The following is a 115343-nucleotide window of genomic DNA, read 5'->3' on the forward strand; positions in this document are numbered from 1 at the left end:
TGATCGTCAGGCCTGCAATTTTAAAAATGATGGGGCATACATCCATATTCAGAAAAAAGGTGAAGGCGGAGAGTCTTGAAGATATAAAAAAGAAAGCAGGAAGAAGACATTTCCTCCGGGTCATAACAAGGTTTGAAAATGGCAGATATGTTTTCATTACAACAGGCTCGCAGGGCTCGGGAGTGCTGACATCAATGACTAAAGCAAACAGCATAGCCATAATGGATGAAAAGGCGACATTGCTTAAAAAAGGGGATGTGGCAGAAGTGATTTTATTAGATGAGAAAATATAATTAACGGTCAGGGAGATATACATAAATGTTACCACCTATTGTATCAATCGTAGGAAAATCGAATTCCGGAAAGACAACCCTTGTTGAGAAACTCCTCCCTGAGCTTGTGCAGCGCGGCTATAAGGTGGGCACTATCAAACACCATTTCCATCCTGATTTTGATTTTGATATTGAAGGCAAAGACAGTTGGCGGCACAAGGAGGCCGGAGCATATCAGGTTATAGTTTCATCTCCCAACAAAATGGCGCTTGTACGTAATGCTGAATATGATGCCCCGGTGTCAGAGATAAGGGAAAAATATGGCCGCGACCTGGACATCATCATGACTGAGGGGTACAAGAGGGAGAGCTTCCCAAAGATAGAAATATTCAGGAAGGGTGTCCACGAGACCATGCTCTGTGAGAATGACGACAAGCTTGTCGCCCTTGTGACGGATGCAGATTTGAATGTTGATGTTCCGAAATTCGGCCTTGATGATGCAAAGGAAATAATAGATTTCGTTGAAGAGAAATTTTTAAAGAAGAAAAAAACTTCTAAAGAGAGCTCTGTTAAACTCTATGTTGACGGGAAAGATGTTACGTTGAAGCCTTTTATACAGAAGACGCTTAAAGGGATGATAAAGGGTTATCTTGAAGGGTTAAGAGACGTGGAAAATGCCGGTCACATCAAGGTTGAGATAACAGATGAAACTGATTAGTCTTTAATGTAGATAATGAAATGAAAGGAAAGTAATTTTGGATTTTAAAATTCCAAGCGAATGGGATTACAAGAATGTTTACTGTTTCATACTTGCAGGTGGGAAAAGCACAAGGCTTGGTTTTGACAAGGCAAGTGCCCGCATAGGAAATGAATCACTCATTGAACTAGTGATAAGAAAAATAAGCCCTATTTTTGAAAATATAACTGTTATTACAAGGAAGGATAGCCAGATTCCTGATATGGGATATAAGGTTTTGTACGACCTCATGCCAGGTTCAGGTTCCCTTGGCGGCATCTATACAGGGCTTGTGAGATCTCCTTCATATTATAATTTTTTCTTCTCCTGTGATATGCCTTTCATTGAACCTGAATTCATCAAAAGCATGCTTGATGAACCAAAGAATTATGACATACTCATGCCGCGCTCAGGGAAAAACTTCGAGCCTCTTCATGCAATATATGCAAAGGGATGTCTTCCTGTAGTAAGGCAGCTTCTCGCATCAGGGGTATTGCGGATAATAGACCTCTTCTCCAAAGTCAATGTAAAATACATAGAAGAGTCGCAGTGGAAGAAGTTTGATAAGAACGGGAAGATGTTCCATAACATCAACACACCTGACGACTTAAAACTCGCTCAGGAACAATGCCTCAGGAAATGACCAGAAAACCATACTTTCTTTTTTGGGTAGCAGTTATTTCGCTTGTCCTGATTATCTTTTCCATAACTTCAACTTCAGCTCAGGCTTCGGGACTTAACAGCCCCGATGAGTTTAATTCAAAAAGTAATGGATCAACAGCAAACAAAGATGATTTTACAATTTCAGAAATAGTAACATCTCCTCTTCGCTCCCTTTTTCTTGGAGGGCTGAAGATATACCAGTTAGGAGTTGCGGATATCGGTGGCTCGCGCTGCGGGATGTATCCTAGCTGTTCATCCTATGGAGTTCTGGCTGTTAAAAAGCATGGAGGGCTGATTGGACTTGCAATGACTGCTGACAGGCTTATCCATGAGGCAGAGGAACTTCAAACCGGAGCTCTTGTAAATAAGGGAGGAAAAGTTCTTGTCTATGACCCGCTGGAATATAATGATTTCTGGTGGCATAAAGGAAAAAATGAATGAGAGTATTATTCCATTATAGAGTTCTGCTCATTGCACTTCTATTTTTTCTAAGTTCCTTCTCTGCATGGGCAGAAGATGTGCCGCCGGCAGATGAAGCTTCAAGACTGCTTAACTTTGCCGGTGAGCTTTCCAAATCAGGAGATTATTACCGTGCTATCACAGAGTTTAAACGCTTCATTTCATATTATCCTGAAGATACCCGCATAAAAGATGCGAAGCTTGGAATTGGAAGCTCTTATTTCAAAGCAGAAAAATGGAATGAGGCAGTAGAGGCTTATCGGGACTTCCTGAAAAATTATCCTGATGGGAAAGAGGCTGACGATGCAATTTATAATATGGCTGTATCTTTTATAAAGATGAAGCAGATGGAAAAAGTAAAAAAGCTTATTTCCGAGGTGGAAGAAAAATCCCCAGAAGGCGAGCTTTTAAACAGGCTTAAACTGCTAATGGGAAAGTCGCTTGTTCAGGAAGGGTATCTTGATGAGGCTGAGCGGGAACTTGCAAAGGTGGGAAGTGAAAGTGAATTGCGGGGTGAATCTGAAAGGCTTGCGGCAGGTATAAAGGGAGCAGAAAATCTAAAATTGAAATCACCTGTTCTTGCAGGAGTGATGTCAGCAGTTTTCCCGGGAGCAGGTCAGCTTTATGCCGGAAGAAAAAAAGATGCCGCATTCTCACTTATACTTAACGGGCTTTTCACATGGGGGGCAATAGAATCATTTAACCGCGATATTTATGTTGCAGGAGCAATCCTTTCATTTTTTGAGCTTGGCTGGTATTCAGGAAACATTTACAATGCCATATCTGATACTTACAAATACAATAACAATGTAAGAGAGAACTATTTCAAAGAGCTTTCCATGAAAGACCGTGAATCTTCCGTCACAAACTTTTCCCGCCTTGACACTTCTGGCATATTACTGCAGGTGAAATTTTAAATTTTGCAATAATATTTGTCTAAGTTAAATTTCTTTTTCTGTTCTCCTGCAAAGTAATAAATTCGAATGCGGCTATGCAGTTCCGCTCAGGCTTAAAACTTTATGCGCCTTCTGCGGAATCTGCCAAGACGATTAAAAAAGACAAAAATAAATTGCGTTTTTTCCACTGCACCACTAATATCTAAAAAAATTATAGATAATAATCTAAAATATAAATAACAATATGTTTCATTCCAATAATTTAAAAATAACAGCATTTCTTGCTATTGTTTTTTCATTTCTTCTTGCCTTCAATTTATCTGCTTTTGATATTAAGCCACTTGGTTCTTTTGGCGGGGAATTCTATGATGTTGCTGTAAGTGGAAAGTATGCCTATGTTGGCACTGCCAATGGGCTATTAGTATTTAATGTATCAGATCTCTCTTCTCCGGAATTAATCAGCTCCTATAAAACATCTCACAAAATACGGCATGTTCAGGTTTCAGGGAAAAGAGCCTATATCGCGGATGGAAAAATATTTAAAATAATAGATGTAAGTAAACCATCTTCTCCCAAACTGACCGTTTCATATGAGGCTTCAGGAAGAATAGCAGATTTTTCAGTGTCCGGTGAGAATGCCTATCTTGCCGTTAAGAAGAAAAAAGTTAGCTTAAAGATAGTAGATATCAGCAACCCATCAATGCCTCTGCTCCTTGGTTCCTATGATGATATTAATATTAGAGGCGGTATTTCTGTTTCAGGAAATGAAGTTTATGCTGCAGATTATAAGAGTCTCAAGATAATAGATGTAAGCAATCCTGCTTTTCCAAAACTTGCCGGTTCATATGATTCAGATTACTATTTCACTGCTCTCGCTGTTTCGGAAAATATTGTTTACGCAGGTACAAATATTGGTTTTGAAACCATAGATGTAGAGGAGCCATCTTTACCCAAACTGCTCGGATCTTTTGATACATATGGAAAGGTGAGAGGGCTCCATATCTCTGGCAATAAGGTATGTGTTACTGATAAGGGAGGGCTTAAGGTAATAGATGTAACTGACCCTTCCTCACCTAAATCATTTTGCTCATATACTGAAATAACTTCTGCGCGCGGTGTTTATATGTCAGGCAATTCAATCTATATTGCTGATAGACAGGAAGGGTTAGTGTTGTTGGAAGTTGGAAACATTTTGTTCCCGTTGATTGGCTCTAATAAAATGTATTCAGATGAATACGCTTTGGATCTGTTTGTCTCAGATTCTACAGCCTATGTATTAGTTGCTCCCTATGGTAAGGTTTCTCAGACAACTCTTGAAATAATAGATATAAGCGATCCATCAGCCCCTGCATTTCTTGGCTCATGTATTATAAATGGTAAGGCTGCAAAGGTTGTTGCATCTGACGGAAAAGCCTATGTATTGGTTAACAGCCTGGACTCTTATTCTACTGATTGTAATCCAGAAGGAGACTATTCCTGGAGTTTAACTATAATAGATGTAAGTGATCCTTCATCACTATTGCCTATTGGTAACTATGATTCTGGATGCCAAATAAATGATATATTTGTTGAAGGAGTAAATGTCTATCTTGCAGCAGATTACGCAGGACTTTTGATAGTTGATGTAAGCACACCAGATTCACCTGTTCTTCTTGGCTCATACAATACTGGTGAGTATGTTTATGGAGTTTATTTATCAGATGGAAATGCGTATCTTACAGATGATGGCGGTCTAAAAATAGTAGATGTCAATAATCCTTCTTCGCCGGAGCTTCTGGGGTCTTATGATAATTATGGAGGATTCCAGGAAGTCTTTATTTCAGGAACGGCTGCGATTATTGGTTATTATAATGGTATGGCGATAATAAACGTAAGTGATCCATCATTGCCAAAACTGATTGGGTCATATAGTCCAAATACTGATATTAGCGATATTCATGTTTCCGGAAATAGAGCGTATGTTATCAATAAGCGCTCTCTTTTAGTAATAGATTTAAGTGACAGTTCTTCTCCTGTTTCATTGGGTTCTTTTTACCAACCCGGAAGTATTAGAGAATCTTTTATTTCAGGTTCAACAGCCTATGCAGTCACCTATTTGGGAGATTTCCTGACAATAGATATTGCTAAAATTTCTTCTCCGACGTTGTCAGGAAGATATAAAACAATAAGCGAAATGTTGGAGTGTTATGTTTCAGATGATAAAGCATATATAGCTGCAGGCGGAAAAGGTTTACTAATACTTGATATTTCCAAACCGGTTTCACCGAAATTGCTTGGTTTGTATGATACAGACTCTGCGCGTGATGTTTATGTGTTAGATAATAAGGCATATATTCTCTACAACAATGGACTAAAAATAATAGATGTGAGCAAGCCTTCTGCACCCAAGCTCATTGGTTCGTATGAATCTCCTGATTATTATTTTCGTAAAGTCCGCGTTATTAAAGAAATAGCTTATCTTGCTTATACTAATGGGGTTGCCATAATAGATGTGAAAGACCCTTCATCACCGAATTTCCTTTCAAGGGTTAACACCCTTAATGGCGATGATGCTGACTACGATCTCCGTGATATTTATTTTTCAGACAATAAGATATTTGTAGCCCATTCTTTTATGGGAGTAAAAATAATAGATGTATCAAACCCTGCATCACCGAAAAAAATAAATACATACCACACTTCATCCTATGTCTCAGATATTTATGTTGAAGGGAAAACAGCTTATGTTGCCAGTTCTGATGGACTTTCAATTATAGATGTCAGTAATCCATCCAAGCCTAAAAGCCTATCTGTATTTGAGCCTGAAAATTCTAGGGAATATAGTGAAATATATGTTTCAGGATCGACTGTATATGCCGGTGGAGCTACACGCATTAAAAATAGATGGAAACATATGGTTGATATAATAGATGTTAGTAATTCATTTACTCCGAAGTTGCTTGGTTCATATGATACAACTGACCATATTAGCTCTCTCTTTGTTTCCGGAAATAAAATGTATATTTCTGAAGGAGATAAAGGAATTCAAATCATCAAAGTTCCCGCAGTGCCCGGGATAAAGTCTGTTCATCAGGCTGATGATTTATATAAAAACGAATTGCTTATAAAAGGGGAAGGCTTCGGAAATAAGAAGGGGGCTGTTTGGATAAACAAGAATGGTGCAGAATTTAAATGCGAAGTTATTTTCTGGAACAGTAAGAAAATAAAAGTGACTATACCTAACATGGTACTTTATGGCACTCAGGAAGTGATAGTTCAAAATAAAGATGGCTTAAAGTCAAACGGCTTCTCATTTAAGAGACGTTTTAATTAGAAACTCTTCGTAGTTTCATTCAGTTTTTTATTATCAGTTGTTCCTCTCATTCTTTCATGATAGATTTTTTTTAATAGATGTTAATGGTATTTATAATATTGGAGGAACTATGCATGAAGGAGCTGGTAAAAGAGTATCTTGACGGCAAAGTGACAAGGCGCAGCTTCATGCAGGGGCTTCTTGCAGTAGGCTTCAGCTTTCAGGGGAGCAATGCTTTGCTCAATTCAGTTGCAAGTGCGGCTGAAACTCCTATCCAGAAAAAAAGCGTTACCGGCACAGGAGGTGAGATAGCTATTGAAACAGTTCTTGCCGGCGGGGTTGAGTATATGTTTGCATCAAATGGCACAGGGCTTTACCCGATTTATGATGCCCTTGTTGACCGGCTCAAGCCGCGCTTTATACTTGGCACGGAAGAGGGTCAGGTAGTTGCAATGGCTGAAGGTTATCACCTTGCCACAGGCAAAACTGCTTTCGTTAATATGTCACGCATCGGGCTTCCTCATGCTTCCAACAATCTCTACAATGCATGGAAAGACCAGTCATCTATTGTCGTAATAACCGATGCACCTGACAGCAGGTTTGACGGAAGGAATGGGTTCGAGGACGTTGATGACTGGCTTGAAGCCGTTGGGCAGTTCACGAAATGGCGATTCATGGTAAAACATCCTGAAAGGATTCCAGAGCTAGTGCGGCGCGCCTTCCAGCTTTCTTCGATGCCGCCCGGAGGTCCTTCCTATCTGATGATTCCCACTGATGTGCTTACGCGCGAGGGTTTGACCGCTGAAATTCCTGTTTCTCATTATCCTGAGTTTTCAACAAAAATAGAGCCTGATAAAAAAGAGATAGAGCGCGTTGCAAAGATGCTTCTTGAATCCAAATCACCGCTCCTCCATGTTGGGCACGAAGTTACAAGAGCCGGAGCAGTAAAAGACCTGATTGAACTTGCCGAACTTTTAAACATACCGGTAACACAGGGGTTGAGCTGCTACAAAGATTTTCCAACTAACCACTTTCTCTTTAATGGAGGATTCATCACAGGACTTACCTATGATGTGAACATAGACCTGTTCATGAATATTGGAGGGCAGATGCCTGACATGAGCCTTATGGCACGCGGGATTCCGGGACCTTTGCCCTTTGGAGCGAAGATAATTCATGCACGTATAGACTCATCAGACATTGCACGGGTAAATCCTGTAGATGTGGGGATTGTGGCTGATGTGGGAGAAACAATAAAAGGGATAAGGGATGCTGTAAAAAGCATGGCTACGGCTGAACAGCTTGAGAAAATAAAAAAGGGAAGGGAAGGAAAAATACTTTCATTTACCGCAAAGCTTAAGGCAATGAAAGAGCAGAGGATAAAGAAGAACTGGGACAAGTCAGTCATATCCTGGGAAAGGCTCACAGGCGAGATTAACAGTATAATAGAGAATGATGCTGTAATAGTCCCTGAAGTTGAAAATCCCGCAGGCTCAACGGATATCATGGAATTTTCCCCAGACGGAAAAGCTTGCATCGGGTGGACTATGGGGTCTGCTCTTGGCTGGGGGCATGGTGCTGCAGCAGGTGTAAAGATTGCGATGCCTGACAGGCAGGTCATATCGCTAATCGGGGACGGTGGGCTTATGTTCTGCGGTTGTTCCGCTCTCTGGAGTATGGCAAGATATGAGATCCCTGTTATCACTGTTGTCTATAACAACCGCAGTTATGACGGACCAAGACACAGGATGTTCGGCATGGGAAGAAGGCAGGGGCAGGAAGGAAAAGATATGGCTTGTTATCTTGGCAACCCTGACGTTGACTATGCGGGGTTTGCGAAAAGTTTTGGTGTACAGGGGGAGAAGGTGGAAACACCAGCCCAGATAAAGCCTGCCCTGGAGCGTGCTGTGGCTGCGACAAAAAGAGGCGAGCCCTATCTTATTGATGCAGTAATCGAAAGACTTGGTCCGGGTGCTTCATCCACATGGTATCCTAAAACATCCATTAAAGATATGCGGACAAGGCAGGTTTAAATCAAAAGGTATTATTTAAATGACCCTTTCATCCAATATCACTTTTCTCCTTGTTGAACCAAAGAGCGCAGGGAATGTCGGCTCTGCTGCGAGGGCAATCAACAATATGGGATTTAAGAATCTTGCATTGGTGAATTCAAAGGCACATCTGGAAAAGGAAGCTGAGATTTTTGCCTGCAGCGGTGCGGCGGTTCTTAAAAAAGTTCGCTCCTTTTCGGAAATCAGGGAAGCCATTGCTGATGCTGCCATTGTGGCAGGTACATCGAGGAGGAAAGGGAAAAAAAGAGGAAAGTTTATTGACTTCGAAGAAGGAATAAAGCTGATTAAAAAGACAGCAAAGAAGAACAAGGTTGTCATAGTCTTCGGAAGAGAGGATTCAGGCCTTTCAAATGAGGAAACTGAAGCCTGCTCTCTTCTTATGACAATCCCTACGGGGAAAAAGTCTTCGTCTTTAAACCTTGCGCAGGCAGTGATGCTTACTGCTTACGAGCTTGCAAGAGAGAATAAGAGCGCTCATAAAGAAGATACTTTAAAACTTTCAGATCAGGAAAGGATTGAGGTTATGTTCCGTGAGCTTTATAATGTCTTAACCCTTCTTGGTTATTCATCTGCCGGCAATAGGGATCTCCGCAGAAGCATCCTTCGCACCATGAAGGATCTTTTTACCAGAAGCGGGCTTACGGCTTATGAAGTAAATATGTTCCTTGGTTTGTGCAGGCAGATAACTGAAAAGTTTGAAAGGAGATGAGATATGTTGTTAGACAGGATTTACTACGGTAACTCTCTCCAGGCATGGTTCATAGCCCTGCTTTTAGTCTTTGTCTCAATGGTGATGTTCCGGATATTCAGGGGTGTAATTTTATCCCGCCTTACAGCTTATGCAAAATCTACGGAAACTCAACTTGATGATATGGCAGTAGATATCCTCAAGAAAACAAAGTTTTTCATATTCATCTTTATTTCCATATATATTGCATCACTTGTTGTTGTCCTCCCGCCAGGCGTGTCAAAGCTTATTAAAAGTATTGCTGTTACTGCATTTCTTATCCAGGTAGCCGTATGGGGTAATGCAGTCATTACTTATGGATTATCTCATTATCTAAAAACCAAAATGGGTGATGATCCGGCGGTGATGACATCCTTTGGTGCCATAGGATTCATAGCGAGATTGTTCATGTGGGGAATCATTGTCCTTATGGTCCTTGAGAATCTGGGAGTTAATATTACTGCTCTTATTGCCGGTGTCGGAGTAGGCGGAATTGCCATAGCTCTGGCTGCTCAGAATATCCTGGCAGATCTTTTTGCCTCACTTTCCATAATGTTTGACCGTCCATTTTTAGTCGGTGATTCCATAATGGTTGGTGAACATACCGGAACAGTAGAACATGTGGGGCTTAAGACAACAAAAATAAGAAGCCTTTCAGGAGAGCAGATTATTATATCCAATACAGACCTTCTTAAAAGCCATATCAGGAATTACAAGAGGATGTTTGAGCGACGCATTAGTTTCCACCTAGGAGTTAAATATGAAACACCATACGAAAAGCTGGAAAAAATTCCATCATTAATAGAGGGGATTATTTCAAAATATGAAAACGCACGTTTTGACAGGGCGCATTTTAAAAGTTACGGCGATTATGCGCTTATATTTGAGATTGTATATTATGTGACAGACCCTGATTACAACAAATATATGGATGTTCAGCAAAACATCAACCTTGCAATTTTCAGTGTTTTCTCTCAGAACGGGATAGAGTTTGCCTATCCTACACAGACTATATATATGGAAGGAAAGAAAAAAGAGGTTTGAAAAAAGTGATGTATTCTATTTCACATCAAGTATCGCTCTCACCTTTAATGCAAGACTAGCTGTTGTAAATGGCTTTTGTATGAATGGGATATTCCCTTTTATTATTCCATTTCTGATAATTCCTTTGTCTGTGTATCCTGACATCAATATTTTTTTCAATGATGGTTTTTGGGCTTTTAATTTTTCATAAAGCTCTTCACCGTTACATCCCGGCATTATCATATCTGTGAGTAACAGCTTTATTTGATCCTTGTTTTCTTTAAAAATATTTTCTGCTTCTGAAGGATCTGATGCACATAAAACATTATATCCAAGCTCTGAGAGAATCATTTTGACAAGGTTTCTTACGGCATCGTCATCTTCAGCAACAAGTATGGTCTCATTCCCACGCGGTAGTTCCATCTCGTCATTTTTTGTTTTAGTTTCTTTTACCGCTTCCTCTACTCTTGGAATGTATATTTTAAATGTTGTTCCTTTGTTTTTCTCGCTGTAAACATAGATGCTTCCTCCATGTTGTTTTACTATTCCATAAACTGTAGCAAGGCCCAATCCAGTTCCTTTTCCAGACTCTTTTGTAGTGAAAAATGGTTCAAATATGCGTTTTTGAGTTTGTTCATCCATTCCGCAACCGGTATCACTTAGTGCCATCATGATATGAGGGCCGCTTTTTGCACCTGGGTGACTGTTTACATATTCTTTGTCTATGTTCACGTTAGCTGTTTCTATCGTAAGTTTACCGCCATTAGGCATTGCATCGCGTGCATTAACTGCAAGGTTCATTAAAACCTGTTCCATCTGTCCTATGTCAGCACGGGCATTTCCTAAATCTGGAGTCGGTATGAATTTTAGATCAATATCTTCACCAATGAGTCTTTGCAGCATTTTCGAAGTATTATCGATGAGAGAATTAATGTTGACTATGGTCGGTTGAAGAGTTTGCTTGCGACTGAAAGCAAGAAGCTGCCTTGTTAATCCAGTTGCACGGGTTATTGATTTCTTAATTTCCTCGAGATACCGTTGTGCCTTGGGAACTTCCGGAATTTGTCTGGAAAGCAGGTCTGCGTAACCTGTCATCCCTGTGAGGATATTGTTGAAGTCATGGGCAACTCCGCCAGCCAGTAGTCCGATGCTCTCCATTTTCTGAGTCTGACGGAGCTGTTCTTCTAACTTCTTGCGTTCTGTTATGTCAGTTGAGATGCCGCAAACCGCATAGGTATTACCGGAAGTATCAAGCAAAGGAAACTTAACTGATATGTATGTATGAATTATGTCGTCCTGCGGAACTGTTTCTTCCATCTCAAGCGGAACACCTGTCTCAATAACTGTTCTGTCGTTTTCCTTTAATTTGTCAGCAGTATCTTTAGGGAAAAAGTCATAATCAGTTTTTCCTTTTATGTTTTTATTATCTAGATGAAAGAAATCTTCAAACTGGCGGTTGATCATAATATAGTGCCCGTTGATGTCTTTTACAAAAATGATGGCAGGTGAATTGTTAATTATTGATTGAAGGCGCTCCTCGCTTTCTGCAAGGTTCTGAAACGAATTGTGTAATGTTTTAATCATCATATTAACGGAGTTAGCAAGTCTTACAATCTCTCCATTTTTTTCTTTTACTGTAACCATCTCATTCCAATTGCCATTGGTAATACGTTCTGTGGTGTTCACCATGTCAATGATTGGAGTTGAAATATTTTTTGCAAGAACAAGAGTCAGCAAAATTACCATTATCCCTGTGGCAGTGGTCAGAGGAAAGACTTTCAAGAACAATTCCCGCAAAGGTCTCAATGCCTCATCTTTAACGACAGAAACAACTATTAAACCTTCTGTTTCTGCAACAAATGAAGAAGCACATAGAAATTTTTTCCCATTGATTCCAGTGAACTCTCCCACATAATTTTTGCGGGAGGTGTATGATCGGGTTAAAGGTGCAATATTGATTTTCTTAGAAAGAAGTTCAGGATCACCCGCAACAACTGTCAGGTTCTTATTTAAGATAAATATATTATCTCCCTTATGTAAATTCTTATTAATAGTTATGTCCGCATTACCTAAAACTGGTGAGTCTCCGGTTAGCATACTATCCATTCTTTCTGCTTTGAAACGAACAGTAATTACACCTAAAAATTGATGCGTATAAGAATCAGTAACCGGTGCAGAAATACTAAAATGGCGTATTGCTGAAACATCCTCAATAGGCTCAACGCTTATTCCTTTTTTACCTTCAAGAAAATATTCAGGTTCAATTTCCTTAGAACTTATATGTGCCTCATCTGTTACGAGAACAATATTACCTTTGCTGTCGAAAATAAGTATGTCGTAAATATCAGGGTCTATGGGTATTTTCTTTTTAACCAGATTCTGTCTTAAATTATTTATATCTTCAGAATAATCTCTATTATTGTTATTTACTTCACGAAGGCAGTTTTGAAGAGTACTAGATATGCTGAAATCAAGAGTCCTTGATTTCTTGTTTTCTATAAAAAGAAGAAGCTGGGTTTTTCCATTATCTGCTTCTATCTCTAGGTTGCTGTAAATCTGGTCTGTGATTATTTTCTTTCCGTATTCGTAGATACGGTAACTTACAAAACCTAATGGGATTATTACAAAGATGAAAACCCACAATAACATTTTCTTCCCAGTGTAACTCAGCATATTGATTCCTTACAAAGCGGGAAAAGTAAAGTTTAAGGTTATGGGTTAAGCGGCTTTATCCCTTATCTTGTGTTCTTCCTGAAACTCGGAAAGATTCAGATGTGTAATGTCATTGTCTGTGATTATTTTATCTAAATCCAATAATAATTTTATTTTTCCATCAGATTTTCCAATTCCAAGAATATATTCAGTGTTCACTCCCGCACCGAAAGATGGTGGATTTTCAATATGCTCAGAAACAATATTCAGAACTTCTGAAACTCTGTCTACAATGATTCCTGCCTGTATTCCTTGAGCTTGAACAATTATAATACACGTTTGCTCGGTCTGTTTGACCTTAGTCATTTCGAATTTCGAACGAATATCCATAACAGGGATTATTTTCCCTCTTAGATTGATTATGCCTGGCAAATATGCAGGTGTGCGCGGTACAGCTGTAATCGGTACAATCCCTATAATCTCATGGACTTTAAGTATTTCAAGCCCGTATTCCTCTTTACCAAGAAAAAAAGTAAGAAATTTCCCTCCAGCAGTTTTTTTCTTTTCAATATCTTCCATCCGGTTTTCCTTCCTTGGAATTTGTTTAGCTCTTCACCCTGTAAATATCCATGTTTTGTAATTAAAGTGAACTTTTTCTCGGAATAAATTGTATCAAAGTTAGATGTGGCGTTAATTTAGTTTGAAGTATTTAATAAAAAAGTGGAGGCGGGGGGAATCGAACCCCCGTCCGAGAATAAAGAACCCAAAGGCGGCTACATGTTTAGCCAGTATATTGAATTTAAGTTTTGTATGCTCCTATTGGCAGGATCATACAACTCCGAGCCGCCTTTGATTTCATCTTTCTCCCAGCGACGAAAGAAAAAGACTATCCTGTGTAAATGGCGTTCCTTCCAGCCCCACAGGCGTGACAGGGGGAACGTGGCTACTTATTAAGCAGCCAGTGGCAGAGTATAATTGTCTGCGTCTATCTTTTTCCGATTGTTTAACGAGCCACCGGAACCTCGACATGCTCCTCTGGATCCTACCTATTCCCGTCGAACCCATATCGCCCCCTTGGATGCGATATTTGGCGTAAATCTCGCATCCAAATTTACATTTCACTTATAGAATTTTTTTTTAAAGAACACAACGCAGAGAATAACCTTATGCTGTATTTCATATATTACCCGAAAAATACTTTTGCTATATCGTATAAATCAAGATCAACAGTTTTAAGTTTGGCTACAACTTCTTCAAGTCCTATGGCTTCCATCCTGTTACAGTGAAAGGAAACCATCATGCCAAAATTTTCATCTTTGATCAGATCCACTGCGGCAATACCGTATCTTGTTGCCAGCACCCGATCATAGGCGGTTGGTGTTCCGCCGCGCTGCACATGACCCAGCACAGTTACACGGGTATCATATCCTGTCCTTTTTTCTATCTGTGCGGCAAGGTAGCTTCCTATACCTCCAAGCTTTACATGTCCAAAATCATCTACCTGCTCACTTGTTGTCAGCGCTTCATTCATAGTATTTTCTCTTGATCCTTCTGCAACAACTATTATGCTGAAATTTTTTCCACGGGCATGTCTCTGCTGTAAAGTTTTGCAGACTTCGTCGATATCGAACGGGACTTCAGGAATAAGAATCGTATCTGCGCCGCCTGCGATTCCTCCAAAAGTGGCTATCCATCCGGTATGTCGTCCCATTACTTCCAATACCATTATCCTGTCATGAGATTCTGCAGTTGAGTGAAGCCTGTCTATGGCTTCTGTTACTACAGATACAGCTGTATCAAAACCAAAAGTAAAATCTGTTCCGCTCAAATCATTGTCTATTGTTTTTGGTACTCCTACTATTTTTAAGCCTTCTTTTGAAAGTTTGCATGCAACGCCCAGAGTATCTTCGCCGCCTATTGCTATGATTGCATCAAGTCCAAACTTCTTATAATTATTGTGCAGCATCTGAAGCTGCTCATTATTCTTGTAGGGGTTTGTTCTTGATGTTCCAATTATAGTTCCGCCGCGGGGCAATATCCCTGAAACAGAAAAATTTGTAAGCGGTTCAGTTTCTCCAAATATCAATCCCTGCCAGCCGCGTTTTATTCCGATAATCTGATAGCCGTACTGAGAGCTTCGCCTTACTACAGCTCTTAACACAGCGTTTAATCCGGGACAATCACCGCCACCAGTAAGTACTCCTATTTTTTTCATTGTTTAATATTTCTCCTGAAAAATGGTTCTTCTGAAGTATCAGGGCTCAATTAATAAAATACAGTGTTTCATAACACAGATTAACTACAAATAGGCAGATTATCAATCTAAATTCCACCATACATTGATGCCAAAAAATTAGGCTTTTAAAAAAATAAAATTGATATTTGGCCTTAATATTGAGGTTAGTGAAATTTTTGACGCGACACATAGGTAATAGGGGAGAACTATTTGTTTTTTTTTTAAAAAAATAGAGGGGAAGTATTTCAATTTTTCTTGACAAGGGATGCCTATGGGGTTATCTTAAAGCCATATTGTGGGATAAGGTGGGATAAGTAATATTACATTTTAAAACTTGTTATAATAATGCAGCTTTCTTCCAATACTTCATTTACAGGTACATATTCTCACACTATTGATTCAAAGGGAAGGCTTAGTATCCCTTCTGAATTCAGAGAGATATTAAAAAACAAATATACTGAAGAAATCCAGTTATTTAAAAGCCCCATAAACCGCTGTATTGTTGCCTATCCGATGTCTGAATGGGAGATATTTCAATCCCGTCTCGACAAGCTCAGCAAGTATAACCCGCAGGAATGGAAAATCAGGGCGTTTATTCTATCGAGCACCCGTCCATGCATAATTGATAAGGCAGGCAGGATATTAATTCCAACAGATCTGAGAAACTATTCCGGTCTTGATAAGGATGTTGTCCTTTGGGGAGATATAACGAGTTTTGAGATATGGAACACGGAACGCTGGAATAAGGTCTATGATGATACCCGCGAAAATCCTGATGTAGCAGATTTCATCGGCGAGATATTTGCAAAAAAGGGACTGTGATACATGTATGAGATATGGTGAGATTTCACAAACCGGTAATGTTGAATGAGGTGGTTCAATGTTTTTCTGCAATCACTGATGACGTGATTGTTGATGGAACTTTAGGGGGAGGCGGACATAGCGAGGAGATCCTGAAAAACCTATCGGACAAAGGAAAGCTTATAGGGATTGATCTTGATCAAGAAGCGCTTGCGGAATCGGCAAACAAGCTTTCCTCATTCGGTTCTAAAGTGAAACTTGTCCGGGGAAACTTTAGCGATTTGGGGCAGATTCTTAAAGATCTTAAGATTGAAAAAGTAGGAGGAGTCCTTTTTGACCTTGGTGTTTCAAGCCATCAGTTTGACAGTAATGTGAGAGGGTTCAGTTTTGTTCGGGATGGAGCGTTAGACATGAGGATGGATACCAGAAGCGAGTTGAATGCATTTCGCCTGGTTAATGAATGTTCCGCGCACGAATTGAAAAGAATAATAAAAGAATACGGGGAGGAGAGGTGGTCTGGAAAGATTGCTGCGGCTATAGTTCAAAGCAGGAAAAAAGAAGAAATTTCATCCACTCATCAGCTGGCAGATATTATTTCTAATTCTATTCCAAGAAAATTTTGGCCCAGCCGCATTCATCCCGCCACAAAAACCTTCCAGGCTTTGAGGATTGCAGTTAACAGTGAGCTTGAAAATCTCAAACAGGGTCTCAAGGCTGCGTGCAGCATGCTTAGAAAGGGAGGGAGAATCTGCATTATATCCTATCACTCTCTGGAGGACAGGATAGTAAAAAAATTTATAGCGCAGGAAGAAAAAGGATGTATATGCCCGCCTGAATTTATCAAGTGTGTCTGCGGGAAAGAGCAGACTTTGAAGAGGATTAACAGAAAACCATTAAGGCCGTCGCCTGAAGAGGTAGCTCAAAACCCGAGAGCAAGAAGCGCTCTTTTAAGAATGGCAGAAAAAGTAAGCTGAGTTTTAATATTAAGTTGGGGGGAATAATAATGGGAGTAAATATCTATGTGGCAGGCTCCATGCTTGGCGAAAAGGCAGCGCATAAACCAAGAGATGAGAGCAAGACAAGAAGCTTTCTTTACTATTTTTTTATCATAGTTGTGATTGGTGCAGGAATATTCCTTCTTACATGGAAAGAAATTTACGGGATGAAACTTGGATATGACATCCAGCAGAAAGAGGATGTGATTAAGGAACTCACAGTAGAAAACAGAGCGATGAAAATGAATCTCATGAGGCTTGCATCGCTTGACAAAGTTGAAAAGGAAGCCCTGGAGAACATGGAATTCAAAAAACCATTAATTTCTCAGATCAAGATAATGGAGTAATTATGAGGTTATTTTCTAAGTGAAAGCACGCTCAATTGAAAGCATGAAGTCCAATACGGGCTTTGGAGATGCGAGACGGAGACTTAAGCTTATCCTCTACTGCCTTAGTTCTCTTTTTGCGCTGGCACTTATTAAGGATTTTTATCTTCAGGTCATAGCAAGCAGTACGCTTTCCGCAAAAGCTGCAAACCAGTTTCAGCGTGCTATAGAGATTAAACCCAGGCGGGGTGCGATATTTGACAGGAACCGCTGCAGCCTTGCTGAAAGCATTGAAGTGAATTCCGTGTTTGCGATTCCAAGGGGGATATCAGATGCAAGAAAGACCGCATCTGTGCTGGCTAGGGTTTTAACGCTCAATGAATCTGAAGTTATTAAAAAACTTTCTGTTAACAAAGCATTCGTCTGGATAAAACGTCTCATATCTGATGATGAATATAAAAAACTTTGCGAACTGAATCTTGAAGGGGTTGGATTTATAGAAGAGAACAAAAGAATTTACCCTCAGGATTCTTTAGGCGGTCAGATGTTAGGCTTTACGGGAATTGATAATGAGGGACTTGAGGGGGTTGAGCGTCAGTTTGAAAAGCATATAGCGGGTCTATCAGGTATTAAAGTTATCACAGAACATGATGCGCGCGGCAAAAGTCCTTTTGTTTATGAAAAACCTGTGACTGACGGAGACAATATAGTTCTTACCCTTGATAAAAATATTCAGCACATAGTTCAGACCGAGCTTGCAAAAGGGGTAATTGAAGCTAATGCAAAAGGGGGAACTGCCATTGTAATAGACCCGTCCAACGGCGATATTATCGCCATAGCAAACTATCCGGAGTTTAATCCTAACGAGAGGAAAAGCTATAAACCGTCAGCCTGGAGAAACAAGGCAATCAGCGATTTCTTTGAACCAGGTTCACTTTTCAAAGTTGTCATGGCATCGGCGGCGCTGGAGAACAAGATAGTATCACCCTATACCATGATCGATTGCAGTCCCGGATATATCACTGTGGGAAACAGGAGAATCAAAGATGCCCATCCACACGGCGTTCTTTCATTTAAAGAAGTGATAGGAAAATCAAGCAATGTAGGTTCGATAAAAGTATCTTTAAAGATGGGCAAGGACCTCCTTTACAAATACATAAAACTTTACGGGTTTGGGGACAAAACAGGGGTAGGTCTTCAGGGCGAATCATCAGGGATGCTGAGAGATCCTTCAAAATGGTCAGGTGTGTCCATAGGTTCAATCACAATAGGTCAGGAAATAGCTGTCACACCGCTTCAGCTTACCATGGCTTATGCAGTCATTGCCAACGGCGGAGTGTTATACAAACCGCGGCTTTTGAAAAGAATCGAAGGCTGGGATGGGACATTGAAGGATAGCTTTGAACCGGTTCCTGTAAGAAGGGTTATGTCAAAAGAAACTGCATTCACACTAAGGGATATCCTGAAAACAGTTGTTGAAGATGGCGGGACTGCGACTCTTGCCGGGATTGACGGTTTTACTGTGGCAGGGAAAACAGGCACTGCGCAGAAAGCCGGGAACGGAGGTTATTTGAGCGGTAAGTTTTTTTCTTCTTTTGTTGGTTTCCTTCCTGCTGACAATCCCAAAATTGTTATCAGTGTCATAATAGATGAGCCTGTCGGTGCTTATTACGGAGGAGTAGTTGCAGCACCTATTTTCAGGAGCATAGCTGAACGTTCAATGCTTTATCTTGGAGTTAAACCTGACGTGGAAACTGATAAGCCTCTTCTTGCTGAGGAAAATAACAAAGAGGCATCTGAGCCTCCAAAGATAAAAAAGGTTAATGCAAGTTCTCCTGTTGTAAAAGTATCTCCTCCCAACAAGAGAAAAAGCTGAAATTATGAATCTGGATGAACTATTGACTAATATTGACTGCAAAAAAATTACATCTGCCGGGCTGGATATGGAAATAAGCGGAATCAGCTGCGATTCACGTGAGTGCGCCCCGGGATTTTTATTTGCCGCCATGAACGGTGCCAAAAGCGACGGCCATGGTTACATATTAGATGCGCTCAACAGAGGTGCATCTGTCTTCATGGTAGATGAAGGATTTGAATATGAAAAGCTGGGAAGTAAAAATCCATCCGCAGTTTTTTTAACGTGCAGTGATACGAGAAAGAGCTTCGGTATGGCTGCAGCTAATTTTTACGGCAACCCTTCTTCAAAGATAAAACTCGTAGGTGTTACAGGAACAAACGGAAAAACAACTATCACTTATCTGATTAATTCCATACTTGAAAAAGCAGGAAGGAATACAGGCCTTATAGGCACAATAATATACAAAATAGGTCCTGAGGTTTTTCCTTCTTCCCTGACCACCCCTGACTCCGGGAAACTACAGAGATTTTTCAGTCAGATGATAGATGCAGGTGTGGACAGCGCTGTAATAGAGGTTTCATCTCATGCTGTTCACATGAAGAGAATTGCAGGCTGCGAGTTTGATGTCGGAATATTTACCAACCTTACATCAGAACACATGGATTTTCACACAAGCATGGAAGACTATTATCTCTGCAAAAAAGACTTCTTTACAAACATGCTCAGCCAGGACGGAAAGAAATCAAAAAGTTTTGTCATAAATATTGATGACCCATGGGGGAAAAGGCTTGTTAAAGAACTGGGAGTCGAAACTGTTACTTACAGCATGAGTGAACCGGAAGCCACAGTTAGTCTGGTGTCAGTTATTTCAGACAGCTGGGGTATTGATGCAAAAATATCAATCAAAGGGAATATTCTGAATATATGTTCTCCGCTTTCAGGAAGATTTAATATCTACAACATAATGGCTGCTGCCGGGGCGTGCTGGTCGCTGGGTGTTGAGGCTGCCGCAATTGAAGCCGGGATAGAGGAATTGCAGGTTGTTCCGGGAAGGTTTCAGCGGATTGAGAACAACCAGGGGATCGATGTGATAGTCGATTATGCTCATACCCCTGATGCCATTGAAAAACTCCTGACAGAGGCGAGACGTATCTGTGAGTGCCGTCTTATAACCGTATTTGGCTGCGGCGGCGACCGTGACAGAAGCAAACGGCCGCTTATGGGAGAGCTTGCAGGAAGGTTAAGCGACCTTGTATTTGTTACATCAGACAACCCGCGAAGTGAAGACCCTCAGTCCATTATATCGGAGATTCTTTCAGGTATGACCGGCGGCATGACCGGACGGGTTGCAGTGGTTGAGGACAGAAGCATTGCAATAGAATCTGCGATAATGGAGGCGGAAAAAGGGGATATGGTGATTATAGCTGGAAAGGGACATGAGGATTACCAGCTAATTGGCGGGAAGATTATCAATTTTGATGACAGAGAAGAAGCAGGCAAAGCGCTTGAGAAGAAAAAAGGGAAGATGTGAAAAGATATTTTCTGGAAGAAATTATTGAGGCAACCGGGGCTCAATGTTTCGGGAACAAAAAAAAAGTTTTTTTCTCAAAGGTGTCAATAGATTCAAGGAAGTGTGCGGCAGACGAGGTTTTCTTTGCAATAACAGGAGATAAGTTTGACGGGCATAACTTTATCAGGGTGGCTTTGGAAAACGGGGCAGGAGGCGCTGTTTTTTCAGACAGGAATAAAGTGGAAGGAATTATTGAAAAAAATCCTGATGTCAGCCTGCTTGAAGTTAAGGACACGCTTTCAGCGCTCCAGTCTCTTGCAAGATATTACAGGAGAAAGGTAAATCCGTTGGTTATAGGGATAACAGGAAGTAACGGCAAATCGACGACAAAGGAGATACTCTCATCTGTGCTGGGCATGAATGGGGAAGTTCTTAAAAACCCGGGAAATTTCAACAACCTTGTCGGGCTTCCGCTCAGCATATTGCCTGTTGAGGAAGGGTGCCGTTATGCAGTTCTCGAGATGGGAATGAGCGCGGCGGGCGAGATAAAAAAACTTTGCGATATAGCAGAACCGGTTGTCGGGATAATTACAAACGTCGGACTTTCACATTCTGAGAATTTTTCCGGCATAGAAGGAATAGGAATGGCTAAGGCTGAGATGGCATCATTCATCCATGAAAACGGAGGGACATTACTCTATAACGGTGATGATCCGGTGCTTGAAAAAATACCACAGATAACCGCAGGAAAGACAGTTACCTTCGGGACGGGAAAAGATTGCGATGTAAGAATGTATGACCTTGAGACTTACGAAAATGGGAGTGCATTTAAGTTTGCTTCCGGAGACATCAATGAAGAGATACACGTAGGTATGCCTGGGATTCACAATGCTTATAACTGTCTTGCGGCAATAGCATGTGCACTCCATCTCGGTATGAGCTCCGATGAGATAAAAAAGGGAGTTTCTGAAGCCAGATCGCTTCCCGGCAGAACCACACTTTTTGAACTTGCCGGCGGGATCTGCCTTGTTGATGATACATATAATGCGAATCCATTATCCTTTGGGAGAGCCATCGAATATTTTGCAACTCTGAAAAAGAGCGGACGCAAGGTGATTGTCATGGGGGATATGTTCGAACTTGGAAAATTCTCTGATGAATCGCACAGGCAGATCGGCAGGCTTTCCGCAGAGAAGGGAATTACTATTCTTATTACAGTCGGCACCCTTTCTCTGGCAGCAGCAGAGGAGGCGGTAAAAAGCGGAATGAATAAAGAAATGGTTTTTTCTTTTTCCGGTGCGGAAGAAGCTGGAAGGGCCCTTGTGGATATGCTTTCCAGCGGAGATTCTGTTCTCGTAAAAGGATCAAGGGGAGTGCATCTTGAGACTGTTGTAGCAATGCTTAAGGAAAAATTCGGCGGGGCAAACGGGGATAAGGAATAAAAAGAGTAATGGGAGAAATTAAAAACATACTTGTAGCAGGACTGGGAAGGAGCGGAATTTCGGCAAGCAGGCTTGCGTATCAAAAGGGAATGAAAGTTTATGCCTGCGACCGGAAGAAAAAATCCGAGCTTGAATCCTCCCGGGAAGCCGCATTTCCTGAATGGCTTGAAGTTGCAACAGAAAGCGATGGACTTGAATTTATTGACAGGATTGATACCGTGGTTTTAAGCCCCGGCATTCCTGCAGGATGCGAGCTTGTAAGGGAGGCAAAAAAGAAAGGCAAAAAAGTAATTGCAGAGATAGAGTTTGCAAGTCTTTTTATAGATACTCCAATTATTGCAGTTACAGGAACAAACGGGAAGACCACGGTCACCACTCTGATCGGTGATATTTTAGCTGAAGCCGGGGAAAATGCACCTGTAGCCGGCAACATAGGAGTAGCGCTTTCTGATTTTGCCTTACAGAAGTTCAAGGGAGATTTCCTTGTCGTTGAACTTTCGAGTTTCCAGCTTGAGCTTATAGAATCCTTCAGGCCCTCTATCGCTGTAATACTTAATGTCACTCCCGACCATCTCGACCGTTATAAATCCATTGATGATTATGGGAAAGCCAAGATGAACGTTTTTATGAACCAGAGGGAGAAAGATGTTCTTGTCCTTAACAGCGATGACGAGTTTACGCAAAGCAAAATTGCTCCACTCAAGCCCCGTTCCTTTTTCTTCAGCAAAAAAGAGATGAATGAAAACGGTGTTTTTGTGAAGGACGGAATGATCATGTTCAGGAACGGGAAATCTGCGGTTCCTGTATTTGCTGTTTCAGAAATAAGAATGATGGGAGTTCACAACCTTGAAAACGCCCTTGCTTCCATCTGCTGTGCTTTTGCCGCAGGGGTTGAAACAGATGCTATTAAAAGAGTCCTTGCGAGGTTCACTCCTCCTCCGCACAGGATGGAAGAGGTTGACACAATAGATGGAGTTAAATTTATCAATGATTCAAAAGCCACGAATGTTGATGCTATGAAGCGGGCTCTTGAAAGCTTTGAAAAGCAGGTTGTACTTATAGCCGGAGGACGCGACAAGAAGGGAGATTTTAAATCATTGCGACATATAGTTTCAGAAAAAGTGCGCATACTCATACTTATTGGAGAGGCAAGCCAGAAGCTTGAAGATGCTTTCAGCGGGTTAGTGAAAATGCAAAAAGAGAGCAGTATGGAAGATGCTGTTAAGTACGCTTTCAAATGTGCAGGCAATGGGGACGTGGTGATACTTTCTCCCGGATGCGCCAGCTTCGATATGTACCGCAATTTCGAGGAGAGGGGAGACGATTTTAAAAATCAGGTGAGGGCTCTTAAAGGAAATGCCTAAACAGTCAGGGAGTGACAAACTAATATTGCTTTCAGCTCTCGTGCTTTCAGGGATGGGCTCAATAATGGTCTACAGCGCAAGCGCAATAATGTCCATGGAAAGATATTCTGACCCTTATTACTTTTTCAAAAGACAGATAATGTACATAGGTGTGGGTCTTGTTTTAATGATTATAGCAATGAACATTGATTATCACAATTACAGAAATTTAACTATTCCTCTGCTTGGCGCTGCCTTTGTGCTTATGGTCCTTGTGTTTATCCCTCCTATAGGGAAAGCGGTTAATGGTGCGGCACGGTGGATACAGTTTAAAATGATAAGGCTTCAGCCTTCGGAGATAGCGAAATTTGCACTCATCGTTTATGCATCGCATTATATTTCGAAAAAAAGGGAAAGGATGAAGGATTTTAAGAAAGGGCTTATGCCTCTTCTTATAGTGATAGGATTATTTTTTATCCTTCTTATGAAGCAACCTGACTTTGGCACTGTCGTGACCATAGCGGCTGTGATCACGATACTTCTTTTTGTAGGCGGCATGAGCATAAAATATGTTTTTGCTGTTATTCTCTTCGCTGTGCCTGCGATTGTCATGGCCGTTGTTCTTGCTCCTTACAGGATGAAAAGATGGACGGCTTTCATGGATCCATGGGCCGATGCCCAGGGGTCCGGTTTCCAGATAATCCAGTCCATGTATGCCTTCGCCAGAGGAGGGTTCTGGGGACTTGGATTTGGTGAAGGGAGGGAAAAGCTGTTTTATCTTCCGGCGCCTCATAATGATTTCATTCTTGCTGTCATAGGAGAAGAGATAGGAATGATAGGTGTTGTTACGGTTATAGGACTTCTTTTCCTTTATATGTACAGGGGAGTCATGGTTGCCATGAGAAGCAATGACATGTTCGGGATGCTCCTTGCAGTAGGAATAGCAGCACTGATAGGTTTTCAGGGAGTAGTAAACATTGCAGTGAATGTAGGGTTAATGCCTACAAAAGGCATCCCTCTTCCATTTGTAAGTTACGGTGGTTCATCCATATTGTTCTCTCTTTTTTCTACGGGTGTACTGCTAAACATATCAGAACATGCCTGAAAATGAGAGGAGAGCAGTAATCGCAGGAGGAGGAACAGGCGGGCATATATATGCCGGTTTGAGCATTGCTGAAGAGATGAAAAAAAGGTGGGGTGATGGAACAAAGATTCTTTACGTCGGAGCAGCAGGAGGGCTTGAGGCAAAGATACTTCCTTCATCCGGGATTGAATTTAAGCTTATAGAATCTATGGGAATAAAAGGGAAAAAAATTTCCAGTATGCTGAAAGGGATTATGGCCATACCGCAGAGCCTTGTGCAGTCTTCAAGGATACTTAATTCATTTAAGCCTCATATAGCAGTGGGCGTTGGAGGCTACAGCTCAGGGCCTGTAATACTTTCAGCATGGCTTCGGGGAGTTCCTTCTCTGATATTAGAGCAGAATCTTTATCCGGGAGCAACGAACAGGATACTTTCCGTGTTTGCAAAGAAGATAGCGGTGAACTTCAGAGGTTCCATGGAAGCCTTTCCCGCAAAAAAGGTTTTCTGGTCAGGAAATCCTGTAAGGGATTCTGTCCGGAAGGGGTCACGGGAGAAGGCCATTCAGCAATGGGGGCTTGCAGAAGGAAAATTTACTCTCCTTGTGTTTGGAGGAAGCCAGGGCGCCAGAAGAATAAACGAGCTTGTTCCTGAAGCGGCAGTTCTCCTTAAAAAAAGAGGATGCAGCTTCCAGCTCATACACCAGACAGGGGAGCGCGATTTCGAAAAAGTGAGAGAAAAATATAAAAATGAAGGCATTGAGGGATTTACTGCATCTTTTATCTTAAACATGGAAGATGCTTATGCTGCGGCTGATATGGTTGTATCAAGAGCCGGAGCAACAACATTGAGCGAGCTGCAGGCATGCAGAAAGGCATCGATTCTCATTCCCTTCCCCTATGCTACCAATAACCATCAGGAGCATAATGCGAGGAGCATGGAGAAAGAGGGAGCGGCGCTGATGATGAGAGAAAGCGAGATAACCGGAGAAAGTCTTGCAGATGCGATTGAAAATTTTATCAGTGACAGGGGGAAGCTTGAGCTATTTTCTGACAAGGCAGGACAGCTCAGCAAAATCAATGCGGCTGAAGAAATAGTAAAGCAGTGTGAAATGCTGTTTTAAGTGAGATAGAAATTGTACAGAAAAAATCTAAAGATACATTTTGTTGGTATAGGCGGAATAGGGATGAGCGGCATTGCCGAAGTGCTGTTAAACCTCGGCTATAAAGTTTCCGGCTCTGACATGAAAAAGAGCCAGATAACGGAACGGCTTAAATCCCTGGGAGCGGAAATATATTATGGCCACAGTGCCGGCAACGTAAATGGCAGCGATGTTGTGGTTGTCAGCTCTGCCGTAACTGCGGATAATATTGAAGCAAAAAGCGCTCTGGAACAGAAGATAGCGGTGCTTCGCAGGGCGGAGATGCTCTCAGAACTGATGAGAATGAAATACGGCATTGCAATCGCAGGTTCCCACGGCAAGACTACTACGACATCTCTCATTGCATCTGTTCTCGCCAAAGGAGGACTCGACCCTACGGCGGTCATCGGAGGAAGGTTAAACAGCACCGGCACTAATGCCAAGCTTGGACAGGGAGAATTCCTTGTCGCAGAGGCGGATGAGAGTGACGGGTCGTTCATGACACTAAATCCCTGTATTGCTGTAGCCACTAATATTGACAAAGAGCATATGGATTTTTACGGCGACATGAAGAAGCTGAAAGAAACATTCTCTGCTTTCCTGAACAAAGTCCCATTTTACGGGACTTCCGTTATCTGCACAGATGATGAAAACATACAGGACATAATCCCGTTGCTTGAGAAGAGGACAATAACTTACGGGTTCAATTCGCAGGCTGACTATACAGCTGATAATCTTACGTTCGCTGGTTTTGAAAGCGGATTTGATGCCTATTTTAAAAAAGAGAAGCTGGGACATGTAAAAGTGAAATTGACAGGAAGACATAATGTGCTCAATTCACTTGCGGCAATTGCAGTGGGACAGGAGCTTTCGATCCCTGTTGATACAATAATATCTGCCATTGGCGAGTTTGAAGGAATACAACGAAGGCTTCAGCACAAGGGTGAAAAAGACGGGATCACAGTTGTTGATGACTACGGTCATCATCCAAGCGAGATACGCGCAACACTTCAGGCTGCGAGAAGCATATGGTCAGGGAAAATCATAGTTTTGTTCCAGCCGCACCGCTACTCAAGGACACAGTCCCTTCTGGAAGAGTTCTACAGGTCTTTTTATGACTGCGACACATTGGTTGTAACTGACATTTATCCTGCCGGTGAAAAACCAATAGAAGGCATTGATTCAGATCTCCTGAGCAAAGGAATAAAAGCACATGGGCATAAGGATGTGCACCACATAAGCGAAAAAAAAGAGATATTGAAATTTCTAAGCCTCAACCTTGCAAAGGGAGACATGCTGATAACTCTTGGCGCCGGCAATGTCTATGAGATTGGAGAGGAGTTTTTAAAATAAAAAATGGCAGTGACAATTATGACTAATAATTGGCAGCAGGAATTTGCTGAGACATTTGGGGAAAAGGTGAAGTTCAATGTTCCCATGAAGGAACACACGACTTTTCATGCCGGAGGCAATGCATGGGGAATGCTATTCCCTGCCGGGATCGAGGAAATAAAAAAAGCGGCAGCGCTTTGCAGGAAATGGAAGATGGATTTTATTCCAATAGGTCATGGTTCAAACATCCTCTGCCTTGATAGCGGATACAAGGGGATAATCATAAATCTTGCGAAAGATTACAGGGGATTCAGATGGGAAGAAAGAGAAGGAAGATATATTGTCCGAGCTGAAGCAGGAGCGGCACTTACGCAAATGATAAGGGTGATAGGCGCAGAAGGAATAGGCGGACTTGAATTTGCATGCGGCATTCCAGGGACAATGGGCGGCGCAGTGTCAGGAAACGCCGGTGCTTTCGGAGATTCCATAATGGAACATGTATCTTCTCTTGAGATCCTTAAAAAAACTGGTGAGGTGGTCTCTCTGGATAAAGGCTCAATGAGATATGGCTACAGATATACGGAGCTTAAAAAAGGCGCTGTTGTCATCAGAGCTGAGATGATTCTGGATGCTGTAGACCCAGAAGAATTTAACAGGAAGTCGGAGATATATATAAAAGAGCGCCGCATGAAGCAACCTTCCGAGCCGTACACTGCGGGATCAATATTCAAGAACCCTGAAGGTGATTCAGCCGGAAGACTTATAGATGCTGCGGGATTAAAAGGAGAGAGCGTAGGAGGTGCCGTTGTTTCCGCGAAACATGCGAACTTTATTGTAAACCGTGGGAATGCTTCTGCGCGCGACATATTGGAGCTGATAAATATTATGCATGATAAGGTGTTTGCTAAGACCGGTGTATCACTCGATCCGGAGATAAAAATTATCGGGAAAGGATTATAATGAAGCCTCTTTTACAAAAAAAGATAGGGGTTCTGATGGGGGGCACTTCATCTGAGAGAGATATTTCTTTAAAGACAGGGAGTGCAGTTCTGACCTCTCTTCTGAGACAGAAATTTAATGCAGTCGAAATAGACCCGGCTGGAGGTATTTTAAAAAAGCTTGAGAAGGAGAAGATAGACATCGCATTTATCTCTCTTCACGGTCCGGGCGGGGAAGATGGAACGGTGCAGGGACTTCTTGAGATAGAGGGGATTCCATATACGGGAAGCAACGTGCTTGCAAGCGCCATTTCTATGGATAAGGAGCTTTCAAAAATAATATTCCTGCACAACGATATTCCTACGCCTAATTTTATAGTTGCACGTCTGGATGCAGGAGATGATGCAGAAAAATGTATCAATATGCTCGCAGAAAATGAAATCCCTTATCCTGTTGTATGCAAGCCTGCCTGCGGAGGTTCAACCATAGGGATAACGATTGTGAAAGATGAGAAAGAGATGGCAGAGGCATTTGCTCTTGCAGGTAAATATGACGGAAAGCTCATAATCGAAGAATTCATTAAGGGACGGGATCTCACTGTGGGAGTTTTAAGAGGAGAAGCACTGCCTGTGATAGAGATGAGCGCAAAGAGCGGTTTTTATGATTTCGATGCAAAGTATAAGAAAGGCATGACAACCTATATATGCCCTGCAAAGATTTCTGAAGATGAGGAGATGCAGTGCAGACAATATTCACTCATGGCATCCAAGGCATTGGGATGCAGCGGTTCCCCCCGGGTTGACATAAGGATGGATGCTGAAGGGAATGTCTATGTGCTCGAAGTGAATACCATCCCCGGGATGACGGAGACAAGTCTTCTGCCCATGGCGGCAGCTAAGGTTGGTATAAGTTTCGATAAACTTGTCTACAGCATATTAGAGGAAGCCTATGAAAAGAAGAGGTAGAACAACAGTACTGCGTGATCAGAGGGTCTCAAGGAAAAAGAAGGGAGGAAAATCTTCTTCAGGGAAGAGAAGTATCGCATTTCTTCCGGCAAATTTTTTGACATATGCGACAGTGATTATTTCCATTCTTCTAGTCGCGGTATTTGTGAAGACTTATATCTCAAGCCTCGCCTTCCTCGGTCTGCCACGTATAAACATTGAAGGGAATGAATTGCTTCCTGAGCAGAAGATCATTACTGCCGGAGGTTTTTCAGGGTGCAGTATATTTTCTTTCAGCGCCTCTGATGCGGTAGAAGAGCTTAAAAAAATTCCATGGATAAAGTCAGTGAGTGTGAGAAAGAAACTTCCCAATTCGGTCTATATAAACATCGAAGAACGAAAACCTTTTGCATGGCTCGATAATAATGGTTTAAAATTAGTAGATGAATGCGGTGTTGTTCTTGATTCGATGCCGCAGGTTAAGACAGAAGGGCTTCTCACAATAAAAGGGATAGGCAATTTAAAGACATACAGGCCGGGAGAAAAGGTTGAAGGGAAAGGGATGGAAGAAGCAGTGGCCGTGATAAAGCAGATAAGTACGGGAGCTTCGTGGATTAAGGACAAGGTTGCAGAGATAGACGTTAAAGACTCGAACAACCCGGTCCTTGTAATGTCCTCTTATTCTTTCCAGGTATATCTTGGCGACGGAATGATAACGGAGAAAATGGATAACCTGAAAAAAGTTTTTTACTCTTTCAAAGATGAAGAACTGATACGGATATCCCTCTTTGACTTAAGATTCAAAGACAGGGTTATAATACGGACTGACAACAAATCAGAACCTGAAGAAAAGAATGTGGTCAAAGAAACGTGAAAAAAATTTACTCTTTTAACATATGGAGGCCATAGATGGCTAAGAGCAACCTTATAGTCGGATTGGACATCGGATCAACGAAAGTGTGCTGCCTTGTAGCGCAACCTAAGGAGAATGAGAGCCTTGAAATAATAGGTCTTGGGATGGCCCCTTCGGAGGGGTTGAAAAGCGGTGTAGTCGTAAACATTGAAAGCACCGTTGAATCAATACAAAAAGCCGTGGAAGAAGCGGAGCTTATGGCGGGGATTGAGATAAGCAGGGTCTTCACGGGAATAGCCGGCAACCATATCAAAGGGTTTAACAGCCACGGGCTTATAATAATAAATGATAAGGAAGTTAAAAAGAAAGACGTCCAGCGCGTCATAGACAATGCAACGGCAGTCGCCATGCCGCGGGACAGGGAAATAATACATGTCATCCCGCAGGAATATATAATAGATGACCAGGGAGGTATAAAGGAACCGGTGGGAATGGCCGGTGTCAGGCTTGAAGCAAAGGTGCACATAGTGACTGGCGCCGTAACCTCCATTCAGAATGTTGTGAAAAGCTGCAACAAGGCAGGGCTCGAGATAGAAGATGTAGTCCTCCAGCAGTTTGCGTCAGGAGAAGCAGTGCTTTCCTCAGATGAGAAAGAGCTTGGAGTGGCACTTTTAGATATCGGCGGAGGCTCAACGGACATAGCGATATACTATAACGGATGTATCAAGTTCACGTCCATGATAGATCTCGGGGGAAACCATGTAACGAACGACATAGCTGTGGGCCTTCGCGCATCGCGGAAAGAGGCTGAGAAAATAAAAACCAGATACGGATGTGCTTATTCGGCCCTTGTAAAACCGGATGAGAAGATAGAAGTGGACAGGATCAGCGGGAAGGAACCAACAATACTTTCGCGAAAGATTTTAAGCGAGATAATCCAACCCCGCGTTGAAGAAATATTTTCCATTGCAAGGCAGGAGATAAGGAAGTCAGGTATTGAAGACCTTATCGCATCAGGCATTGTGTTGACTGGAGGTGCGTCACTTCTGCCCGGAACACAGGAAGTGGCAGAGCAGGTGTTTGAGCTTCCTGTAAGGATAGGCTCCCCATCTGAAATGGACGGAGGTCTTGTTGAAAAGGTAAAGAACCCCATGTACTCGACTGCAGTAGGTCTTATTCTTTACGGAAGCAAATCAATGGGTGATTCCATGCCTGATACTCAGGGGATGGGAGGACTTTTTAAGAAGGCAATGGGATGGTTCCAGGAATTCGTATGAAAATAAGTTTTGTAAAAATTTTAAATAAAATTTTTTTATAAGAAAACAACTTAATACTTTGGAGGTGGATGGATGATAGAATTTGCCAGTGAGTCAAAGAGAGCAAGGATAAAAGTAGTCGGTATCGGAGGAGGAGGCGGCAATGCAGTAAATTCCATGGTTAAGTGTCAGCAGATAGGCGGAGTTGATTTTATTGTCGCTAACACTGATGTTCAGTCGCTCGGAAGATCACAGGCGGACTGCAGAGTTCAGATAGGTGAGAGTTTAACGCGTGGGCTCGGCGCAGGAGCTGACCCTGAAAAAGGGAAGATGGCTGCAACAGACGACATAGAAAAAGTAAAGGCCTACTTAATAGATTCAGACATGATATTCATAACTGCCGGCATGGGCGGAGGGACAGGTACGGGCGCTGCACCTGTCATAGCAAAGGCAGCAAAGGATTCCGGCGCTTTGACTGTGGGAATAGTTACAAAGCCTTTTCTCTTCGAAGGGAAAAGAAGAATGAAGATTGCCGATCAGGGAATCGAGGAACTTAAAGATGCAGTTGACAGCCTTATAGTGATTCCAAATCAGAGGCTGCTTGGCATTTCAGGGAGAGATATCGCTCTTCTTGATGCTTTCAAGATGGCTGATGATGTTCTGCGCCAGGCAGTGCAGGGTTTATCTGATATAATAATGAAGTCCGGCTATATCAATGTTGATTTTGCTGACGTACGGACTGTGATGAGCAACATGGGAAGGGCGATAATGGGGACCGGAATGGCAAGCGGAGAAGGAAAAACCATTATGGCCATACAAAGTGCAATTTCAAGTCCACTCCTTGAGGAAGGTTCCATAGAGGGCGCAAGAGGTGTGCTTGTGAACATCACCGGCGGACCTGACCTTTCGCTCCATGAGATAAATGAAGCATCGAGCATAATAAATGAGAATGTAACCGAAGACGCTCTTCTTATTATTGGTCATGTTGTTGATAATGACATGGAGGATGAAGTAAAGGTTACTGTCATTGCAACAGGCTTTGAGAAAGAGCGCCAGCAGAGTACATCGGGTTTTGATATCAGGCCTGAGCTTCTCGATATGTCTATGTCTGGCTCTGATGAAGGTAATGTTACACCCATCGACGGGGATAATAGGAATATTCCTGCTTTCATAAGATTGAAGAACCAGAAGAGGGAAGTGCCATCGAGAAGCGAGGTGAAGTCGTCGCTGTCGTTTAGGAAGGATGATCTCGACGTGCCGGCGTTCCTTCGCCGCAAAGCCGACTAATCGGCGAAGGCAATTTTTGGCAGCATACGGCGTCACTGCCCTGCTCGTAAATACTCACATACAAACAAAGTATGCTCCGTTTTACTCGCAGGACATTTCCTTGTCTTCTGCTCAAAACTTGCTTTCGCAAAAAAATAATTACAAATTACTTCCTCGTCTCTTGCGCGAATCTCGCATTTGCAAACTACTGTCATTCCGGGCTTGACCCGGAATCCAGATTTTTCCACTTCTGTGCTTTTACTCAATCTCGTCATCGCGAGCGACCGTAAGGAGCGTGGCGATCTCATCCGTCAAATCTATTTTATTAAGTTTTTGAGGTAGAAAAATACAGATATAGCCAAAAAAAGATTGCTGATGGTATTTCTTTCTATTATTCTATGATTTACAGATTATTGAAATGGAATGAATCCTAAAATATAAAACCAGACCTTGGATACTGTATGAAAAATCAGATAACTATACTTGCCCCACGACGACTTTCAACCTGGATAGCACCACTTCAAGGTACAGGAATAATGGGTTTGCTGACATTAATTGCTTCAATTATATTTCACATTATCAAAAATGGGGGAATTGATATTATAATAATTATAACTACAATATTTATTTCACCATTTATCATAATGTGCTTTCTTATGATTTGTCTCCCACAAAAATATATTTCTAGAGTACTAGTTGATAAAGAATCAGGGACTTTGAAATTAATAAAGAAGAAGCAAGTCTTACAGGAGGCTCTTTTAAGTGAAATTAAATGCCTTAAAGCAAAATATTGTTTATTCCGTCCTGCCTCAACAAAATATGAACTGATTATAGAAAAATATGATGGGAGTATGGTTTCTTTAATAAAAGGAGATGAACTAATTGGGGGAAGCTGGTTACAATTTTGCGAAAAAGTTTCATCAATTATTGAAAAACCAATAGAGGAAGAATATTTTGAAGAAAATTATAATGGGGAACTCATAAAGAAATCTCCCCGTCAGTTAAATCCCATTCGTAAAAAGAATTTTGCATTTGTTGTTTTAGTTTTATTAATTACACTTCTGGCAGCAGTTGTTTATATGATTTATCCAAGTGGTAGAGTATTTTTTATTAGCGGTATTGCAGCGGTGTTGACAGATCTTTCTCTGTTCTTTTGTTTTATTTTTAAGTCTAGAGAAAACTTAGATAAGTTGCCATCCAATAAATTTATCCTTGTCGCAAGTACTTTAGCATCAGTAGTTTCCCTTTTTATGTTGTATTTATCTTTCGTGTTTACACTAATGGGATTTAAACTGTTTGTTAAATTATTAAAATAACTTCCGGGACACCTCTCTCTTTTCCAACAATAAGACTTGAAAATGTTATCCGGGTAAAATATCCTTACAGTAAAGAGGTAAGGAATTATGCTTGTGAAGAAAACATCAAAAAATCAGCTTACTCTTCCCAAGGAGATTGTTAAGTCTTTCCCTGACACTGACTATTTTGATATCTCTGTGAGAGATAGAAAGATTGTTCTGGTGCCGGTCAGGATAACCTCAGAGAATACCGCACTGGAAGGCATCAGGGAAAAACTCGCAAAACTTAGCATCACTGTTAGTGAAGTACCGAAGGCTGTCAGATGGGCAAGGAAGAATAAATCCCGCCATATATAATTATTGAGTAACCCTTTTAATAGTTAACTTACTTTTATTAATTCCTTTTTTGACAAAGGTGATTGAGACTGTTATTTTTAATTCATAAGTGGGCTTGTGCAAGTTGGAATGAAAAATTTGTTCTCGTTTGAAAAATGTAGAAATACTGGCAATAATCTCAAAATCAAAAGCAGCTCAATGGCTTGAAAAAGCAGGAGATAAAACATGAAAAAAGCGGCATTATCTGAAGTAAAGGATGATCTTTCGAGGTTTTTACGATTAGCGGAGAAGGAGGAAGTCGTAATAACACGTCATGGGAAACCTGCGGGGATTTTAATCGGATTTGAAGATGAAGAAGGTTGGTTTGATTATCTTTTAGAGAACGACCCGCGATTTCTAAAGAAGATCGAACAAGCCCGCCATAACCTCAAATCAGGCATGGGGACAAAAATAGAAGATCTTTAGTGAAAGAGCTTTTTAAGAAAAAATAATGTTTTGTCTTTTAAGGAGAGTTTTTCAAAAATAGGGAAGTCTGTATCGATTTCTAATGGCAGATCCCACCATTCCTCTCTGTCTTTAACGTATTGGTGCATCCAAAGAACCTCTGTATTCCTATTGCATGGCGGCTGCAATATCTTTTTTCTTGGATATTGAGTGGAATAATAATCAATTATTTCATGTTTTAGTTTTTTGAAATCTGAATCTAATTGAATTGAACCATTAGGGGCCATACCTATCTTTGTATCCTCCCATTTGACGGCTTCACAATTCTTATCATTTCTCAACCCTAGTTTTGGATTGTTTGGATCAGGATAACTGATATTATTGCCACTAAAGTGAATCAAATATCTGTGAAGCCTTACATTAAAGGCAAATTCTTCTTTTGAATCTTTTAACTCCTGCAAAGCTACCCTTATGAAAATCGTTGTGCTTTTATGATTAGAATTATCATCAAATTCTATCGGGGCATATATATCTGTTGGCTTAAAGTTTCTGAAAATATCTTTCAAGTCATTGATAATATAACTTCTTGAATGAACTGTGGGGTTGTTACTATTGGTTAATGAATGGTATGCGTTTTTATATGGTGATACGAATCCGGTCCCGGGATTTAATGCAAAAGCTGTATCAAAAGGATGTCCAATATCAAAGGATATACCATTGTATCCAAAGTTATAAAGCCTCCATAAATTTCCTCCGGGATAGCCTAAAAATATAATATCCTTTGCATCCAATCCTAATTTTATGTCTGCTTTAATTGTTTCCTCCTGTCTTTGGTAGCAATAATCTACATTATCGATATAGCCGTTTTCATTTACATCATGCACTCCTGTGTTCGTGATGAATCCTTTATAAGGGTTCTTAGATGTTGGAAATTGAGGAATATCTCCATTTGTCATCAGCAAGACCTTAATTTTTTCACCATTGTTTAATGCTTCTGATATTACTTTTGCACAGCTTAGAATTTCATCATCCGGATGTGGGGCTATTACAAGTATTCTTCTTCGATGCGGGTTTTCTGGCTGGCTAACTGCTTTTGCAATTTTTAAAGTGATATTACTAACAGAGAAAACTATTACTAAAAGTATAATTAGTGTCCAATATAAGTTGTCCTTTTTATTAAACATTCTCGTGAAAATGGTTAATTTTTATTTTGCGCAATCATATCACATCTCTTTTTATAAATCATTTCTCATTCCTCTTTTGACAAAGGTAGCTTAGACTGTTACTTATAATTCATGAGTAAACTTGCGCAAAGTACAAGGGAAGGTCTTCTCTCCCTTGAGAAGGGGACTTTATCTCTAAACCCCGAAGGGAAGATCCGGGCGGTCATTATCTACCCCAATGTTTACAGGGTCGCCTTGTCAAACTTAGGCTTCCAGTCTGTCTATGGGATGCTGAATGAAATCTATAATATATCCTGCGAAAGGGCATTTTTGCCTGAGCCGGACGAAGAGGCAAGATTTCTAAGAACCAATAGCCGGCTATGTTCTTTTGAAAGTTCCACACCACTTTCCGAATTTGACATCATTATCTTTTCAGTTTCCTTTGAGAATGATTATTTAAATGTGCTTAAAATTTTAAGCCTTTCCGGTATTCCGCTCCTTTCATCGGAAAGAGATGACAATGCCCCGCTCATCATTGCAGGGGGGATTGCACTGTCATCTAATCCTGAACCGATTTCCATGTTCATAGATCTTTTTCTGCTTGGTGAAGCTGAGCCCATAATCAGTTCAGCCAAAGAAAAACTAAATGGCGCTTCAGGGGGAGAAAGCAAGGAAGCAATACTTTCAGCGCTTTCCGATGTTGAAGGAGCATATTTGCCGCAGCTTACAGCTCGCAATGAAAACAGAGAAGTTAAAATCTCAAGGCTTACCGATATGGAGATTTCATCAACATATTCAAGGATAGTGACTCCCGAATCTGAGTTCTCTTCAATGCATCTTGTAGAGGTATCTAGAGGATGCCCGGCCAGGTGCAGGTTCTGTTTGCTTGGAAATTTTGGAGGAAAGCTCCGGTTTAAAAGCGCTAAGAAACTCCTCTCTCATATTGACAATGGACTTAGCTCAACATCAAAGGTCGGACTTATAACTTCATCAATGGCAGAGCACAAAGAGTTTTCCACCATTGCATCCGAGATTCTAAAACGAAGAATAGAAGTATCTTTTTCATCCATCAGATTCGCTGATCTTAAAGAGGAGTTTGTAGATTTCCTCATTAAGTGCGGGCAGAAGACAGTAACTCTTGCCCCGGAATGCGGCACAGACAGGATGAGGCAGATAGCCGGCAAAGAACTTGATGAAGATGAGATGATAGAAAAAATATGTATGCTGGGAAAGAGGGGGATAAAAAATATTAAGCTCTATTTCCTTGTCGGGTTGCCGGGAGAAACTGAAGAAGATGTCAGTGCCATAGTTTCCCTTGTTAAGAAGATAAGACATAATGGTGCAAAGCACTCAATAAGCTTAAACCTTTCCGTTAGTGCAAGCTCTTTTGTCCCAAAGCCTTTTACTCCTTTTCAATGGGCGCCAATGGATGATGTAAAAAGTCTTAAGGAAAAGCTCGGGTTTCTCACCCGCTCATTCGGTAAACTTGATGGTGTTGGATTTAGTTGCGACCTTCCCAAGTTTGCCCGCATACAGGGGATACTTTCAAGGGCTGACAGACGTGCAGGTCAGCTCCTGATTGATGTTTTAAAGCATGGCGGTGACTGGAACAGGGCATTGAGGGAATCGGAGGTTAACCCTGATTATTATGTAATGAGGGAACGCGATGAAGATGAGAAATTCCCCTGGGATTTTATAAACGCAGGAGTAAGCAGACGCGCGCTTTATATGAAGTATAAATCTGTGAAAAAAGATTTTTCTGCTACTTCAGATATTCGTTGATCGACTGTGCTGCTATCTTTCCGTCACCCATTGCGAGTATGACGGTAGCTCCGCCTCGCACTATGTCGCCTCCGGCAAAAACTCCGGGCTTGCTTGTGGCCTGACTTTTGGGATCTGCTGTTATGTTGCCGTAGCGGTTAGTGTCAATCCCTTTGGTTGTCATCGGTATTAACGGGTTTGCGCCGTTGCCGATTGCTATTATAACTATATCAACATCTATTATGAATTCAGAACCCTTGACCGGAACCGGCTTTCTTCTTCCCGACGCATCAGGCTCGCCAAGCTCCATCTTGAGGCATTCAATCCCGTTTACCCATCCCTTTTCATCTCCGATTACTTTTGTAGGATTGGTAAGAAGCCTAAACTCTATCCCTTCCTCTTCAGCATGCTTTACCTCTTCGAGTCTTGCCGGCATTTCAGCCTGCGAACGCCTGTAAATTATATATGAGTGAGCAGCACCGAGCCTCTTTGAGGTCCTCACTGCATCCATTGCCGTGTTTCCTCCGCCTACTACTGCTACATTTCTTCCTTTGAATATGGGGGTGTCGTATTCAGGGAAGAGATATGCCTTCATCAGGTTTACTCTTGTCAGATATTCATTGGCGGAATAAACGCCGTTTAAATTCTCCCCCGGAATGTTCATGAAATAAGGAAGTCCTGCGCCTGTTCCAATGAAGGCTGCATGATAGCCGCTGCTTAAAAGACCGTCCAGAGTCTCAGTTTTCCCGACAACATAATTATTTACTATCTCTACGCCAAGTTTTTTTACGTAATCAACTTCAACATTGAGTATTTTCTTTGGAAGCCTGAACTCAGGGATTCCGTAGATGAGAACTCCTCCTGATTTATGAAGAGCTTCAAATATTGTGACTCCGTGCCCTAACTTGGCAAGCTCACCTGCCGCTGTTAAGCCAGAAGGTCCTGAGCCGACTATGGCAACCCTTTTACCTGTGGATTTTGGCAGAGGCGGGACCTTTGCAACTCCCATTGCAATTTCGAAGTCTGCCGCGAAGCGTTCAAGGTTTCCAATGCCTACTGGCTTTCCTTTCTTGCCGAGGATGCAGGGTTTTTCGCACTGCTCTTCCTGCGGACATACTCGACCGCACACTGCGGGGAGAGAATTTTTCTCCTTTAATTTCTGTGCAGCCTCAAGAAGTCTTCCTTCTGCGATAAGCTTTATAAATTCAGGTATATTTACTCCTACGGGGCATCCTGTCACACATAATGGATTTTTGCATTGAAGACACCTCTTTGCCTCCATTATTGCTATCTCTTCTGCTAATCCAAGGTTTACCTGTTCAAAGTTTTTATTTCTTGCAAGCGGATCCTGCTCAGGCATGTGCTGCCTCTGGATCTGCATTCTTTCTTTAGGTGTAAGATTGTTACCGCTCATTTCACTTTTGCCTCGCTTTCCCAGCACTTCTTATGTTCATTAAATTTATCCAGCGATATCTTCTCTTCTGTTCTATAAAAATTCTGCCTTTTTGCAAGCTCTGCAAAGTCAATCTGATGGCCGTCAAACTCAGGTCCGTCAACGCAGACAAATTTGGTTGCTCCTCCGATGGTTACCCTACATGCACCGCACATCCCTGTGCCGTCAACCATTACCGGATTTAAGCTCACCACAGTATTTATTTTGTGGTTTCTTGTAAGCTCGCAGACCGCTCTCATCATGGGTACCGGGCCTACCGCAAATACGGAATCTATCTTTTCTCCCTTTTCTATAAGCTCTTTTAAAACATCTGTCACAAGACCCTGTCTGACGTAGCTTCCGTCGTCGGTTGTGATATAAAGTTCATCGGAGATTTTTTTAAGCTCATCCTCCATGAACATGAGCTCCTTTGAGCGGAAGCCCATGATGGAGAGAACGCGGTTTCCCGCTTCCTTCAATGCCTTGGCAAGAGGATAGACAACTGCAATTCCGAGCCCTCCACCGACACAGACTGTGGTTCCGAATTTTTCTATATGGGAGGGTTTGCCCAGAGGTCCTACAAGGCTCATTATACTTTCACCCTTCTCAAGGGAGTTGAACTTGAGGGTAGATTTTCCTACACCCTGACAGATTAACGTTACTGTCCCCTCGTCAGGATCTGAGTCGGCTATGGTAAGAGGGATTCTTTCCCCAGTCTCGTCTATCTGGAAAATTATAAACTGACCGGCTTTCCTTGTTTTGGCAATCTGAGGAGCTTTGAATTTAAGAAGACTTACCTGCGGAGATAACACTTTTTTTTCAATGACTTCAAACATCTGTGATCCCTTCAAAATAAAAATGTGCGGCACTAAAGTCCGCACCTTCTAAAATACCTGTAACTGCGCGCTCTTTAATAAGAAAAAAGCCCTTTTGTCAACCTCAAAATGGGGCGCATTTTGACACAGAAGGCTGTATTCTGGTTAATACTGGTTAATAAAATAAAAAATATTTTCAATAGCAGAGACACCCCCCTGTCACTGAGGTGTTGCATATTGCATCAAAGGGAATAATGTGCAATTTTACATAGAAAATGTTTTGCAGGCTGATATACTTTTCACGAGGTATTTTTTTTGAAGTACATAGATATCAATACGCCTTTTCTTCCGTCTCTTTCTCAATATATCCTCAAAGAGCATGGCAGTGAACTGCCGGACCTTTCCAGCGTTCTCATGGTTTTCCCTACCGGCAGAAGTGGGCTCTATTTCAGGAGACTCCTACTTCAAAAATCAGGGAGTGACGCAATGTTCCCTCCTGCCATAGAGGATATAAATAGTTTCATCTCATCTCTTTACATGGAGCGCGGCGAGAAACTAGAAGCCGGAAAGCTGAGGAGACTCCTTATTCTCAAAGAGGCTGTAAGCATGGTTAAAGATGAGGCTTCAGGGCTTTTCAGGGGAAGAGAAGGAGAGCTTTTAAGAAATTTCATTGATTTTGCTGGCTATGGGATGAAGTTGTTGCGGTTCTTCGATGAGCTTAAAGAAGAAGGTGTGAGATTCGAGCTTCTTTCCCGTCGGGGGCTCTATACTGACTACGAGGGGCATATACAAGTTCTAAAGAAGATTTATGATTCCTATAATATGCTCCTTGCGAAAGAGGGGCTTATAGACAGACCGGAAATGCTTAACTTTGCAGTGGAAAATTTCAATGAGACATGGCTCTCATCTTACCAAAAAGTTTATTTCTGCGGATTCTTTGCTTTAACTCAACTTCAAACAGGGCTTTTAAAGAAAGTAATAGAGTCCGGGAAGGGCGAGCTTATTCTTCATACTGATTTGGCAGAATTGAAAAAAAATTCCGGAGAATCAGTCTTTATCCATCACAAGCATATCATTGACAGCCTTTATCCTGATGGCTTGAATAATAGCTTGAATAATGATGATTTGATTGATGGAGAACGTACGGAACGATTTATCGAGCCTCAGGTCAAATGTCTTCGCAATGACATTGAACAGGTTTCATTCATACTTGAATCAATCTCCGAAGCCTGTAAAGCAAATATAAAACCAAACAGGATTGCCGTGATAATGCCTGATGAGAATCTTTCACGGCTTCTTGTAGAAGCTCTGGATAATCGGAATATTAAATATAACCTTACTGTCGGTTATCCTCTGCGTGAGACAGCTCTTTACAGTTTCTTTTCCATACTTTCAGATCTTATCTCAGGAGGCTTCTATTACAGGGATTTTATTTCACTCCTAAGCCATCCATTTATCAAGGGAGGAAACTTCAATGGCATCAGCGGGCAGGAAATCGTCTATCCTGTAATGGAGACAGTAAGAAAAAGAAACTATGTTTATATTGATGTTGATGGAATGGAGTTTAAGAATGACTGCGACATCTATGCGTCAAAGCGCGAGGGCGGCTCAGCAAATGCTGTGGAAGGATTGCTCCGGTTCATCTCGGAAATAAAAAAGGAATTCAATGCCGTCAATACTATTGAAGAGCTGGCAGGATATTTTACTTTTCTCATAAAGAATATATTTTTCAAATATGGAATTGATGGACGTGCACAGCATCCTTTCTTCAGAGAGAGCATAGAAAAAACAGAGGAATCCATTGGAGAGCTTCTCACTCTTTCCGCATTTATAAAAGAATTCTCTTCATCTTATGAAAAAACTGATGAGAAGAGAGATGAAAAGACAGGGTTTGTGAGACTTTTTCTAAAAGACCTTGCAGCGCGTCACATCACAGTTACTGCCGGAAGCCCATTTTCAGGTGTGCAGATAATGGGTGTCATTGAATCTATGAATCTTGATTTTGATGCCATAATAATGCCCTCCATGAATGAAGGAGTATTTCCTGCGGCAAGCTCTAAGGACCTTTTCCTCAACACTGTTATCAGAGATGAAGTAGGACTTCCAACCTACAGGGAGAGGGAATCGCTCTATGGGCTCTACTTTAAGAGCGCAGTAAGTTCGGCACGAGGGATTTTTATCTCCTATCTCAGGGAAGAGGAAGAGTCAAAGAACCTTCCGAGCCGCTTCATAGAGAAAGAGAAGTTCAGGACCGGTGTGCTTGGAATGAATGAACCAGACCAGCAGTTTAACTTTTTTTTCAATCAGTCAGAGATAAAGCGGAAAAATCTGCCTGAAAGGGAAATCAGGAAGACGCCTCAAATCATGAGAATAATGCTGGAGACCGCCATAACTCAGGGTGTTTTGAAGGATTATATAGAGTGCCCCTACCGGTTTTATCTCAGGCGGGTTCTGAGGATAAAGGAGAGGGATGCGGTTAGCGAAGAATTTGAGGGATTGAAGATAGGCACGATAGTCCACAGTGCTCTTCGTGATTTTGTAAAAGAGATGTATAGGCTCGAGAATCTGAAGCGAGGCGAAGATGAACTCTGGAAGATTTTTGAAAGCAAACTTAACGATGCTTTCATTAAAGAGCATCCGTCCGGGTTTGATGAGATTTTAGGATTCAGGGCTCTCAAGGATTCATTGTCGTATTTTCTGGATAATGAAATCACAAGAAGAGATGAAGGGTGGAGAACTGAGGAAAAATACCTTGAGATGAAATGCGACACGCTTTTCAATCTTGGCGATGGAAGAAAGGTAAAGCTTGCCGGCACCATAGACAGGATAGATGTTAAGGATGATAGATTTTTAATCATTGACTACAAGACAGGGAAAACACCGACTTCTGCGAACATATTTAAATTTGAGAAGAACCCGTCGGAGCTTCAATTGCCGCTTTACACATTCATATTCTCTGACAAGAACTCTATTCCGTTGAGCGCTATTGCGGGAATGGCTTACTATGATTTGAAGGAGAGCTTTGATCTGAAGCTCATACTAAGCCGGGATAATGTGAAGGATAAAATGGATGATAAGATGGAGGGTTTCATAAATTACCTAAGGGGGAAACTTGGTGAGATGTTTGATGACGAGCGCCCGTTTGTCCACACTACAGATTACAGCAACTGCGAATACTGTCCATTTCCGTCAGTCTGCCGCATAGAAGAAATAACAAGGCGGGGAGTTAAATAAAATGAGAATTGAAGAATCATGGAAGCCTTCAGTTAACGCCGCACTTTCAGCCTCGGCTGGTGCAGGGAAAACGTATAATCTTACAGCGCGTCTTATAGTTATACTTTTAAAAGAGATAAACAATGACCTGAGGAGCGTCTTCGCAGTCACATTTACCAATAAAGCCACCCTTGAGATGAAGGAAAAACTCTTAAAGAGATTAAGGGGGCTTGCCAATCTAAATACAATGAGCGCTGAAGATGAGAAGAATGAGAAGATAGATGAACTTGCCGGCATAGTTTCCGGGGGAGACAGAAGGAAACTTCAGGAGCTTGCCGGGAAAGCCTATGACAGGTTAGTCGCAAATCTTTCAGACCTCAATGTAAGCACGATCCATAGTTTTCTTTCAGGCATAGTTTCTCTTTTCCCATTCGAGATAGGGATTGACCCTGATACATCGGTGATTGATGAGGCAGAGGCTAAATACCTTCAACAACTTGCACTCGATGAGTTCTTTGAGAAAGCAAAAAATGATGAAGAGCATTGCCGGAATATAATGGATGCCTATTACGAACTCCACACCGGAAGTCTGGATGTAAGGAAAATAATCTCCGGCAATATGCTGGAATTCCTTGAGAAGTCCTGCGAGATTGGAAATACTTTCCGCTGTGATGAGCTTAAAAAGAAACTTTTAGAAGAGAGGGCAGGTTTTAAAAAGCTTGAATCCACTTTCATGGCTGTCATGAATAAAAATCTCGGGGAGATTTGCAGGATTATCAAGGAGCATGAGGAGGAAAACAACAACATATTAAGTTCACTCAGGAAATTTGAAAGCTTTCTCAACAGACCTAATATCAGAAATTTTAATAAGTATGTGGGTGAAGTACTTTCAAAATATGAGTCTTTAGAAGACCACAGGTATTTTAAATCATTCTTCAAAAAAATTGGCGGGCTGGATTGCACAGATGCCAGACAAATGGAAATCTCCTATGGCAATATTCAAAAATATTTCAGGAATGAATTTAAAGCTCTTGCAGAGTCCTACAATAGTATCATTGTAAACGCCTTTCTTTCACTCTTCCTAGATTATGTAAGCATCTATTCTGAAATCAAAAGAAGGGAAGGGTGTCTTGATTTCTCTGACCTTGAACGGCATGCCTTCAGTCTTCTTTCAGGCAATGCTTTTGATACAGAATATTTCTATTACAGGATAGACACGCGCATAAAGCATCTTCTCATCGATGAGTTTCAGGATACGAACGTAATACAGTGGAAAGTATTAAAACCACTTGTTGAAGAGATTGTTGCAGGCTGCGGTGTGCACGACAGCCCGGGAAGTTTCTTTTATGTAGGAGACAAGAAACAGGCAATATACAGGTTCCGCGGGGGAGAAAGCGGGCTCTTTGATTTGGCTATGAGCGAGATAAGGGATGTCCATCCTTTTCTGTTAGATGAGAACAGGCGGAGCGGACATGAAATAGTAGAATGGGTAAACCGTATCTTCAAAGAGATAATGCCTCAATATCAAAGACAGGTGCCTGTGCCTGAAGGAGGCTATGTTGAGCTTGACCTGATAGAAAAAAAAGAAGGAAGCAATAATAACAATGATAAGTTATTTTGCACGAGAACCTCGGAAATAGTTAAATCCCTTGCTGATAGAGGATTAAGTTACTCGAATATCGCAGTTCTTGGCAGAACAAAAAAGCATTTAACAAGCATAGAAGAAGAGTTTAAAAAAGAGAATATTCCCTATAGAAGCGAGACAAGCTCCAGACTGCTTAAAGCTTTTGAAGTAAGCGATGTAGTTAATCTCCTCCATTTTCTAAATGACCCTGAAGACGACATAGCCCTTGCATCAGCACTTAAGTCTCCACTTTTCAGATTAACGGCAGAGAAGATAAACATTGCCGCCATGCACGCGGGGAAAACGCTTTATCTTAAATTCAAAAATAGCGGTAAAAGCGAAGCTGCCGAAAAGCTCGGCAATCTTCTTTCTAAGGTAGGATTCCTCACTCCTCTTTCACTTTTAAACCGCATTTATGTAGAATTCTCCCTACCATATTTATACGCCGATGTTCCCGGAGCTTCCGAGAACCTCCTGCGTCTGCTCGATGAATCACATGTTTTTCAGAAAGAACATAACGGGGACATCTCCTGTTTTATCGAGTATCTTGAAAGACGTGATGAAGCTTTAAAGCAGGAAGCTGCAGAGGGGGAGGGGGAAGGGAAAGTTAACATTCTTACCGTACATAAATCAAAGGGGCTTGAGTATCATACTGTCATCATTCCTTTTGCTGATGATGACATTAATCTTTCTATCAACAAAACTCCTTTCATATTTGTAAATGATGAAGATTTTTCACTTAGAAGTATTGTGAAAACTCCTACCAAAATAGAAATAGATGCTTCGCAAAGCCTTAAAGAAGTTTTCAATGATGAGTCTGCAAAGGTTATAAAAGATGAGCTTAACCTTCTGTATGTGGCATTGACCAGGGCAAAGAAAAATCTTTATGTTATGGGAAGCATTAAAATAGCCTCGAAAGATAGCAACACACATGAAAAAGGAGAATTAAAGGACACATGGTTTAACTGGATTGCGAAAGGGCTTGGATTGGAGGCTTCTGAATCTACAGGCAATGGAGAAAGTTTTATTCCTCTTTACCAAAGCGGCAAGGAAAACCTTGAAGGAGAAGATAGCGGGAGTAAAGCAAATAGCAGAAAAACTAAGATATTACCTGAGCTTCAATTTCCTTCGGGGGAAGAATACGGGCAGGGGGATGACATCTCACCATCAAAACCCTCAAACGACGAAGAGCAAGATTTTGACTGGAATGAATACCACTTCTCCGGCAGGCGAAAGAAGCAGGCGATGGGAGAGCTGATTCATCTGGCTTTAAGCAGGATTGGACTTCTGTCTCACGGCGCAGATATTGAGAAAGTTGTAGAAGACGCTGTGAGCTTTACAATGAGAGGTTCTACTAAATTAGGTGGCATAACCGGTTTTTCTTTTGATGATATTTCAAAGGAGATGTCCCGGAGTATAAAGGAGCTTCTTCTTGACAGAGAGCTTGAAGGGATATTTTATACTTCCCGCGGCAGGATAGCTAAACTTGAAGCTCCGGTATATTCGAAATCTAAGGGTAAGGATTTTGTAGGCGGCATAATGGACAGGGTCATCATAGAGCCTGATGAGATTAAAGTCATAGATTACAAATGGACCCAGCCTGACTTGAATAACTTGAATAAAATGACTGACAGCGCAATTGCTGAGATAATTGAAAGATACAGAAAACAGCTTGACTATTACAGGAAATCGCTTGAAAGTATTTTCAGCAGAAAGAGAGTAAAATCATATCTTCTTCTAATTGGTGCACCGCAAGGGAGAAGACTTGTTGAGGTATGAATTTCTGAAAATAAAAACCTTAAATAAATAAGGAGTAGAAAATCATGGCTGATGATTTACAGGATCAAATGGAAAAAGATTTCGACAAAGTGCTTAAGCAGAAGGCAAAGAGACTTAACAAGGAAGAGCTTGAGGCAGCTATCACTGATTTTCTTGCAAAGCATATTCTCTGCACGCTCGCCACTTGCGACAATAATGAGCCGCGTGCCACTCCAATAAGATATAGGAGCGAAGGAATGAATATATTTTTTCTCACAGAAGGAGGAGGAAAGGTCAAGAACATGCTTTCCAATCCTAAAGTGTCTGTCGGGATACACGGCGAATACAGCGGATTTGACAGCGTCAAGGGTTTGCAGCTCTGGGGAACAGCGGAAGTGATAGAGCCCGGCGATACCGAGCGGTATAAAGCAGCACGAAAGGCAATAAGGTCTGAGGAAAGAGAAGACCTGAAAAAACTCGGAGACCTTCCAATAAGAGACAAGCTTAAAGCTGTCAAGATAACAGTAACAAAGGCAAGGTATCTGAATATTCCGGAAGGGATACTGAATCAGGTCTGGGAAGCGTAAAACTTTCCGCTATCACGTCATTTAATTATTTTATTGCGCTTCTTTTCCACCCTGTGTAAAATATGGAAATGATAATTCCATTTTTGGACTTAATATGGAAATAATAAAGCGAATTTTCAAACCCGGGAAACAGAGTTTTTTTCTCCTTGGCCCAAGAGGTACAGGGAAGTCCACTCTGATAAAAAACATTTTCCCCAACACCCTTTATATAGATTTGCTCCTTCCTGATATTTTCAGAAGTTATAGTGCTCGCCCCGAAAGGCTCATAGAGATAGTTCATGCTAATACGGATAAAAAAGTTGTAGTCATAGATGAAATCCAGAAAGCCCCGCAGTTACTTGAAGTTGTGCATAGCCTGATTGAAGAGAAAAAGGATCGCCAGTTTATACTTACCGGCTCAAGCGCAAGAAAATTAAAAAAGACAGGCGTGAATCTCCTTGCCGGGCGTGTCATAATGAAACACATGCATCCGTTTGTTGCAGCGGAACTGTCAGGGAAGTTTAATCTGAACGCCGCTCTGCAAAATGGCATGATACCGGTAGTCTTAGACAGTATCAATCCCGTTGATTCTTTACATGCCTATGTTGACCTCTATATAAGGGAAGAAGTTCAGATGGAGGGGCTGACCAGGAATATAGGGAACTTTTCAAGGTTTCTGGAGGCAGTGAGTTTTTCTCACGGCTCAGTATTAAATATCAGTAATATTTCAAGAGAGTGCCATATTGAAAGGAAGGTGGTAGAAGGCTACGTCAATATTCTGGAAGATCTGCTCCTGTCTTTCAGAATACCTGTATTTACAAGAAGAGCAAAGCGCACTGTGTCGCAGCATCCTAAATTTTATTTTTTTGATGCTGGTATCTATAACTGCCTGCGTCCGTCAGGCCCGCTTGACCGTCCGCAGGAAAAAAGCGGCGTTGCGCTTGAGGGGCTTGTCGCCCAGCATTTAAAGGCATGGATTGATTATAATCATCCCGACTGCCGGCTGTTTTTCTGGAGAACCAGTTCCGGCACGGAAATAGATTTCATCGTCTATGGCAAAGGAATATTCTGGGCAATTGAGGTAAAGAACACAACAACTGTGCGACCAGAAGACATAAGGTCTTTAAAAACATTCGGTGATGACTATCCTGAAGCAAAAAAATTCTTTATATATCACGGCAAAGAAAAACTTAAGCGTGATGGCATTCTCATTATGCCTTGCACTGAATTCCTGATGACACTTTCGTGATTGCTTTTTCCATTTTTGAAACAGATGACGACCGCGGGTATTTCATGGTAATGATTAGAATTCATAAGAAGGCAAATATTTCAGCACAAGCTTTGGCTGAGATAATTGGGATATCCTCAATGGATAAGTAAGGGTTTAATAGAATAGGTTTGGATCATTATGACTCAAGAAGAAATCTTTGCGGCATTATCGTGGGCTGATGAACTGGGATCAGGAGTTCGCAATATAACAAAATATATACCGCATTACGTTCATTCTTTGGCAACTCCTATTTTTCAAGAAGATGAACATTTTATGACAGAAATTCCTTTGCGTATTTTTATTTGGGGTGTCGCAGCAGACCAATTCATTATTACATACTTTAATCATATCCCTCATGAAATCGGGGCTGATTTGACGGCAAAAATGAAAAATATTCCGGTAGATTATGATATTGAATCTATGGGATACAATGTGTTTATAGAACACATTGTATTGCGCTGGATCGAAATGGGGGGTAAGTTGCCGAACTCAAGAGTCTTTGAAAATAAAGGACTTAAAGAAATAATTTCTTAAAAAGGGGTAAGTGCACTTCAAAAAAGGGGTAAGTTGTTTGATAAGCGGACAGAGTATTTTTTTCAGTTTTACTAAGTGTTTTGGATGCTATTTTTCTTTCGGATTTGGCCAAAAATCTTGATTACAGTAAGCGTGATAAATTTAAAGAAATGTATATCGATCCTTTGATGAAAGATGGATTACTGGCATATACTATTCCTGATAAACCAACATCATCCAAGCAGCAATATGTCATCACAGAAAAGGGGAAACGCTTTCTGGGGGGCTTTGAGATATAACATGAAGAAAAAAAGCAAACTCAAAATATACTTACTCGCGGAGAGATATAAAAACCTATGGCAAGGATGATTCCGGCAACTATATCGCTTCGCACAGAAAGTAAAGCTGAAGAACTGCTTTATTATTCAATGCGGGATTCCCTTCACTATCAATCCAATAAATCATGATACAAGATTACATAAAATCCTTTTCCAAGCTTAACCGTGCACCGGGGAAGGTATGGGGTTCTGCGACAAAAAACCGTGCGCCGCACAAGCCTATTTTCCTCCTTGCATTGCTGGATTTATTCTCAAGAAAATCAATTCAACGTAATTTCATTGAATTGACTCCGGAGTTCAATGATCTTTTCTTAAGCTACTGGCAGAAGGTTGTCTCTCTGGGACAACGAAGTAGTATTGCTTTCCCGTTTTTTCACATGAAGGGCGAAAAATTTTGGCATCTTATAGCTGTACCGGGTAAAGAATCTTCTTTAGCTCACACAAACAGAATTTCAACAATGGCACAGCTAAAGGAGCTTGTTCTTGGTGCGAGCATAGATGAAGAATTGTTTGCGAATTTACAATCTGAGGAAAATCGTAACATTCTGCGGGGAATACTTATACATACATATTTTTCAGATGAAGTTCAGCAATCCCTTAAAGAGCAGTGCGTGATTAATAATGAAGCATTTAATTACAGCCTGAATATCCTGAATAAATCTCATCAGGAATTTATAAAAGAACAGCCAATTGAAGATAACTATCAATCAGCCGTTCGTGATCAGGGGTTTCGTCGTATTGTGGTCATGACTTACAATCACAGATGCGCCCTCTGCGGTGTGCGGATAATAACTGTTGACGGTCACACCGTTGTTGAAGCCGCTCATATCATTCCGTGGAGTATCAGCCATAACGACGACATACGGAACGGGCTGGCATTGTGCAGGCTTTGCCACTGGGCATTTGACGAAGGAATGCTCGGGGTTTCAGAGAATTATGAAGTTATCACTGACAAACTTATCACCAACAGAGACAACTATCCTGGTTTTCTGTTAAATCTTTCTGATAGGGGGATTATTGGACCTGAGGATAAGACTCTCTGGCCCTCGCAGGAGTCGCTTTCGTGGCATAGGAAAACCTTCGCATTGAAACGCTGAAAAATACTACTTTAAAAGTTATAGAATAATACTTTAGGGCAGATTAAAAAATCCAAGATTGCAACAATTATTAAAACAAGTAATCTTTACAATTATTCAATTAAGATAGTTAGCCTAACAATGGAAATAAAAAACAGATACGAAGAACTAAAAAATAAGGTTTCAGATCGCAAAGAGCCATTCAATGAAATTATAAATTTCTTGGAGAATAAAACTAATTGGCTGACCAGTCCTGCAAGTACGAGGTTCCATCTTGCGAAAAAAAGGGGGCTCTTAGAGCATAGCGTTGGTGTAGCTGAAACTACTTTAAAGTTCAGAAGCGCACTTGCGCCGGAAATTTCTGAAGAAAGCTGTATCATTGTAGGTCTTTTTCATGATGTTGGAAAAATAGGAATGCCCGGGAAACCTCTTTATCTGCCAAATGATAGTGAATGGGAAATAAAAAAAAGAGGTATTTATTACAAGATAAATCCGGATGTTGTCCCAATGGGGCTTGCTTTAAGAAGTCTGTATATAGTGAGCAAATATATGCCGCTGTCTGATGCTGAAGCGCAGGCTATTGCTTATCATGACGGGCAGTATATCGAAGATAATAAAATAATAGCGCATAAAGAGGAACCTCTGACACTTCTGCTTCATTGGGCTGACTATTGGACAGCGCATATATATGAAGATGGCAGAAAATATTTCTCTTTGTTATCTTTTTAAGATAATATAATAATTGATATGGCCCTACAAATTAAATGAAAAATCATGAAACAACTAAAGGATTATAAAATTCTGAGTAAATCAGAAAAAAGTATGCTGGAAAGATGTTGCGAAGCTATTAAAGCAATTGACCCTTCTGCAGAAGTTATCCTTTTTGGTTCAAGAGCCAGAGGTGATGCTGAATCAGAATCAGACTATGATTTACTTATATTAACAGACGATGAAGCATCGCTTAAAAAAGAAGATACCTTCCTTGAGCAGCTATTCCCTATAGAGCTTGATACTGGCGCAGTATTCACGGTTATTCTAACAAATAGGAAAGATTGGAGTTCCTCATTGTATGAGGCAATGCCGCTGTATCAGAATATCAGAAGGGAAGGCGTTGTTTTATGAAGGAAGAAGTTAAGGCTTTAATAAAATATCGTCTTGAGCGAGCTTATGAATCCCTTGATGAAGCTAAACTTCTTCTGGAACAAGAGCATGCCAATACCTTTGTTAACCGTCTTTATTATGCCTGCTTTTATGCTGTTTCTGCCTTGTTTGTTATGAATGGGCTTTCTTCTTCAAAGCACAGTGGAGTTAGGTCTCTTTTTCATAAAAACTTCGTCAAATCTGCTTTGATAGAACAAGAATTGGGGAAGTTTTATGACAGGTTATTCAACAGAAGACAGAAGGGTGACTACGCCGATTTTGTTCGCTTTGACGTGAGCGAGGTCAGCGATTGGTATGAAAAGGCAAAAGAATTTGTTGAAACGATAGAACTGCTCATTAAAAAAAATAGCCAATAAATAAACTTTAAAAGAGTTTCTAAAAGCGAACCATAATAAAACTATCTGGTCTTTGCAGGACTTTCTTTTGTGACACCGGGTAGCCTTCGCATTGAAAGTTAAAGCAACCTATTGAGAATCTGCTGACTTCTTCCTGAACATTGCAAGCCTGTCAATTGCTGTTACGCAGAGGAATGTGATGGTGCTGCCTGTCAATGCGCCTGCAATGACATCTGAAGGATAATGAACTCCCAGATACATTCGCGATATTGCTACTAACACAGCAAGGCTTATGAAGAATGCTTTGTACCGCGGAAACTTCATGGAGAAGAAAATCCCCATTGCAAAGGCTGCTGTTGCGTGTCCTGAAGGGAAAGAGCGGTCGTAAAGATATGAACCTATCACATTAACCCAGTCGAGTGAAGTTGCAGGCCTCGGGCGGTTAAAAAATACTTTGAGTTGATGAGATGCAATCTGCGAAAAATACATGCTTACAAGAAATGAGAATGTGTAATAGAGTTTTTGTTCCCTTGCAAAATAAATACTTATAAGCCCTGCAATAAGGACCACCGGGAAGAGAGCCCCTGCATTGGTTATGATTGGCATGAGAAAATCTAATACAGGATTACTGATGCTTATGTTGAAAAAAAATAATATTGCTGAGTCTATTTTAAATAGCAATTCCATTTCAGCCTTTTAGACATTATATCACTAAATGTTTTTTCAACGCGATACCTGTGTAAGATGACCGGCAAGCCATTATCTCTTCTGGCGTTCCTGTCGCAACTATGAGCCCTCCGCCTTCGCCACCCTGAGGTCCAAGGTCTATTATGTGGTCTGCTGACTTTATCACGTCAAGATTATGCTCAATGACTATGACAGTATTCCCGTTTTCAGTGAGCCTGTTGAGTATGCTTAGAAGTTTATTTATATCATCGAAATGAAGCCCTGTTGTCGGTTCGTCAAGTATATAGAGAGTCTGACCTGTGCCTGACCTTGAAAGCTCCTTTGAGAGTTTTACCCTCTGTGCTTCCCCTCCTGAAAGGGTTGTGGCAGGCTGTCCGAGTTTGATATACCCCAATCCTACATCATTCAGGGTTTTAAGCTTTCTATGTGCAGATGGAATGTTTTCAAAAACATTCATTGCTTCGTTTACAGGCATGTCCAGTGTCTCGGCAATGTTTTTCCCTTTGTATCTTACATCGAGGGTCTCCCGGTTGTAACGCTTCCCTTCGCATATCTCGCAGGTCACAAAGATGTCGGGGAGAAAATGCATCTCTATTTTTTTCACCCCATCACCCTCGCAGGCTTCGCATCTTCCCCCTTTGACATTGAAGCTGAATCTTCCGGGCTGATAACCCCTTATGCGTGATTCAGGTACCATTGAATAAAGAAGCCTGATATCTGAGAAGAGCCCTGTATATGTTGCAGGGTTGGAGCGTGGTGTCCTCCCTATGGGCGACTGGTCGATGTTGATTACCTTGTCTATATATTCTATTCCCTTGATCTCCTTGTGACGGCAAGGGTCATCTTTTGCCTTGTAAAAGTTTTTGGCAAGCGCTTTGTAAAGTGTTTCTATAATTAGAGTGCTTTTGCCTGAGCCGGAAACGCCTGTAACGCAGATGAAAGTGCCTAAAGGTATTTTGACTGTTAGGTTTTTAAGATTGTTCCCCGTTGCCCCTGCAATGAAAATATTTTTTGAATTTCCTTTCCGGCGTAATTTTGGGACCGGTATGCTAAGGGTGCCGGAGAGGTATTTTCCTGTAAGAGAGGCAGATGATTTTTTAATTTCGGAAGGTGTTCCCGATGCAACAATTTCCCCGCCATGAAGCCCTGCACCGGGACCCAAGTCTATAATGTGGTCTGCGGCGAGCATAGTGTCCGCATCATGCTCCACTATTATAACAGTGTTCCCCATGTCTTTTAGTTTTCTGAGAGTATCAAGAAGCTTTGCATGATCCCTGTTATGTAGCCCGATGCTCGGCTCATCAAGTATGTATAAAACTCCCATGAGCGAAGAGCCTATCTGTGTTGCAAGCCTTATCCTCTGTGCCTCTCCTCCTGAGAGAGTGCCTGCCTGCCTGTCGATTGAGAGATAATCAAGCCCTACGGAAACTAAAAATAAGAGACGCTCTTTTATCTCTTTTGTTATCCTTCTGGATATTTCTTCATCTCTTCGTGAGAGCTTCAGACTGTCAAACCATTTATAAGCTTCGGCAATGGACTTTGATGTAACCTGCGTTATGTTGAGCCCCTTCAACTTTACTGAAAGATATTCTTTTTTGAGCCTTCCCCCTTTGCATTCAGGACAGAGCATAATCCTCATGTACTGCTCTATTTCCTCTCTTACCTTGTCTGACTCTGTTTCCTTATATCTTTCTTCAAGCCCATGGATTACTCCGTCATAATCTCTTTTGAAGTGATAACTGTTTTTCTTGCTTTCATAGATGAATTCGATCTCAAGCCCCGGGACTCCGCAGAGGATGTCTTCCTGTATCTTTTTTGGAAGTTTATTAAATGGCACATCAAGTCTGAATTTTAAAATCTCAGAGAGAGTTTTTAGAGTCCTTTGATGATAATCAGCAAATTTAGTATGCCATGGGAGTATTGCCCCTTCTTTTAGGGATTTTGTTTTATCAGGCACAACAAGGTCAGGATCAATGGACATAATTGTCCCCAGCCCACTGCAATGTGGGCAGGCTCCGTAAGGGCTGTTGAATGAAAAAACACGGGGCGTAAGCTCCGGGAAACTTATGCCGCACTCAATGCAGGCGAAATTTTCCGAATATGTAGATTCCTCTCCGCCTTCCCGCCCCACGGTTACTATTCCGGCGGAGAGTTTAAGCGCAGTTTCGACTGATTCAGCTATTCTTTTTTGCACCTCTTTTTTTATTACTAGCCTGTCTATTACTATTTCAATGTTGTGCTTCTTTTTTTTATCAATATCTATTTCATCATCAAGGTCTAAGATTTGTCCGTCAACCCTCACCCTTACGAATCCCTGATTTTTTATGTCGAAGAAGAGCTTTTTGTATTCCCCTTTTTTCCCGCGCACCACCGGAGAAAAAATAGTTATCCTGCTTCCTTCAGGCAACTCAGAAATCCTGTCTGTTATTTCCTTTACTGTCTGGGCGCTTATTTCCTTGCCGCACTGGTAGCAGTGAGCTTTTCCGATACGGGCATAGAGGAGACGCAGATAATCGTAGATTTCAGTTACAGTGCCCACTGTGGAGCGCGGATTCTTTGATGTAGTCTTCTGCTCTATGGAGATTGCAGGCGACAACCCTTCGATGCGGTCAACATCAGGCTTTTCCATAAGTTCAAGGAACTGCCTTGCGTAGGCGGAGAGAGATTCAACATAACGTCTTTGCCCTTCAGCGTAGATGGTGTCAAAAGCAAGCGATGATTTCCCTGAACCTGACGGCCCGGTTATTACCGTAATTTTATCCCTTGGTATCTCAAGGCTCAGGTTTTTGAGATTATGTTCCCTTGCGCCTTCAATGTGGATTTTTGATATGTTGTATTTGTCCATAACTTAAGGGAACTATTGAAAATGTTTCGTTGTTTGTCAATATAACTTCAAGGTTGTAATACACAGGCAGGAAGCTTTAAAAAAATATACCGGGAAAAAAGGAGATTTATGATATGCCTGCTGCTCGTGGTTTACCCTTCAAAAGTACTTAGCGAAACTATTGCATATGCTGTCATTCCTTCTATTCTTCCAATAAATCCTAATTTCTCATTTGTCTTTGCTTTGATATTTATCTGTGAAGGATCAATATCGAGAGCATCTGCTAAGTTTTCTCTAATTCTTCCCTTGTAGTCTGCAAGACGAGGTTCCTCTGTAACAATTATAGTATCAATGTTGTTTATTAAGTATCCATTCTCCTCAACCATTTGTTTGACTTTCTTTAGCAGTATGAGGCTTGAAATATCGCGCAGGCTTTCATCTGTATCCGGGAAGTGAGTTCCTATGTCATCATTTGCTATTGCGCCTATAAGTGCATCGCAGATTGCGTGGCTCAAAACATCTGCATCAGAATGACCGCCCAACCCTTTATCATAGGGGATTTCAATTCCGCCAAGGATCAACTTCCGTCCTTCCTCAAATGGATGGACATCGTATCCAATTCCGATTCTCATATTGAATCCTCCGTTCTTGAACAACTTTTCAGCATATATTGTCTCATGAAAATTATTTTATTTAAATGAGATTCTCTTTTAATAAATATTCAGCAATCTTCAAATCTTTTTCTGAGGTGATTTTAATATTTGTTTCAGAACCTTCTATTATTCTTATTTTTCCTTTGATTGCCTCAATCATGGCTGCATCATCGGTGAAATATAGCTTTTTTGAATAAGCGTTTTTAAATGCTTTGTCCAATATTGATTTTTTAAAAATCTGAGGCGTCTGAGCTCTGAAGAGGTTTTCTCTTTCTACTGTTCTTATGATGGATGCATTTTTATCTGTTAACTTGATTGTGTCTGTGACAGGGATGGTATAGATGACACCATCGCAGATGTTTTTTTTAATCATTGCTACGCCGTCATTAATAGTTTTAGGATTAAAGAATGGCCTTACTGCATCGTGGATTATGATGATTGATGACGTAGCACTGCATGATTTAAAGCCGTTCAGAACGGAGTCCTGTCTTTCTTTCCCTCCCTTTACTATGGCTTTAAAGGAAACGCGGGGGAGTGTTTTTTTTAGTTCATGAGACCATAGCTCAAAATCTGTTTCAGGGAGCACTGCGATAATCTCATCTATAAGGGGAATGGATGCGATCTTTTCAATGGTGTGCGTTATTATGGGTTTATTACCGAGTTTGAGGAACTGCTTGGGGATGCTGTTTTTCATCCTCCGGCCAAGTCCCCCCGCAACTACTACTGCCGAGATTGTCATGTATAGGGAGCCTGGTTATTTATACCTGTATTCCTGTGTCCGAATGCCCCTCTGAATCCTTTATCTTGCCGAATATCATTCTCCCGGCAGTAGTCTGGAGGACGCTCGTTACAGTGACATCAATGTTTGAACCAAGGTAGTCTCGCGCATTATCGACAACGACCATTGTCCCATCATCAAGATAAGCTACAGCCTGGCCTGACTCCTTGCCTTCCTTGATGAGATAGACCTTAATTATTTCGCCGGGCAGAACAACCGGTTTTAGGGCATTTGCCAGAAGGTTTATGTTTAATACTATTATCCCCTGAAGCTCTGCGACTTTGTTCAGGTTAAAATCATTTGTCAGTATCTTTGCCCCGATTTCCCTTGCAAGAGCCACAAGCTTTGAATCTACTTCGGGGATCTTGGGAAAATCATTGTCAACCACCCTCACTTCAATCTGGCTGAGTTTTTGAAGTTTGTTAAGAACATCCAGTCCACGTCTTCCGCGATTTCGTTTAAGGCTGTCAGAGGAATCAGCAATGTGCTGCAATTCTCTAAGGACAAACTGCGGGACTATCAGGACTCCTTCGAGGAAATCTGTTTCGCATATATCATAGATTCTGCCGTCGATTATGACGCTTGTATCTAAGATTTTGAAACTTTCCTTTTCCTGCTTCCCGCCAAGAAAAGGAAGAATGCGGGAAAATTCAGTATTAGATGCCTTCCTCGCAGCAAGTGCTGCACCGAGATAGCCAAGGATGCAGTAAATTATTGGATAAATGCCATCTAATAAAATTTGTAACTCTGTATTGCGCAGTAAAGTTCTTATGATAATGTTGCTTACTACGAGCCCTGATATAAGACCAAACGTTCCAAAGCAGACTATTTTTATCGGGATTCTCGAAAGCTTTAATTCTAAACCAACAGCTAAAAGACCTATTATTGCTCCTGCTATAAGTCCAAAAATAAAGTTGCTGCCGAAATCCGGAAAAAATAAAGTATGCCTTCCAAAAAATAAAGCACCAAAATATGAGGATAGAGCAATTGCTATTATCCTTAGCACTAACATTGTAGAGCCTCCTAACTGGAGATTGTATTATGGAATAAATCAATTCTATTTTTCCGCGAAGATATTATTAAGCATTTCTTCTGCTTTTTCCTCAGCGATATTTTTAGCGAAGGATATTTCCGTTACTAATAGCTTTTTGGTAGTATCAAGAATCTTCTTCTCTCCGAAAGAAAGTTCTTTTTCGTTTTTGGCATACATCAGGTCCCTGTAAACTTCTGATGCTTTTTCAATGGAACCGGTTTTTAATTTTTCCAGATATTCTGTGTGCCTGCGGTTCCAGTTAGGATCGCCTTCCTCAGGCGCGCTACGCAATATCTTGAAGATTTTTTTTACTTCTGAATCTGATATTATGTTGCGGAGGCCTACTTTTGTTGAATTTTTTACCGGAAGAAGAATTCTCATTTTATTTTCAATGAGTTCAAGGATGTAATACTTTTCCGAATTGGTGCCAATTTTCTTTTCTTCTATAGCTCTTACAACAGCTACGCCATGCCCGGGATAAACTACATGAGTATTAATTTTAAATGACTGGTTCATACTTATAGACTTCCCCTAATTTAACATTTACGTATTATTTTCTATAAGGTTTACAAAAGTCAAGCTAATTTTCTTTTGAGAAAAAGAAGCAATTGAGTTCTTATCTGGTTTAAAAAAATAAAAAATACAGAAAACTATATTAAAAGGCCTTTGCCTGGGGAATTATAGAAACCTATGCATATGTTTTTACAAAATTTCAATTAAGAGGGAAAAGATTTTATTTCATCTTCTATACTTTTGATCAGTTCTGAACGTCCCTCGCCTGTGACAGAAGAGTAGAGAATCGGTTTGATTTCCGGACTTTTTAAAAGCCTTAACGCTCTGCAGATTTCTGTTTGCATGGTCAATCTTTTACTGCGGGGCAACTTATCAGACTTGGTAAGAACATAGATAACCGGTACATAGTTTGCATCTGCCCATTCTTTTAATTCTATGTCATCCTTAGACGGGATTACCCTTATATCGAGAAGACTCACAATTATAATGCTTTCTGAATTTGAAGTCAGAAAGCCGTCTACATTTTTGGATATAGATTGCTTTACAGACATGGATGCTTTTGAATAACCGTAACCCGGAAGGTCTGCAAAAATAATCTTATTTTCTATCAGGAAAAAGTTTATTGTCCTTGTCCTTCCCGGGGTGGAACTCACTCTTGCAAGTTTAATATCTCCGGTAAGGTGGTTAAGGAGAGAAGATTTCCCGCAATTTGATCTTCCTGCAAACACGATAAAAGGATAATCGCTTTTTATCAGATCTGAATTGCAGGGGTATGACCCGATAAATTTGGATTCTAATTTTCCTTTTGTGCTTATTTTAATGTTTGGTCGTGGTTGAAGCTGGTGTTTCACTGGCAAGCGGCTCCGCTGCATAATCCTTATCGCTCAGAAAATCATCAAGTATTGATTCTCCCGGGAGCTCTTTTACAAGCGCTGTTTTTAAAACTTCATCAACATTATTTACAAAGATAAAGTTTATATCTTTCTTTATATTGTCTGGAATCTCTTTTATGTCTTTTTTATTTTCTTCAGGAATTATAATTGTTGAGATGCCTCCCCTATGCGCAGCCAGCACTTTTTCCTTAAGACCGCCTATTGGAAGCACACGTCCGCGCAGAGTTATCTCGCCTGTCATTGCTATGTCATTCTTTACAGGTATTCTCGTTAATGCTGAAGCAAGAGCTGTCGCCATCGCAATACCTGCAGAAGGGCCGTCTTTCGGGATGGCTCCTTCCGGAACATGTATATGGATGTCTATTTTTGAGAAGAATGCTCTATTAAGTCCTAACATCTTTGAACGAGACCTTAAATAGCTGAAGGCAGCTTGAGCAGATTCCTGCATTACATCTCCAAGTTTCCCTGTAAGGGTTAAACTCCCTTTCCCAGCCATTATGGTAGCTTCGGTAATCAGAAGCTCTCCGCCAAACTCTGTCCATGCAAGCCCCGTTGTTTGTCCTACAAGAAACTCTTTTTCTTTTACACCATAACGGTATTTCTTGATGCCGAGATATTCCTCTAGATTTTCATCATTAATAGAGAGTTTGACATCTTTTCCCTCTTTGACTATCTTCTTTGCTGTCTTTCTGCATATCGAGCTTATCTCTCTTTCAAGATTTCTTACCCCGGCTTCTTTTGTATAATGTCTGATTACCCCAAGAATTGCTTCATCTGTGAACTCAAGGTTCTTCCCGGTAAAACCATGCTGATCTAACTGCTTGGTCAAAAGGTATTTCTTGGCAATATTGAGCTTTTCATCTTCTGTATAGCCTGGGATTCTTATAATCTCCATTCTGTCCTGAAGAGGCTGAGGAATAGCTGTAAGAACATTGGCAGTTGTAATGAACAGTACCTGTGACAGGTCAAAATCAACATCCAGATAGTGATCGTTAAATGTGTCATTCTGCTCCGGATCAAGCACTTCAAGTAATGCTGCTGATGGGTCTCCTCTGAAATCCATAGACATCTTATCTATTTCGTCCATAAGGAATACGGGATTTTTCGTTCCAGCCTTTTTCATGGACTGGATTATCTTTCCCGGAAGTGCTCCTATGTATGTTCTCCTGTGTCCCCTGATTTCAGCCTCATCACGCACTCCGCCAAGAGAAATCCTTACGAACTTCCTGTTAAGTGAACGTGCGATTGATTTGGCAAGAGATGTTTTACCAACACCCGGAGGACCTACGAAGCAGAGAATCGGGCCTTTAAGCTTTTTTACAAGCTTTCTTACGGCTAAAAACTCTATTATTCTTTCTTTTGCCTTTTCAAGGCCATAGTGGTCTTCGTCAAGAATTATTTCGGCTTTTTCAAGGTCTAAGCGGTCAGGAGTTTTTTTGCTCCAGGGCAGGGATACCAGCCAGTCGAGATAGTTTCTTACTACAGTTCCTTCAGCCGACATGGGCGGCATCATCTCAAGTTTTTTGAGCTCTCTTGCGGCCTTAGTTTCAACTTCCTGCGGCATCTTCGCTTTTTTGATTTTTTCCCTGAATTCATCTATCTCAGACTTTCCATCTTCCTGCTGTCCAAGTTCATTTTTTATCGCTCTCATCTGTTCGTTTAACAGATATTCGCGGTTTTTCTTCTGGTCTTTCGGTTTACTGTGTGCTTTCTTTTCAGAGATCAGTATCTCCATCTCCCGTTCAATAAAATAACAAAGCTTCTGGAGGCGGATAGTCACATCATTGGTCTCAAGCAGTGTCTGTTTGTCTTTAACTTTAAGAATGGTATGAGCAGCAATTGTGTCAGATAACCTGCCAGCATCCTCTATATTTACTATTGAGGCAAGTGCATCAGTAGAAATATGCTTTCTTAATTTTACATATTCTTCAAAAAGCGGGATTACTTTTCTTATCAGGTTTTCCTGTTCGTATGAATAAGTCCCTTCATCAGGTATGTCGTCTGCAAGTACCTGAAAATAATCTTCACTAGGAATAAATTCTTTTATTCTTACCCTTTTTATTCCTTCAACCAGGATCTTAATGGTTCCATCGTGAAGTTTTAAGAGCTGGAGGATTTCCCCCTTTGTTCCTATAAGAGAGATGTCAGTTTCTTTTGGTTCATTGACGCTTGCCTGTTTTTGCGTTGAAAGGATAATCTGTTTGTTCCTGTTCATCGCTTCATCCAGTGCCTTTACCGATTTTTTTCTCCCCACAAACAGCGGTATTATCATGTGGGGGATGAGCACAACATCTCTCAAAGGCACCAGCGGATAAATTACATTATCTTCATTCTTTTTGTCTTTTTTAAATATCATTTTTTTTAGTCTTTCTGTCTTACTGAATGATTAGTATTAACTTGCTTTTTTGTAAAGGATTATCGGGCTGGTATTATTGTTGATGACATCTTCGTTGATTACACATTCCTCGATAGTTTTTTGAGAAGGAAGTTCATACATGATATCAAGCATTACTGATTCAAGTATTGCTCTTAATCCTCTTGCACCGGTCTTCCGTTTTATAGCTTCTTTAGCAATAGCTTTCAAAGATTCTTCAGTGAAATGAAGCTTTACACTTTCGAATTCAAAGAACTTCTGGTACTGCTTCAATATGGCGTTCTTGGGTTCAGTAAGGACTTTTATTAATGCGCGTTCATCAAGTTCATCAAGAGTTGCCAGCACAGGCAGTCTTCCTACAAATTCCGGTATAAGCCCGTACTTTATAAGATCTTCAGGTTGGCTCTGTGCCAGAAGATGACCAATGCTCTTCTTCTCGTTCTTTGTTATTTCACCGGTAAATCCCATAGTCTTTTTGCCGGTTTTTTGTTCTATTATTTTGTCAAGCCCCACAAAAGCACCACCGCAGATAAAAAGAATATCAGTAGTGTCCACCTGAATAAACTCCTGGTGGGGATGTTTTCTCCCGCCCTGAGGTGGTACGCTCGCCAGTGTGCCTTCTATTATTTTAAGAAGTGCCTGTTGCACTCCCTCTCCTGAAACATCTCTTGTTATTGAAGGACTTTCTGTTTTCCTGCTTATCTTATCAATTTCATCTATATATACGATTCCTTTTTCAGCTTTGCTCACATCATAATCTGCTGATTGGAGAAGCTTAAGAATGATGTTTTCTACATCCTCGCCTACATATCCGGCCTCAGTGAGAGTGGTTGCGTCAACTATTGTGAAAGGAACGTCGAGAATCTTTGCCAGAGTCTGGGCAAGGAGAGTCTTACCTGAGCCAGTTGGGCCAATGAGAAGAATATTGCTTTTTGTAAGCTCTATGTCATCATGCTTACCCTTGGCATTTATTCTCTTATAATGATTATAAACAGCAACTGAGAGAATCTTCTTTGATCTTTCCTGGCCTACGACATATCTGTTCAGGATATCATTTATCTCTTTTGGTTTGAGAAGCTTGTAGCTTTGTTTTATCTCTTCTTCGCCAAGGTCTTTTTCAATTATTTCACTGCAAAGCTCAATACATTCATCGCAGATGAAAGCTGATGGGCCGGCAATTAATTTTTTTACTTCACCCTGGCTTTTATTACAGAACGAACAAAAATGACCATGTGTCGACATGAATCGCTCCTGAAAAGTTACTTACGTTTGTGGATAATGTCGTCAATGATTCCGTATTCTAAAGCTTCTTTTCCACCCATGAAAAAATCCCTGTCAGTATCATTCTGGATTTTTTCAGGAGACTGTCCTGTGTGCTTGACTAATATGTTATTAATAGTGTCACGGATACGAAGAATTTCCTTGGTTTGAATTTCAATATCTGTTGCCTGCCCCTGAGAACCTCCTAAGGGCTGATGTATCATTATTCTAGCATTGGGAAGGGCAAACCTTTTCCCCTTTTCCCCTGCGGCAAGAAGTACAGCGGCCATACTTGCAGCCTGCCCCATGCATATGGTTGATACAGGACATTTGATATACTGCATTGTATCATAAATCGCCAGCCCTGAAGTTACCACTCCTCCCGGGCAATTTAAATAAAGGTGTATCTCTTTAGTTGGATCTTCACTTTCGAGAAAAAGGAATTGGGCAATTACAATATTTGCGAGCTGATCATTGATCCCTGTGCCTATAAAAATGATTCTGTCTTTGAGCAGCCTTGAATAAATGTCGTATGATCTTTCCCCGCGGCTCGTCTGTTCGACAACGATAGGAATAAGCGTCATGTTATCTTCTCCATCATCTTGAGAGAGTGTTTTCATATAATGAGGCAACAACCATTTTGGTTAGAGTCTGCTAGATATTAGAATAGCCCAGTAAAAAGTTCAAGACCTTTTCTTCCAGAAGCCTATCCTTTAAATATTCAAGCACTCCGTTCTTTTCGTATATGCCCCTTATTTGCTGAGGATCTTTTTTATAAAGGTCAGCATGTTTTTTAATTTCTTGATCAACATCAGCGTCTTCTATTTTTATAACTTCTAATGATGATAATTTTTCAATTATGAATCTTGTTTTGACTGCTCTTTCAGCTTCACTCCTTATTTCGTTTATAAACTTTATCACTTCTTCTTTGTTGAGGTGAGAGATGCTTTCACCTCTCTGCTTTAGATTTTCTTCCCAGTTATGAACCATCATTTCTGTTTCCTGTTCAACAAGTGATTTTGGAGGTGTGAAAGGATTCTGTTCTATAAGCTTTGTAATAAGTTCCTGCTTGCTGTCTCTTAGCGCTATTTCTTCTTTTGCTTTTAGCAGCCTTTTCCTTATATCGTCTTTGAGCTCAGCCATAGTGTTGCCGTTTCCCACGTCCTTTGCAAACTCATCATCTATGGCAGGCAGGATTTTTTCTTTCAGTTCTTTAACACTAATTCTAAAAAGAGCTTTTTTCCCAGCAAAATCCTTCTGCCCGTGTGTTTCCGGATAAGTGATGGTTATATCCTTGTTCTCGCCGGGTTTCATTCCAAGCATTTCTTTTTCGAGTTCCGGCAAAAGCTCTCCTTTTCCAAGCGTTGCCTTTGCCTCCTTTACCGGTTCAGGAAGGTCTTTCCCTTCCATTTCCCATTTGAAATCGAATATGATTTCATCACCTTCACGTGCCTCTCTGTCTCCGGCAGATTTTAACTCAGCGTGATCGATTCTCAGTTTTTCGATTGTCTCGTCAACTTCGCTTTCCTCTATTTTAACTTCTTTTTTTTCTACTTTTATATCTTTATAGTTTTGCAGATTGAGTTCTGGTTTGACCTCAGCTGTTATTATAATATTTAAAGGCTCTCCTTCTGTGAGAGCGCATTCTTCAACTGCATACTGTCCTATAATTTCAAGTTTTTTTTCTGATATTGCCTCTTCGCAGGCCTTTGGCACGATGTTTTTTAAAACCTCAGACTCAATGGCCTCCTTGTAGTGCAGTTCAACGAGCTTGCGAGGAGCTTTTCCCTGTCTGAATCCTTTAATTCTGGCTGCGGCGCTCACTTTTTTTATTGCGCTGTTAAATTCGGTTGATACCCTTTCTGCGGGTATCCCGATTTTAAGTTTCCGTTTACAATCTTCAACCTCAGTAAGTTCTATTTGCATTTTTTTCCCTTTCAAAAAAGATAGTCATCATTGCGAAAGGGGGGAGTCGAACCCCCATGGTTGCCCACTGGATCCTAAGTCCAGCGCGTCTGCCAGTTCCGCCACTTTCGCATTCCGTGCATATTAAAGGTTTTTCATGCGATTTGTCAAATTTTACAAACTAATAACTGTTTAGGCCTGTAATCCATTTGATAATATTTTCTTATAAACTATACATAAATATTAAGAGGATGTGAGTTGATGATTTTTTTGACGCTTTGCAGGATTTGAGGAGGAGAGGACTATGAAAAACTTTTTTCTGATAATGGCTATGGTTTTATTGATTGTAGGCGGTTGTTCTAATAGTGAAAGCATAGATAAAAAGGAGGTGACTGAAGTGAACGGTCAGACAAATTTAGAAAAAGCAACCTTTGCGGGAGGTTGTTTTTGGTGTATGGAGCCCCCATTTGAAAAACTAAACGGCGTAGTTCAGGTTTTAGCAGGTTATACAGGCGGGCGCGTGGGAAATCCAACCTATGAACAGGTTTCTTCAGGCACTACAGGACACTATGAGGCTATTCAGATTGTTTATAATCCAGTTAAAATATCGTACCAGCAGATTCTGGATGTCTACTGGAAACAGATTGATCCTACAGATGGAGGAGGCGCTTTCGTTGACAGAGGTTCGCAATATATGTCTGCAATATTTTACCATAACGATGGGCAGAAACGTCTTGCAGAACTTTCTAAGGCTAAGCTTGAATCGTCCAGGATTTTTGACAAACCTATTGTCACAAAGATAATAAAATTCGAAGCTTTTTACAAAGCGGAAGATTATCACCAGGACTATTACAAGAAAAGTCCATTGCGATATCAGGTATATAAGGCAGGTTCTGGACGTGAAGAAACTCTAAAGAAAATATGGGAAAAAGCAGGAACTAAGATGGATTATAAGAGGCCTTCTGATGATCAACTTAAAAAAGAGCTTTCACCTCTTCAATACAAGGTAACACAAGAGTGTGCGACTGAACATGCTTTTGACAACGAATACTGGAATAACCACAGGGAAGGGATATATGTTGATGTTGTTTCCGGTGAACCTCTCTTCAGCTCAAAAGATAAATTCGATTCGGGAACAGGCTGGCCGAGTTTCACCAAGCCTCTTGAACCAGATAATGTTGTAAAGAAAGATGACAGAAGCATGTTTATGGTGAGAACTGAGGTGCGTAGCAAAAATGCAGATTCGCATTTAGGCCATGTGTTTCCCGATGGGCCTGCGCCAACCGGACAGCGCTATTGTATAAATTCCGCTTCCATAAGGTTTATCCCAAAGGAGGATCTTGAGAAGGAGGGTTACGGACAATACAAGAAACTTTTCGAGTAGATGTAAAGTAACCCAGAAAATTGAAAAATCAGGCCTAGTGACAGTTACATCACTAGGCCTGATTTTTTATATTATTGAGCCGCACTGGAATCGAACCAGTAACCTAAGGATTAAGAGTCCTTTGCTCTACCAATTGAGCTAGCGGCCCGAAGCTTAAAAAAAGTTGCTCTCTTATCTAACCGACTCAGCTCATTTGTCAATAGAATTTGTCCTGAGTGTGCTTTAAGGAACTCTCTCTCCTGCAACAGTGTTTGAATATGGAGAATATAGGACTCCCGCTACAGCTCTTACTTTATAATAAAAAATATTTTCTGTTTGAGCTGTTCTATCTACATATTGGGTTATCCCGCTGCTGACTGTGCCTACAGTTATATATGGTCCGGTGAATATGTCGGCGCGCACTATTTCATAACCAGTTACTATCCCTGGGTCCTGAGGAGATTGTATCCAGTTAAGCTGAAAGCCATTGCTTACAATTTTAAGCCTTAATCCTGCAGGCGCATCTGGTGCAATTTTTATTTTTTCCTCAACTGCTGTTTTGTTTAATCCTTCTGCGCATGCATAAAAACTTAGCAAAATAAAAATTATAGTCACAGTAAATGGAATACGTTTCATGATATATCTCCCACAGCATATTTTTAATGACCAAAAAAAAGAGGGCTGCTCTGGGAAACAGCCCTCTCTACTTTGTATCGGTTACTTAGAAATCAATTCCTCCGTCAAAGAGTCCTATATAGCTTCTGTTGCCAACGGCAGATGGATTTATAGTTACATAGTCAGGCCTCATCATCTCATCATCCTCGTGATCTATGATGTGGCAGTGAAATACGTAACCATAACCGTTGTTAGGATCGAAGGGGTAATACAAAGATGTAATATCTGCAGGTGCTGCCGGTATTGACATATCAGTGGGTGACCATCTTACCACTATGCGCGTTACCTCTCCCGGATACATTATAACCGTATCTTTCCATCCCTCTTCGTGAGCCTGCGGCGGAGTTGGCGTGCCCTTCATATATACAGGCCTTGCGTTGCTCTTCATTACAGCCCTGACATCAGGATTACCACCTAAGTACTTGGTAACGGAAGGCTTCCCGAATGTATCCAGAGCACTCCACGGCATTCCTGTGTTATAGTCTGCCGGTGGACCAAAGCCTCCAATGAATGTGCCCGGAGCGAAAGGTAGACCGGTCATAGGATCGATAGCGCTGCTTCCCGGGAACAGGGAATTGTATAGTTTATTGTAACTGATGACATTGAATTTCTGACGGCTTACAAGCTGGAACTGAACGAGGTGAAGATGAAGGGGATGGGCGTCTGCTGTTAAATTGATGACGTCCCATACCTCGGTCTCCCCCTCCTGGGGCATTTCAGATAAGTAGCTTGTTCCGGATATATTGGGTGTGAAATCAGGTCTCACCCCATTGGTAAATCTATCTATGGCTCTTGAAAGACCTGACAATTCAGTATTGTTTACCAGTATGTCAAGCGGACCACCGGGCCCCATGACCTCGTTGAGTGTAAGCTGGCGTACCTTATGTACGTTTTGACCAATGCCGGTTTCAACAATAGCAGGACCTTTGGGAGTGCCGGGCAGACGTACTATAGGAGGAATCGGGTTAGTCACACTTGGATCACCGCGAAGCTTTATACCGGAAGCAGGATCATAGCTTGTATCAGCAACAGGTGCTCCAATGAAGAATTTCACTATCTGACCAATAGTCGTGGTAGTTGGGTACACGCCATTTGGATAAGGAGTCTTAGCTGTGTTTCGCAAAACAAGCTGGCCGGAGAAAGCGGGATTCGCTGCCCGCCATGCCGGGTCGTTAAAGTCAATTATTACATCATACCGCTCACCTGGCATAATCAGGAGTTTCTTCAGACCGGGTCCATTAGGATCGATTTTAACCGGTGCATCGAGGTAACCGCCGTCAGTTCCAATAATCCACATAGGAGGTCCCATTTTACCGGTAACCATGTCAACCAGAAAAAGGTCGTAGGTACGGGCATTGGAACCGTTGAGGAAAAGGAAACGGTATCGCTTTGAAGGTATAGGCGCTGCAGCGGTTCCGATTGTAGGCCATACTTTACCGTTTACTACGATGGTATCTCCGGTGAACTCAGGGACCCAAAAAGGATGATCGGGGTTAATGGGTATATTCGGAAAATAAAGTTGTCCATTAGTATCGAACATCCTGTCCTGAAGTACCAACGGTATTATTGTTTCACCACCAAGGTCATGCCAGCCCAAGCCTGCAGGAAGATTATAACCCTTCCCTGATAGAGTATCAAAAGCATCGGAGATAAGATAACCGCCTGCCAGACCAGCGTAAACATTAAGGCGTGTGACACCCATTGTATGGTCGTGGAACCAGATGTTTGAAGCTTCCTGTGTGTTTGGGTACCGATATATTGAACCGGGGAAAGTTGCCCATGTATTGGCAGCAGTGTATTCATAAATCTTCCCGTCTGTTGTATTAAAGTAGCGGTCACCTAAAATACCTGACGCAGGGTGTGAAGCAGCCTGCATAAGAGAGCCGGCACCTGTGTAATATGACATCCCAAAATAGTTCCCGTCGCTTGTAAACCAGTTGTCCGGACCTCCGTCAAGCTGTGGTGGTACCTCGCCGCCGTGCAGATGTGCCACTGCCGGAATTGGGCCGGCATAGTTAGTCATCTGAAGTCCCTGTCCCAATGGGTCAGCCCAATGCAGTGTCAGGTCAGTGGAGCTTTTCCATGCTTCTACCATGCTTGTGGCTGTATCACCAAGTTTGTTGACATAAGTTACCTCTGTCGGTGTTCCCCTCTTGGCAAGTATTACAGGGCCAATGTATGATGGGATAGGAATTGTCTGAGATGGTCCGGGTACCTGCTCGGGGAGAAGATATCCCCAAACCCATGTACCATTGTAAGCCCCCGTTGCAGGTATGAACCCTGTAGGCATTACAGAAGATTGAAATTCAGTCATCTGTAGTTCCAGTGAATTTGCCCCGGTAATATAAGGGGTAGGCAGAGGATCAACCCACTTTTTTATGGAGCTTCCGGGCAATGGTGTTCCTTGCAGAGCGAATGAAAAATTTATACTAAATGTAGATAAAGTGAAAAAGCATAGTGCAAAAAGTATTACTAAATAAGTTAGAATCTTATTTTTTTGCATGAGACCTCCCCCAACCATTTTTTTGTTTATTTTTTTTAATTAATTACCAAACAACCTAAAAAATAGTTTTAGCCTCACCTCCTTTCATTATTCATTCTTGTTTTTTAAATATAGCATCACTAACGCACAAATTACTTTGCAATAGACATTACTAATATCTAAAGTATTAAACTTTACTATTATGGTCATCTAGCAAATGATATGCCAATAGATCATAGTTAATAAAATTAATGGATTAATATATTGAATATTATAGATATTTTTGTTGCGCCGCAGGCAGATTATCTGGTTTGCTGGCATTGATTATAATTAGAAAAATGTTCAGAATTAAGAACATTTTTTTTGGCTGTTTCATTATATTATTGAAAGAAAAGGGAATAACTGCATTGGTGCTGTTCAGTAATCCGACACTCTTGGACATTTTTTACACTGATTAAGTATGCTATAATTATTATCAATGCATATCAGCTTCAATCATCGCGCCCGGCAGGATTCGAACCTGCGACCTGCGGCTTCGAAGGCCGACGCTCTATCCAGTTGAGCTACGGGCGCACTAACAAGGTCATGCTGGTTTTGGCTATTCTTTAGGATAATAAATGATATTGAAGGATGTATTTATAAATAAAAGGGTGGGCGAAGGGGCTCGAACCCTCGACGACTGGAGCCACAGTCCAGTGCTCTGCCAACTGAGCTACGCCCACCATGAGTCATAACAAATTCAGGGGGATTATTTAAATTAAACAATCCCTGATGTCAAGTTTCTTTGGCGTAGTGATATCAAAATTAGGATAGCTCTTGTAAAAAACTATATCAAATGCGCCTGGCAGGAGTCGAACCTGCGGCCTACGGATTAGAAGTCCGTTGCTCTATCCTCTGAGCTACAGGCGCAAACAACGATTGCTGTTACAGCCAGTATGACGTACAAGTGGCTTGTAATATATAAGAAAATCGGGGCGAGAGGATTTGAACCTCCGGCCCCCTGCTCCCAAGGCAGGTGCGCTACCAAACTGCGCTACGCCCCGATAAAATGTGTCTTTTTATCTCAATTATTGTTAAAATGGCAAGCACAAAAAAAATAGAGAGAAAGAGTATCATGTTTTTTTAAATTCTGTATAATGTCGCACATTTTTAAATATTGCCTTTAAACTGGTGTTTTAAAGAATGCAGACAAATGATAAAATGTCGCTGCTTCAGCGAATTAAAACTCTACTGATCGGTAGTGCCAGAAGCCCTTATGACACTTCAGTCTTTCACAAACTTTCACTGATTGCTTTTTTTGCATGGGTTGGTTTAGGTGCAGATGGTCTATCGTCGTCAGCTTACGGCCCTGAAGAAGCTTTCCTTGCTTTAAAGGGACACACATATCTTGCATTTTTCATAGCACTTGGGACAGCAGTTACCATTTTCATTATAAGTGCAAGCTATTCACAGATAATTGAGCTTTTCCCAACCGGAGGTGGAGGATATCTTGTGGCAAGCAAACTCCTATCTCCGACCTTCGGCATGATTTCAGGGTGCGCATTGCTTGTCGATTATGTCCTAACAATTACTATTTCCATTGCCAGCGGTGCAGATGCCATCTTCAGTTTCCTGCCTCCTGAATGGGCTTCGAGGAAGATAATTCTTGCTGTTATAGGTGTAATAATACTTATACTTCTCAACCTGCGCGGTGTTAAAGAGTCTGTACTTCCGATGGTCCCGATTTTCATGCTTTTTGTCGTTACTCACTTGTTTGGGATAATATACGGTATTGTTATTCATCTCATGGATTTCCCTCATGTCTTTAATGAAACAATGCAAGAGGTCCAGAGGTCTCACTCTGAACTGGGGCTTCTAGGGATGATTATACTCTTGCTTCGGGCTTACAGTATGGGAGCAGGAACATATACCGGAATAGAAGCAGTCAGCAACGGGCTTCCAATATTGCGGGAACCAAGGGTGCAAACTGCAAAACGAACAATGCATTATATGGCTGCCTCGCTTGCTTTCACTGTTTTCGGGCTAATGACCTGTTATGTACTTTTCAAAGTTGATTTCCAGCAGGGCAAAACATTGAATGCTGTCCTTTTTCAAAATATGACTGCAGGATGGAATGGCTCATCAGCACAGATTTTTATTTTCTTAACTCTCTTTTCCGAAGCTGCGATTCTTTTTATAGCTGCACAGACTGGTTTTCTGGATGGTCCGAGAGTGCTTTCAAATATGGCGCTCGACAGGTGGCTGCCAACCAGATTTGCCATGCTCAGCGACCGCTTTGTAACACAAAACGGGATACTGATCATGGGAGGAGCAGCAGGCATAATGATGCTCCTTACCGGCGGTTCAGTGAGGTTCCTTATAGTCCTTTACAGTATCAATGTGTTCCTCACTTTTTTTCTTTCGCAGTTGGGTATGGTGCGGCACTGGTGGGCTTCGCGCTTAACGGTTGAGAAGTGGAAGAAAAAGCTTCTGGTAAATGGTGTAGGGCTCATTCTCACTACATTTATACTTGTATCTGTTACTGCCATTAAATTCGATGAAGGTGGTTGGATAACAATTATCGTAACAGGATCACTGGTTTTACTGGCAGTTGTAATAAAACGACATTACAATAGCACGGGGGTTCTTCTCCGCAGACTTGAAAACCTTGTAGAAATCGTTGAAAGTACGACTGCTGAATCATTTGAAGATGGAAAGATCCAGGAGCACCCTGACCCTGAAGGGAAGACAGCGGTACTGCTTGTGAATGGTTTTGGAGGGCTTGGACTTCACACTCTTTTTGCCATAATCCGTTTATTTGGGAAATCATTTAAAAACTTTATTTTCCTTCAGGTAGGAGTCATTGATGCTGGAAACTTTAAAGGTTCAACCGAGATTGAGCATCTCCAGCAGGCAGCAAAAAATGAAGTGGACCGCTATGTAGATTACATGAAAAAGCATGGTTATTATGCTGAAGGATTTTCCTCTATAGGTATAGATATAGTTGATGAAGTAGAAAAAATAACACCTGGAATCCTCGAACGTTTTCCTAACTCTGTATTCTTTGGCGGGCAACTTGTATTTCCCGAAGAGTCATTCATTACGCGTTTCCTTCATAACTATACAGTTTTTACCATACAGAGGAAATTTTATCATGACGGCATTCCTTTTATAATACTTCCAATCAAGGTTATCTGAGGGTTCTCTCTGATATATCCCAGGGAAACATATTTTCCTCATCTTGCTATATAGAAATTCTAAAGATAAACTTTAATGTAAGACTATTAGAGTCCGATTTTCAATATTAGTTATAACAGGTTGAATTATTTCTCTTTAAACATAGGGTTTAATATCTAATATGTACAAGAAAAACTTGAAAAATATAGTTGAAGAAATAAATGACACTCAAGATAACCCTGAACTATTGAAAAATGGCATAGAAGATATGGAAAATAATCTGTTGGGAACTGAAGATAGCTATCGCAAATTGTTGGAAGTTGCCAGCGATGCTATTTTTGTCGCTGATGCTGAGACCGGGATAATAATTTACGTTAATAAAAAAGGTGAAGAGCTTCTTGGGAGGAGTGCCACTGAGATAATAGGTCTGCACCAGACAAAGCTTCATCCAGACGGCAGTGATGAGATATATAAGAATTTTTTTGCCGAAGCTGTTAACAAGGGGGAAACTTCTCCTCATCTATTATATATATGCCATAGAGACGGAAGAAATATCCCTGTTGAGTCTACGTCACGCCTTACTGATATTAATGGAAAGAAGGTTATAATAGGAATTTTTCGTGATATCACTGAACGCAAGAGCGCTGAGGAAATTCTTATACGCTCCCGCCGGGAATTAGGGATAGAAACTGAGGAAAGAACGCTTGAGCTTGCGAAAGCAATAAAATTTCTCCAGACTGAAGTAGAGTTGCATAGGCATGCTAAGAATGTTATTGAACAGTTGAGACACAGAAATGAACTGATATTGAATTCTGCCGGTGAAGGAATTTGCGGTTTGGATAGTGAACAAAAGGTGATATTCATTAATCCTGCCGGAGCAAAGATGCTGGGGTGGCAGGTTGAAGAGATAATAGGTCAAAGTTTGCATACGCTTATCCATAACACAAAAAGTGATGGGACAGATTGCGAGGCAGATGAGTGCCCAAATCTCAAAACATTAAAAGACGGAATACCCTATTGCAGATCTGATGAAGTTTTCTGGAGAAAGGATGGAAGCTCATTTCCTGTTGCTTACATAAGCACACCGATTATAGAAAGTGAAAAAATAACAGGTGTGGTTATAACCTTCAGGGATATTACTGAGCAAAAAAGGGCTGAAGATGAAGTTCTCCGCCAGTCTGCACGTACAGCGGTTCTGGCACGTGTTGCATCCCGTCTTAACTCACAGCTTGATCTTAATGAGGTTCTTCAGATGGTATGTAAGGAAACTACGAGTGCTCTTAATGTGGACGCTGCGGTAGTGCTCCTTTATGATGAAAACCATAAAGTTCTTTCCTATGCCGCTGATTTTGGATTATCATCTGATTTTGGCAAAGTTATGAAACCTGTTCCCCGGGCCCTTTTCGATAACTTTGCGGAAGAAAAATCAATTATAGTTATTCCCGATATCCAGGTTGTTTCAGGTTTAGTAAATGAGGAATTATATAAATCTATGAATTGTCGTACCATTATTACAGCGAGAATGGAAAATGAAAATAAACTTATTGGCCTTCTATACACTACTACGATTGGAGAGAAAAAATATTTTGATGAATATGAACAAGCTTTGCTTAAAGGGCTGGCAGATGAGGCTGCTCTGGCCATTACGAATGCGATTCTTTTTAAGAATGCAAATGACCGCCTTGAACAGTTAAGGGCTCTTCATGAAATTGACAAAGCCATTACATCAAGTCTTGATATAGAAGTTATGTTAAATATTCTGCTTGAGCAAGCTACATTACAGCTTCATGTTGATGCTGCATCTATATGGCTTCTTGATGAGAATTCACAAAGCCTGGAATGTGCGGCTGTAAAAGGATTTCGTTTAACATCTATACCCAAAATGAAGTTAAAGCTTGGCATGGGTGTAGCTGGACAATGTGCGCTTGAACGGAAGATTGTTAGCATCAGCGATCTCGGCAGCAGCAAATCTTCAGTGATGCCAATGCTCCAAAAAGAACAATTTGTCTCTTCCTATGCTGTTCCTCTTATTAGCAAGGGAAGTGTCAAAGGCGTACTTGAAGTATTCCACCGTTCTAACATTGATGATACACCAGAATGGCTCGCTTTTTTTGAAACACTGGCAGAGCAGGCTGCTATCGTTATTGATAACGCATCCATGATAGAGGAATTGCAGGTTTCCAACGCAGAGCTATCCCTTGCTTATGATACCACTCTTGTTGGCTGGTCCCATGCACTTGATTTGCGTGACAGGGAAACAGAAGGACATTCAAGGCGTGTTACTGAGATTACAGTCCGGTTAGCAGAAATTATGGGAATAAGCATGGAGAAAATGGTCCATATCCGCCGTGGCGCGCTTCTTCATGATATAGGGAAGATGGGAGTTCCTGATAGTATTCTTCTCAAGCCTGACAAGCTGACTGATGAAGAATGGAAAATAATGCGCAAGCATCCAATCTATGCCTATGAAATTCTTTCACCGATTGCATTTCTTCGTCCGGCTCTGGACATACCGTACTGCCATCATGAAAAATGGGATGGGACCGGTTATCCGCGGGGGCTTAGAGGTGAGCAGATTCCGTTGCCTGCAAGGATATTTGCAGTTGTAGATATATGGGATGCACTAAGATCTGACCGTCCATATCGTTCTGCCTGGGAAGAAGACAAAGTCCGTGAGTATTTACATTCCATTGCCGGTACACATTTAGACTCGGTAGTAGTTGAGAAGTTCCTTCAGATGGATTTCAAAGTAAAATAACCTATCTTGACATTCCAGGCAAATATAAAGTAGAGATTGATTCAAGAATATATTGATGTGTTATATTTTTCGCCCGGACAGAAAAATAATTTACTGATGGATTCCATGGATAAAAATTTTACAGACAGCCTGCTTAACCTCGCTGTAGATGCCGCAAAAGAAGCTGGAGCCGTACTGAGAGAACAGTTTGGAAAAACCCATGATATTAAATTCAAGAGAGAGATTGATGTTGTAACAGAGTCTGACCTTTTGGCAGAAAAGATAATAATTGAGAAAATCAAATCTAAATTTCCCTCTCACTCTATTCTTACAGAAGAAGCAGGCAGTATTGATGGTTCGAATGATGTGTGCTGGGTTATAGATCCTCTCGACGGGACAACTAATTTTTCTCATGATTTTCCGGTTTTTTCTGTTTCCATAGGTATTGAGGTTGAAGGTGTTGTTATAGCGGGTGCTGTTTATCATCCCATGCTTCACGAGCTTTTTACGGCAAAAAAGGGAGAAGGGGCATATTTGAACGGCAAAAAAATAAAGGTCTCAAATATTAGCAGCATAGGTAAAGCCCTTCTTTCAACCGGGTTTCCCTATGATGTTCACTATTCTGCTGAAAATAATCTGAATTACTTTAGTGCATTTACTCTTAAAGCCCAGGCAATAAGACGTGCCGGTTCAGCCGCACTTGATCTCTGCTATGTGGCTTGTGGAAGATTCGATGGATTCTGGGAGATGAAACTCAGCCCCTGGGATACTGCCGCCGGAGGGCTTATTGTGCTTGAAAGCGGCGGCAAGATGACTGATTTTAAGAACAACTCATTTAATATCCGCGAAAAGGAAGTCCTTGCGACTAACGGTTTAATTCACAACGAAATGCTTGAGACTATTGCTAAGGCAGGGGAGCAGTGTCAAACTCCTCGTAAAATCTCCTGAGAGCTCTTTCAGTCCCAACAGTTACAAGAACATCAGTATAACACAGTTCTAAATCCGGAATAAGATCAAGGAGTATTGTTCCGCTGTGTTCTATCCCTATTATTGTGCATCTGGTTTTTTCCCTGATTCCTGTGTCGCGAAGTGCATGACCAGCAAGCTTAGAGGATTTTACAACGAATCTTGCGACATTCAGTTTTTCGAATTCGAGTTTCCCCTTTCCTGTCACAAGACTTGCAAGCATTATTCCAGATATCATTGGAAGAGCTACTACATAGTTTGCACCAGCCTTGTAGAACTTATCAATGTTGGTAAGGATATTGCACCTGGTTATTATATATGCGTCAGGGTTAAGATTCCTGGCTACAAGCGTTGTGTATAGCGAATTGGCGTCATCATTGAGACAAATCAGGACTACCGATGCATTTTCTATCCCTGCTTTTTTGAGAATCCCGTCATCAGAAGCATTACCGACAAATAAATTTCCTATTTCAAATTCCTGTCTGTCAACAATCGCGACATTCTCGGGTATATGGGAAAGATATTTATAGATCTCCTGTCCCACATTGCCAAACCCCACTATTATAACTTTTCCAGATTTGTTGTCAGAATATCCTTGAGCAGAAAGTGAAAGATGTCTTAGTTCTTCAATTTCTTTTTCTGTTCCGATTGCAAGTAAGATGGAAGATGGCTCTATCATAGTGTCCGAATGAAGTTCGGTTGCAAATTTCCCATTGGCCCAGATTCCTATTATCTTTGCCCCGCTTACATTGCCTATTGCTGCCTCTGAAAGAGATTTCCGGGCTATGGAGGAGTCTTTATGTACCAGTATTTCCGTAATATGGAGGTTTGCAGGAATATGCAGAGCCTTTGACAGATCCAGTGCAATGGGGAACGCGGTTTTGTATGCCATTCTTGCGCCTAGCTCATGTTTTGGGCAGGCAATCTTTGCTGCTCCGGCATATTCGAGGTATCTTGAATTTTCAGGATTCTCTACAGTTGCTATAATCGGAAGATCGCACAACTGCCTTGCAGTCAGTATAATGCTTGCATTTTCCTCATCTTTTGACATTACAAGAATGCACCGTGCAGATGAGATTCCTGCATTTTTCAATGCCTGAGAAGAGTTTGGATCTCCCTGAATGCTTGTTATTCCCTGCTCTAAAAGATTGAAACACGTTTCCCGATCCTTTTCGATTACTATGTATGGGAAGCCGTTAATTTCAAGTTCCTCAATCAGAAAATTTACCGCCTCAGAATATCTGCAAATGATTACATGATCCTTTATGTCTTCAGAGGCTTTATGCGGCGGTTCAGTGCTCATCTTTCTTTGAAGCCATGGCACAAAAAAAATAGGGATCGTCATGAATATCATAAGCACCCCGGAAACCTGAAGAATAATGGCAAAAATGTTCATCACCGGATGATAAAATGGCAGAAGACCGCCGTATCCGGTTGTTGTCATGCTTTCTATTATGAATTCAAAGGATCTGAAAAAATCTATTTCTTTATGCTCCAGATTGCTGTAGAGATACTCAAAAAGTAGAGAGTAAAAAAGAATCAGCCCTGCGAGAGAGAAAAAATATTTTCTCCCCCTTGACTTGAATGCATTTTTTATTATGTCAAATTTCTTTATATCCATTATTTTTTTATTTTATTAGAAGAGGAGTAATAATTACAACTTAATATGCCATTGAATTTGCATACAGATGTTGGAGGAGAAGACGCTGCGCATAGAATATAGAAACTTTAAAAAAGCAAAAAACCTATTTTATGGATATAGATAAAGAAAAAGAAACAGGAAAAACAGTACTGAATGTCTCATCAGAAGCAGTAGGAGATGAAATAACAACTGGCAACTTTAAAGAAGATGTTAAGTTTAGCGGAGCATTCTCTGCGCTTAAGCACAGAAACTACCGTCTCTTCTTTACAGGGCAGACAATTTCCATTACCGGGACCTGGATGCAGAATGTTGCCCAGTCGTGGCTTGTATATGCATTAACGAGTTCTCCTCTTTATCTGGGTATTGTGAATTTTGCAGCTTCCATTCCAACATTATTATTGTCTCCTTCAGCAGGAGTAATTGCAGACCGTGTACCAAAACGGATGATGTTGGTTATGACGCAGATTTCATCAATGCTTCTTGCATTTGTCCTTGCCACTGATGTTTTTATCGGAACTGTACGTCCCTGGCACATAGTGGTGCTTTCATTTTTCTTTGGAGCTGTAAATTCCTTTGATGCACCTACGCGGCAGGCCTTTGTAGTTGAAATGGTAGAACGTGAAGACATGGCAAATGCAATTGCGCTTAATGCTGTTATATTCAATACCGGACGCGTTATAGGGCCGACGTTAGCAGGAATAGGCCTTGCACTTCTCGGGCCGGGATGGTGTTTTTCCATTAACGGACTGAGTTTCATACCTGTAATTATTGGACTTATGATGATGAAGGTCAGGCCTTATGTCGGAGCGGCAACAAAGGACTCTCCACTCAAGCAGTTAAAGGAAGGGTTATCCTATATACGTCATAACAAAACAATTTTAACACTCCTCATGCTTGTTGCGGTTTCTAATCTGTTTGCTTTCAGCTATGCAACACTTTTGCCTGCTTTTGCAAAAGATGTATTGCATAAAGGTCCATCAGGACTTGGGATAATGAGCGCATCTTCCGGTTTTGGAGCACTTATGGGTGCATTGATGATCGCATGGTTTGGGCATTCAAAGCGGAGAGGGATGATCCTCACATTCGGGAATCTTTTCTTTCCTCTTATGATAATCCTTTTTGCGGTGTCGAGGATTTTTTATATTTCCTGTCTGCTTTTAGTTGCTGTGGGGTGGGGTTTCATGCTCCAGAATACGACTATTAATACATTGATTCAAACCATAGTGCCTGATGAATTGCGCGGCAGGGTTATGAGTATTTATACTCTTTTTTTCCTCGGCCTCTTTCCTCTCGGATCATTGATGGCAGGAGCTGTTGCAGAACATGTCAGTATTCCTGCCGGTGCAGAGTTTGGTGCAGTTATAGCACTTGCCTTCGGATTATTTCTTTTCTGGCGAGCGCCCTATTTGCGGAAACTTGCCTGATTATTTCTGGTAATTAAAAAGGTGTTTGAGGGAACTCCTCTCTATTTTATTTGGGTGTAGCAGTTGCAGCATTATTTTTTTTGGATGTATGCTGCGTAAATAAAAAGGAGTTCCCCTTTGCACTTTTATTTAATCTAAAATTTAACTACAGTTTCAAGAAATAGAGTTTTAACTCTAAGGTCGCTTTGATTTGCAGCAGCCTTAGTAACAGCTTTAGTATCGAAATATACTATTCCCAGAGTCGTATTCTTCAGGACCGCATAGGTTGCCGAGAACTTGCTCCCTTTTGCGTTTGTGCCCCCAGCGTGAAAATCTGAATCTGCTATCGGTGCATAGACAGCATCTTTCTCAAGCTTTCTATAATCATATGCGACCTGAAAATCTCCGGCGTTCTTTATTGCACCTATCTTTATGCCACCAAGGTAACCGGTATCAAAGTCCACATCGCTGACTAAATTTTTGACAAAATCTCCATACAATGTGACCGGAATTATTGTCCCAAAGGCATCAAATTCAATGGGTGTAAACTCTCCTCCTAATGTGAATAGCCTGTAATCATAGGCGAAGAGATTTTTGTCATCATCACCTTCAATGAATGTGTTTGACTTCCTGATGTTCGCTGGACTTACATCTTCAATTGCAGCTCCTTTTATATTGTGAAAATCATAATATCCTGCTGCAAACTTAAGTTTTGTCCCAAACAGCGCAGCAGACGCTCCACCTTGCAGACCGTAAAGAGATTGGTCGTTTGAATCCGTTGATGACTCATCAATGGGGAAGAATCCAAAGGTCATAAATGGCTCTATATTTAGTTCTTTTTCACCAAAGGATTTTTTTGCCTGTACCACTATTCCTTCAGGTTTAACATCGGGGTCCCATACTAGATCAGTTGTGTAGAATGGATTTTCTATTTTACCACCTATTAATCTGAGTTCAGGAATGGGCTTAATCTCAATAAATGCCTGGTCAAGCCAGATGTTTTTGGCTGAAAACGTATCCTGCATGGTCTGGTTTGTTGATGTCTGGTCTCCTGTTCCTGTTGCAAACCTTAATCCGACCTTTACCTTGTCATTTACCACAGTTTCAAAGCCATAGCGAAGCCTGAACCTCAGCCTCTGTCTGTCTGCAAAATTGGTATCTTCTCCGGCAATATCATCTTTCATACGGTCATAGGCATACCTTAACCTTACGTCACCTGAGAAGGTTGTGTTTTTTACCCATGTCGGAAGTATGGTGTTTTTCAGGACTTCCTGTGTCTTGGCCATTTCGGTTTTAACTTCTTCTTTTACTGTTTCTTTTTGTGCCTCCTTTTGTTTACTTTCTTCTGCTTTGGTTTCAGAGAGCATCTCCTTAGCTTCCTCTTCCGTGAGAATTCCTTTCTGGACGAGTTTCTTTACAAGAATTTCGACTTCGCTTGCAAAGGAAAGGGTAGTGAAGAAAAGAAATGCAAAAAACAGGGTAAATAATCTAAACCTCTTCAATTTTTTCTCCTTTCATCAATGTAGTTGTTAATATTAATGTTACCTGTGTTAGTTAATAAGTACAGCTTGCGTCGTTAATTGTTTATTCGTGATAATCTCCTCCTCTTTCAGATGGTTAACGTCTGTCCTCTTTTCAAAAACAATTCAAACGCGATAATGCTGTTCGGCGCAGTGTATTGTTATTTTAGAAAACAGTCAGTCTCTGAGAAATACCCTTATATTGCGCGGCCTGATAAAAATATTTTCTCCCTCGCTGAGAGCAAGCTCACGCGAGCGGTCCCGGGTAAGCTCTGCCTCTACCAGTTCGTTGGTGCCGGGCAGAATAAGCTCGAGGCGCGTTGTTGCCCCGGTGAGCTGAATCCTGAGCACTATTGCTTCCATTTCATCAATATGGTTTCTTATGCGGTTGACCTCAATGTCATAGGGACGGACGTAGGCAACTGCCGGTATGTTAATAGCTTCACCGTATTCAGGAAGATCTATGCTGATATTCCCTATTTTTGCCTGTCCTTCATGTACCCTGCTATGGAAAAGATTTACATTGCCAAGAAAATTATAAACGAAAGGGGTTGAGGGTTTTTCATAAACATCTTCAGGCGTTCCTGCCTGTTCGATCTGTCCTTCGTTCATCACGACTACCCTGTCTGCTACTTCTAGAGCTTCTTCCTGATCATGGGTTACAAAAACCGATGTTACATGTATCTCGTCATGAAGCCGGCGCAGCCAGCGGCGCAATTCCTCTCTTACCCTTGCATCAAGGGCGCCAAAAGGTTCATCAAGGAGAAGAACTTTTGGCTCAACAGCAAGAGCCCTTGCAAGGGCTACACGCTGGCGCTGTCCTCCTGAAAGCTGTGAGGGATAACGTGAAGCAAGCTGATCAAGCTGGATAAGTTTTAGCAGCTTGTGGACTTTATCTTTTATTTCCTCCTTTGATGGACGGAATTTCTTTGGCTTCACTTCAAGCCCGAAGGCAATATTTTTAAATACTGTCATATGTCTGAATAGTGCGTAATGCTGGAATACAAAACCAACTTGCCTTTCACGGACGCGCTGTCCGGTTGTTTCAACGCCGTCAAAGAGGATTGTCCCCTGGTCAGGCCGGTCAAGACCTGCGATAATTCTTAACAGCGTTGTCTTTCCTGAGCCTGATGGCCCCAAAAGCGCAACAAGTTCTCCGGATGGAACGTCTAAAGTTACATTCTTAAGCGCAGTGAATCCACCGAATGTTTTTGTTACATTGGAGACTTCAATGCCCATTTTATTTCCCCTTTCATTGACTCACTGTTTCTTCTTTAACCTTCCATTCCACGATGCTCTTGACTACAAGGGTTAACAGAGCCAGAAGGGCAAGAAGCGATGCCACTGCAAATGCAGCCGAGTAGTTGTATTCGTTGTAAAGTATTTCTACATGGAGAGGGATCGTGTTTGTTGCTCCCCTGATATGACCTGACACAACTGAGACTGCCCCGAACTCTCCCATCGCCCTTGCATTGCAGAGGATTGCTCCATAGAGAATTCCCCATTTTACATTCGGAAGGGTTACTCGGAAAAAAGTTTTAATGCCTGAGGCTCCTAGTACAAGGGCTGCCTCTTCCTCTTCCTTTCCCTGAGCCTGCATGAGAGGTATAAGCTCTCTTGCCACAAAAGGGAATGTCACAAAGATTGTTGCAAGGAGGATGCCCGGGACAGCAAATATTATCTTTATTCCATTTTCGCTGAGCCATGGCCCAAACCATCCCTGTAAACCGAAAATCAAAACATATACCAGCCCGGAGATGACAGGCGATACAGAAAAGGGAAGGTCAATCAGCGTTATAAGAAGGCTCTTGCCGCGAAAATCAAATTTGGTGATCCCCCATGCTGCAACAACTCCGAATATCATATTCAGCGGGACGCTCACCAGTGCTATAATAATAGTAAGCTTTATAGCTGAAACTGCATCCGGCTCTGTTATTGCTTTAAAATAAGCATCAACTCCTTTTTCAAAAGCCTGAGAAAAAACTGCGGCAAGTGGAACAAGAAGAAATATCCCAAGAAATAAAAAAGCAGTTCCTGTTAATATCCAGCGGATGAGAGGAGGTTCATTTAATGCACCAGTCGCTGTATCAGCAGATTTGCTGTTTCTATTTTTTCCACTTTTGGACATGCTTTATTCCCTTTTATTTTTGCGTATATTTCGAGCACCACCATTGCAATATGTTTATGGCAAAAAGGATGATAAATGAAGCCATAAGCATTACTGAGGCTATTGCGGTTGCACCCATATAATCATACTGTTCAAGTTTTGTAATGATGAGAAGAGATGTTATCTCTGATACCATTGGCATGTTTCCGGCGATAAAGATTACGGAACCGTATTCCCCGACCGCCCTTGCAAAGGCAAGGGCAAATCCTGTAAGCAGGGATGGCAAAAGTGTGGGGAATATAACACGTGTGAATGTCTGCCAGCGGTTAGCTCCAAGACAAACAGCAGCCTCTTCAACATCTGCCTCAAGGTCTTCAAGCACCGGCTGTACTGTACGGACAACAAAAGGAAGCCCTATAAAAGTGAGAGCGATAAAAATCCCTGTCGGAGTATATGCAACCTTGATTCCATATGCCTCAAGATATTTTCCTATCCATCCGTTCGGAGCATAAACAGCAGCAAGTGTTATCCCGGCCACTGCTGTGGGAAGGGCAAAAGGAAGATCAACGATCGCATCAATGAGCTTTTTAAAAGGGATAGGATATCTTACAAGCACCCATGCGACAAGGATACCAAAAAAACCATTAGTCAGCGCCGCAAGAAGCGAAACTCCGAAAGTGAGCTTGTAAGAGGCAATGACACGGGGTGTTGTAACAGTTTCCAAAAAACTTCCCGCTGTCATCTGAGCTGATTTAAAGATTACGGCTGAAAGCGGAATAAGAACTATGAGACACAGATAAAAAATCGTGTATCCAAGCGAAAGGCCAAGGCCCGGGATAACGCTGTTTTGTCTAATTGAAAGTTTCATTATAATATTGTGCTATTATTTCCCTGCTCCGTAAATCTGGTCAAATATGCCGCCATCCTCGAAATGCTTTTTCTGAGCGGATTTCCAACCGCCAAATAGTGTATCAATCGTAAAAAGATTTATTTTAGGGAACTGTTTCTCATATTTTTTTTCTATTGATGCGAGACGCGGACGGTAATAATTCTTCGCCGCGATTTCCTGTCCTTCCGGAGAGTAAAGGTATTGAAGATAAGCCTCTGCAGCCTTGCGGGTCCTGTGCCTGTCAACAACCTTGTCAACTACAGTTACCGGCGGCTCTGCAAGTATGCTAAGTGATGGGACAATGATTTCAAAGTTGTCTTTACCCAGTTCATTCACGGCAAGGAATGCTTCATTCTCCCAGGCGAGAAGAACATCACCTACGCCCCTTTGAACGAATGTAGTAGTTGAGCCTCTTGCCCCTGAGTCAAGGACAGGTACATTTTTATAGAGTTTGCCGACAAAATCTTTTGCCTTTGATTCACTATTCCCTTCGTTTTTCAGGGAATAGCCCCAGGCTGCAAGATAGTTCCAGCGAGCTCCTCCTGAGGTTTTTGGATTAGGTGTTATTACTGAGACACCGGGCTTTATGAGGTCAGCCCAATCTTTAATTTTCTTAGGATTTCCTTTTCTTACAAGGAAAACAATAGTTGATGTGTAGGGGGCGCTGTTGTTTGGGAGCCTTGACTGCCAGTTCTCAGGAATAAGTTTTCCCCTTACAGCTATCTCATCTATGTCATAGGCAAGGGCAAGGGTTACGATATCAGCTTCAAGACCGTCGATAACAGCACGAGCCTGTTTGCCTGAACCGCCGTGCGATTGTTTTACAATTACATCTTCACCTGTTTTACCCTTCCAGTATTTTGCAAAAGCAGCATTATACTCCTGATATAGTTCCCGAGTTGGGTCGTAAGAGACATTTAATAAACTTACTTCGGCAATTGATAAAGTAGAGAATCCCACTATCACGGTTAGAATGATTCCTGTTGCCAGCAGACTAAATATTTTTCTATGCACTATCTTTCCTCCTCCTTTTTTTACTTTTTAGGTTTAAAGCCTTTAAAGTCTATCATCTAAATAGACTATTGAGTCAAAAAAAATTTTAGATGTTATATTCCAAAGAGGGCTCCTCTTTTGGTTCAAGCTTTTTGATTTTTTCCAACATATCGGCTATAGAAGTGCTATCCAGTATATGTGCAATTGAATCGCGTACATCCTTCATTACTAATCGAATGCCGCAGGTTCTTTCGTCTATACATTCATCGCATTTTGCATAGGCAGTTTCACTCACACAGGGAACCAGTGCAAGAGGCCCATCAAGGATTCTTACCACTCTGCCAACAGTTATAGACTCCGGAGGTCTTCCAAGGTAATATCCTCCCCCTTTCCCTTTCTTGCTTTGAAGTATGCCATTATTTTTTAGGGTAAGCAGAATTAATTCCAGAAATTTCTTGGGAATTTTCTCTTCAGTCGCAACTTTAGATATCAAAATTGGTCCTTTCTGATATTCCTTTGCCATATATACCAGGGCTTTTAACGCATATTTTGCTTTTTTAGAAATCATAGTAGTAGTCTATTAAATCAATAGAGAATATATATTATAAGTCTTTCTATTTTTGTCAAGAAAAAATATTTAGACATTACAGACAGAAAATTAGGGGATTCTTCACTGGTAATGTTTTTTTCTAAGGAAAATATGTTGATATTGCAGAAAAGTTCAATGTTCATAATCGAAAGCTACGACTTCGGTAGTGGGTCAGTTTGAAAAATAATTAAAGAGAAACTTCTGTTGAATTTTCTTTTAGTTTATCAAATAAATTATTAAAAGAATCATATAAAGATAAATTATCTTTATTATCTTCTGTAACCTTATCTATTTTGTAAACAGGTGATTCATGTCCATGCCTATCAATTTCATAGGTACTCATAAATAAACATTTATCCAATATAATTAATCTAAAAATAGGATGAAATTTACAATAATATAATTGAACAGTTCTATCAGAACGTATTTTATTTAATGTTTTAAATTTATCTATAGTATTACAAATTTCTTTTTTAAGATCCTCTTTAGTATAAGGTGGTAGTATTTTTCTAAGTTGATGTATTCTTTCATTAATCACTTCATCATTGTCTGGATTCAAAATAACACTCTCAACTTTTATCCAATTTCGCTCTCTTAAAACATCATAGAAAAGCGATTCTCCTTCTCCTTTCCCTATATATTCATAACCAGCAATTGATAAAAGTTTAATTGTTTCAGAATGAGATAATTCTTCCATTACATCTCTTGAATACTGCTGATTGATGGCAGCAACTCTTAATCTATCTTCATAGATTTTTTTAATTCCCGATTGTTTATTTAACAATTTAACCAACTGTATAATTTTATCAGCTTCTGATGTTTTTAATATACCAAGATAAGATTGTATATAAAAGTGTAGGCTAAGATTAGAAGCGAATGAAAACAAAAAAGCTATTATAAATTTTACAACAAATGAAAACGTTAGTGAACTTACAGAAATTGAAAACCTAAAAGGAACAGAGAGAGTTATTGTTCTTAATAAAGTTTCTCTCTCTGACTCTACAAGGAGACAGAGCCATATTATTATTGTCCATATAAAAATATCAAATCTTCGTGGTGATTTTAAAAATTTGGATGGTAAATTATAGAATGTCTCTATTAATCCTTGTGTGCGGGAGGGGTTTGATTCCAAGATTCAGATTGAATTATTTATCTTGAATTATTCAAGAGATTTGTTTATTTTTTCAATATCAATTACTTCTGATGGAGAATTTTTTGCAAAAATTTTAGAAGATATTTTTTGCTCTAATTTATTTATAGCAGATGATGGAAAAGTAAAAATTCCAATTATTATCGCTAATATTGAAATAATAGATACCAAGTCCATAGTTCTCCCCTTTGTTATTATTTGAGTAAATGATACAAACATGAACCTGCTTCGTCAAGAATTATTTAATTCTATATACTATTTTCACATATTAGAGGGATTAACTATGTTATTTATTGATTATTGTAAATTTAATATTTCTTCTATTTCCCATACATGGTCTGTTATTCCTGCTTCCATTGCTGGAGTTACTCTTAACGTCTGATGAATCCTACAGAAATTATAATACATGAAATGAAGCGATACTGCATGAATAAGGTTCTCTGCCTTTTTTGAAAAGGCATTTGTAAGCCTTGTAAATCTTCTCATACTCATACGCATTGTTAAATTTTGGCGTTCAACGAAGCTTGTCGAGGTGTGGTTCAGGTCTGGATTGCCTTGTATCTTCATTTTAATACTTCCGGTGCATTGAGCAGGACTATATTTCCTCTCTCCTTCTCTGTCGCCTTCATTGCCATATAGTTTTATAAGCTGGCTATAATCTATCTGATAGCCGAAGGCACTTTCTACAGCTTCAAGATATGCTCTGTGTCCGTCTGTTGTTAGCTGAACTCTATTCTTTAGCCTACCTGCCAAATCTTCCATGAACTCGGTTGCTGTTTCTATGTCACGCCTTCCTATTCTCCAACTTGGAACAAGCTTTGTATCAGCGCAAATAGCTGTAAATGTCCACATATTGCCATAGCCGAATTGATCCTTTTTATCTTCCGGCACGTTCTTTTCTTTCGCATAACAGAAAGACCAGATTTCATCACATTGAATTTTCTTACAGGTAAGATTTACAAATGCCTTGTCTTGATATTCAGAGCAAGCTTTCCCAACATCAGCCAAGAGCTTCAATACTGTTCCTTTAGCCGCTCCTGTCATTCTGCAAGTGGCTCTGATTGAGTTACCTTCAACCAGTGCGCTTATTATCTGAACTTGTTTTTGAAGAGTTAATTTATTCATATATACAATATACTTGACCGCTCAAGCATTGTCAAGTGTTTTTCTGCAAGCATTAAAATAATAATTGACAATATATGCTTGCAAATATTATAATGCAAGCATAATCTTAACTTTGAGGTGCAAGCATGAATGACAAAGATAGTGGAAAAGCAAAAGGTGGATATGCACGGGCAGCAACCTTAACTCCTGAAGCACGCAAAGAAATTGCAAAGAGAGCTGCTGCTACTCGGTGGGATATTGGAGATAAAGAAAATCCAATAGCTATTAATGAAGGTGAACTACCATTTGGAGATATTACTCTTGACTGCTATGTCTTAAAAGATAGGCGACGACTATTTCATAAAAAAGCATTAGCAAAAGGCTTAGGCATGAAATCTGAAGGTGGCAATGTTTTTCTTAGAACTTTCAATAGTAAAGGACTGGGATCAGTAATCCCACAAGAAACACGCCAAAAACTTGATAATCCTATTGTTTTCAAGACGTTACGTGGTGATCTCGCACATGGATATGAAGCTTTAACACTTATCGAGGTATGTGATGCAATTTTTGAAGCAAAAAAACTTGGTATATTAAAACCAAATCAATATTTTTTAGCTATGCAAGCTGAAATAATAATAAGATCGTCTGCTAAAATTGGCATTATTGCCCTTGTCGATGAAGCAACAGGTTATATAAAAGATAAGAAAAAAGAAGAATACAGAGAGCTTTTCAAAGAATTTATACGGCAAGAATGTAGAGAATGGGAAAAAGAATTTCCAGATCAATTTTTTGATGTTCTTTATATGTTATATAATTTGCGGCGACTCTATAAAAATAAACATCCGCAGTTTTTTTCTAAATTTATAAGGAAATACGTTTATACGCCTCTTGCCAATAGTAATGGTGCTATCCTTGAAATGTTAGACGAAAAAAATCCTGTTATTTATAAAAGTGGAGGAAGAAAATACAAATTATTTCAATTTTTAACTGATCAGGTTGGGATTCCTGCATTCAGGGCACATCTTTGGCAAATTATTGGTATAGCAAATGCAACAAAAACAAAAAAAGCATTCGATAAAGGATTTTCGCAAGCATTTCCGCAGTCAGGAGAACAATTACCTTTATTTGATTTAGATTAAGGATTCTTATTTTTTAGATTTGTCCATCGTGCTTTAGCCGCTTTTTGTGCTATCTCTTTTCTTTTTTTTGCAGATAGTTTCTCAGCACGTGCTTTGCCGCCTTTTAATCCACCAAGACGACCGAGAGCGACAGCAGCAGGATTTTTTGCAGGAATTACCGGAGCGGATTCTTTCTTTTCTTCTGTTGTTTGATCAACTATATTCTTTGCCAGAGCATTTATATCTTGAGGTTGTTTTTGTTTCTTCATGCTTATCAATATAGCATGAGCGGACAAGCATTTCAAGGGGAGAGAATTTCAAACTGACCCACTACCACGACTTCAAATTGCTTGCTATTTTAGGATGAAGAGAGTAAAAAATAAATCCGTTTTCTGGGAGGAAATACCAGCAACTTGCTGTAATGAAGCAGATTTTTTTTAAAGAAAATTGGAGAAATAAATGTCAGGGAGACTGCCCCGCTGGCTTGTGAAAAGAGGGGTTGATATGAAGGAACTTCATGGAGTTAAAAAAATACTCCGTGAAAAAGGATTATCTACGGTCTGTGAAGAAGCACGCTGTCCTAATATTGGGGAGTGTTTTAAAAGACCTACTGCAACATTCATGATAATGGGCGATGTCTGCTCAAGACAGTGCTCTTTCTGCTCAGTAAACAAAGGCATTCCCTCCTCGCTTGACGCTGATGAGCCGGCAAAGGTTGCAATGGCTGTGGCAGAGCTGGAATTGAAATATGTAGTCATAACTTCTGTTACGCGCGATGATCTTGCTGACGGCGGAGCGGAGCATTTTGCTAAAACGGTTTTAGAAATAAGAAAATTACGCCCCGAGACAAAAGTAGAGATATTAATTCCGGATTTTAAAGGAAGCAGGGAAGCAATTAAAACGGTTTGCGATGCAAAGCCCTATGTTATAAACCACAACATTGAAACAGTGCCCCGTCTTTATTCTTCAGTAAGGCCCCAGGCTGATTACAGAGCTTCTCTTTCGGTTTTAAAAACTGTAAGGGAAAATTCTAGCGAGATAATAACTAAATCAGGGATAATGGTAGGCTTTGGAGAGGAATATGCTGAGGTTGTTGAAGTCATGAAAGACTTAAGGCAGGCAGGCTGCGAAATGCTGACCATCGGGCAGTATCTTACGCCAACGAAAGAGAGCATTCCTGTCAGCGAATTCATCCATCCCGAAGTTTTCAGGATGTACGAAGCGGAAGGGAAGAAGCTTGGATTCAGGTCAGTTGCATCCGGTCCTTTTGTCAGAAGTTCCTACATGGCTGACGAGCAATTCGGAAAGGAAAGCTGAAAATGGCAGAAGAGTTTCACAGGATAAAGAGACTTCCACCATATGCCTTTGCAATCATAGATGAGATAAAACTCAAATCAAGGCGAAGCGGTGAGGATATAATAGACCTTGGCATGGGTAATCCTGATCTGCCGACGCCTGCGCCTATTATTGAGAAGCTTAAGGAAGCAGTTGATAATCCAAAGAACCACAGATACTCTGTTTCAAGAGGAATATATAAACTCAGGCTTGCCATCGTTGACTGGTATAGACGCAAGTATGGAGTCACCATAGATGCCGACGCAGAAGCTATCGTCACAATCGGCGCAAAAGAAGGCTTGTCCCATCTTGCCCTTGCCGTGATTGAACCCGGCGACGTTGCCCTTGTGCCAAGCCCCACATACCCGATACATTCATTCTGCATTGTCATAGCCGGGGGAAACCTTAAGAGCGTAAAGCTTTCAAGGGATTCTGATTTTTTTGAAAATCTGCTTCAGGCTTATGAAGAAAGCTGGCCGCGTCCAAAGATAATAATAATAAGTTTTCCTCACAACCCTACAACAGTCACGGTTGATATTAGCTTCTTTGAGAAGGTCGTAGCATTTGCCAAGCAGCGGGACATTATTGTCATACACGATTTTGCATATGCAGACCTTACTTTTGGAGATTATAAGGCGCCAAGCTTTCTTCAGGTGCCGGGTGCAAAGGACGTCGGTGTCGAGATTTATACAATGTCAAAAAGCTACAGCATGCCCGGTTGGAGAGTTGGATTTTGCGTAGGCAACCACAGGATTATACAGGCGCTTGGAAGGCTCAAAAGCTATTTTGACTACGGCATGTTCCAGCCCATTCAGATCGCTGCAACAGTTGCCTTAAACGAGCTTCAGCATGTTTCTGAGGAAATAAGAGACATATACGAATCAAGATGCGATGCTTTGATTTCCGGTCTTAACAGAGCTGGATGGAAAGTAGAGAAACCTAAAGGGACTATGTTTGTATGGGCTGAGATACCTGAAGAATTCAGGAAACTTGGCTCAATGGAATTTTCAAAAAGATTGCTCACTGAAGGAAAAGTGGCAGTTTCTCCGGGTATTGGTTTTGGCCCTTACGGGGAAGGTAATGTGCGGTTTGCTCTTGTTGAGAATGAACATAGGATACGTCAGGCCGTAAGAGGTATAAAAAAGGTATTGAGCAAAGGAGCATAATCCAAAATTGCGGAGCTTCAAATGAGAAAGATTTATGCAGGATTGATTGGGTTTGGAACTGTAGGGAAGGGTGTTGTAAAGATCCTTAAACAGAACCATGACATTATTGAGAAAAAGCTTGGCGCTGAACTCGTGCTTAAAAGAATCGCAGACCTTGACATTAAATCTTCGCGCGGGATTGACATAGACAAATCAATGTTAACTGCCAATGCAAAGGAATTGATAGAAGACCCTGAAATTGAAATTATTGTTGAACTTATAGGAGGGATAAATCCTGCAAAAGAATTTATCCTCGGGGCACTCGGAAATGGCAAACATGTTGCAACTGCCAATAAGTCACTTCTTGCAAAGCACGGCGTTGAGATATTCGGGGCTGCTGTAAAAGCCGGGAAAAATATAGGATTTGAAGCAAGCGTTGGCGGAGTCATTCCTGTCATCAGGTCGCTGAAAGAGGGGTTTGCCGCCGATGAGGTGCAGTCCATTTACGGTATCATAAATGGAACATCGAATTATATACTGACCAAGATGACAGAAGAGGGGAAGGATTTCCCTTCAGCATTAAAAGAAGCGCAGGATAAAGGTTTTGCCGAGGCTGATCCGACTCTTGATATAGGCGGCGGCGATTCTGCCCATAAAATCGCTGTGCTTGGAGCTCTTGCATTCGGGACAAACATCCCTCTTGAAGAGATACACACTGAAGGGATTACCGACATTTCACCGCTTGATATAAAATACGCCTATGACCTAGGTTACAAAGTGAAGCTTCTTGCCATAGCCAAGAATATAGACGGCGAGATAGATATAAGGGTGAATCCGACAATGATCCCCTTTGATAATCCCCTTTCCAATGTGAATAATGAATATAATGCGATTTATATCGTAGGCAAGAATTCAGGAAGGACGATCCTTTTCGGCAAGGGCGCCGGGGAACTGCCCACCGCAGTGGCGGTTGTAGGCGACATGATAGAGATTGCAAGAGATATACTCTCCGGAGCTCAAAGCAGGATATCTCCGCTCTCATTCAAGCTTAACAATATAAGCAGAAAAAAGATAAAACCTGTAGATGAAATAACTTCAAGGTTTTACTTCCGCTTCAGTGTTGTTGACATGCCGGGAGTGCTTTCCAAGATATCAGGCATACTCGGAGATAATGGAATAAGCATTTCAACAGTAATCCAGAAGAACAAGGCGACAGACGGAAAGGTTTCGGTCGTGATAATGACTCATGATGCCATTGAGAAAGCAGTGAGAAAATCGCTTCAGGAGATTGACCGGCTTCCCATTGTCCTTGATTCAACTGTTTCTATCAGAGTTGAGGCTGAGTGAGGTTAGAGAAATGAAATATCTGATTGTATTAGGCGACGGGATGGCTGATGTTGCACTTCCTGAACTTGGCGGGAAAACCCCGCTTGAAGCAGCCAATATTCCCAATATGGATTTTATCGCAAAGAACGGGACAAGCGGAATGGCAAGGACGATTCCAGATGGGATGAACCCTGGAAGCGATGTGGCAAGCCTTTCCGTGCTCGGCTATAATCCCGCTGAAGTCTACACAGGGAGGGCTCCTCTTGAGGCTGCGAGCATAGGAGTTAATCTTTCTCCTAATGACACAGCATTAAGATGCAATCTCGTTACAATAGCTGACGGTAAAATGGACGACTACAGCGCCGGGCATATCGGGACCGATGAAGCATCCATTTTGATAAATGATATAAACAGCAAGCTTTCCGACTCAACCACTTCATTCTATCCTGGGAAAAGCTACCGCCACCTGATGGTCAGCAAAAGAAAGTTTAATGGGGTTAAGCTTGTTCCTCCCCATGATATATCGGGGCAGGCTGTTTCCGGCTACATGCCTGGCGGAGATGGCTCGGATGAGCTTAAGGTGATAATGGAGAAAGCATCTAAGATTTTAAAAGACCATGATGTGAACAGGAAAAGGATAGCAAGGGGAGATAAGCCTGCAACTGATATCTGGCTCTGGGGTGAAGGGACAAGGCCGGCAGTTTCTCCTTTTCGTGATAAGTATGGATTGGATGGCGCTGTGATAAGCGCTGTTGACCTTGTTAACGGCATAGGTATATATCTTGGATTTGAAGTGGTAAATGTTCCCGGTGCAACAGGATACATTGATACAAATTATGAAGGCAAAGCAGAGAATGCACTTAAGGCTTTAAAAAAAGTTGATATCGTTTATCTTCACATTGAGGCGCCTGATGAGACAGGCCATAATGGTGATTTGAAAAACAAGATCAAGTCCATGGAGGATATTGACTTAAAGGTCTTGAAAAGAATTATAGCTGAGATGCCGCAGTTTGGCGAGTACAGGATACTGGTTATGTCTGACCATCCGACACCTGTCAAACTCCGCACACATACGTCTGACCCTGTGAATTTCTCTCTTTATGGCACAGGTGTTAAAGCCAATGGAGCAAGTGCATTTTCTGAAAAAGAAGCTTTGAGTACGAAATTCTTTTTTAGCGATGGATACAAATTGATGGGATATTTTCTGGGCAAGAATGGGTGAGAAGAAATTAACTTGCAGAGAACAAAGAGAAATGCTCTGGAACTCTCTGTGATGACTATGATGATCTATCTGGAGGGATGATGAATGGCACTGATAGTTCAAAAGTACGGTGGAACGTCTGTAGGCGACACCGAAAGAATTAAGAATGTTGCAAAGAAGATTATAGAGTCGAAGAAGAAGGGAAATCAGGTTGTTGTTGTTGTATCAGCGATGTCAGGTGATACAGACCGTCTTATAGGTCTTGCTCACAAGATAACTGACCTTCCTAATGAAAGAGAGATGGATGTTCTCATGTCTTCCGGCGAAAGAGTATCTATTGCACTTGTGGCAATAGCAATCAGGAGTATGGGAGAAAAAGCAGTCTCCTTTACCGGCCGCCAGGTAGGAATGCTCACTGACAAAGTTCACACCAAGGCGCGTATAGAAAAGATAAATGCCGGGCGGATAAGGGCAGCGCTTGACAGCGGACACATAGCCATTGTTGCAGGCTTTCAGGGAATTACGGAAGAAGGGGATGTCACAACGCTTGGACGCGGCGGCTCAGACACATCGGCTGTTGCCATTGCCGCAGCGCTAAACGCAGATGTCTGCGAGATATATACTGATGTTGACGGAGTTTACACCGCTGACCCCAGGATAGTCCCGGGAGCAAGAAGGCTTGACAAGATATCCCATGAGGAAATGCTTGAGATGGCAAGCCTTGGAGCAAAGGTTTTGCAAATCAGGTCTGTTGAATTCGCAATGAAATATAATGTTCCTCTTTATGTATTATCGAGTTTTGCTGAAGGAGGAGGCACACTTGTCACTATGGAGGATGAAACGATGGAACAGGTTTTGGTCACTGGAGTTACACTTGCCCGCGATGATGCAAAAGTATCTATAAGAAGAGTTCCGGACCGGCCGGGTATAGCAGCATCAATATTTAAACCGCTCGCTGATGCAAGCATCGTGGTTGACATGATAATCCAGAACGTAAGCAAAGACGGTTTTACGGATATAACTTTTACGGTCAACAAGGCTGACTGCAAGAAGGCGTTGAAGATCATGGAGCCGATAGTAAAATCTATTGGAGCTGCTGAACTCAATACAGATGAGAATATATCGAAAGTATCTATCATAGGCGCCGGGATGAGGAACCACGCAGGCGTTGCATCGAAGATGTTCGAATCGCTTTCAAAAGACGGTATCAATATCCAGATGATAAGCACCTCGGAAATCAAGATATCCTGTATCGTGGAGGCAAAGTACGGTGAGCTTGCAGTAAGGATTCTCCATGATGCCTTTGCTCTTGATAAGATAAACAGATAACAGGCAGCATTAAATAGAAAATTCGAAAACGCATGTTTTAAGGTGCGCAATTAATATGTGAGGAATATGCCGTGATCAAAGTTAAAAGAGCACTGATAAGTGTTTCTGATAAAAAAGGGATAGTGGATTTTGCAAAGGGATTAAATGAACTCGGCGTTGAAATAATATCAACCGGCGGCACTGCGCGCTCAATGAGCGAGAGCGGGATAAAAGTGCAGGAGATATCTGATTTTACAGGGTTCCCGGAGATGCTCTCGGGGAGGGTGAAGACTTTACATCCTCTTGTACATGGAGGCATCCTTGCCATAAGAGATGACGAGACCCACATAAAACAGGTTGAAGAGCACGGCATAAAATACATAGACATGGTTGTTGTAAACCTCTACCCTTTTGAGGCTACAACAGCAGATGAGAACTGCCCGCTTCCACATGCCATTGAGAACATAGATATAGGCGGACCGGGGATGATCAGGTCTGCCGGGAAAAACCACAGGTTCGTGGCCGTAGTGGTAAACCCTGATGACTATGCGAGCATCCTTGCAGAATTAAAGGGAAATAACGGCGCCCTTAAAGAAGAAACCTGCTTTGATCTTGCAGCCAAGGCTTTCTCACACACAGCAAGATATGACTCTGTGATTTCAGCTTACTTCAATGCAAGGAGGTCTTACAAAGAAGGAGAATTCCTTGCCGGCGAGTTTGCAGTAGGAGTGAGGAAGGTGCAGGAGCTGCGTTACGGGGAAAATCCCCATCAGCGGGGAGCATTCTTCAGGGTCGGAGGCGAAGACGGCGGAGTTGCCGACATGAAGCAGCTTCACGGGAAGGAGCTTTCATTTAACAACATCATAGATGCTGACGGCGCATTAAATGTTGCACTTGATTTTGATGGGATAGGCTGTGCGATAATAAAACACACGAATCCGTGCGGTGCAGCTCTTTCAAAGATATCTGTAAAAGATGCATATCTCAAGGCTTATGCCACTGATCCGGTATCTGCCTTTGGTGGGATAATCGCCATAAACAGACAGATTGACTCTGATGCAGCGCAGGAGATATCAAAGCTTTTTGTCGAAGCCATCATTGCTCCTGCTTTTTCTGATGAGGCATTGAAGATACTCACTGCAAAGAAGAATATCAGGCTTCTTACTCTTGATTTTGACAGGGCAAGAACAAAGAGAGCTGGCATGCTCGATATAAAGAGGGTATTAGGCGGGCTTGTCATGCAGGAACGCGATGTTGCTGACCTTGACAAAAACACGATTAAGATCCCGACAAAGAGAAAACCCACAAATGATGAGCTTGATGCGCTCCTCTTCGGATGGAAGATCGCAAAGCATGTAAAATCAAATGCCATAATATTTGCAAATAAAGACCAGCTCGTAGGTGTCGGCGCCGGACAGATGAGCCGTGTTGATTCCGTGAAGATCGCAAGGATGAAGGCACAGCTTCCAACCAAGGGAACAGCGCTCGCATCAGATGCATTCTTTCCTTTCAGGGACGGGATTGATGCGGCGGCTGAAGCCGGTATAACATCCGTAATCCAGCCCGGCGGTTCGGTAAAAGACGAGGAAGTCATTGCTGCATGCGATGAGCATGGGATTGCCATGGTGTTTACAGGAATCAGGCATTTTAAGCACTGATTTATAAAACCAACATTTGGTATAATACTCTGCTATTGGAGCATCTGCTCCGCATGATGTTCTTTTTTGCGTCTGCTGGCAAAATCTTGTGTTTTCTGAACTGAATAAAATTAATCGAGGGGAAATAAATGGATTTGAAAGTCTTCTTCACAGTCTTTTCCACCATATTCATAGCTGAGATAGCTGATAAAACGCAGATTGCGACTATGCTCTATGCCTCTGAAAATGAGCACAGCAAACTGACAATATTTATCGGTGCAGCCTGTGCCCTTGCTGTTACTTCTGCGATCGGTGTATTTGCAGGGAGTGTCCTTTCAAGCTTTATAAATGAAAAGGTAATGTCAAAAGTAGCAGGCATTGCATTTGTCATTATAGGGGCTTGGTCGTTCTTCCGGGGATAAATCGCAGAGATTATTTTGAAGAAGTTTTACTTTTCCCCGGCTCCCCTGAAAACATAGAACCTGCTGCCCAGCTTTTTCTGGAAGTTGTCAAGGTAGATGTAGATTACAGGAGTGATGTAAAGAGTTATTATCTGGGAAAAGAGCAACCCTCCAACTACGGCAAGACCTAATGGGCGGCGGGTTTCCGCCCCGGCGCCAAAGCCAAGAGCTATGGGAAGTGTTGCCATTAAAGCTGCCATGGTTGTCATCATTATTGGACGGAACCTTATGAGGCATCCCTGATAAATGGCTTCTTCCGCGCTTTTCCCCTCTTTTCTTTCCGCTTCAAGTGCAAAGTCTATCATCATGATGGCATTTTTCTTAACGATTCCTATGAGCATTATTATTCCTACAAAAGCGTAAAGATTTAGTTCAACGCCGAAAAGCATGAGTGTAAGAAGTGCGCCAAGTCCTGCTGACGGAAGCCCCGAGAGAATAGTCAGAGGATGTATGAAGCTTTCATAGAGTATACCGAGCACGATGTAGATCACGATTATAGCCATAAGAAGGAGAAACCAGAACCCCCGCATTGATGATTCAAATGCCTGCGCTGTTCCCTGAAAACTTCTGCTTATTGTCGGTGGAAGCGTGACATCAGCTAATTTATGTACCTCGTCAACGGCATAGCCAAGAGGTATTCCCGGTTTAAGGTTAAAAGAGATTGTGACAGATGGAAGTTGTCCCAGGTGGTTTACGGAAAGCGGGCCAACATTTTTTGTTATTTTTGCAACAGCGCTTAATGGAATAAGCTCTCCTGATGATGAACGTATGTATAGGAGAGACAAAACTGAAGGATTAGTCTGATACTTAGGTTCAAGCTCAGTTATTACTCTGTACTGGTTTGAGGATGCAAGTATGGTTGATACCTGGCGGGCGCCGTATGAATAGTAAAGGGCATCTTCTATCTGCTCTGCTGTGACACCAAGGGTTGATGCCTTGTCCCTGTTGATCTCGACATTTACCTGCGGGTTTTTGATCTGTAAATCGCTTGTTACATCCTGAAGCCCCGGGATCAAACGAATTTTGTCTTCGAGGATCGGAGTATAGGAATAAAGCTCTTCGATGTTTGGTCCCTGCAAAGTAAATTGGTACTGGCTTTTTGTAAGCTGTCCTCCAAAGCGGACTGTGGGAAGATTCTGCATGAAAATCCTGAGCCCCGGGACATCTGCTGTTTTTATCCGAAGGTCCTGTATGATATCATCCACTGTGCGCTTGCGCTGGGAGCGGTCTTTGAGATAAATAAAGATACGCCCTGAGTTTCCGGCAAGGTTAGGCCCTCCGGAACCAACGCTTGACATGAATGAGCGGACATCTTTGTCTGTTTTTACTATATCAGCCATCTGCTTCTGGTGTTGTGCTATGGATTCAAAGGATATTCCCTGCGCACCTTCGGTAAAACAAAAGATCATCCCCGTGTCTTCGCTCGGGAAAAATCCCTTTGGAATGGCACCGAAAAGGTAGATTGTTAAAATAAGAATAATAAGTGATACTGCCAGTGTTGTTCTCCGGTGTTTTATAGCTGTTTTCAAAGTATTGTCATAGAGACTGAACAAGGCATTAAAAAACCGTTCGGAGAGTTCGTAAATGCCGCTGTGTTTTTCCTCTTTCTTTTCTTTTAGAAACCTGCTGCAAAGCATCGGGGTGAGGCTTAATGAAACAAAACCTGATACAAGAATCGACAATCCGATGGTAACAGCGAACTCGTGCAAAAGCTTTCCTATAAGCCCTCCCATAAAGAGTACAGGGATGAAAACTGCTACAAGGGAAAGAGTCATTGAAAGTATTGTGAAGCTTATCTCCCTGGAACCGTTAAGGGCGGCTTCATACACGCTTTCTCCCTGTTCCATGTGGCGGACTATGTTTTCAAGCATGACTATGGCATCATCCACTACAAATCCGACCGAAAGGGTAAGCGCCATCAGCGAGAGGTTGTCTAAAGAATAATTAAAAAGATACATGAAGGAAAATGTTCCCACAACAGACATCGGGAGCGCCATGCTGGGAATAAAAGTTGAAGAAAGATTTCTGAGAAAAAGGAATATAACGAGCACGACAAGGCAGAGCGCGATAAAAAGGGTGTTCTTCACATCGTTTACTGAGTCCCGTATTGAGACAGAACGGTCATATATTACATTCATATCTATTGAGGCCGGCATCTGCTCGCGGAATGAGGGGAAGAGCTTTTTTATGGAATCCACGATTTCAACGGTGTTTGTTCCGGGCTGACGCAACACGGCAAGGATGATAGCCCTGTCATCAACGTACCAGCTCGCAATTTTATCGTTTTCAGTGCTGTCTATTACCCGTCCTACATCTTTTAGCCTTACCGGTGCGCCGTTGCGGTAAGCTACTATCAAAGGCTCGTAAGCCTTGGCGTTATTTAACTGCCCGGTCGCCTTTATGGTGAATGCCTGCTTGGAACCCCAGAGAGTTCCTGTGGGCAGATTTACATTGCCGCGTCGTATCGCATTTGCGACCTCATCGATTCCTATTCCCTTCGTGGCAAGGGCAGAAGGGTTAATCTGTGCCCTTACCGCATATTTTTGGGCTCCGTATATCTGTACCTGCGCAACTCCGCTTACCATTGAAATGCGCTGTCCTATAAATGTATCAGCATATTCATTTACAACGTAAAGGGGCTGTGTTGCTGAACTAAGGGCAAGAAAAAGGACCGGCTGATCTGCAGGGTTTACTTTTGAATATGATGGCGGACTTGGCATGTCCTGCGGGAGCTGCGATGCTGCTTTTGTAATTGCAGCCTGCACATCCTGTGCGGCTGCATCTATGTTGCGGTCGAGATCGAACTGAAGGGTCACCTGTGTGGAGCCCAGCGAGTTAGTGGAATTCATTGTACTTAAACCGGCAATCGTTGAAAACTGACGCTCAAGCGGAGTGGCGACTGCGGCTGCCATTGTGTCGGGGTTTGCGCCGGGAAGACTTGCTGATACTAATATTGTCGGGAAATCGACGTTGGGCAGATCGCTTACCGGAAGACGCTGATAAGAGATGAAGCCAAAGAAAAGTATAGCGAGCATGACAAGCGTTGTCATGACAGGACGCTTTATAAAAATTTCTGCAATGTTCATGGCTGGTTTTGCGGCGTTGCGGAGGAGCTTTTTATTTGGACTTTTGTACCGGGAAGAAGCTGAAGCTGTCCGTCTGTTACAACCGTTTCTCCTGCAGAAATGCCGTTTCCGATTAGAGACTCATTACCGGTCGTACGAATTACTTTTACAGGACGCGAGTCAACCGTCATGTCCGGTTTGACTACAAAAACATATTCTCCCTTCTGGCCTGATTGGACTGATTCTGACGGAATGACTATGGCGTTTTTCTCTGTTGAAAGGACAAGTGTTGTGTTGACGAACTGTCCGGGCCAGAGACTCTTTGCAGGATTCTCAAATGTTCCCTTAAGACGTATAGTTCCCGTAGCAGTATCAACGGCATTATCTATAAATGTAAGTTCACCTTCCTCAGGTGTTTGCCCATCATTAGGAATTAAAGCCTCAACCTTTAACGTTCCTGAAGATATGTTTTTCTTTATCGCGGACAGATTCTGTTCAGGTACCGAAAAAGTAACAAGTATCGGGGAAATCTTGTTAATGGTGACAAGCGAGGTATCATTGACCTTGACTATGTTTCCTGCCTTGACGTCAAGGTTGCCTGTCCGGCCTTCAATCGGGGAATAAATCGAGCAGTAACCTAGCAGTATTTTTGCATTGTCGATTGTTGCCCTGTCGGATTGAACTGATGCTTCCAGCATTTCCCTGTTTGTACGTGAACTGTCGTAGTTTTCCCTGGCTATGAACCCTTTTTCGAATAATGATTTATAGCGCTCTTCTTCTGTTGCTGAATTTTGAAGCTGTGCCTTGTCTTTTGCAAGATTGGCTTCAGCCTGATTAAGGGCTGCTTTAAAAGGACGAGGGTCTATTGAGAAAAGAAGAGCACCTTTTTTTACATCATCCCCTTCTTTAAAGTGGACAGTCATCAGCTCTCCGCTGACCAGTGTTTTTATTGTTACGGATGAGATTGTTTCTACTGTTCCTATGGCATTTATTGTGACCGGGACATCTTTTGAAACTGCCTTTGCGACTGTCACAGCGACTATTCTCTGTCTGTTTGTTTCATCTTTTGTTTTTGATGAACAGCCCGTGAAAAATAATACTGACAGAACCCCAAAACATGCAATTAATAATAAAAAGGCAGAATGATGTTTTCTGAGATTATTGATGTATATAAAATGACCAGATCTTGATTGCATGGTTTTAACCTCCTCACCAGAATTCATAACGTCCGGAAGCTATCACAAAAACGCCTAAAAGAAAATTAGTAATCGCATGGGCAGCTATACAATCTGAAAGTTCGCGTCTGTGGTATAATACGACATTGTATATTGCTCCTGCTATTATGCCTACAAGCCATTGGCTGTGCTCGGAGCCAAAAAGCAAAGAACTTATTATAAATGAAGTCCATGTGAAAGTTCCGAACTTTACCTTCAGAAAATCAACATTTATGATAAAGCGAAGGACAAAAGAACGCCAGAAAAGCTCTTCCATTACGGGTACTACTATAACGCTCCCTATCATCCGGTTGAAAATAAGCCATGCGCGAAACATACGGCTTTCAAATATGCCCGGATCATAGGATGCAGCATCGAGCTTTGGGTAGAAATCATCAAAGCCAACCCATATTATGAATACAGCTATCCCGGCAAAGAGTGCGAAAAAAGTCCACCCCATACTGAGCTCTTTATAACTTTTCCAGTAATATATGATGAGGAGTGCGGCAACCAGTGTTTTAATAGGGTAAACGTAATATACTGACCCTTCTATCAGTCTGCTTATTTCTGTTAAAATCATAAAGGCAGTAAAGGGTATTATGTATGGATAGTATGGACGCCAGTCCGTTTTTTTCTTATCTTTTCCCTCCACACTCTTTCTCCAGATTAATTGCCAGATTAATTGACCGGATATTTCTCCGAGCTGTCTATTATTATTGTCACAGGGCCTGCGTTAATAAGCTCTACGTCCATCATTGCTCCGAAGATACCTGTTTTTACCGGGATACCGTAAGTCGAGATTTTTTTTACGAACATCTCATAAAGAGGGATTGCCTTTTCCGGTTTTGCGGCTTTTACGAAACTAGGTCTTCTTCCTTTCCTTGTATCTCCAAGGAGTGTGAACTGGCTTACTACAAGAACCTCTCCGGAAATGTCAATGCATGAAAGATTCATTTTGCCATCGCTGTCTTCGAATATTCGCAAATTCGCAGTTTTTTCTGCAACGTAGTCCGCATTGTCTTCATTGTCATCTTCGCTTACACCGAGCAGTACGAGCAAACCTTGTCCTATTGATGAACAGAGTTTCCCGTCCACTTCCACCTTTGCATTGCTTACACGCTGGATGACAGCTTTCATAAATTATTAAATAATTATTAAATATTGATTGTTAGAAAATTTTGATATTATGAAATAATTCTAAAAGCAAGGCAGATTAACAGCAATCTTTTTGGTATTGCCTTGCTCCTCCGCGCTGTGTTAATAAACGCCGGATGCAGTGAGAAACCATTTCATAAAGGTGTTATGGGGAATGAGGAGAAAATAGTCTGCCAGAACAAGAAAGCCTATTATGAGTATACGATTCTTGAAAAATATGAGGCTGGCATGGTGCTTCTTGGAACTGAGGTAAAATCTTTAAGGGAAGGAAAAGGGAATTTAAAAGACAGCTATGCGACTATCAGGGATGGAGAAGTCTTTCTTTATAATTGCCATATAAGCCCCTATTCACATACCGGGCAGGAAGGGCATGAACCCTTAAGGACTAGAAAGCTTCTTCTCACGTCAAGAGAGATAAACAAGCTCTCCGGCAAAGTAGAGGAAAAAGGGCTTACCCTGGTGGCGACTAAGATTTATTTTAAAAATGGACTGGCAAAGATTGAGATCGCCCTTGCCAAAGGGAAAAAGCTCCATGACAAGAGAAAAGCGATACAGGAAAAGGAAGTAAAGAGAGAGCTTGACAGACAGGTAAGACAGAGACGGGATTAGATGATGATAGAGAAAAAAATGAGAAGATTTAAAATAAGAATATTGGCAGTCGTAATGTTCCTGTTTTCATTTTTGCTGTTTGCAGGAATGGCAAATATTCTGTCAGCAGAGGGGAAACCGGCACAGTCAGGGAAAATTGTTGTCATAAATCCTGCACAGGGGGGGAAAGATAATGGGATCTCTGTTGACGGAAAGGTCTTTGAAAAAGATATAGTTTTGGGTCTTGCCCTGTCGCTTAAAGATAAAGCGCCCAATTGCGGTTTTGCAGTCTCACTTACAAGGGATAAGGATGCGGATCTTACTCTGTCCGACAGGATAACCATGGCGAATATGCGCTCCCCAATGGCTTTTATAAGCTTCCATGTAGGGGCATCTTTTGATTCTGCTGTACGGGGGATAAAGATATATACCTGGTCGAAAAATCTGGGGATGCTTTCTCTTGGAACGGAGAAAAAATTTAAAAGCTGGACTGACAATACTCCAGGCAGTCAGGATGCGGGTGGAGGTGAAGCATCAAATGAAACTCCCTCCGCCGCTCCAGGTACAGCACCGAAATTAAAGATAAAGCCATTAAGCGAAGTGCAGGAAGGTTCCAGTGAAGAAAGCCAGAAACTTGCATCAGCAATAAAAGATGAGATAAGCAAGCTCCCGGATATCCCATGCACCCTCGAGCATGCACCTTTGGCTGACCTAGGAGGGATTGCGGCACCGGCGGTTGTTATAGAAGTTTTTCAGGCATCTAATCCGAAAGACAAATCAGCGCTTCTCGATGAGAACATAAAAGACAGTATTGCCTCTGCAATATGTAAAGGAGTGGGTAATTATTTATCAGGGAAAAAGATTCAAAATGAAGAATAGAGTAATTATATTTGTTGCCATAATCATTTGTGCCGGGCTTTTAAGCTGTGTAAAGGAAGAGAAGAAAAAGCCTGTCAAAACTGAAGAGGCTGTTGCAGAGAAATTGCTTGTTGATGAAGAGTTATCTATTTTTATCCCTTCAGGAGGAGCTATTGTTCCCCATAAATCGCTATTCCAGTTTCTCCCTGAAGACGGCAGTGAAGAAAAAATAAAAGCAGTTTTAGCCCGTCTGTTAAAAGGAGATGTGAATTTTTCTACGGTCTTTCAATCTGCAGGGCAATCATCCGGGCCCGGAGCCGCCGGAATTGATGTGCTTGATGTCATAATAAGCCGCGAGAACATTGCGTACGTAGATCTAAGCAGATCTTTTATGACGAGGAACCCGACAGGCATTACATCAGAGATTGAGGCTGTCAACTCTGTTGCACTCACTGTCTTGAAAAATTTTCCGGAAATCACGGGAGTAATGATCCTGATTGACGGCAAGGAGCAGAAGACACTTGCAGGTCATGTCGATATCTCAATGCCATTTCGGCTGTCAGATTCTGATAACTCCCAGGGGGTGCAGTAACAGTGCCCGAAAGAGCAATAGGCGTCTTTGATTCAGGCATCGGGGGCCTTACGGTATTAAGGGAGATATCAAAGCTTCTGCCTCAGGAAAATCTTGTTTATCTCGGAGACACGGCACGCGTACCTTACGGCTCAAAATCTGCCGAGACAGTCCGCAGGTATGCAATACAGAATATAGACTTCCTTCTTACCAAGTATGTGAAATTCCTTGTCGTTGCCTGTAACACCGCATCTGCCTATGCGCTTGAACTCATAAGGGAGCACTATGATGTCCCGGTAATCGGGGTTATTGATCCGGGGGCAAAGGCGGCTGTGAGAGCAAGCGCGAATAAGAAAATCGGAGTGATAGGGACAAGGGCTACCATAGGAAGCGGAGCTTATGAGAAAATCATACATTCTCTGGACAGCACCGCCGAGATTTTTGCAAAGCCCTGCCCCCTCTTTGTCTCTCTTGCAGAAGAAGCGATGTTCGAAGGGGGGATAACGGACAAGGTTGTGGAATTTTATCTCAAGGAGATTAAAGAGTGCGAAGTTGACACCCTGATTCTGGGCTGTACCCATTATCCGCTCCTTAAAAAATCCATTGCGAATTACATGGGAAAAAATGTGACACTTCTTGATTCAAGCATTGAGACAGCTTCTGAAGTGAAGAGGATTCTTATTGAAAGAAATCTTCTCAAAAAATCTTTTGAAGGACCTGGGACCTGCGACCTTTTTGTCACAGATGATTCCGAACATTTCAGAGGGGCGGCACATCTTTTTACAGGAAATGGTATAGTGAAGCTTCAGAAAATAGATCTTTATAAGGAAGAAAAATAGGGGAGAAAAGTGAGAAAAGGAAAAAGAAAACCTAATGAGTTAAGGCCGGTAAAGATAACAGTAAGACCGGTAAAATATCCAGCCGGTTCGGCGCTGATCGAGGTTGGCGACACAAAGGTGCTCTGTGCTGCAAGCATACAGGAAGATGTCCCGAAGTTCCTTGCAGGAAAGGGAACGGGATGGGTGACTGCCGAATACTCTATGCTTCCTGCATCGACTAATACAAGAAATCAGCGTGAGCGCGGTGGAAAGATAAGCGGCAGGACGCAGGAGATACAAAGATTGATCGGGAGGAGCCTGAGGGCTGTAGTTGACTTTTCCCTGCTCGGCGAAAGGACAATAATGATTGACTGCGATGTTTTGCAGGCTGACGGCGGCACAAGGACCGCCTCCATCACTGGAGCCTATGTCGCACTTAAAATGGCGGCGGAAAATCTGGTCAGGAAAAAGCTTGTTGAGAAAAACCCGGTTACAGGGCAGGTTGCGGCAGTAAGCGCAGGCATTATAGGAAAGACGATTTTTCTTGATCTTGATTATGATGAGGATTCAACGGCAGATGTTGATATGAACCTTGTAATGACAGGAGACGGAAAGATTGTGGAGGTACAGGCTACCGGAGAAAGGGAGAATTTTTCCCAGTCCGAGCTTTCAAAGTTAATTGGAACAGCAGAGAAGGGGATCAATAGACTTTTTGAGTTCCAGTCGAAGGTGCTAAAGACTGCTAAAAGATGAAAATCAATGAGTCACTTGAGGTCATGGGAATTTGATGATATAAAGAATTTTTTTAATTGAGAGAAAGTTCATATGCCGGTTTATGATCCAAAAACGATAGAAGAAAAATGGCAGAAGAGATGGAAAGAGACTGGAGAGTTTAAAACTGAAACTGACTCTTCCAAAAAAAAATACTATGTCCTTGAGATGTTCCCCTATCCTTCGGGAAGAATCCATATGGGGCATGTCCGCAATTATGTGATCGGAGATGTCATTGCCAGAGGCCGTAAGCGGCAGGGATACAATGTCCTTCATCCTATGGGGTGGGATGCCTTCGGACTGCCGGCTGAGAATGCAGCCATAAAGAACAGGGTACAGCCTGCGGACTGGACATACGACAATATCAGGTACATGCAGGAGCAGTTGAAAAGCCTTGGACTTAGCTATGACTGGGAGAGGGAAGTTGCCACATGTTCTCCTGAATATTACCGGTGGTGCCAGTGGTTCTTCCTTAAATTCTACGAAAGAGGGCTTGCATACAGGAAAGTGTCTTCAGTCAACTGGTGCGGCTCCTGCAACACAGTGCTTGCCAATGAGCAGGTAGAGGGAGGCAAGTGCTGGCGCTGTGAAAACGATGTGATTCAGAAGCAGATGATGCAGTGGTTTTTCAGGATCACCGACTATGCAGATGAATTGCTAAAAGACCTGAAAAATTTGAAAGGCTGGCCTGAGCGTGTTCTCACTATGCAGGAGAACTGGATAGGAAAGAGCTTTGGTACGGAAGTGGATTTCCCAATAAAAGGAGATGTAAAGAGCGGAGAAAAGGCCATCAAGGTTTTTACTACTAGACAGGACACACTCTTTGGGGCAACATTCATATCCCTTGCGCCTGAACATCCTATGGTTGAAGCTTTAATTGCCGGCCTTCCGGAAGCAGAAGAGGTAAGGAAATTTGTTGCCCGTATTGTGGCTGCTAAAAAAATCTCAAGGGATATTATTGATAAGGAAAAGGAAGGGGTTTTTACAGGCAGATATTGCATCAATCCATTGACAGGCTGGGAGATGCCGGTATATGTGGCGAACTTTGTCCTCACCGAATACGGCACTGGAGCAATCATGGCAGTGCCGGCCCATGACCAGCGTGATTTTGAATTTGCAAAAAAATATGACATCCCGGTCAAAATTGTCATAACTCCGGCAGACAAGGATTTAAAGCCCGAAGAATTAAAAGAAGCTTATGTTGAAGAAGGTGTTCTTGTCAATTCAGGTGAGTTCAGCGGTATGAAGAGCAGCAGCGCTCTTGAGGCGATAGCAGATTTTCTTGAAAAAAAATCCATTGGCAGGAAGACTGTAAACTACAAGCTTCGGGACTGGGGAATTTCAAGACAGCGCTACTGGGGCGCTCCAATCCCGATAATTTATTGCGACAAATGCGGTGCAGTGCCGGTCGCTGAAAAGGACCTTCCCGTTGTACTTCCTCTTGACCTTGAGCTTAAGTTTATAGGTGATTCGCCTCTAAAGGACTCTGATAAATTCATTAACACGACCTGCCCCAAATGCGGTTTGCCTGCACGGAGAGAGACTGACACAATGGATACATTCGTTGACTCATCATGGTATTTTGCCAGATACTGTTCCCCGCGCGAGGATAAAGAAGCGCTAAAGAAGAGTGACATTGACTACTGGATGCCTGTTGATCAGTATATCGGCGGAATTGAACATGCCATCCTCCATCTTCTCTATTCGAGGTTTTTCACTAAAGTAATGCGCGACCTCGGTCTTATGGATGTTTCGGAGCCCTTTACAAGCCTGCTTACACAGGGGATGGTAATTAAAGACGGTGCAAAGATGTCGAAATCCAAGGGAAATGTTGTTGACCCTGATGACCTTCTTAAAAAATACGGTGCTGACACTGTGAGGACTTTCTGCCTTTTTGCCGCACCACCAGAAAGGGATCTTGACTGGAGCGATGAAGGGATTGAGGGTGCTAACAGGTTTATCGGAAGGCTCTGGAGGCTTGTGGAAAGGGATATCGAAATTAAAAAAACGGTTTCTGTCGCTGGCCAGAATAATTCTAATAACAAAGAATTATCGGAGGGAGCGCTTAAACTTCTCCGGATCACCAATAGGACAATAAAAAGGGTGACTGACGACATCTTGTTAAGATATCATTTCAATACCGCTATCGCTTCGATCATGGAGGCGGTAAATGAAATCAATTTGATAAAGGATGAAGAAATTAAAAATGATCCTTCGATGCAGCAGGCTTATGATTTTTCGGTAAAAACTCTTCTCACTCTTTTTTGGCCCGTTGCTCCCCATGTTTCAGAGGAACTTTGGGAAATGACAGGTGAACAGACACCCATATCTAAGACTGCCTGGCCATCTTATGATCCTTCAATGCTTCAAGAAGATGAGATAACTATAGTGATCCAGATTAACGGAAAAATGAGGAGCAGGGTTCAGGTGCCGCGCGAAAGCGGAGAGGAAACCATAAAATCTGTTGTGTTAAGCGACAGCAGGGTAAAAGAATATATTGGCGACAACAATGTGAAAAAATTCATACTTGTCCCGGGAAAACTTGTAAACATAGTGATAGGAAAATGAAAAAAAATCTAATACTTCTGTTTATTATACTTCTGCTTCCAGCATGCTATCACATTTCACAGGGAGGAAGCTCTTCGATAAAAGACAACATGGCTCCAGTTGCTGTTCCGATTTTCAAGAATACAACAGATCTCGAAGGGATCGAAGTCCCGGTGACTGAAGCAGTTATCAGAAAAGTAAGCCGTTACGGTGCTGACAAGGTGGTTAGTGTAGAAAAAGCAAGAACCATTATAGATGGAACTGTTATAGGTTATAACCTTTCTTCAGCAGCAATAGACAGCAGGCACAAAGTTGTGGAGTACAAGCTGAGCATCACTCTTAAAGTGAGCGTAACGGATGCACGGGATAATGAGGTATTGTATAAGAATGATTCATTTGTCGGCTCTTACGACTTTAAAGTGCCCCGCGATTCTGTTGACCGCAAGAGAGAAGAAGGCAGGGCATTGGAATATCTGAGCGAAAAAATGGCGTCAGAGCTTGTAACAGAAGTATATGAGGGATTTTGATAGAATTTCTGCAATCATCTATTCTTTTTTCTCGTTGTCTTAACTTTTACTTCATATGGTCCATGGAATGTGCTTCCGGCTTTATTATCAATGTCTTCAATTTTGTACCAATAAGTTCTTCCAGACTCTATATCAATATCTTTAAACGTGTATTTTGCTCCCATTGTTGCATTGCCTTTTGAGGGGATTACTTTTCTATTTAATTTTATGTAATCTCCGTCTTGTGTCTTGCTGCGGTAAATATTAAATCCAATATTATCTATCTCAGATGCTGTAATCCATTTAATAAGTACCTTTTTCCCTCTCTGCTTTAAAGTTACAGATGCCATATCTATAACAGTAGGTAATTGATTGGGAATATATGCTTCTGGATACTGCAAGTATTCTATGCCAGAGCTGCCATTGTTAGCGAGACGAAAGCAGTAACTACAGTCACTATTTGCATTAGGTGTGCTCTTTATGGAAAATTCAACTTCTGTAAATTCGTATCGGCTCAAAGATATGTTACCAGTTTCATTGCCGGCATCCATTGCTTGCCCGGGATTAAAATTGATATTAGTATCAGTAATACCGTCAGGAATATTAGTAGTTAGTTCATAGTTTGTAAGAAAACTCGAATTAGCTATTTGCCAGTGTTCATCAAGGGGTTCTGAAGGTAAAGAAAACCAATTAGTAATTTCTGAACAAGTGGTAATTTTTCCCCCGTATTCCAAACTAAATTTAAAATGAGGACTGATGCTCATTTTTACAATTTTTGCAGGCCGAGTGTTAAAACCTACATAGGCGTAACCATTCCTCACATCAATAATACTTGAACGGGATCTTTCTTCTCCGTTTTCCAAATTTAGAGTTTCCACAATAGTAAAATCTGGTAAATTTACTTTAATTATTTTAGTAGGGGAATGGTAATTGTAATTAGAAAAATACGCATACTCATTAATCGGGTCAATAAATGCTGTCCGAAAATTTGTTCCCAAGTCTGTTGAGACAATAATTGAATTGACTCGCTCAAAATTTTCCAAATCTATTTTTACGATTCGTGCATTATTTGTGTTGTTTCTGTTAGCAAAATAGGCATATTTATTATTTCTATCAATAACAGCTGAACGAAGAAAATTTTCTCCAACAGGTAAAGTTATTGATCCGATACGCGCAAATGACCTTGAAGGGTTAACATCAATTTTTATTATCTTTCCCAAATTTGTATTTGAATTATCTGGCCCTATATCTGTGCTAAAATAAGCATATCCATTATTAGTATCCATAACTGCAGCGCCAAAATAACTTTCATCCGGATAACCTGTAAAATCAATTGCGTCAACTCTTGCAAAAGATCTATTTGGGTCTATATCAATTTTGATAATTTTCCCTGGTTTACTGGGGTCAGGGTCAAAGTCGGAAATATGTGCTCCAAAATATGCATACCCATTAGCTGTGTCAATTACTGCACAATCTAAGTAATTTTCTCCTGTGTTCAAAGTAACTGCAGCGATACGCTGAAAATTAGATAAATCAATTTTAACGATTCTACCGGGAGAGGTATGAGTTCCGAAATAAGCAAATTTATTACCCGGGTCAAGAACAACCGTATTAGGAGCATCTTCTCCGGTATTCAAAAGTATAACACCTTCTTTTTGAAGAGTAGCAAGATTTACTCTGACAATTCTTGTAGGAGAATCTTGGCTTCCAAAGTAAGCGTACGTACCAGTTGAATCCATTATAGATGATGAGAAATATCCTGCTCCTAAAGGCAATTCAAGTGTACCTTCGCGTATAAAACTTGCTAAATTTATTTTTGCTATTTTACCTGGAACTGTGTGCATTCCAAGATAAAGATAGCCGGCAGAGGTATCAATGACAGATGATTGCGCAGAATCTTCGTCAGGAGTTAAATCAATTACCGCAGCACGTGTAAAGGAATTAAGATTGAACTTAACTATTCTTGTTCCTCCGGTAGTTCTGTCGCCAACAAAATAAGCATAGTGAACTAATCCGCTGGTATCAATCGCTGCTGTTGTCATTTTTCCGTCAATATTAGATGCGGATGAGCTTGCACTTACGGTAAAATCAGAGAGCCTTACTTTTACAATTTTAGACCAGGTCTGACCTTCCCCAAAATAGGCATATCCGTCGATTGTATCTATTGCAGATGACAGGAATCCGAGAGTTGAAGAAACACTTATGGTCGATATTTTTTGGAAGGTGTTGACAGGATTTATATCTACTTTTATGACCTTAGCCGGATTTGTGTTGAGACCGAAATAGGCAAACCCGTTTCCAGCATCAATAACACTCGTTGAAACCTGATTTTCCCCGGTCGCGAAAGTTATGGCGCTTTCTTTTGAAAAAGTAGAAAGATTGACTTTAATTACTTTTCCGGGAGTAGTGTTGGTTCCGAAATAAGCGTAATGAGTGCTTCCGCTCGTATCAATTACAGCGGTCTTCAGAGCGTTCTCACCGCTCCCCAGGGTTAAGGTTGCGACATGTCTAAATGTGTGTGAAGGGTTGATATCTATCTTGAATATAAGCCCGCTGCTTCCGTAGTTATTTGCGAAATAAGCATACCCTTCTATTGGGTCAATAACTGCTGACGTAAGAAAGTATTCACCGGGATTTGAATAATCAGCCAGTGAAATGGCATCCACTTTTGAAAAATCGCTGAGACGAATCTTGATTATTTCGCCAGGCGCCGTGTTAGTACCGAAATATGCGAACCCGTTTGCATTGTCAATTACACCGCAGTCGATGTAATCCTCAGGGAAATTCATTGTTAAAAGAGCTTCCCTCTTGAATGCAGAGCTTGCGGAAGTCATTCCGAACCTGAGGCGCTTGGTTTCGTCTTTGTTTATTTTAGGAAGGGGTGTATCTTCAGGTGCAGCGAATGTTGCGCTTATTTCACTTCCGTTATCGTTTCGCCATCGGTAATGCGATTGGGAGGTGTATTCAGAAAAAGCTGAACTACAGGTAAAAATAATTAAAACAAATAAAAAAAAACAAAATATCTTTTTAAGATTTTTTTCCATTTTTTTAATCATAAATATTATTAATGTTATTTTCTTAAATTAGCTTGATAGTTGTTTTAATTATTTATCCTTCTGAAAAATGTTATAAGGCTTAATAATCGCAATCTTCATGCCAAAACTATTTCTTTTTAAAAAGGTTTTGTTTTTCAATTAGATAGATGTGCATATTATTTTAATAAATAGTTATTTTTAAAAAAAATGTCAAAAAATCCGACAGATTTTTTTGTATTTATTGCCAATAGCAAATAAATTCAGTGTGTTAGCTTGTTCAAAAACCCGACGTATTTTTCATGAAAAAAATCCGGGTTCTTGATATACCGAAGTTGTTAAAGTATGCCTCTTGTCTTTAGCAGAAGTATATGAGGGATTTTAAACTTTACTTTGCTGCAGAAAGCTGTGCAACTTTTTTTGAAAGCCTCGAAATCTTCCGTGAGCCTGTATTCCTGTGGATAATCCCTTTGCTTATAGCTTTGTCGATTACAGGGATAGCTGTAGAAAGTGCTTTTTTAGCTTTTTCCTGATCCTTCCCTTCCACAGCTGCAATAACTTTCTTCACCTCTGTTCTGAGATGGCTTTTAACTGTCTGATTTCTTAATCTGTTTTTCTCGCTTTGCCTGATTCTCTTTGCTGTTGACTTATCTTTTGGCACAATTGTCTCCCTTTGTTAATTAGGGTTGAGTAATTATCATAATAGTTGTATTTGTCAAGCATCAAAAAGAGATAAAGGTGATATTGGGATGATAATGGGAAAAATTAATGGAGTAATGAGATGGATTCAACGGCAAGTATCAAAGTAGACTCTCGCTGCTCTAAACGTTTACTGGGCGGACATCTGTGGGTTTATGAAAGCGATATAAAAAGCACTGAAGGGGGCTATTCCGGCGGGGACATTATTTCGGTTTTGGACAGCAGGGGAAAGTTTATAGGAAAGGGATTCATTAATGACCGTTCAAAGATAAGAGCGAGGATTCTTTCTTTCACTGATGAGAAAATTGATGCCGGATTTTTTAAAAAACGAATTCAAAACGCTTTAGCGCACCGCATTTTTCTTGGGTTTCCTCCTCACAGTTCCTTCAGAGTTGTTTTCAGCGAAGGGGATCTGCTTCCCGGGTTGATTGTTGATAAATATGAAGATGTGCTTTCAGTGCAGTTTACAACTCTGGGGATGGAGCAATGGAAGGGGGAAATCATCGAGATATTGAAAGATCTTCTTTTCCCTTCAGCTATAATTGAAAGAAGTGATATAGGTGTGAGGGAAAAAGAGGGGCTTAAACAGGAAAAGGGAATCATTTATGGAAAAAAGAATGGAAAAATGGAACCTCAAAAAACCATAAAGCAGGACGGACTTCTTTTTAAAGTTGATCTCCTTGAAGGACATAAAACCGGGTTTTATCTTGACCAGCAGGACAACAGACGCGTGATCAAGCCCTTTGTGGCAGGGAAAAAAGTGCTCGATTGTTTTTCATATAGCGGCGCTTTTTCCATATATGCGGCAGCATTCGGAGCAACAGAGGTTGTGGCAGTCGAGGACTCAGGAAAAGTGATGGATATATTGCGTGAGAATATAATGATAAACGGTTTTGAAAAAAAAATCAGGACAGAGAAAGGCGATGCATTCCAGTGGATGCGGGAAGCTTATAAAAAAGATGAACGTTTTGATTGCGTTATGCTCGACCCCCCATCTTTTGTCAGAGGAAAAGATGCAAGAGGAGGCGCATTGCGGGGGTACAAGGATATAAACATTCTTGGACTTAAACTCTTAAACGATGGCGGATACCTTGTTACTTCATCCTGTTCCCAGAGTATTTCTGCTCATAACCTTATAGAAATAGTGAAAGATTCTGCCTCTGATGCAGCGTGTTTGGTACAGTTGCTTGAAATCCGTCAGCAGGCAAAGGATCATCCAATACTTGCATCAATGCCGGAAACTCATTACCTGAATTTCATAATTGGTAAAAAAATCTCACATTAATTTTATCAAAAAACAATCCAGATTATTCCCGAGTTAACCTTTGCCATCTTTATAGTTATTGTCAACTAAGCTATTAAGTGTCGGATTCCTGAACATTGTTAGAATCACTATTTATTATTTTTTCAATAAGATAGTTAAATAAATGAAAAAAAGTGTTTCAAGTTCTGAACAGATTTTCAATGATAACTATTGATAGAAACATTATGAATCGCTTTGTTGATAAATAATATGTTTCATATTTTCAATATGTTAATTAACCAATATACAAAACATAATATATTGGCATATCTTTTGCTAGATGATTAAAACAATATGTTTAAAAAATGGGTTCATTCCACTACCATATAGTGGACTTATTTGACGGAAAGAGCTAAATATGTGATTGGGGTGTAGTTGATCTTATATGAATGGAGGATGTGTATGAAGAAATTATTGAGTATGTTTGCGGCTGTTTTTTTTACATTAACAACATTAGCGCTGTTCCAGTTTTCTGAAAGGAATGCTTTTGCAAGCGGGCAATCTATTTTTAACAGTAAATGTTCGTCATGTCATTCTGCTTCACAATTTAAGGGAATATCAAAAAGTAAATTCTTAAGGAAGGCAAAAAAGATGAGTGCAGCAAAGAAACTTACATCAAAACAGCTCACATCAATCTGGAAATATGTGAAGTAGAAGATCAGGCAGAAGGTTTATAAATCAACAGTATTTAAACTTTTATATTTGAGGATAGAAAAATGAAAAAGATGTTTACAACCGCAATGGTTGTGATGTTGATTGCTGCAGTTGGAGTGCTTCAGGTGGTGACAGAACAAAATGCTTTTGCGGCAAGCGGGAAAAGCCTCTACAAATCAAAGTGCCAAAGTTGTCATGGTACTAAAGGTGGAGGTGCAAGCGGCCCTGATATCCGCAGTGAATCATTTAACAGTTTCAAAAAAGCAGTGAAAAGCGGTAAAGAAGGAATGCCGGCATTCAAGAGCCTCTCAAGCACAACCATTAAAAAAATATGGAAGTTTGTCCATATTTAAGTAAGAAGCTCTTTTTTTCTCAGGAAATCTCCTGCTGATATCTTTGACGGGATGGCGATTAAAATCTCCATCCCGTTGTTTGCTTTTAAAACCTCGCTTCCGTTTTCAAGATATAGGTTATTAACCGTGAATGTCACAGATTTCATTCCCGGAGAAATACACTCAAGCTCGTCTCCTTTTTCAATCTTATTTCGCACCTCTAATTTTGCGAATTTTTCCTGAGAGCTGTCTTTAAATCCATTTTTAGTGATTCCGGTTATTTTCCCCACAGGCAGGAACTTTCTTACATAGCGGTCATCGTAGAAAATGTAGTCGCTCTCGTCCCCTGAAATAAATCCTTCTGTGTAATTCCTGTGGCTTACTTTTAACAGTTCCTCCATCCATTCATCCCTGAAGCTGAAGTTTTCCCCCTCTTCGAAAGACCTGTCTATTATGTCCCTGTAAACCCTCACCACATTGGCAAGGTAATAAGATGTCTTGTTCCGTCCCTCTATTTTGAATGCATTCACTCCCGCCTTTATCAGGTCAGGTATCTTCCTTGCCAGACAAAGGTCTTTGGAGTTCATTATGAATGTTCCTTTTTCATCTTCTCCCACAGGGAAGTACATTCCCTGCCGTGTTTCCTCCATGAGATTGTATTTCCATCTGCAAGGCTGCGTGCAGTCACCGCGATTTGCGCTCCTGTTGTTCAGATACTGGCTAAGATAACAGCGCCCCGAATATGAAAGACACAGAGCTCCGTGCACAAAAACTTCAATCTCTATCCC

The 115343-nt window shown here is 41.3% G+C and carries 98 protein-coding genes, 6 tRNA genes and 1 other RNA gene (2 of these 105 cut by a window edge); 61 read left to right on the forward strand and 44 right to left on the reverse strand.

The features are described from left to right. The 9 genes from HZA77_01385 to HZA77_01425 form a co-directional block, all read left to right on the forward strand. Positions 1-293, forward strand: partial view of a molybdopterin molybdotransferase MoeA gene (locus HZA77_01385; protein MBI5374060.1) — the 3' portion only. The gene continues 922 nt to the left of window position 1, outside the view; 293 of the gene's 1215 nt are visible here — the last part of the coding sequence; its start codon lies beyond the left edge, outside the window; it ends in the stop codon at positions 291-293. Between the two features lie 25 nt (positions 294-318). After that, a complete protein-coding gene (gene mobB, locus HZA77_01390) occupies positions 319-990 on the forward strand; it encodes a molybdopterin-guanine dinucleotide biosynthesis protein B (protein MBI5374061.1) in 672 nt (223 codons plus the stop codon). Between the two features lie 37 nt (positions 991-1027). Beyond that, positions 1028-1651, forward strand: a complete 624-nt coding sequence (locus HZA77_01395) for a molybdenum cofactor guanylyltransferase (protein ID MBI5374062.1) — start codon at positions 1028-1030, stop codon at positions 1649-1651. After that, positions 1648-2112 (forward strand): membrane protein insertion efficiency factor YidD, encoded by a 465-nt coding sequence (locus HZA77_01400; protein MBI5374063.1) that lies wholly within the window; start codon positions 1648-1650, stop codon positions 2110-2112. The genes HZA77_01395 and HZA77_01400 overlap by 4 nt, the downstream gene beginning before the upstream one ends. Further along, on the forward strand, positions 2109-3047 hold the full coding sequence (locus HZA77_01405; protein ID MBI5374064.1) for a tetratricopeptide repeat protein: 939 nt from the start codon (positions 2109-2111) through the stop codon (positions 3045-3047). The genes HZA77_01400 and HZA77_01405 overlap by 4 nt, the downstream gene beginning before the upstream one ends. Before the next feature lie 223 nt (positions 3048-3270). Beyond that, complete coding sequence (locus HZA77_01410; protein ID MBI5374065.1) at positions 3271-6339, forward strand: hypothetical protein; 3069 nt, start codon at positions 3271-3273, stop codon at positions 6337-6339. A 113-nt stretch (positions 6340-6452) separates the two neighbouring features. Continuing rightward, entirely contained in the window at positions 6453-8351 is a 1899-nt protein-coding gene (locus HZA77_01415; GenBank protein ID MBI5374066.1) for a thiamine pyrophosphate-binding protein, read from the forward strand. 19 nt (positions 8352-8370) lie between these two features. Beyond that, positions 8371-9099, forward strand: a complete 729-nt coding sequence (locus HZA77_01420) for an RNA methyltransferase (GenBank protein ID MBI5374067.1) — start codon at positions 8371-8373, stop codon at positions 9097-9099. A gap of 3 nt (positions 9100-9102) precedes the next feature. Beyond that, positions 9103-10161 carry a mechanosensitive ion channel family protein gene (locus HZA77_01425; protein MBI5374068.1) on the forward strand — a complete coding sequence of 353 codons (1059 nt, stop codon included), beginning with the start codon at positions 9103-9105 and terminating at the stop codon, positions 10159-10161. 15 nt (positions 10162-10176) lie between these two features. Here the strand turns inward: HZA77_01425 and HZA77_01430 are convergent, their stop codons facing one another. The 4 genes from HZA77_01430 to HZA77_01445 form a co-directional block, all read right to left on the reverse strand. Further along, a complete protein-coding gene (locus HZA77_01430) occupies positions 10177-12789 on the reverse strand; it encodes a PAS domain-containing protein (GenBank protein MBI5374069.1) in 2613 nt (870 codons plus the stop codon). A 69-nt stretch (positions 12790-12858) separates the two neighbouring features. Next, positions 12859-13371 (reverse strand): purine-binding chemotaxis protein CheW, encoded by a 513-nt coding sequence (locus tag HZA77_01435; protein MBI5374070.1) that lies wholly within the window; start codon positions 13369-13371, stop codon positions 12859-12861. A 139-nt stretch (positions 13372-13510) separates the two neighbouring features. Beyond that, positions 13511-13866: a transfer-messenger RNA gene (gene ssrA, locus HZA77_01440) on the reverse strand. A 109-nt stretch (positions 13867-13975) separates the two neighbouring features. Beyond that, positions 13976-15007, reverse strand: coding sequence for a 6-phosphofructokinase (locus HZA77_01445; protein MBI5374071.1), 1032 nt, complete (start codon positions 15005-15007; stop codon positions 13976-13978). Between the two features lie 366 nt (positions 15008-15373). On the opposite strand from HZA77_01445, the gene mraZ reads away from it, so the two are divergent. The 18 genes from mraZ (at position 15374) to HZA77_01535 (ending at position 34211) form a co-directional block, all read left to right on the forward strand. Next, the gene (gene mraZ / locus HZA77_01450) at positions 15374-15850 is read left to right on the forward strand and encodes a division/cell wall cluster transcriptional repressor MraZ (GenBank protein ID MBI5374072.1); all 477 of its coding nucleotides are present in this window, start codon (positions 15374-15376) and stop codon (positions 15848-15850) included. A gap of 14 nt (positions 15851-15864) precedes the next feature. After that, complete coding sequence (rsmH, locus tag HZA77_01455) at positions 15865-16803, forward strand: 16S rRNA (cytosine(1402)-N(4))-methyltransferase RsmH (protein MBI5374073.1); 939 nt, start codon at positions 15865-15867, stop codon at positions 16801-16803. Positions 16804-16832: 29 nt separating this feature from the next. Further along, on the forward strand, positions 16833-17171 hold the full coding sequence (locus HZA77_01460; protein ID MBI5374074.1) for a hypothetical protein: 339 nt from the start codon (positions 16833-16835) through the stop codon (positions 17169-17171). 19 nt (positions 17172-17190) lie between these two features. Then, positions 17191-19026 (forward strand): penicillin-binding protein 2, encoded by a 1836-nt coding sequence (locus HZA77_01465; GenBank protein MBI5374075.1) that lies wholly within the window; start codon positions 17191-17193, stop codon positions 19024-19026. Positions 19027-19030: 4 nt separating this feature from the next. Then, on the forward strand, positions 19031-20539 hold the full coding sequence (locus HZA77_01470; protein MBI5374076.1) for a UDP-N-acetylmuramoyl-L-alanyl-D-glutamate--2,6-diaminopimelate ligase: 1509 nt from the start codon (positions 19031-19033) through the stop codon (positions 20537-20539). Next, positions 20536-21960, forward strand: coding sequence for a UDP-N-acetylmuramoyl-tripeptide--D-alanyl-D-alanine ligase (locus HZA77_01475; protein ID MBI5374077.1), 1425 nt, complete (start codon positions 20536-20538; stop codon positions 21958-21960). The genes HZA77_01470 and HZA77_01475 overlap by 4 nt, the downstream gene beginning before the upstream one ends. Before the next feature lie 8 nt (positions 21961-21968). Continuing rightward, positions 21969-23324: a UDP-N-acetylmuramoyl-L-alanine--D-glutamate ligase gene (locus HZA77_01480; GenBank protein ID MBI5374078.1), complete on the forward strand. Its 1356-nt coding sequence runs from the start codon at positions 21969-21971 to the stop codon at positions 23322-23324. Then, a complete protein-coding gene (ftsW, locus tag HZA77_01485) occupies positions 23317-24408 on the forward strand; it encodes a putative lipid II flippase FtsW (protein MBI5374079.1) in 1092 nt (363 codons plus the stop codon). Before HZA77_01480 ends, ftsW begins: the two co-directional genes overlap by 8 nt. Continuing rightward, complete coding sequence (murG, locus tag HZA77_01490; protein MBI5374080.1) at positions 24401-25507, forward strand: undecaprenyldiphospho-muramoylpentapeptide beta-N-acetylglucosaminyltransferase; 1107 nt, start codon at positions 24401-24403, stop codon at positions 25505-25507. Before ftsW ends, murG begins: the two co-directional genes overlap by 8 nt. Before the next feature lie 12 nt (positions 25508-25519). Beyond that, positions 25520-26878 carry a UDP-N-acetylmuramate--L-alanine ligase gene (locus HZA77_01495; protein MBI5374081.1) on the forward strand — a complete coding sequence of 453 codons (1359 nt, stop codon included), beginning with the start codon at positions 25520-25522 and terminating at the stop codon, positions 26876-26878. A 3-nt stretch (positions 26879-26881) separates the two neighbouring features. Next, the gene (gene murB, locus HZA77_01500) at positions 26882-27817 is read left to right on the forward strand and encodes a UDP-N-acetylmuramate dehydrogenase (protein MBI5374082.1); all 936 of its coding nucleotides are present in this window, start codon (positions 26882-26884) and stop codon (positions 27815-27817) included. Further along, the gene (locus HZA77_01505; GenBank protein MBI5374083.1) at positions 27817-28761 is read left to right on the forward strand and encodes a D-alanine--D-alanine ligase; all 945 of its coding nucleotides are present in this window, start codon (positions 27817-27819) and stop codon (positions 28759-28761) included. Before murB ends, HZA77_01505 begins: the two co-directional genes overlap by 1 nt. Further along, positions 28745-29614: an FtsQ-type POTRA domain-containing protein gene (locus HZA77_01510; GenBank protein ID MBI5374084.1), complete on the forward strand. Its 870-nt coding sequence runs from the start codon at positions 28745-28747 to the stop codon at positions 29612-29614. The genes HZA77_01505 and HZA77_01510 overlap by 17 nt, the downstream gene beginning before the upstream one ends. A 35-nt stretch (positions 29615-29649) precedes the next feature. Then, the gene (gene ftsA / locus HZA77_01515; protein ID MBI5374085.1) at positions 29650-30870 is read left to right on the forward strand and encodes a cell division protein FtsA; all 1221 of its coding nucleotides are present in this window, start codon (positions 29650-29652) and stop codon (positions 30868-30870) included. A gap of 72 nt (positions 30871-30942) precedes the next feature. Then, positions 30943-32136, forward strand: coding sequence for a cell division protein FtsZ (gene ftsZ / locus HZA77_01520; GenBank protein MBI5374086.1), 1194 nt, complete (start codon positions 30943-30945; stop codon positions 32134-32136). 440 nt (positions 32137-32576) lie between these two features. After that, positions 32577-33431 carry a hypothetical protein gene (locus tag HZA77_01525; GenBank protein MBI5374087.1) on the forward strand — a complete coding sequence of 285 codons (855 nt, stop codon included), beginning with the start codon at positions 32577-32579 and terminating at the stop codon, positions 33429-33431. An 87-nt stretch (positions 33432-33518) separates the two neighbouring features. Further along, on the forward strand, positions 33519-33767 hold the full coding sequence (locus tag HZA77_01530; GenBank protein ID MBI5374088.1) for an AbrB/MazE/SpoVT family DNA-binding domain-containing protein: 249 nt from the start codon (positions 33519-33521) through the stop codon (positions 33765-33767). A gap of 204 nt (positions 33768-33971) precedes the next feature. Beyond that, positions 33972-34211: a type II toxin-antitoxin system Phd/YefM family antitoxin gene (locus HZA77_01535; GenBank protein ID MBI5374089.1), complete on the forward strand. Its 240-nt coding sequence runs from the start codon at positions 33972-33974 to the stop codon at positions 34209-34211. On the opposite strand, the gene HZA77_01540 is transcribed toward HZA77_01535, so the two are convergent. Beyond that, positions 34208-35374 carry a PIG-L family deacetylase gene (locus tag HZA77_01540; protein MBI5374090.1) on the reverse strand — a complete coding sequence of 389 codons (1167 nt, stop codon included), beginning with the start codon at positions 35372-35374 and terminating at the stop codon, positions 34208-34210. The genes HZA77_01535 and HZA77_01540 overlap by 4 nt on opposite strands. Positions 35375-35485: 111 nt before the next feature. Between HZA77_01540 and HZA77_01545 the strand changes: the two genes are divergently transcribed. Beyond that, entirely contained in the window at positions 35486-37135 is a 1650-nt protein-coding gene (locus HZA77_01545; protein MBI5374091.1) for a radical SAM protein, read from the forward strand. On the opposite strand, the gene gltA is transcribed toward HZA77_01545, so the two are convergent. Together gltA and HZA77_01555 are read right to left on the reverse strand one after the other, a co-directional pair. Continuing rightward, positions 37116-38528 (reverse strand): NADPH-dependent glutamate synthase, encoded by a 1413-nt coding sequence (gltA, locus tag HZA77_01550; protein MBI5374092.1) that lies wholly within the window; start codon positions 38526-38528, stop codon positions 37116-37118. The genes HZA77_01545 and gltA overlap by 20 nt on opposite strands. Beyond that, a complete protein-coding gene (locus HZA77_01555; protein ID MBI5374093.1) occupies positions 38525-39382 on the reverse strand; it encodes a sulfide/dihydroorotate dehydrogenase-like FAD/NAD-binding protein in 858 nt (285 codons plus the stop codon). Before HZA77_01555 ends, gltA begins: the two co-directional genes overlap by 4 nt. A gap of 294 nt (positions 39383-39676) precedes the next feature. On the opposite strand from HZA77_01555, the gene HZA77_01560 reads away from it, so the two are divergent. The 10 genes from HZA77_01560 to HZA77_01605 all read left to right on the forward strand — a co-directional run bounded on the left by HZA77_01560 (position 39677) and on the right by HZA77_01605 (position 51236). Continuing rightward, positions 39677-42595, forward strand: coding sequence for a PD-(D/E)XK nuclease family protein (locus HZA77_01560; GenBank protein MBI5374094.1), 2919 nt, complete (start codon positions 39677-39679; stop codon positions 42593-42595). A gap of 1 nt (position 42596) precedes the next feature. After that, a complete protein-coding gene (locus HZA77_01565) occupies positions 42597-45977 on the forward strand; it encodes a UvrD-helicase domain-containing protein (protein ID MBI5374095.1) in 3381 nt (1126 codons plus the stop codon). A 44-nt stretch (positions 45978-46021) separates the two neighbouring features. After that, entirely contained in the window at positions 46022-46543 is a 522-nt protein-coding gene (locus HZA77_01570) for a pyridoxamine 5'-phosphate oxidase family protein (protein ID MBI5374096.1), read from the forward strand. Between the two features lie 94 nt (positions 46544-46637). After that, on the forward strand, positions 46638-47771 hold the full coding sequence (locus HZA77_01575) for an ATP-binding protein (protein MBI5374097.1): 1134 nt from the start codon (positions 46638-46640) through the stop codon (positions 47769-47771). 159 nt (positions 47772-47930) lie between these two features. Then, positions 47931-48326 carry a hypothetical protein gene (locus HZA77_01580; GenBank protein ID MBI5374098.1) on the forward strand — a complete coding sequence of 132 codons (396 nt, stop codon included), beginning with the start codon at positions 47931-47933 and terminating at the stop codon, positions 48324-48326. A gap of 80 nt (positions 48327-48406) precedes the next feature. Further along, positions 48407-48604, forward strand: a complete 198-nt coding sequence (locus HZA77_01585; GenBank protein ID MBI5374099.1) for a hypothetical protein — start codon at positions 48407-48409, stop codon at positions 48602-48604. Between the two features lie 164 nt (positions 48605-48768). Further along, positions 48769-49740: an HNH endonuclease gene (locus HZA77_01590; protein MBI5374100.1), complete on the forward strand. Its 972-nt coding sequence runs from the start codon at positions 48769-48771 to the stop codon at positions 49738-49740. 120 nt (positions 49741-49860) lie between these two features. Then, a complete protein-coding gene (locus HZA77_01595; GenBank protein MBI5374101.1) occupies positions 49861-50448 on the forward strand; it encodes an HD domain-containing protein in 588 nt (195 codons plus the stop codon). A gap of 93 nt (positions 50449-50541) precedes the next feature. Beyond that, complete coding sequence (locus HZA77_01600; GenBank protein MBI5374102.1) at positions 50542-50841, forward strand: nucleotidyltransferase domain-containing protein; 300 nt, start codon at positions 50542-50544, stop codon at positions 50839-50841. Beyond that, positions 50838-51236 (forward strand): HEPN domain-containing protein, encoded by a 399-nt coding sequence (locus tag HZA77_01605; protein MBI5374103.1) that lies wholly within the window; start codon positions 50838-50840, stop codon positions 51234-51236. The genes HZA77_01600 and HZA77_01605 overlap by 4 nt, the downstream gene beginning before the upstream one ends. A 108-nt stretch (positions 51237-51344) precedes the next feature. On the opposite strand, the gene HZA77_01610 is transcribed toward HZA77_01605, so the two are convergent. The 12 genes from HZA77_01610 to HZA77_01665 form a co-directional block, all read right to left on the reverse strand. Then, positions 51345-51902 carry a phosphatase PAP2 family protein gene (locus tag HZA77_01610; protein ID MBI5374104.1) on the reverse strand — a complete coding sequence of 186 codons (558 nt, stop codon included), beginning with the start codon at positions 51900-51902 and terminating at the stop codon, positions 51345-51347. A gap of 16 nt (positions 51903-51918) precedes the next feature. Continuing rightward, entirely contained in the window at positions 51919-54747 is a 2829-nt protein-coding gene (gene uvrA / locus HZA77_01615) for an excinuclease ABC subunit UvrA (protein MBI5374105.1), read from the reverse strand. 131 nt (positions 54748-54878) lie between these two features. Further along, positions 54879-55358: a 2-C-methyl-D-erythritol 2,4-cyclodiphosphate synthase gene (locus tag HZA77_01620; protein MBI5374106.1), complete on the reverse strand. Its 480-nt coding sequence runs from the start codon at positions 55356-55358 to the stop codon at positions 54879-54881. A gap of 61 nt (positions 55359-55419) precedes the next feature. Further along, a complete protein-coding gene (gene ispD / locus HZA77_01625; protein MBI5374107.1) occupies positions 55420-56118 on the reverse strand; it encodes a 2-C-methyl-D-erythritol 4-phosphate cytidylyltransferase in 699 nt (232 codons plus the stop codon). Between the two features lie 19 nt (positions 56119-56137). Further along, a complete protein-coding gene (locus HZA77_01630; GenBank protein ID MBI5374108.1) occupies positions 56138-57169 on the reverse strand; it encodes a PIN domain nuclease in 1032 nt (343 codons plus the stop codon). Positions 57170-57214: 45 nt separating this feature from the next. After that, positions 57215-57706, reverse strand: a complete 492-nt coding sequence (locus HZA77_01635; GenBank protein ID MBI5374109.1) for a CarD family transcriptional regulator — start codon at positions 57704-57706, stop codon at positions 57215-57217. 200 nt (positions 57707-57906) lie between these two features. Further along, complete coding sequence (ysxC, locus tag HZA77_01640; protein MBI5374110.1) at positions 57907-58554, reverse strand: ribosome biogenesis GTP-binding protein YsxC; 648 nt, start codon at positions 58552-58554, stop codon at positions 57907-57909. Next, on the reverse strand, positions 58520-60952 hold the full coding sequence (lon, locus tag HZA77_01645; protein ID MBI5374111.1) for an endopeptidase La: 2433 nt from the start codon (positions 60950-60952) through the stop codon (positions 58520-58522). Before lon ends, ysxC begins: the two co-directional genes overlap by 35 nt. A 36-nt stretch (positions 60953-60988) precedes the next feature. Next, on the reverse strand, positions 60989-62212 hold the full coding sequence (gene clpX, locus HZA77_01650; GenBank protein ID MBI5374112.1) for an ATP-dependent Clp protease ATP-binding subunit ClpX: 1224 nt from the start codon (positions 62210-62212) through the stop codon (positions 60989-60991). 17 nt (positions 62213-62229) lie between these two features. Further along, entirely contained in the window at positions 62230-62814 is a 585-nt protein-coding gene (gene clpP / locus HZA77_01655) for an ATP-dependent Clp endopeptidase proteolytic subunit ClpP (GenBank protein MBI5374113.1), read from the reverse strand. 70 nt (positions 62815-62884) lie between these two features. Continuing rightward, positions 62885-64156 carry a trigger factor gene (tig, locus tag HZA77_01660; protein ID MBI5374114.1) on the reverse strand — a complete coding sequence of 424 codons (1272 nt, stop codon included), beginning with the start codon at positions 64154-64156 and terminating at the stop codon, positions 62885-62887. A 31-nt stretch (positions 64157-64187) separates the two neighbouring features. Continuing rightward, positions 64188-64267: transfer RNA gene (locus HZA77_01665), tRNA-Leu, on the reverse strand. A 172-nt stretch (positions 64268-64439) separates the two neighbouring features. Here HZA77_01665 and msrB point away from each other — a divergent pair. Beyond that, positions 64440-65519, forward strand: coding sequence for a peptide-methionine (R)-S-oxide reductase MsrB (gene msrB / locus HZA77_01670; protein MBI5374115.1), 1080 nt, complete (start codon positions 64440-64442; stop codon positions 65517-65519). A gap of 75 nt (positions 65520-65594) precedes the next feature. Here msrB and HZA77_01675 read toward each other — a convergent pair. The 7 genes from HZA77_01675 to HZA77_01705 all read right to left on the reverse strand — a co-directional run bounded on the left by HZA77_01675 (position 65595) and on the right by HZA77_01705 (position 69698). Beyond that, a tRNA-Lys gene (locus HZA77_01675) sits at positions 65595-65667 on the reverse strand. Positions 65668-65741: 74 nt separating this feature from the next. Further along, positions 65742-66134, reverse strand: a complete 393-nt coding sequence (locus tag HZA77_01680; protein MBI5374116.1) for a fibronectin type III domain-containing protein — start codon at positions 66132-66134, stop codon at positions 65742-65744. 85 nt (positions 66135-66219) lie between these two features. Further along, entirely contained in the window at positions 66220-68676 is a 2457-nt protein-coding gene (locus tag HZA77_01685) for a multicopper oxidase domain-containing protein (GenBank protein MBI5374117.1), read from the reverse strand. Between the two features lie 478 nt (positions 68677-69154). Beyond that, positions 69155-69228, reverse strand: a tRNA-Arg gene (locus HZA77_01690). Between the two features lie 76 nt (positions 69229-69304). Then, positions 69305-69377 (reverse strand) — tRNA-His (locus tag HZA77_01695). Positions 69378-69491: 114 nt separating this feature from the next. Continuing rightward, positions 69492-69564 (reverse strand) — tRNA-Arg (locus HZA77_01700). Positions 69565-69624: 60 nt separating this feature from the next. Next, a tRNA-Pro gene (locus HZA77_01705) sits at positions 69625-69698 on the reverse strand. A 139-nt stretch (positions 69699-69837) separates the two neighbouring features. On the opposite strand from HZA77_01705, the gene HZA77_01710 reads away from it, so the two are divergent. The 3 genes from HZA77_01710 to HZA77_01720 all read left to right on the forward strand — a co-directional run bounded on the left by HZA77_01710 (position 69838) and on the right by HZA77_01720 (position 75496). Further along, entirely contained in the window at positions 69838-71832 is a 1995-nt protein-coding gene (locus HZA77_01710; protein ID MBI5374118.1) for an APC family permease, read from the forward strand. A 160-nt stretch (positions 71833-71992) separates the two neighbouring features. Further along, complete coding sequence (locus tag HZA77_01715) at positions 71993-74569, forward strand: PAS domain S-box protein (protein ID MBI5374119.1); 2577 nt, start codon at positions 71993-71995, stop codon at positions 74567-74569. A 105-nt stretch (positions 74570-74674) separates the two neighbouring features. Further along, positions 74675-75496, forward strand: a complete 822-nt coding sequence (locus HZA77_01720; GenBank protein ID MBI5374120.1) for an inositol monophosphatase — start codon at positions 74675-74677, stop codon at positions 75494-75496. Here the strand turns inward: HZA77_01720 and HZA77_01725 are convergent. Beyond that, positions 75453-77135, reverse strand: coding sequence for an NAD-binding protein (locus HZA77_01725; protein ID MBI5374121.1), 1683 nt, complete (start codon positions 77133-77135; stop codon positions 75453-75455). The two genes, HZA77_01720 and HZA77_01725, sit on opposite strands and share 44 nt — an antisense overlap. A 131-nt stretch (positions 77136-77266) precedes the next feature. Here HZA77_01725 and HZA77_01730 point away from each other — a divergent pair, with 131 nt between their 5' ends. Further along, complete coding sequence (locus HZA77_01730) at positions 77267-78580, forward strand: MFS transporter (GenBank protein MBI5374122.1); 1314 nt, start codon at positions 77267-77269, stop codon at positions 78578-78580. Positions 78581-78714: 134 nt separating this feature from the next. Here HZA77_01730 and HZA77_01735 read toward each other — a convergent pair whose 3' ends face one another. The 9 genes from HZA77_01735 to HZA77_01775 form a co-directional block, all read right to left on the reverse strand. Continuing rightward, positions 78715-80061, reverse strand: a complete 1347-nt coding sequence (locus tag HZA77_01735; GenBank protein MBI5374123.1) for a putative porin — start codon at positions 80059-80061, stop codon at positions 78715-78717. A 195-nt stretch (positions 80062-80256) separates the two neighbouring features. Continuing rightward, complete coding sequence (locus tag HZA77_01740; protein MBI5374124.1) at positions 80257-81318, reverse strand: sulfate ABC transporter ATP-binding protein; 1062 nt, start codon at positions 81316-81318, stop codon at positions 80257-80259. Between the two features lie 13 nt (positions 81319-81331). Continuing rightward, the gene (gene cysW / locus HZA77_01745) at positions 81332-82207 is read right to left on the reverse strand and encodes a sulfate ABC transporter permease subunit CysW (GenBank protein MBI5374125.1); all 876 of its coding nucleotides are present in this window, start codon (positions 82205-82207) and stop codon (positions 81332-81334) included. A gap of 13 nt (positions 82208-82220) precedes the next feature. Beyond that, on the reverse strand, positions 82221-83054 hold the full coding sequence (cysT, locus tag HZA77_01750; GenBank protein MBI5374126.1) for a sulfate ABC transporter permease subunit CysT: 834 nt from the start codon (positions 83052-83054) through the stop codon (positions 82221-82223). Positions 83055-83069: 15 nt separating this feature from the next. Then, on the reverse strand, positions 83070-84068 hold the full coding sequence (locus HZA77_01755; protein MBI5374127.1) for a sulfate ABC transporter substrate-binding protein: 999 nt from the start codon (positions 84066-84068) through the stop codon (positions 83070-83072). Positions 84069-84174: 106 nt separating this feature from the next. Continuing rightward, positions 84175-84636, reverse strand: a complete 462-nt coding sequence (locus tag HZA77_01760) for an Rrf2 family transcriptional regulator (protein ID MBI5374128.1) — start codon at positions 84634-84636, stop codon at positions 84175-84177. A gap of 208 nt (positions 84637-84844) precedes the next feature. Continuing rightward, positions 84845-85441: a hypothetical protein gene (locus tag HZA77_01765; GenBank protein ID MBI5374129.1), complete on the reverse strand. Its 597-nt coding sequence runs from the start codon at positions 85439-85441 to the stop codon at positions 84845-84847. 375 nt (positions 85442-85816) lie between these two features. After that, complete coding sequence (locus tag HZA77_01770) at positions 85817-85984, reverse strand: hypothetical protein (protein MBI5374130.1); 168 nt, start codon at positions 85982-85984, stop codon at positions 85817-85819. A 120-nt stretch (positions 85985-86104) separates the two neighbouring features. Continuing rightward, positions 86105-86932, reverse strand: a complete 828-nt coding sequence (locus HZA77_01775) for an IS1 family transposase (GenBank protein ID MBI5374131.1) — start codon at positions 86930-86932, stop codon at positions 86105-86107. Between the two features lie 125 nt (positions 86933-87057). Between HZA77_01775 and HZA77_01780 the strand changes: the two genes are divergently transcribed. Next, a complete protein-coding gene (locus tag HZA77_01780) occupies positions 87058-88050 on the forward strand; it encodes a hypothetical protein (protein ID MBI5374132.1) in 993 nt (330 codons plus the stop codon). Here HZA77_01780 and HZA77_01785 read toward each other — a convergent pair. After that, positions 88047-88298, reverse strand: coding sequence for a hypothetical protein (locus tag HZA77_01785; GenBank protein ID MBI5374133.1), 252 nt, complete (start codon positions 88296-88298; stop codon positions 88047-88049). The two genes, HZA77_01780 and HZA77_01785, sit on opposite strands and share 4 nt — an antisense overlap. A 190-nt stretch (positions 88299-88488) precedes the next feature. On the opposite strand from HZA77_01785, the gene lipA reads away from it, so the two are divergent. From lipA to HZA77_01820, 7 genes are all read left to right on the forward strand, one after another. After that, entirely contained in the window at positions 88489-89346 is an 858-nt protein-coding gene (gene lipA, locus HZA77_01790; protein MBI5374134.1) for a lipoyl synthase, read from the forward strand. Positions 89347-89348: 2 nt separating this feature from the next. Beyond that, a complete protein-coding gene (locus HZA77_01795; protein ID MBI5374135.1) occupies positions 89349-90530 on the forward strand; it encodes an aminotransferase class I/II-fold pyridoxal phosphate-dependent enzyme in 1182 nt (393 codons plus the stop codon). Between the two features lie 21 nt (positions 90531-90551). Beyond that, entirely contained in the window at positions 90552-91856 is a 1305-nt protein-coding gene (locus tag HZA77_01800; protein MBI5374136.1) for a homoserine dehydrogenase, read from the forward strand. Between the two features lie 10 nt (positions 91857-91866). After that, positions 91867-93057, forward strand: coding sequence for a cofactor-independent phosphoglycerate mutase (locus HZA77_01805; protein MBI5374137.1), 1191 nt, complete (start codon positions 91867-91869; stop codon positions 93055-93057). Between the two features lie 84 nt (positions 93058-93141). Further along, positions 93142-94365, forward strand: coding sequence for an aspartate kinase (locus tag HZA77_01810; GenBank protein MBI5374138.1), 1224 nt, complete (start codon positions 93142-93144; stop codon positions 94363-94365). A 74-nt stretch (positions 94366-94439) separates the two neighbouring features. Next, entirely contained in the window at positions 94440-96002 is a 1563-nt protein-coding gene (gene purH / locus HZA77_01815; protein ID MBI5374139.1) for a bifunctional phosphoribosylaminoimidazolecarboxamide formyltransferase/IMP cyclohydrolase, read from the forward strand. 128 nt (positions 96003-96130) lie between these two features. Further along, positions 96131-96403 carry a TMEM165/GDT1 family protein gene (locus tag HZA77_01820; GenBank protein MBI5374140.1) on the forward strand — a complete coding sequence of 91 codons (273 nt, stop codon included), beginning with the start codon at positions 96131-96133 and terminating at the stop codon, positions 96401-96403. A gap of 26 nt (positions 96404-96429) precedes the next feature. On the opposite strand, the gene HZA77_01825 is transcribed toward HZA77_01820, so the two are convergent. Genes HZA77_01825 through HZA77_01840 form a run of 4 tightly spaced genes read right to left on the reverse strand, consistent with a single transcriptional unit; the run spans position 96430 to position 101858 of the window. Beyond that, positions 96430-99528: an efflux RND transporter permease subunit gene (locus HZA77_01825; protein MBI5374141.1), complete on the reverse strand. Its 3099-nt coding sequence runs from the start codon at positions 99526-99528 to the stop codon at positions 96430-96432. Next, complete coding sequence (locus tag HZA77_01830) at positions 99525-100703, reverse strand: efflux RND transporter periplasmic adaptor subunit (protein MBI5374142.1); 1179 nt, start codon at positions 100701-100703, stop codon at positions 99525-99527. Before HZA77_01830 ends, HZA77_01825 begins: the two co-directional genes overlap by 4 nt. A gap of 13 nt (positions 100704-100716) precedes the next feature. Continuing rightward, a complete protein-coding gene (locus HZA77_01835; GenBank protein MBI5374143.1) occupies positions 100717-101373 on the reverse strand; it encodes a CAAX prenyl protease-related protein in 657 nt (218 codons plus the stop codon). 26 nt (positions 101374-101399) lie between these two features. After that, complete coding sequence (locus HZA77_01840) at positions 101400-101858, reverse strand: D-tyrosyl-tRNA(Tyr) deacylase (GenBank protein MBI5374144.1); 459 nt, start codon at positions 101856-101858, stop codon at positions 101400-101402. Between the two features lie 165 nt (positions 101859-102023). On the opposite strand from HZA77_01840, the gene smpB reads away from it, so the two are divergent. From smpB to HZA77_01875, 7 genes are all read left to right on the forward strand, one after another. Continuing rightward, positions 102024-102485, forward strand: a complete 462-nt coding sequence (gene smpB, locus HZA77_01845) for an SsrA-binding protein SmpB (protein ID MBI5374145.1) — start codon at positions 102024-102026, stop codon at positions 102483-102485. Between the two features lie 18 nt (positions 102486-102503). After that, on the forward strand, positions 102504-103343 hold the full coding sequence (locus tag HZA77_01850) for an N-acetylmuramoyl-L-alanine amidase (GenBank protein ID MBI5374146.1): 840 nt from the start codon (positions 102504-102506) through the stop codon (positions 103341-103343). Then, entirely contained in the window at positions 103333-103914 is a 582-nt protein-coding gene (locus tag HZA77_01855; protein MBI5374147.1) for a GerMN domain-containing protein, read from the forward strand. Before HZA77_01850 ends, HZA77_01855 begins: the two co-directional genes overlap by 11 nt. Before the next feature lie 2 nt (positions 103915-103916). Beyond that, positions 103917-104732, forward strand: a complete 816-nt coding sequence (locus HZA77_01860; GenBank protein MBI5374148.1) for a glutamate racemase — start codon at positions 103917-103919, stop codon at positions 104730-104732. 9 nt (positions 104733-104741) lie between these two features. Beyond that, positions 104742-105464 carry a ribonuclease PH gene (gene rph / locus HZA77_01865; protein MBI5374149.1) on the forward strand — a complete coding sequence of 241 codons (723 nt, stop codon included), beginning with the start codon at positions 104742-104744 and terminating at the stop codon, positions 105462-105464. A 72-nt stretch (positions 105465-105536) separates the two neighbouring features. Next, positions 105537-108050, forward strand: a complete 2514-nt coding sequence (locus HZA77_01870; GenBank protein ID MBI5374150.1) for a leucine--tRNA ligase — start codon at positions 105537-105539, stop codon at positions 108048-108050. Then, positions 108047-108556 carry an LptE family protein gene (locus HZA77_01875; protein ID MBI5374151.1) on the forward strand — a complete coding sequence of 170 codons (510 nt, stop codon included), beginning with the start codon at positions 108047-108049 and terminating at the stop codon, positions 108554-108556. Before HZA77_01870 ends, HZA77_01875 begins: the two co-directional genes overlap by 4 nt. Positions 108557-108570: 14 nt before the next feature. Here the strand turns inward: HZA77_01875 and HZA77_01880 are convergent, their stop codons facing one another. Continuing rightward, entirely contained in the window at positions 108571-111579 is a 3009-nt protein-coding gene (locus tag HZA77_01880) for a hypothetical protein (GenBank protein MBI5374152.1), read from the reverse strand. A gap of 376 nt (positions 111580-111955) precedes the next feature. Further along, complete coding sequence (locus tag HZA77_01885; protein ID MBI5374153.1) at positions 111956-112228, reverse strand: 30S ribosomal protein S20; 273 nt, start codon at positions 112226-112228, stop codon at positions 111956-111958. 120 nt (positions 112229-112348) lie between these two features. On the opposite strand from HZA77_01885, the gene HZA77_01890 reads away from it, so the two are divergent. The 3 genes from HZA77_01890 (at position 112349) to HZA77_01900 (ending at position 114576) form a co-directional block, all read left to right on the forward strand. Further along, entirely contained in the window at positions 112349-113551 is a 1203-nt protein-coding gene (locus HZA77_01890) for a class I SAM-dependent rRNA methyltransferase (protein MBI5374154.1), read from the forward strand. 420 nt (positions 113552-113971) lie between these two features. Further along, complete coding sequence (locus HZA77_01895; protein ID MBI5374155.1) at positions 113972-114223, forward strand: hypothetical protein; 252 nt, start codon at positions 113972-113974, stop codon at positions 114221-114223. A 62-nt stretch (positions 114224-114285) separates the two neighbouring features. Next, a complete protein-coding gene (locus tag HZA77_01900) occupies positions 114286-114576 on the forward strand; it encodes a c-type cytochrome (protein MBI5374156.1) in 291 nt (96 codons plus the stop codon). Here HZA77_01900 and HZA77_01905 read toward each other — a convergent pair. Then, positions 114573-115343, reverse strand: the 3' portion of a protein-coding gene (locus HZA77_01905) for a U32 family peptidase (protein MBI5374157.1). It continues 474 nt past the right edge of the window; the window shows 771 of its 1245 coding nt (coding positions 475-1245); its start codon lies beyond the right edge, outside the window — the gene reads right to left on this strand; the stop codon is at positions 114573-114575. The two genes, HZA77_01900 and HZA77_01905, sit on opposite strands and share 4 nt — an antisense overlap.

The organism is Candidatus Schekmanbacteria bacterium, assembly GCA_016219965.1.
In the GTDB taxonomy this organism is placed as follows: Bacteria; Schekmanbacteria; GWA2-38-11; order GWA2-38-11; family J061; genus JACRJM01.

Bases quoted from the DNA above. Each gene is read 5' to 3' on its own strand.
- mobB (MBI5374061.1), top strand. From the start codon at position 319: ATGTTACCACCTATTGTATCAATCGTAGGAAAATCGAATTCCGGAAAG.
- HZA77_01400 (MBI5374063.1), top strand. From the start codon at position 1,648: ATGACCAGAAAACCATACTTTCTTTTTTGGGTAGCAGTTATTTCGCTT.
- HZA77_01405 (MBI5374064.1), top strand. From the start codon at position 2,109: ATGAGAGTATTATTCCATTATAGAGTTCTGCTCATTGCACTTCTATTT.
- HZA77_01410 (MBI5374065.1), top strand. From the start codon at position 3,271: ATGTTTCATTCCAATAATTTAAAAATAACAGCATTTCTTGCTATTGTT.
- HZA77_01415 (MBI5374066.1), top strand. From the start codon at position 6,453: ATGAAGGAGCTGGTAAAAGAGTATCTTGACGGCAAAGTGACAAGGCGC.
- HZA77_01420 (MBI5374067.1), top strand. From the start codon at position 8,371: ATGACCCTTTCATCCAATATCACTTTTCTCCTTGTTGAACCAAAGAGC.
- HZA77_01425 (MBI5374068.1), top strand. From the start codon at position 9,103: ATGTTGTTAGACAGGATTTACTACGGTAACTCTCTCCAGGCATGGTTC.
- HZA77_01430 (MBI5374069.1), bottom strand. From the start codon at position 12,789: ATGTTATTGTGGGTTTTCATCTTTGTAATAATCCCATTAGGTTTTGTA.
- HZA77_01435 (MBI5374070.1), bottom strand. From the start codon at position 13,371: ATGGAAGATATTGAAAAGAAAAAAACTGCTGGAGGGAAATTTCTTACT.
- HZA77_01445 (MBI5374071.1), bottom strand. From the start codon at position 15,007: ATGAAAAAAATAGGAGTACTTACTGGTGGCGGTGATTGTCCCGGATTA.
- mraZ (MBI5374072.1), top strand. From the start codon at position 15,374: ATGCAGCTTTCTTCCAATACTTCATTTACAGGTACATATTCTCACACT.
- rsmH (MBI5374073.1), top strand. From the start codon at position 15,865: ATGGTGAGATTTCACAAACCGGTAATGTTGAATGAGGTGGTTCAATGT.
- HZA77_01460 (MBI5374074.1), top strand. From the start codon at position 16,833: ATGGGAGTAAATATCTATGTGGCAGGCTCCATGCTTGGCGAAAAGGCA.
- HZA77_01470 (MBI5374076.1), top strand. From the start codon at position 19,031: ATGAATCTGGATGAACTATTGACTAATATTGACTGCAAAAAAATTACA.
- HZA77_01480 (MBI5374078.1), top strand. From the start codon at position 21,969: ATGGGAGAAATTAAAAACATACTTGTAGCAGGACTGGGAAGGAGCGGA.
- ftsW (MBI5374079.1), top strand. From the start codon at position 23,317: ATGCCTAAACAGTCAGGGAGTGACAAACTAATATTGCTTTCAGCTCTC.
- murG (MBI5374080.1), top strand. From the start codon at position 24,401: ATGCCTGAAAATGAGAGGAGAGCAGTAATCGCAGGAGGAGGAACAGGC.
- murB (MBI5374082.1), top strand. From the start codon at position 26,882: ATGGCAGTGACAATTATGACTAATAATTGGCAGCAGGAATTTGCTGAG.
- HZA77_01505 (MBI5374083.1), top strand. From the start codon at position 27,817: ATGAAGCCTCTTTTACAAAAAAAGATAGGGGTTCTGATGGGGGGCACT.
- HZA77_01510 (MBI5374084.1), top strand. From the start codon at position 28,745: ATGAAAAGAAGAGGTAGAACAACAGTACTGCGTGATCAGAGGGTCTCA.
- ftsA (MBI5374085.1), top strand. From the start codon at position 29,650: ATGGCTAAGAGCAACCTTATAGTCGGATTGGACATCGGATCAACGAAA.
- ftsZ (MBI5374086.1), top strand. From the start codon at position 30,943: ATGATAGAATTTGCCAGTGAGTCAAAGAGAGCAAGGATAAAAGTAGTC.
- HZA77_01525 (MBI5374087.1), top strand. From the start codon at position 32,577: ATGAAAAATCAGATAACTATACTTGCCCCACGACGACTTTCAACCTGG.
- HZA77_01530 (MBI5374088.1), top strand. From the start codon at position 33,519: ATGCTTGTGAAGAAAACATCAAAAAATCAGCTTACTCTTCCCAAGGAG.
- HZA77_01535 (MBI5374089.1), top strand. From the start codon at position 33,972: ATGAAAAAAGCGGCATTATCTGAAGTAAAGGATGATCTTTCGAGGTTT.
- HZA77_01540 (MBI5374090.1), bottom strand. From the start codon at position 35,374: ATGTTTAATAAAAAGGACAACTTATATTGGACACTAATTATACTTTTA.
- HZA77_01545 (MBI5374091.1), top strand. From the start codon at position 35,486: ATGAGTAAACTTGCGCAAAGTACAAGGGAAGGTCTTCTCTCCCTTGAG.
- gltA (MBI5374092.1), bottom strand. From the start codon at position 38,528: ATGAGCGGTAACAATCTTACACCTAAAGAAAGAATGCAGATCCAGAGG.
- HZA77_01555 (MBI5374093.1), bottom strand. From the start codon at position 39,382: ATGTTTGAAGTCATTGAAAAAAAAGTGTTATCTCCGCAGGTAAGTCTT.
- HZA77_01565 (MBI5374095.1), top strand. From the start codon at position 42,597: ATGAGAATTGAAGAATCATGGAAGCCTTCAGTTAACGCCGCACTTTCA.
- HZA77_01570 (MBI5374096.1), top strand. From the start codon at position 46,022: ATGGCTGATGATTTACAGGATCAAATGGAAAAAGATTTCGACAAAGTG.
- HZA77_01575 (MBI5374097.1), top strand. From the start codon at position 46,638: ATGGAAATAATAAAGCGAATTTTCAAACCCGGGAAACAGAGTTTTTTT.
- HZA77_01580 (MBI5374098.1), top strand. From the start codon at position 47,931: ATGACTCAAGAAGAAATCTTTGCGGCATTATCGTGGGCTGATGAACTG.
- HZA77_01590 (MBI5374100.1), top strand. From the start codon at position 48,769: ATGATACAAGATTACATAAAATCCTTTTCCAAGCTTAACCGTGCACCG.
- HZA77_01595 (MBI5374101.1), top strand. From the start codon at position 49,861: ATGGAAATAAAAAACAGATACGAAGAACTAAAAAATAAGGTTTCAGAT.
- HZA77_01600 (MBI5374102.1), top strand. From the start codon at position 50,542: ATGCTGGAAAGATGTTGCGAAGCTATTAAAGCAATTGACCCTTCTGCA.
- HZA77_01605 (MBI5374103.1), top strand. From the start codon at position 50,838: ATGAAGGAAGAAGTTAAGGCTTTAATAAAATATCGTCTTGAGCGAGCT.
- HZA77_01610 (MBI5374104.1), bottom strand. From the start codon at position 51,902: ATGGAATTGCTATTTAAAATAGACTCAGCAATATTATTTTTTTTCAAC.
- uvrA (MBI5374105.1), bottom strand. From the start codon at position 54,747: ATGGACAAATACAACATATCAAAAATCCACATTGAAGGCGCAAGGGAA.
- HZA77_01620 (MBI5374106.1), bottom strand. From the start codon at position 55,358: ATGAGAATCGGAATTGGATACGATGTCCATCCATTTGAGGAAGGACGG.
- ispD (MBI5374107.1), bottom strand. From the start codon at position 56,118: ATGACAATCTCGGCAGTAGTAGTTGCGGGGGGACTTGGCCGGAGGATG.
- HZA77_01630 (MBI5374108.1), bottom strand. From the start codon at position 57,169: ATGTTAGTGCTAAGGATAATAGCAATTGCTCTATCCTCATATTTTGGT.
- HZA77_01635 (MBI5374109.1), bottom strand. From the start codon at position 57,706: ATGAACCAGTCATTTAAAATTAATACTCATGTAGTTTATCCCGGGCAT.
- lon (MBI5374111.1), bottom strand. From the start codon at position 60,952: ATGATATTTAAAAAAGACAAAAAGAATGAAGATAATGTAATTTATCCG.
- clpX (MBI5374112.1), bottom strand. From the start codon at position 62,212: ATGTCGACACATGGTCATTTTTGTTCGTTCTGTAATAAAAGCCAGGGT.
- clpP (MBI5374113.1), bottom strand. From the start codon at position 62,814: ATGACGCTTATTCCTATCGTTGTCGAACAGACGAGCCGCGGGGAAAGA.
- tig (MBI5374114.1), bottom strand. From the start codon at position 64,156: ATGCAAATAGAACTTACTGAGGTTGAAGATTGTAAACGGAAACTTAAA.
- msrB (MBI5374115.1), top strand. From the start codon at position 64,440: ATGAAAAACTTTTTTCTGATAATGGCTATGGTTTTATTGATTGTAGGC.
- HZA77_01680 (MBI5374116.1), bottom strand. From the start codon at position 66,134: ATGAAACGTATTCCATTTACTGTGACTATAATTTTTATTTTGCTAAGT.
- HZA77_01685 (MBI5374117.1), bottom strand. From the start codon at position 68,676: ATGCAAAAAAATAAGATTCTAACTTATTTAGTAATACTTTTTGCACTA.
- HZA77_01710 (MBI5374118.1), top strand. From the start codon at position 69,838: ATGCAGACAAATGATAAAATGTCGCTGCTTCAGCGAATTAAAACTCTA.
- HZA77_01715 (MBI5374119.1), top strand. From the start codon at position 71,993: ATGTACAAGAAAAACTTGAAAAATATAGTTGAAGAAATAAATGACACT.
- HZA77_01720 (MBI5374120.1), top strand. From the start codon at position 74,675: ATGGATAAAAATTTTACAGACAGCCTGCTTAACCTCGCTGTAGATGCC.
- HZA77_01725 (MBI5374121.1), bottom strand. From the start codon at position 77,135: ATGGATATAAAGAAATTTGACATAATAAAAAATGCATTCAAGTCAAGG.
- HZA77_01730 (MBI5374122.1), top strand. From the start codon at position 77,267: ATGGATATAGATAAAGAAAAAGAAACAGGAAAAACAGTACTGAATGTC.
- HZA77_01740 (MBI5374124.1), bottom strand. From the start codon at position 81,318: ATGGGCATTGAAGTCTCCAATGTAACAAAAACATTCGGTGGATTCACT.
- cysW (MBI5374125.1), bottom strand. From the start codon at position 82,207: ATGTCCAAAAGTGGAAAAAATAGAAACAGCAAATCTGCTGATACAGCG.
- cysT (MBI5374126.1), bottom strand. From the start codon at position 83,054: ATGAAACTTTCAATTAGACAAAACAGCGTTATCCCGGGCCTTGGCCTT.
- HZA77_01760 (MBI5374128.1), bottom strand. From the start codon at position 84,636: ATGATTTCTAAAAAAGCAAAATATGCGTTAAAAGCCCTGGTATATATG.
- HZA77_01770 (MBI5374130.1), bottom strand. From the start codon at position 85,984: ATGGACTTGGTATCTATTATTTCAATATTAGCGATAATAATTGGAATT.
- HZA77_01775 (MBI5374131.1), bottom strand. From the start codon at position 86,932: ATGAATAAATTAACTCTTCAAAAACAAGTTCAGATAATAAGCGCACTG.
- HZA77_01780 (MBI5374132.1), top strand. From the start codon at position 87,058: ATGAATGACAAAGATAGTGGAAAAGCAAAAGGTGGATATGCACGGGCA.
- HZA77_01785 (MBI5374133.1), bottom strand. From the start codon at position 88,298: ATGAAGAAACAAAAACAACCTCAAGATATAAATGCTCTGGCAAAGAAT.
- lipA (MBI5374134.1), top strand. From the start codon at position 88,489: ATGTCAGGGAGACTGCCCCGCTGGCTTGTGAAAAGAGGGGTTGATATG.
- HZA77_01795 (MBI5374135.1), top strand. From the start codon at position 89,349: ATGGCAGAAGAGTTTCACAGGATAAAGAGACTTCCACCATATGCCTTT.
- HZA77_01800 (MBI5374136.1), top strand. From the start codon at position 90,552: ATGAGAAAGATTTATGCAGGATTGATTGGGTTTGGAACTGTAGGGAAG.
- HZA77_01805 (MBI5374137.1), top strand. From the start codon at position 91,867: ATGAAATATCTGATTGTATTAGGCGACGGGATGGCTGATGTTGCACTT.
- HZA77_01810 (MBI5374138.1), top strand. From the start codon at position 93,142: ATGGCACTGATAGTTCAAAAGTACGGTGGAACGTCTGTAGGCGACACC.
- HZA77_01820 (MBI5374140.1), top strand. From the start codon at position 96,131: ATGGATTTGAAAGTCTTCTTCACAGTCTTTTCCACCATATTCATAGCT.
- HZA77_01825 (MBI5374141.1), bottom strand. From the start codon at position 99,528: ATGAACATTGCAGAAATTTTTATAAAGCGTCCTGTCATGACAACGCTT.
- HZA77_01830 (MBI5374142.1), bottom strand. From the start codon at position 100,703: ATGCAATCAAGATCTGGTCATTTTATATACATCAATAATCTCAGAAAA.
- HZA77_01840 (MBI5374144.1), bottom strand. From the start codon at position 101,858: ATGAAAGCTGTCATCCAGCGTGTAAGCAATGCAAAGGTGGAAGTGGAC.
- smpB (MBI5374145.1), top strand. From the start codon at position 102,024: ATGGGGAATGAGGAGAAAATAGTCTGCCAGAACAAGAAAGCCTATTAT.
- HZA77_01850 (MBI5374146.1), top strand. From the start codon at position 102,504: ATGAGAAGATTTAAAATAAGAATATTGGCAGTCGTAATGTTCCTGTTT.
- HZA77_01855 (MBI5374147.1), top strand. From the start codon at position 103,333: ATGAAGAATAGAGTAATTATATTTGTTGCCATAATCATTTGTGCCGGG.
- HZA77_01870 (MBI5374150.1), top strand. From the start codon at position 105,537: ATGCCGGTTTATGATCCAAAAACGATAGAAGAAAAATGGCAGAAGAGA.
- HZA77_01875 (MBI5374151.1), top strand. From the start codon at position 108,047: ATGAAAAAAAATCTAATACTTCTGTTTATTATACTTCTGCTTCCAGCA.
- HZA77_01880 (MBI5374152.1), bottom strand. From the start codon at position 111,579: ATGGAAAAAAATCTTAAAAAGATATTTTGTTTTTTTTTATTTGTTTTA.
- HZA77_01890 (MBI5374154.1), top strand. From the start codon at position 112,349: ATGGATTCAACGGCAAGTATCAAAGTAGACTCTCGCTGCTCTAAACGT.
- HZA77_01895 (MBI5374155.1), top strand. From the start codon at position 113,972: ATGAAGAAATTATTGAGTATGTTTGCGGCTGTTTTTTTTACATTAACA.
- HZA77_01900 (MBI5374156.1), top strand. From the start codon at position 114,286: ATGAAAAAGATGTTTACAACCGCAATGGTTGTGATGTTGATTGCTGCA.